This window comes from Adhaeribacter radiodurans (genome assembly GCF_014075995.1).
In the GTDB taxonomy this organism is placed as follows: Bacteria; Bacteroidota; Bacteroidia; order Cytophagales; family Hymenobacteraceae; genus Adhaeribacter; species Adhaeribacter radiodurans.
Genome location: NZ_CP055153.1, coordinates 5,132,762 through 5,248,104, shown reverse-complemented (window position 1 = coordinate 5,248,104; position 115,343 = coordinate 5,132,762). Strand labels below are relative to the sequence as shown.

The window sequence follows — 115,343 nt, the reverse complement described above, 5'->3', positions numbered from 1 at the left end:
AAAATCAAATTTACAGCCACTCCGGGTAGTCAGATATATTCCTTTCAGACATACAAAATGGGCGCGCCAATCAAGTGGTTGAATAAGAAAATCATCGAGGCTCATAATGGCAAATACGGCCAATATCAAAAATAGATATACGGTAAATTAAAATACGTAAAATACGGTTAATCAGATATTTCTACTTAGTTTAGTTGTTTGTGATCTTACCTTAGCTGGCAAGACGGCTTATATTAAAATTTTTAGGTTAGCTATCTAATTAGTAGCAATTAAATCAATAACACTTAAACTATTCTTAGTTATTTCTAGAAGTAAAATTTCATAAAGAAATTAGTAATTTCCGTTTAGCTTTTGGTTCGTTTTAACTGCTTCAGAGCCGAATACTCCATTAAGCCTACAGCTAATAATACCCATAACAAACCAAGTAAAAAACCAGCCGCAACATCGGTTAAGAAGTGAACGCCCAAATAAATCCGGCTAAAACCCATTAGTAAAATATAGCTAAGGCCTAAAATTATAATAAGAGAACGCACTTTGTTGCTTTTAACTTCTAACACAGCAATGTAACATAAAACCCCTACCAGAGCCATAGCACTCGTGGAATGCCCGCTTGGAAAAGAAAAGGAACCTTCGGTGGCATAATAAGCTAAGTTTAACGGTCGTTCCCGGTGAAAATAGAACTTCGAAAAATGCATAGAAATACCACTGCCCAAAACAGAAACTAAAAGTGCTAATAGTTGATATAACCTTTTTTTCCAGAGTAAAAGAATACTTATTAAGGTGGTAAGGGCGGTAACGCCATACACAGAACCCGCTTGGGTAAAATAATATAAAAGTAGGCTGATAAAAGGAGTACGTAAGTTAAAGAATGCTCCTGAAACCTCTGTGTCTAAATTTTTGACCTTTGGAGAGTTAACCACATGTTCAGTTATTTCCGAAAGCATACTTAGATTAATAAAAATTAAGGTAATTAAAATGGTAAAGGGAAGACCAAAAAAATCGCCGGTTTTAAATCTTTTCCGAATAAAAGCAAAAAGCCAGGGGTACTTTTGCTTCAGCCGCTGCATAAAAGGCAATTGAAAAAACCGTTTTATCTTTTTAGATAAAAGCAAAGGTATTTTGTAAAGCATAGCGGTTATATGTTTATCCTATTGGGCAATGTTGCGGTTTAATAATTTAGTAAATTTTAAATGCTTGCTTACATTAGTTACAGGTTTAGGTAAGTATTAGGTATGCATAGGTTTAACTTATATTCTCAAAAACTTATTTTGTTGCATACAAGCTGGATTTTGTAGATCGTAATAAATTAAGAGCAACCATTAAGTGTATTATTTCGAATGAATAGGATTTATAGTTGTACTCTTACAAAGCTTAACTACTATCTATGAAATCGGTTACCCAAATATGGCTGACTTTATCTTTATTTTTTTGTTTACTTAGCCCTCAACTTCAAGCCCAAGTCCAGGAAACAGATACTTTAAAAAAGTATCAGGATTCTACGCTAGCTCCCGCCAAAGTTCCTTTTTTTAAATCAAAGGGTTTTAAAGCCACTGTTGTTCCGGCAGTGCTTATCGGTTATGGTATTAGCACTATGAAAGACCATGGAATTTACAGCAGTTATGATGCTAAACGAGATTTGCAGCGTAATTTTCCAAATTTTAAAACTAAAGTAGACGATTACTTAATATTTGCCCCTTTTGTGGAATTAGCACTAGCTTATAGTCTGCAGTTTGAAGGCAACCATGATTATTTAAATACGGGCATTTTAATTCTGAAAGCAGAGGCTATTAATGCCGTTATGGTTTTTGGGCTTAAAAGTATTACCAAACAAGAACGCCCCAACGGGGAAAACTCTTATTCTTTTCCTTCGGGGCACACGGCACATGCTTTTCTGGCGGCTTCCATTATTCATTCGGAGCTACGCCATCGTAGCCAATGGTTTGGCATTGGGGCTTATACTATTGCTACCGGAGTGGGAGCGTTACGCATGCTAAACAACAAGCACTGGCAATCGGATGTATTTGCGGGGGCAGGAGTAGGTATTTTGTCATCACACCTGGCTTATTTGTCCCATCGGAACCGATGGGGACGCAAGCCTACCATTGTGTTTGCCCCAACTTATTTGTACGGAGTGCCAGGCATCAATCTTACCATCAATCTGGATCCTGCCAAGAGCAAAAATAAGTTCATGTTAAAACGATCGAGAAAACAAACGCCACTTGCGTACAAATAAATGCGGTACTTAATTTAATTGCTTATAAATATAAATGTCGGAAATTAGACTAATAATGCTTTAGAAAAGACCTACTGTTCCGCCTACCCAGTTAAAATCTTTATTATACCGTACTCCAATCATTTTGCCTCGGCTTAGCCGGGCCAGCGAAATAGCTAAAACAGGTTCTTCGGCATCATCAGGCCATAAATACATTAACCGGATTTCGCATTTTACCGGCGCTTCCGGCGTTTCGATAACGGGTTCGTAGGTTACTTTTTCTTGTAAAATCCAGTTCCCCGGATCCGGAATAGCTTTAATATCGGCTTCGGAAACATCAATTAACACACCTTGGCCAGCAAACGAAAATAACGGTTTGAGTACGTAATTTTGTAAATCCTTCGGGATGGTTTTTAAGTCGGAGAGGAAATAAGTAGCCGGCACGAACTCACTTTTTAGAAAAGGCATGGTGTATTTACTAATGCGATAAAACCAATTCGGGTGCGTTACCCATTCCAGTTGATCGGTAGTTAATAAATCCGGAACATTCCGGAAAGCTTCACTTTTATCCGTTATTTCATCAAAAATAAGTCGGTTGTAAATTTTCTTTACGGGTTGCTTTACACCTTCACGAAGGTAATAAAATTGATTTTCTTCTTGTAGCAATTCGTGCAACGCAACCATGGCAATACCTAGTTGCCGGGCAGTAAGGTAAAAATCAACGGCGGTTTTTTGCTCGGGAGCGTTAATATCCATTATAATAACTTCCTCAGGCGCACTATTTCCTACAATAGTACGTCGGAGAAGGTCAAAATAACTTTGTTGATCAGGATGGTGAAAATAAGGGGTAAAATCCCGGGTTACTGGAAAATGCTTTTTAAACTGTTCGGCTAATTCCGACTGAAAAGCATAAAGAGAAGGAAATCCTTGCAGTTCAATTAATTTAGGAATTAGCTCCCCATTGGCATCGCGGCAAACAGCAAAATCGAACGTTAAAAAATGGGGCTGTCCTTTTTCGTGGTCTACCTGCCAATTCTCCGGAATTGACTTTTGAGTAAGTTGTTTAAAATTTTCCTGCTGAATAATAGCTACTAGTTCATTTCCAGCTTTTACTAATTTTTCTTTAAACACTGCTGGAAGAAACACCGGGGTCTCGGCTATCCGAAATTCAATTTGGCGGGCTAAACCTTGGTTTAACTCGGCTAGTAATTGCTGATAGGCAGCAGACGTAAAAGCAGCATTATAAGCTTCCCGGGTTTCTTTAATCATTATTAGGCCTCCTGCATTGCGTGAATAGCTTGGTCTAGAAAAGCAGGGATAATTTGGTTCTGGGTACGTTCCAGTTTTTCTGGATCGTCCAGGAACTGTAGCATTTCCCAATATTTTTCTTCTCCGTGAACTTCTATTATCTGATTTTTCTTGTCCTCGCTTAATAAATGTTCTTTCATTCCTACCGGATCAGCTTCCGGATGAAACTGGGTACCAAAAAAGTAATCGCTAAAGCGAATAGCCATAAGGCAACGTTCTAAAGGAACGTGCGGACGCTCTTTTTCTAAAGCTAATACCTTAGCGCCAATCGCTTCTATCTGTGCTTCGTTCGGCTTAATAACTTGCCAATCGCGGGAATCTACGGCATAAAAAGGATCAGCTAAACCGGTAAATAGCTCTTCAAATTGCCCGTTAGTAGTGCGTGGAATAGGAAATATGCCAAACGAAGTAGATTTTCTTTTAGATATTTTACCTAAGTTATATTTACGGCAAATTAACTGAAACGAGTGGCAAATAAAGAAAACGTATTTTTTATCGGTACGCTGAGGATCGTCGTTAATGTATTCTAATTCCCTGATTAAATGAAAATAACTGTTTTCCCAGTCAGAACCTTCGCTTTCTAAAGGGCTACCCGGTCCACCACTGGAAATATAAATATCAAAATCAGTACTCGGAACTTCATTCTTCGTTCGTACTTCAAAAATCTGGTATACAAATGGAATTCGGTTCCGAAGGCTGTAACGCTGTAAAATATCCTGTATACCACGCATCCCTTGGTTAGGATGCCCATCGTAAAGGTCAAGAATGGCAATTTTTATAGACACTATTTTAAAACTAATTATTAGGTAAGCTTTTTTGCTTACAATGGTAAAAAATAAATTTAAGAACTTATTAATGCGAACAAGCTAGTATAAAGTAGATTTTACAAACCTTTATAATCACTTATTGGCTATACATCTACGCCTTTTAATGTTTGCGACGTAATATAATCAACTACATCGGTAAAGTTTTGGTTCTTTTGGTAAACCTGCAACTGTCGGTCGGCACCGGTGCCATGTTCTAGTATTTGCGAAACATAGTTAATGTCATCGCGGCTACCCAAATCATCTACTACATCGTCTATAAAATCTAATAATTCCAAAATTAAGGCACGGGTATTTACTTCCGCTTCCTTCCCAAAATCAATAAGTTTGCCATCTATGCCGTAACGGGCAGCCCGCCATTTATTTTCGTTAATTAAGGCTCGGTTATAGGTAATAAATTTCATGTTTTGTAGGCGTAGTTTGTACAATTTAGCGCAAAGAGCCTGAAACAAAGCGGTAAAAGCCATTGTTTCGTCTACCAACATAGGGCAATCGCAAATCCGGAATTCAATGGTCTCAAAAAAAGGATGCACTCGCACGTCCCACCATATTTTTTTAGCGTTATCGATGCAATTGGTTTTAACCAGCAACTTTATGTAGCTATCGTATTCTTCAACGCTCTGAAAATAATCGGGAATACCCGTACGGGGAAATTTATCGAATACCTTGGTGCGGAAAGATTTATAACCGGTATTACGACCTTCCCAAAAAGGTGAATTGGTTGATAATGCGTAAATATGCGGTAAAAAATAACGTGCTTGATTGGCAATATGGATGGCCATTTCGCGCGATTGAAACCCCACGTGCACATGTAAACCAAATATCAGATTCGACCGGGCAGCGTCCTGCAATTCATCTACGATTTCGACGTATCGGGGATGATCCGTAATAAGTTGATGCTCCCACTGCGAAAAAGGATGGGTGCCGGCCGCTCCAATGCGAAAACCTAACTCGCCGGCCAGAGTAGCAACGGTTTTTCTTAATTTAGTAACTTCGGTGCGGGCTTCGGTGGTATTTTTACAAATGTGCGTGCCTACTTCTACTACGGCCTGGTGCATTTCGGCTTTTACCTGGTCTTCGTGTACTCTTTGCGCCGCCTCTACAATTTTTTGCTCGTGCGAGGTGAGTTCCCGGGTTACGGGGTCTATTACCATAAACTCTTCTTCTACGCCAAGGGTGAATTTGTTCATGAGTATGGATTTAGTAAATAAGAATACATTATTTAGTTAAAAATTTTTGGTGTTTCGTGTTCGTAAAAAGCGCGAATATACATTTGGCCATACTTTCTTAAAGCAGAAAATTTAAAATTTACTGCCTTCCCAGATTACATTAGAGATAAACTACTTCAAACCTATAAGCTTTGTTCAGGGTTGGTCTTTGTTTTCAAGCTGGATTTATTTGGCATTTCCTGAGGTAGCGGCAATGACATTAAAGGTGTTTTAGCATTAGCCGATTTAATAAATTGACCCCAAGTTAAATTATCTAAACCTGATTTATGGGCTTTGGCCCGGTTAATAGCGTATGTTGCCATGGTCTCCACAATCCATTCAAAGTTTTCTTGGCCTACACTATTTAAATCGGCATCCGGCGCCGGATTGCAGAAATCAATGGCATAAGGAACACCCCCGCGAATGGCAAATTCTACGGTGTTCATATCATAGCCCAGGTACTGATTTAATTTAAGTACGTAATCTTTTACCTGGCTTAATATTTTTTTTGAAGCGGGCGCCTTGCCGTGCTCGTAACGCAAATGGTGGGGATTACGGGGTTCGTATTGCATAATTCTAACGTGCTGCCCACCTACGCAATAGCACCGGAAATAATCATCAAAAATAATTTCTTCCTGCAGCATCATTACCAACTGCCGGGTTTGATTAAATTTATCAAAAAAGTCTTCCGGATCGTGCAGTTTGTACACATCGCGCCAGCCACCGCCATCAAAGGGCTTCATGTAAGCCGGGAAACCTACGTAATTAAAAATTCCTTCCCAATCCAAGGGGTATTCCAGGTTGCGGAACGAATTGCCAGACGTATTTTCGGGCATATCCCTGGAAGGCAATAGTACTGTTTTAGGAACCGGCACGCCAATTTTTACGGCCAGAGCATTGTTAAAGAACTTTTCGTCGGCGCTCCACCAAAAAGGGTTATTAATAACCGCAGTACCCGAAATAGCTGCATTTTTAAGCGCAGCCCGGTAAAAAGGAACATCTTGCGAAATACGATCTACAATTACATCGTAGCCTAACTCTTCGCCCTGAATAACTTTGTCTATTATAACAAACTCGGCACTAATATTTTTAACGGCTTTTTTATTAATACGATCCACAAAGGCTTGCGGGAAAGTGTTTTCCTGCCCGAAAAGGATGCCTATTTTTTTCATAGTAGCTTCTATTATACGTTTTAGATTAAAGATAAATAATGCGGAAACATTTCGCGCCAAATAGGCCAATCATGCACGGCATCCGGCCGGATATCTAACCAATGCGGAATTTCTTTTCGGGATAATATACCGGATAAATTAATATTGGCATCTTTGCAGATATCGTGGTCGGAAGTGCCCAGAATTATTTTTAATTGCCAGATAGCCGGATCCGAAGCGTTCGATATAAAATCAACCGGATTGTTGTAGTACACATCATGGTTGTAAAAGCCGTCTAGCTGCCCTCTAATATCAAAAGCGCCGCTCATGCTAAACATGTGGCTGGCTTTATCGGGATGTTTAAAAGCAAAATTTGCGGCGTGGTAGCCGCCAAAACTGCAACCTGCTACACATACTTTATCTTTGCCGGTTTCATGCAGGGCTCTTGGAACCAGTTCGTGGTAAAGCATTTGGTCGTAGCGCATGTGGTTTTTAACCCGGTCGGCCGGATGAATATTTTTATTGTACCAACTATAAGCATCAATAGAATCGATGCTGTAAATTTTTACTAATCCTTCCTGAATAAACCAACCCGCACTTTCAATTAATTTAAAGTCTTTATTCTGGTAATACTGGCCCATTGAGGTTGGAAACAGAATAACAGGATATCCCTGATCGCCGAAAACCAGCATTTCAATATCGGAGCCTAATTGTTGCGAATACCACTTGTGATATTGTTCATTCATAGATTATACATTTCGCTTGCTGGTGGCCAATAGAACTAAAGGAAAATGTAATGGCACGGTTTTTTTAATGTAGCCGCTGTAAAAGGATAAAGTACAATTCCCTTATACTTATTAAATATAAATTAGTTAATTTTGTTTTTTTATTAATTACCTTAAAATAATAATGTTAGTAAACTTTACCAAAGCCGATGTACGCATTTGTGTGGACGAGTGGACATTGAAATCGGCTATTTTAGATCGGGAAGTTACCTGTGTGGTGTACCTACCAGAAATGGCAGATGTAACGGAACCTTTACATTTGCTTTTAATCAACGATGGGCAGGATCTGGCAACCATGCAATACGACCAGATTTTGCGGAACATGTACCAGAAAAAAGATATTGAACCGATAGTAACGGTAGGGATAAAAGCCGGTAATCGGCTTCAGGAATACGGTATTTCGGGTCAAGCAGATTTTAAAGGCCGGGGAAACGCAGCCTTAGAGTACCGCCAGTTTATTGTGCAAGAACTGTTACCGGCTATTTATTCTCAAACTAATATTTCGGCTTTTGCGAGTTATACCATAGCAGGTTTTTCCTTAGGGGCCCTTTCTGCTCTGGATATTGCCTGGCACGAAGATAGTATTTTCTCTAAAGTGGGCGCTTTTTCTGGCTCTTTCTGGTGGCGTAGTAGAGATTATACCCAAACAGAGCCCGATAAGTATCGAATCGCTCATAAATTAATCAGAAAAAGTATTGCCAAACCCAGCTTAAAATTTTGGATCCAGGCCGGTACGCAGGACGAAGAATCAGATCGCAATCAAAACGGTATTATCGACTCTGTTGATGACTCTACCAGCCTGATTTCCGAATTATATCAGAAAGGTTATCAGAAAGGCAAAGATATACGCTACGTGGAGCTAATTGGAGGCAAACACGATGTAGCTACCTGGGGAAAAATTATGCCCGAGTTTTTATGCTGGGCGTTTGAAAAGTAGAATTAAATCAGCTTTTTGATTTAATAGAATTATTTATTCTGGCTTTTATTCTGATTCTTTTGAAGAAAATATTTTTAAAGGGAGAGCCTGAAGTTTATAGAAACGAATATTTAGTTATTAGTTTCTATAAACTTCAGGCTCTTTTTTATTCTTATCTATTCTTTAACAAGTTAAACCTGGCAGCTGTAGGTTTGTATACTATGGCTTTTTAATACTTTTTTCTTCCTCATCTTCTACTAGAGTAGGTAATTCTTCTGCGTCTTTCTTGGGTAATAAAAGTGATAAAAGCACCGAACCGCTCAGGATAACTGCTACAACTACCAAGGCCCAAACCATATCTATTTTGTAGATATCGGAGAGGAGTAGTTTAGCGCCAATAAAAATTAATATGAGCGATAAACCGTAGTGCAGGTAATGAAAGAGCTTCATGATACCGGCCAAAGCAAAATACAAAGCCCTTAACCCTAGTAAAGCAAATACATTAGAGGTATAAACAATGAACGAATCGCGCGAAACGGCTAAAATAGCCGGAATGGAATCGGCCGCGAAAACCACATCCGTGGTTTCTACCATAATTAATACAATAAACAAAGGCGTTACAAACCATGTCTTATCGTATTTGACAAAAAACTTATCGCCTACCAGCGTATTAGTAACCGGAATGTACCTACTAATAAATTTTACGACCGGGTTTGCTTTAGGATCAATTTCTTCTTGCTCGGTAGTGGCCATTTTTATACCGGTAAATATCAGAAATGCTCCCAGTAAGTACATAATAAAATGGAACTTAGCCAGCAGGGCTACGCCCACCAAAATAAAGGTAGCACGCAAAACCAAAGCGCCTAAAATCCCCCAGAACAATACCTTATGCTGAAATTGCACCGGAATCTGGAAGTAGGAGAAAATCATAATAAATACAAAGAGATTATCAACACTAAGCGATTTTTCAATGAGATAGGCTGTTAAAAATTCCAGAGCGGGAGTTGGCCCCATCCAGAAGTAAATTAACGCGTTAAAAGATAAGCTTAAAGCAACCCAAAAAGCACTCCACCCTAAAGCTTCTTTAATTTTTACTTCGTGCGTTTTCCGGTGAAAAACAAATAAATCAAGCCCCAACAACAATAAGATGAAGGCATTGAATAAAATCCAGAAATATATATTGTGGTGATCCATTAATTTTCTTTAGTAATTTCAACTGGTATCCAACGGTACTTTGCCTCATTTTGCCAGTTCTCCGAAACCTTGCTATTTTCTTAAACCTGAAATTCAAAGCTAGGTTTTAAAAGATGAAATTTAAAATTAATCGGGCACAAACCATATACAGAACAACAAGAAAAGTCCAGATTTATCGGTTAAAGTAACGGAAGTAGCTGTTAATCTTCATCTTTAGTACGCCGTAAAAAGCTTCTTTAATAATACCTTTACTAATTTTAGAGGTACCTTTGGTGCGATCGGTAAAAATAATGGGGACTTCTTTAATTTTAAAGCCATACTTATACGCCAAAAATTTCATCTCAATCTGAAAAGCATACCCAATAAACCGGATTTCGTCGAGGTTTATGGTTTCGAGCACTTTGCGGCGGTAGCATTTAAAACCGGCAGTTGCATCCTGAATAGGCATGCCGGTTACTATGCGAACGTAAGCACTGGCAAAATAACTCATTAACACCCGGTTCATGGGCCAATTTACCACATTTACCCCTTGTATGTACCGGCTGCCAATGGCTACATCATAGCCTTCGCGGTGGCAAGCATCGTACAGGCGGGTTAAATCATTAGGGTTATGCGAAAAATCGGCGTCCATTTCAAAAATATAATCGTAGCCGTGCGTCAAGGCGTATTTAAAACCATGAATGTAAGCGGTTCCTAAACCTAATTTCCCGGTGCGCTGCTCTAAAAATAAGCGATCTTTAAATTCATATTGTAAGCTTTTTACAATAGTGGCCGTTCCGTCGGGGGAGTTGTCGTCGATAATTAAAATGTGAAAAGGGGTAATCAGGGAAAATACGCTGCGTATAATATCTTCAATGTTTTCTTTTTCGTTGTAGGTTGGAATTATAACGAGCGAATTCTTCATGGTGTGGCAAATATAACAAAATCGCCAGGAAACAGAATTTACCGCATTTGTTAAATTTTAACGGTATACTTTTACAGTATAAGTTTTAGTAGGCAATAAAGAATGTGGCTCAACAACTAAAGCTAGAAAAACTATTCCATTTCTGGTATGACTAAACAAAAATGCATTTTCCTGGATCGCGACGGAGTATTAAATGTAGAACGCGGTGATTACACATATTTGCCCGAAGATTTTATTCTGGAAAACAAAGTGCCTGAAGCCCTTGCCTTACTAAAGCAACGAGGATTTTTACTAATTGTGATTACGAACCAGGGAGGACTGGCTAAAGGATTATTCAGCCGGGCACAAATGGAAGCTTGTCATCAGAAACTACTGCAAAATTGTAATTATGCCATTGATGCTATTTACTACGCACCGGCGCATCCGGCCATTTCGGCCTCATTAGCTCGTAAACCCGATTCGCTAATGCTGGAAAAAGCAATTGCTAAATTTAATATTTCTCCGGCAGAATCTTGGTTCGTAGGCGATCAGTTACGCGATATGCAGGCAGCCGAAAAAGTAGGCGTAAACGGCATTTTGGTAGGGCCGCATTCGCCCGCAACCTACATCCGGCAACAGCACAATCTTTGGGAAGCAACCCGGTTCATTATAACTCAAGCATAAAAAAACCGGCCTAAGCCGGTTTTTTGTATATCTAAAAAGACTTTACGCGGATTAGATTCTGTTTTTGACTACCGCTGTATGAGCCTTTACCATGGGGGAGGAGCTTTTTGCAGGATCCGCTTTGGAATAAGCCGGACAAGGCGTAGATCTGCAAGAGCTAAAGCCCATTATACAAACGGTACCAATAACAAATAACTTTTTCATGTATATCTTTTAGGTTTCTTTTAATAGTACAAATCTAGGGTAATTACCGTTCCATTAAAAACAAACGCTTATATTTTTTTTCTATTGTTTATAACCTAAAATTTTTAACATCGATTCGCTGTCTTGTTCGTCGGCAAACATCTTGGTTTTCAGATGTCCGTTATCATCACGATCGATGATAACGTGGCGGGGTGCCGGAATAAGGCAGTGTTTAATTCCACCGTATCCACTCAAAGATTCCTGGTAAGCCCCAGTATGGAAAAAGCCAATATACAATGGTTCCTTTTCATCGGGGGTAATTGTAGGCAAAAACACCTGAAATGAGTGCGTTTCGGAGTTGTAGTAATCCTGGCTGTCGCAGGTTAGGCCACCTATTTGTACGCGCCGGTAACCTTTGTGCAGGTGATTAATAGCCAATAAAATATACCGTTGGCTCAACGCCCACGAATCGGGCAGGTTAGTAATAAATGAGCCATCAATCATGTACCACAACTCTTTATCATTTTGCAGTTTCAGATCCAGGATAGAGTAAATATTGGCACCGCTTTCGCCTACCGTAAAAATTCCGAATTCCGTAAAAATATTAGGTTCCGGAACGCCTTCGGACTGGCAAATGCGTTGAATAGTGCGCAGAATTTCTTCTACCATGTAACGGTAATTATATTCTGCCTGAATAGATGTTTTAATCGGAAAACCTCCGCCAATGTCAATGCTATCTAATTCGGGACAAACTTTTTTGAGTTCGCAGTATTTATGCACAAACCGGCTTAGTTCCGACCAATAATAAGAGGTGTCTTTAATGCCACTATTAATAAAATAATGCAGCATTTTAAGCTCAAATTTAGGATCGTCTTTTATTTTATTTACATAAAGATCTACCACATCGTTATACCGGATGCCTAAACGGGAAGTATAAAATTCAAATTTAGGTTCTTCGTCAGATGCTACCCTAATTCCTAAGCGGCACTTTTCCTTAACGTGTTCTTTGTAATAATCAATCTCCGAAAGGTTGTCCAGAATAGGAGTTACGTTATAGAATCCATCGTTAATAAGTTCAGAAATGTAGCTTTTGTACAGTTCCCGTTTAAAGCCATTGCAAATAACATAACGGTCTTTGCTCAGCTTTCCTTTTTCGTACAAAGCTCGGATAATGGGAATATCGTAAGACGAGGAAGTTTCAATGTGAATATCGTTCTTCAGAGCCTCTTCCAGCACAAAAGAAAAGTGCGAAGATTTAGTACAATAGCAATAGGTGTACGTACCTTTATAATCGAGCTTTTCTATCGACTCTTTAAAAAGCTTTTTAGCTTTCTGAATCTGCGAGCTGATTTTTGGTAAATAAGTAAGTTTAAGCGGAGTCCCGTATTCTTTAATGATTTCGAGCAGCGGAATGCCGTTAAAAATCATTTGGTCGTCTTCTACGTGAAACTCTTCGGTTGGAAAATCAAAAGTTTGGTTTATTAAATCTATGTATTTATCCATGCTTGGTTTAAGTCTTCGCGGGCGATGTAAAATTGTTTGTATTTTACCATCTTTGCAAAAGATTGTTGTGTTAACAAATGAAAAACATTAAACTGATCGAGGTACGTTCAGAACTTGGTGCCGGTACGCGTGGGGCGAGCATGGGCATTGATGCTTTGAAAGTGGCCTGCCTGAATAAACAATCAGATTACTTTAAGCGTTTCAATTCTACGGAGGTTGCTAACTTAAATTATGTACTTTTTGACCGGAATCTGTTTCCTGTTGCTAAATACATCGACTCTATTTTAACGGTACAGAAAAGTATTGCCTCTACGGTAAAACAAACCATGGAGCAAGGCATGTTTCCACTGGTTTTAGCCGGCGATCATTCCAACGCAGCAGGTACAATTGCGGGTATTAAAGCCGCTAACCGCGATAAAACCTTGGGGGTAGTTTGGATTGATGCCCACGCTGATAGCCATTCGCCGTTTACCACTCCTTCGGGTAACGTGCACGGCATGCCCATAGGTATTGCCTTAAACGAAGATAATCTTTGCTGCCAGATTAACAACCCCGATCCAGAGACGCTTTTTTTCTGGAATGCTTTAAAAAGAATTGGCGGAGAAGGCCCCAAATTAAAGCCGGAACATTTGGTTTACGTAATGGTGCGTTCTACCGAAGAACCCGAAAACACCCTTATGCGTCAGTATAATATTAAAAATTATAAATACGACGAATTTAACGAAAAAGGCCCGCTGCAAGTAGGGCAGGAAGTACTGGAACGCTTAAAAGATTGCGATATTATTTACGTGTCATTTGATGTAGATAGCCTTGACCCTAAATTTTCTAGGGGTACCGGTACTCCCGTGGCTATAGGTTTAACTGTAACCCAGGCGCAGGAGTTATGTTCTACTTTATGTCAGAGCCCTAAGGTTTGTTGCTTTGAAATGGTAGAGATTAACCCCATGTTGGATATCAAAAATACCATGGCCAAAAATGCTTTTCGCATTCTGGAGTCGGCTACTAATGCCATATTGAGCCAACCCGAACCAACAGAAAATCTAAATTAACTGCATTTGGGTAAGCTTTATCTTTATCTGGATGTCCGTAATAATTAGGGATGTTGAACATTCGCCGTAAATTGCGCCAAAATTTTCAGTATATAATTTAAGATACTACCGGAACGCTAAAAAAGTAAAAGCAAACTGTTTATTGTTGCTGCTATACTTACTTAAATTTACTTAAAAGTACCACTCGTTTATGGTTGAATTAGAACAAAGTATAAAACAAAATATTAGTCAGGCACTTCAAAACGTATACAATTTAGCCGTAGCTCCAGAGGCTATTTCCTTACAACCAACCCGTAAAGAATTTGCCGGTACCTTTACCTTTGTTACTTTCCCTTTTACTAAAAGTATTGGTAAAACCCCGGATATTATTGGGGTAGAATTAGGTAAATACCTGAAAGACAATACTGCTGAAGTGTATAGCTACAATGTGGTTAAAGGATTCCTGAATTTAGAAATCGACGATACCATCTGGGCCGAAGTTTTCCGCCAGTTAGCTACTGATGCAGATTTTGGTTACGCAAAAGACAAAAAAAGCAAAGTAGTAGTAGAGTATTCTTCGCCTAATACCAATAAGCCGTTGCACCTGGGGCACTTACGCAATAACTTTTTAGGGTACTCGGTAGCAGAAATTTTAAAGGCCAATGGCCATGAAGTGGTAAAAGTAAATCTGGTAAACGATCGGGGCATTCATATTTGTAAATCCATGCTGGCTTACCAGTTATATGGACAGGGTGAAACTCCTCAGTCATCCGGCATGAAAGGCGATCACCTGGCAGGTAAATATTACGTGCTGTTTGATAAAGCCTATAAGTCCGAAATAGACGAACTGGTTTCCTGTGGCATGGAAGCGGAAGTAGCTAAGAAAGAAGCTCCTTTAATGAAGCGGGCTCAGGAAATGCTGCAAAAATGGGAGCAAGGCGACGACGAAGTTATTCAACTCTGGCAGCAAATGAATGGTTGGGTGTACGAGGGTTTTTCTGAAACATACCAAAACATTGGGGTTGATTTCGATAAATTTTATTACGAATCGCAGACTTATCTATTAGGTAAATCGTCGGTAGACGAAGGTTTGGCCAAAGGCGTATTTTTTAAGAAAGAAGATGGATCGGTTTGGGTAGATTTAACCGCTGAAGGTCTCGATGAAAAATTGGTACTTCGAGCCGATGGTACCTCGGTATATATTACTCAGGATTTAGGCACCGCCGAACTCAAATACCAGGACTTTAGCTATGATTTATCTATATACGTCATCGCTGATGAGCAAAATTACCACATGCAGGTACTCCAGGCTATTCTTAAAAAATTAGAGCGGCCTTATGCCAACGGTATTTACCATTTATCTTACGGCATGGTAGATTTGCCATCGGGCAGAATGAAATCGCGGGAAGGTACCGTAGTAGATGCCGACGAACTGGTAGAGGAAATGGTAGAAACCGCCCACAAGCAAACGGATGAGCTCGGAAAAATTGAAGGTTTTACCGAAGCTGAAGCGCAGCAATTGTATCATACGTTAGCCATGGGTGCGCTCAAATATTTTCTGCTGAAAGTAGATCCTAAAAAACGAATGTTGTTTAACCCCGAAGAATCCATCAGCTTTATCGGTAATACCGGGCCGTTTATTCAATATACCCATGCTCGTATAGCGGCTATTTTGCGGAAAGCAGCAGAACTGAATATACCTACTAATGAGGCCGCTTATGCAGGGGTAAAAGCCTTTCACGAAACTGAACGCGATGTTATTACGCAATTAGCTGCCTTCCCGAACGTAGTACAGGAAGCCGCAAATTTGTACGCTCCCTCCGTTATCGGGCAATATGCGTACGAACTGGCCAAAGCCTATAACCGTTTTTACACCGAAGTATCTATTTTCCAGGAAACTGATCCGGTAGTTCTAAGCTTCCGGGTTACTCTGTCTAAAATGGTAGCCCAAAATATTAAACGAGGCATGCGATTGTTAGGTATTGAAGTGCCCGAACGGATGTAAGTGAAGATGTTGGATATTAGACGCTAGATGTTAGATTTTGAAATCCGGGACTTAACAACACAAGGGTTTAGTAGAAAATTAGTTCTGCACTTACTTTATTAATATACGGCAGAATAAGGCTTTAAATAGTTGTTGCCCTATTTCTTTTAATTTAAAAAGAAAAACGCGTAGCAACTTGTTAAACAAATATGAAACACATCGGTATACTTTTACTGCTGTTCCTGGTATTGAGCTGCCAGCAGCAAGCGACCAACGCGAAAGAACAAACGGCTAATTTTAACAAAACAACTATGGAAACGCAAGCTAGTGCGCCTGTAGAAGGAAATAAACCTTCGGTGTATGATTTTAAATTTAAATCTTTGCAAGGCGAAGAAATTAATCTTAACGAGTTTAAAGGTCGTAAATTACTACTGGTAAATGTAGCTTCGGAATGTGGCTTTACTCCTCAGTACAAAGAATTACAGCAATTGTACGATCAATACGCCGGCAAAGTGGTAGTTATTGGTTTTCCGGCAAATGACTTTGGTGGACAAGAACCCGGTTCCAACCAAGAGATTGCTACTTTTTGCGAGAAAAACTACGGCGTTACCTTTCCGGTAGTGGAAAAAATAGCCGTTACCGGGCCCAATCAGCACCCTTTGTATAAGTTTTTATCAGATAAATCTCTGAATGGAGTAACTAGTGAAGCGCCTACCTGGAACTTCTGTAAATACCTGATTGATGAAGATGGTAAGGTAATTCAGTTTTTCCCTTCGAAAGTAGCGCCGCTTAGTTCCGAGTTAATTGCCGCTATTCAAAAATAAATATTTTATACTTTTGGCCTCTTATTCTCCACCGGTTACCCCACCAAATAAAACTAAAGCCTGGGTATCTGCTTTTCGGCTGCGAACCTTGCCGCTGGCCTTGTCCAGTATCGGGATGGGTAGTTTTTTAGCGGCTGTGCAAGGAAATTTTAATTGGGTAGTGGTATTGCTGTGTGCTCTTACTACAGTTTTACTGCAAGTTCTATCCAACCTGGCCAACGATTACGGCGATTCGCAGCACGGTGCTGATAGCCAGCATCGTGAGGGGCCGTTACGGGCTGTGCAAGCCGGTTCTATTACGGCAGCCGAAATGAAGAAAGGAATGTATGTAACTGCCTTTTTAAGTTTACTTTCGGGTATTTTGCTTTTATACATTGCTTTTGGCGCCCATGGCTTATACTTGTTTTTAACTTTTTTAGCCTTAGGGTTAGTTTGCATTTGGGCGGCGGTGTCGTATACAGCTGGGGGTAATCCTTATGGATACGCTGGTTTTGGTGATTTAGCTGTTTTTATATTTTTTGGTTTGGTAGGAGTTCTGGGAACGTTTTTCTTACAAACTCAAACTTTTTTACCAGGTATGCTCTTGCCTGCCGCCAGCTTAGGCTTTTTCTCCACCGGAGTATTAAATATTAATAACATTCGCGATATCCGTTCGGATGAGTTGGCTGGTAAACGATCCATACCGGTGCGCTTAGGCCCCAAGCGAGCCCGGATTTACCATTGCCTATTATTAAGTGGTGGCTTTTTATGCGCGATTATCTACGTTTTGCAACATTACCAAAGCGCTTGGCAATTCTTGTTTTTGCTTACTGTACCGCTCTTTTTTTGGAATGGTTCCCGCGTTTACCAATTGCAGCAACCATCTCAGCTTGATCCTTACTTGAAACAAATGGCTTTAAGCACCATGCTTTTTGTGCTGCTGTTTGGTATTGGCCAGTTAATTGGGATTTAATCTGGGATAATAAACTTTTGAAACTGAGTGCAGGAAAAGGTATGTATAGCTGGTTGTTGAAGCACAACCAGCGGATTGTTATTGGAATATAGCCTTCTGAATTTTTGTAAAATATTTAGTTTCTCTTCAGTAAACAAAAGGCAAGAAAAGTAAATAATAAACTTATCAGAATTATTCTTCCGCGGACTCAATCGGTGGCGTAGTAGCAGCTGTTTCTGAACTTTGCGCTTGGTCGCTTGGTTTTGGCCTTCTTTGCTTATTATTACGTCGTTTAGGGTTGTATGGCTTTTTAGGCCGGTCTTCGCCATTTTCCAGGTTAGGTTTAGAATCTACTTGAGCGGATGCATCAGCAGGTTTTCGGGTGGGCCGCTCCGTTGACTTTGCCGCGCTTGGGTTGGTTTTTGGTTTGCTATTAGACCGTGACTTACTCCGTGGTTTACCTTCGCGGTGTTTACTCGGTTCAAAAGCAGGGCCGGGACCAACCTCTTCGGGATTATCTAATTTAGGAATTTCGCGTTCAATAAGTCGTTCAATACGAGCTACCCGTCCCTGGTCTTTTTCGTTAATAAAAGTAATAGCAGTTCCGGTCGTTGCTGCCCGGGCAGTCCGGCCAATCCGGTGGATATAATCTTCGGCGTCTTGCGGTACATCGTAGTTCAGAATATGGCTGATGTTATCAATATCAATACCTCTTGACATAATATCAGTGGCCACTAAAATCTGAAATTGTCTGTTCCGAAAACCTTGCAAAGTTGCTTCCCGCTCGTCCTGGGTGCGGTCAGAAGTAATACCTTCGGCCTTATGCCCCATTTTTTGTAAAATACGTACAATATCGTTTACTGCCGACTTACGGGAGGTGAAAATAATCATGCTTTGCACCGAAATATCTTTTAGCAAATGCTCCAGCAGTTTGGGCTTTTGCTTATCATAAGTAAGATACATGCGCTGATCAATACCTTCTGCCGGCTTAGAAATAGCCAGATTTATTTCAGTAGGTTCTTTCAAAATTTTACGAGCCAAATCCCGGATTTTGGGCGGCATGGTAGCCGAAAACATTAAGGTTTGCCGTTTAGTGGGTAACTGACTTACAATCCGGAGTAAATCGGGCATAAAACCCATATCCAGCATTTTGTCGGCTTCGTCGAGTACCAGGTAATCCAGTTTATCGAACTTTACGTAACCCATGTTCATGTGCGCAATTAAGCGGCCGGGTGTAGCAATAATTATATCTGCCCCACTGGTAATAGCTTTTTTCTGCTGATCCCAGCTTTCGCCTTTGTTGCCACCGTAAATGGCAATAGAAGTGGCCGGTACAAAATAAGCAAAGCCGGCGATCTGGTCGTCAATCTGCTTGGCCAGTTCGCGCGTAGGTACTAAAACTAAAGTGCTGGTATGGTCGTGCCGGGCGTGCGAAATTTTATCTAACAGCGGTAATACGTAGGCCGCCGTTTTACCAGTACCGGTTTGGGCACAGGCAATTAAATCTTGTCGTTCCAGAATTACCGGAATAGCTGCCTGCTGAATAGGCGTAGGTTTCCGGAAGTTCATGGCATCAATACCAGCCAGCAGATCGTCGTGCAACTGAAAAGAATGAAAAGTTGGTTCTGCTACTGGTTGATTATCGGGTTGAATATCCATTGTAATGAAAACAAATTCTATATCTAAGAAAGTAAAGATAATAATTTTAAACGGTATATATAGTTTTAATAAAGGTGTACCAGCGACATACTTCATTTAGAATTAGGCAATAATCTTATAAAACAGGAATTAATAAAGAGCTTTTGACAATCTCTTTACATTGGTGTGTTTATTAAATAAATTGGCAAAGTTTAAAAAATAAAATTAAGTAACAGGCATATGTCAGGACACAGTAAATGGTCAACGATTAAGCGGAAGAAGGGAGCCCTAGATGCCAAACGCTCCAAAATATTTACTAAAATTATTAAAGAAATATCTGTAGCAGTACGCGAAAGCGGACCCGACCCGGAAAGCAATCCGCGATTACGCTTAGCTATTCAGAGTGCCAAAGCGGCCAACATGCCCAAAGAAAACATGGAACGGGCCATTAAAAAAGGTTCGGGGGCAGATGAGGCGAACTACTCCGAAGTTACGTACGAAGGCTATGCGTCGCACGGAGTAGCAGTTTGTGTTGAATGCCTGACCGATAATATAAACCGGACGGTAGCGAGTGTGCGGTCGGCATTTAATAAACATGGGGGAGCTCTGGGTACGACCGGTTCCCTGGATTTTCTTTTCGATCGAAAAGGAGTTTTTGTATTAAAGCAAAATGAAAAGCCGTTAGACGAAGAAGAATTTACTTTTGATTTAATTGATGCGGGTGCCGATGAAGTGTTTTTCGAAGACGGATTTATTACTATTTATTGTGCCATGGAAGATTTCGGTGCCTTGCAGAAAAAGGTAGAAAGTCTGGCCTTAGAAGTAGAAAGCGCCGAATTGCAGCGTATTCCAAAAACCACGATAGCCCTGGACGACGAAGCGTTAAAGAAAGTATTAAAACTTGTTGACGTGCTCGAAGACGATGATGACGTACAAAAAGTATATCATAACTTAGAATTGAATCAAGAGCAAATGGCAGCATTAGAAGAATAAGCCCAGGTTAGGAGTGCAAATAGTAAAATTGGTTCTTAATTTGAGCAAAGCCAAAGTAAAAACTTACTAAATAGGTTTGCCCGAAACAATTAAAATAAATTTCTGAAACATTTCTGCTAGAGCGGGAATGGCTAAAATGAAAGAATATGGAAGACAAACTCGAAGCAATTTTTGAAGGACTTAAACAAAAATCAACTACTAAACAAACGATCTACCGCAATACACAGGATGTTTTCGAAAGAATGCGGGTGGCAGCGGCTGATGTGGTAGCCTTTTTAAGTCAGAAAATTACTGAAGTGGATTCGAACGTAATAATTGAATACCGAAATATTAATGAATTTGAATTCCATATAAAGTTTTCCGGCGATTTACTTATTTTCGTGATGCATTCGAATGTTATTACTTTTCCGGATGACCACGAGCTAATGACCAGCAATTACGTGGAAGAAGATTTTCGCCGGCGTTTCTTCGGGCACATTATGGCGTATAATTTTATGGCCGATTCCATTAAGTATAACCGCATGAACGACCCCGGTTATTTATTGGCCCGTATTTTAATTAACGTAGAAAATCATTTCTACCTGGAGGGAGTAAGCGAACTGGATTTAGAATATACCGATATGGCTAAAAACGTTGTAGATAACAAAGCCTTGCGGTTGTTTATTGAAAGCGCCATGGTAGCTTCGGTAAACAATGATTTAATGGCACCTGCCTTGGATGATATCAAAAAGATTTCGGTGAAGCAGAAAATGGAAAACCAGCAAGTAAGTCGTGGTCAAAAACTAGGTTTTAGCTTCAGTTACGAAAGCAATAATTTTAAAGGATGATTGTTGCTTGTATAAGCAGTTAAAATAAGTAACAAAAATTAGTAAGTTAAAAAACGGAAGCCGGAATAATTAATTATTCCGGCTTCCGTTTTTTAGTCCATTAAATCGGCGAGCTCCAGCCAGCGTTCCGATTTTTTGTCGATTTGTTGGTCGAGTTGTTTCAAGCGGCTGGCATCATCGGCGAGTTGCTTATGATCGGCTTGGCCGCTGTTCATACGGGTAATAAGCGCTTCTTTTTCTGTTTCCAGAGTGGCAATATCTTTTTCCAGTTGCTCGTACTCGCGCTTTTCGTTATACGTGGCTTTGCGTTTAGCCGCCGGTGCTGTTTCCGGAGTGCTACTAGCAGCGACAGAAGCGGTTGGTTTTACAATTAATTTAGCAGGTTCCTTATCCTTTTCTGCGAGATATTCGCGGTAATCGGTGTAGTTACCCGGAAAGTTGCGGATCTGGCCATTCCCTTCAAATACAAACAAATGTTCTACTAACTGGTCCATAAAATACCGGTCGTGCGACACAATTAGCAAACAACCGCCAAACTGCAACAGAAAATCTTCCAGAATATTAAGGGTAATAATATCTAAATCGTTGGTAGGCTCATCCAGAATAAGGAAGTTAGGATTTTTAATGAGTACCCGGAGTAATTGTAAGCGTCGTTTTTCCCCGCCACTTAATTTGCCTACTAACGTGTATTGCTGCGCCGGCGGGAACATAAAATGCTGCAAAAATTGGGAGGCGGTAATTACTTCGCCATTGGCCATTTCTACTACCTCGGCAATTTCTTTTACAATATCAATTACCCGCTGGTCGTCTTTAAAAGTAAGTTCATCCTGGGTATAGTAACCTACTACGGTAGTTTGGCCGGGATCTACTTCGCCCGAATCAGGCTTAATTTTGCCGGTAAGCATGTTCAGGAAGGTAGTTTTACCCGCGCCATTCTCACCAATTATACCTATGCGGTCTTTTTTCTTAAAAACGTAAGAGAAATCGGTAACAATCTTCTTGTCGCCGAAGGTTTTGGAAATTTTATCGACTTCTATAATTTTTCCGCCTTGCCGGGTAGTTTTTACGGATAACTCTAATTGAGCCTGGGATACTTTACTGCTGGCTTTTTCTTTTAAATCGTAGAAAGCATCAATCCGCGATTTAGATTTAGTACCCCGGGCCTGAGGTTGCCGCCGCATCCAGTCCAGTTCTTTCCGCATCAGGTTGCGGGCTTTCTCAATTTCTAAGTTCTGTTGTTGTTCCCGTTCAGCTTTTTTCTCAATAAAATAAGCGTAGTTGCCTTTGTAGGAATATAGTTTGCTCTGATCTAATTCTATAATTTCGTTAGCTACCTTGTCCAGAAAATAACGGTCGTGGGTTACCATTAGCAGGGTTTGCTGCGGCGAAGAAAGCACGTTCTCCAGCCACTCAATGGTATCTAAATCTAAATGGTTGGTAGGTTCATCCATTATTAGCAAATCGGGTTCTTCAATAAGCACCCGGGCCATGGCCACGCGTTTTTTTTGTCCACCCGATAAATGCCGGATTTCTTTTTCCAGGTCGGTAATGCCAAATTTCCCTAAAATCTGCTTTACTTTAGTGTCATAATCCCAGGCTTGCAGTTCTTCCATGCGCTCCATTAAGCGTTGCAACTCATTGGGATCAGCGTTGTCCAGGTGCAGGCACCGTTCATACTGACGAACAGTATCAATAATTTCGTTCTGGCCCGAAAACAAAGTTTGCTGTACGGTTAAATTTTCATCAAACTCGGGTTGCTGCCCTAAATAGCCAATTCGTATTTCTTTCCGGACACTTACCAAACCAGAATCGGGGGCTAATTTGTCGGCCAGTACATTGAGCAAAGTAGTTTTACCCGAGCCGTTTACGCCTACCAGGCCCAGGCGCTGGCCTTTACTAATGCCAAAATTCAACTCCCGGAAAAGCCAACGGTCGGCAAAGGTTTTAGATATATTTTCTGCGGATAAATAATTCATAATGCAAATTTAACAGAAAGATTTGGAAGGCCTTAGATTATCCAGAACGGATTTTCTTTGAGGGGCTCCTTAAATTGCCGATACAAAAAAAAGCCGGCTAATGCCGGCTCTTAAAATAAACCAATTAATGAAACAAATAAGATTACAAGCGGTTGTTATTCATATCGTTTACAATGGAGCTTCTGGAAGTACTCGCAACAGTTGAAGGAACTCTACGGGTCATGAGCGATGCTAAAATAGAAAATACCCCAAAAATTACATGTGGTGCCCAAACAACTTCGTCGAAGTTAAAAATCCAGGGCGATGCAGCTAAAAACAAACCAATAAAAAAGTCCATTCGCAAGTGGCTCGCCATAGGTATTTTACGGATGATACCTACTTCAAAATCGGTCATAATAGTTTGCAGCAATACCATTATACCTACAATTACGGGTACCCAGGTCTCGGCACCGCCATTGTCAAAGTCAAATACCCAGGGAGCAGCTATTAAAATAATTCCCACTAAATAATCTAAAATTCCGTGGATTCTGGTTGGTATGATTCTCATAGTTCTGTTTAACTTGTTAAGGAAAAGAATAATATTTTAATTTTGGTTGTATGTACGATGTTGTGCGGTTAAAGTTTAAAAATCCAAAATAAAAGGTTAAATTGGGGCTTAATGCGTATTTTGTGTTAAATAAGTTATATAAGTATAAATACGTAAGTAATTAATTTTAATTATATATTTTTGGTATTGTACTCTGATAGTTTCAGCAAATGGTAATTTGGTAAATTGCCGTAATTTTGTTTTATGAGCCAATACTTACAACAACAACCCATTGGAGTGTACGACAGCGGCATTGGTGGTTTAACCATGGCCCAGGCTATAACCCGCCTTTTGCCCCACGAGCAATTAATTTATTTTGGCGATACAGCCCATTTACCATACGGCGATAAATCCACGGCCGCCATTCAGGCCTACTCGGTTAAAATTTGTAATTTGTTAATTCAGCAAAAGTGTAAGGTTATTTTAATTGCCTGTAATTCAGCTTCGGCCGCGGCTTACGATCTGGTACGGGAATACGTGGGTAGTAAAGCCAAAATTTTAAATGTAATTGATCCGGTAATCGAGTATATAGGGCAGCAATACCCTAATAAAACAGTAGGCTTAATTGGTACCAAACAAACGGTACATTCTAATGTTTATAAAAAGAAGATTGATGCCCTGGATAAAAACATAACTCTACAGTCGTTGGCTACACCTTTACTGGCTACCATGATTGAGGAAGGTTTCTTTAATAATAACATTAGCGAAAGTGTTATCGCCAAGTATTTATCCGATCCCGCACTGGAAAATATAGAAGCTCTTATTTTAGGTTGTACGCATTATCCGTTAATTAAAAACCAGATAAATGAGTTTTACAAGGGCAAAGTAGATATTGTAGATGCTTCGGAATTAGTTGCTAATCATCTGAAACAATTTTTGGAAGCTAACAATTTAGCGGCTGATAAACTGACGAAGGAACATGAGTTCTACGTGTCGGATTTTACCCGGTCTTTCGAGGAATCTACCAAAATATTTTTTGAGCGCGAGGTAAACCTAGAGCATTACCCTTTGTGGGAGTAACCTAGTCCATGGTTAATTGTTCGTAGAACAAAGTTATCAGTTTACGGTTTGGAGTTGCTGGTTCATGGTTTACATACTAGAAATTCCAGCAAGGTTGAAACTATTAACCCAAATAAAGAGGCACAGATATGTAATGATTGGGTTAAATTTACGTATAAAGAATATGAGTCCGTGGGTTATTGCCTGTAGACCATCGACTATTTACTAAATATTATGAAAAAACGCTATCATATAATTGGGGACTTAAAGCGCAATATGCTTATTCTGGCAGCGGCGAGTAGCTTAGGTTTAGCCAGTTGTAGTTCTCCTTCCAATAATACCGCAGAAGATACAACTTCCAGCGATTGGTCGGCCAGTACAAATACCTTAAACCACGGGGTAGTTACCGAAATGACAGAAACTAGCCCCAATAACTGGAAAATCACCGACGAAAAACCAGCCGGAGCAGGCCAGGTAGCTGCTATTTTAAAACATTACGACGGCAAAGTAGATACGCTTACCGGCGAACCTTTGCAACGCGCCATGAACGAGTATGCCTCCGTGCATCCTAATAATACTAACCGCTTCGGGATGATGGATGTGCTCATGTGGAGCGGTATTGGGTATATGGCTGGTCGGATGTTATCGCCGAACCCGGCTTATTACGCTAATTCTTCTGTTCTTAACCGTACCAGTGGCTGGCGAAATGATATCTATCGGGATCGCAGTAGCGGCCGGAGTGGCTATTATGGCAGCGGTGCGTACCGGAGCCGGAGCGTTACCCAGGCACCGCAAGGCCGTTCGGGTTATTTTTCTGGTCGTCGGAGTGGTTTTTCAGCTTAAAATTTAAAAAGTACTTTGGCAAACTTATTTTCAGGAGCTTTACCTTCGGGCTCTACGCAAAAGCACGTGCGGGTAATATCGCATCAGGGTAATGTAAATGCCGTATTGCAGGGTTTAGGCTGGAACTGGGTTACCGAAGAAGGTTGCGCCAATTATTTGCCCGGTGAAGCGGTGCTTTTACCCGAATCGGAAGCCGATGCTTTGCTTAATGCCGCTACTCAATTATACGATTTAATGGTAGCCGCCGTACCGGAAAACCTACCCGATGATTTTCTGCACGTATTAGATATTCCCGAAAACTTATGGCCAATTATCCGGCAATCCTGGAATGATGATCGGCACTGGCATCTTTACGGGCGGTTCGACTGGGTACAAACACCGCAAGGCCCTAAATTAATAGAATTTAACGCCGATACGGCTACTTCTATCCCGGAAACAGCCGTGGTACAATGGGCCAGTTTAGCCGCTGCGGGTAAAAACGATGCTGCGCAAGCCTCGGGCTTGTACGAAGCTCTGGTAGAGCAATTAACTACCTGGCGTAACCTAAACAACGATTTAGAACCGAACCTGGTATTAACTTACATAGGCGAAAGTACCGAAGACCGAACCAATTGCGAGGTAATTGCCCAGGCTGCCCGTGAGGCCGGGTTCGATGCGTATTTATTCCCGATTGACGAACTAACCTTTTCTACGCATGGCACCGACCGGGGAATTTGGGGCGAAGTGGGAAAGGACGAATGGATACAATTTCCGTTTATTTTTAAATTATTGCCCTGGGAGCAAATTGCCTGGGAAGAACCGGAACTAGCCGAAGATTTAGCCAGCTTACTGCTTACCCGCAACGTGGTAGTAGCTAATCCGGCTTATACCTTAATCTGGCAAAGTAAAGGTTTTCTGGCCTGGCTCTGGAAAGCTTATCCGAACCACCCACTTTTACTCGAAACTTCTTTAGAACCGTTGCAAGGAAAATACGTGCGCAAACCTTTCTTTGGCCGCGAAGGCCAGAATGTGCAGGTAGTAGACCAAAAAGTACTCGAAACAAAAGAAGGAGAGTACGCCAACCAAAAAGTAGTGTACCAGGCCTGGGTAGAATTACCCCAAGACGAAGCCGGTAATTTATACCAGGCCGGTGTTTTCTGGGCTGGCGAAGGTTGTGCCATTGGCCTGCGCCGCGAAAAAGGAATTATCACCAACCTGTCGCAGTTTTTACCTCACATGTTAGAGGGCAATAAATAAATCTGGCGTAACAATCCCGTAATAAAGCGTTTCCTATTTCATAATATTTAAAATACCTTTGTCCACTTTTCAGGTAGGAGTAATATGCTGGCACTGATTATTTGTATTGGGGTTATTTTAGGAGTGGTGATTGCCTTAGCTTACGCGGAGCGCAAAGTTGCTGCTTTTATTCAGGACCGCTTGGGGCCAACTGAGGTGGGGCCCTACGGAATGTTTCAAGCCATAATAGATGTATTAAAACTGCTCCAGAAAGAAGATATTATACCTGCTGTTGCGGATAAAGCATTATTTCGCATAGCACCCATTATTATTTTTGCCGCAGTGTTAGCCGGTTTTGCGGTGGTGCCGGTATCGCCGGATATTATCTCTTCCGGAGCCGAGGTTGGGATTTTCTTTTTGCTATCCATTGTGTCGCTGGATGTAATCGGTTTGTTGATGGCGGGTTGGGGTTCAAATAATAAATATGCTGTGCTGGGTGCTATGCGATCAGTAGGGCAAATTGTTTCTTATGAAATTCCGGCGGGTTTAGCTATTCTAAGTGCCGTTATGATTTGCCAGTCGCTTAACTTGCAGGAAATCAGTTTTCAGCAGGGAATTTTACTAAATCAATTTGCCGGTTTGGAAAATGAGAAAAATTACTTATTTGGCCTGAAAGCTTTAAATATCGATGTTACGGCAGTAGGAGGTATTACCACCTGGAATATTATCCGGATGCCGTTTTTACTCGTAAGTTTTATTATTTATTACATTGCCTCCCTGGCCGAGTGTAATCGCGCTCCGTTTGATATTCCCGAAGCTGAATCAGAGTTGGTAGCAGGTTTTCACGTAGAATATTCCGGCTTCCGGTTTGCCGCTTTGTTTTTGGCTGAGTATACCATGATGGTGCTGGTTTGCTTGGTCGCCACTATTTTGTTTTTAGGTAGTTGGAATACTCCCTTACCTAATATTGGGCCGTTAAAATTAGCCACCTGGACTACCGGAACTCCCGGAACCATTGGGGCAAACCTCTGGGGATTTTTCTGGTTAATGAGTAAAGTAAGCGTTTTGTTGCTTTCTCAGATTTGGCTTCGTTGGACCTATCCCCGTATGCGCGTAGACCAGCTTATGCAACTATGCTGGAAAATTTTAATTCCGGCAAGTTTAGTAATGGTATTGCTGGCAGGCATCTGGCGCTTGTTAATGATTTAAAAATGGAAAAGAATACGATTCATATCGATAGTAAAAATAATTTTTTTGGCGCTATCCGGTCTTTATGGAGCGGACTGATGCTCTCATTGCGGCATATTACCAAAGCTACGAAGCGGCGGCAACCAACGTATGTATCCGACCCGGAATATTTTACCCAGAAAGAAGGATTGGTTACTTTAAAGTATCCGTACGAAGCTATACCGGTACCCGATAATGGGCGTTATCGTTTGCACAACGAAATTGATGATTGTATTGTCTGCGACCTGTGCGCCAAAATTTGTCCGGTAAACTGCATTGAAATAGAGTCAATTAAAGCTACCGAAGAAATTGGTATAACTTCCGACGGTACCAAAAAGCGGCTGTACGCGCCTAAGTTTGATATTGACCTGGCTAAGTGTTGTTACTGTGGTTTGTGCACTACTGTTTGTCCTACTGATTGCTTAACCATGACCAAGGTGTATGACTTCTCCGAGCTGGATATTAAAAATATGATTTACCACTTCACCGACCTTACCCCCGAACAGGCCCAGGAAAAGCAGGAATTATACGAAAAACAGCAAGCCGCCGCTGCCCAGGCCAAAGCCGAAGCTTTAAAAGCAAAACAGCGTTCTTGAGTGGGAAGGTTAAAATTTGGAAAGTCTAAAGTTTAAATAGCTATAAGGATTTTGTGAGAGTCGATAACCTTTACTCTGCCATTCTGGAAAAATCTTGGTAGTAGAAAGTGAACTATAAATTAAAGTTCGGATTAGTGCAAAAAGAATAATTTGTTAAATCTTTCGCAGGAAACTGAATAGCTGCGTTGCCAAATTAGTTTCCCTTGAATGACATAAAATATGTTTTTTGAGGAATTAAGATAAGTAAGAAAAGCAGAAGGAAGGCCACTTTTAAACCCTAAAAACTTTCCGCTTTCCAACTAACTTGCAACCTGCAACCTGCAACTTATAACCTGCAACTAAATTTATGGTGCTGATTTTATTTTACGTATTTGCTTTTCTGATTGTAGGATCAGCGTTGTTAGTAGTTTTTATGAAAAACTTGCTGCACGCAGCCTTTATGTTGCTGATTACTTTGCTGAGTCTGGCAGCAGTATACGTGTTATTATTTGCTGATTTTTTAGCGGTTACGCAGTTGATGGTTTACGTAGGTGGCATTCTGGTGCTCATTCTATTCGGGATTATGCTGAGTAATAAAGGTGATAATATTTTTATTAAGTCAGAGTCGAGTAATGGAGTACCTGGAGCGCTGCTAGCTTTTTTGTTATTTGGTGGTTTGGTTTATGTTATTACCCGAACTCATTTTGCGCAACTGCCTTGGCTCCGCCATTCTGAAACAATAGCCTCCACGGGGGTAAAATCTACCTTGCATGGTATTGGTATCAACTTAATGACTAACTTTGCGCTCCCTTTTGAAGTAGCTTCTTTTATTTTATTGATTGCTTTAATGGGAGCAGCTTTTATTAGTTCGCAAACTAAAATTAAATAATGGCGTCCATTCCGCTCGAACATTTGCTGTTGTTAAGTGCTGCCTTGTTCTGCATTGGTATTCTGGCTATTGTAACCAAGCGCCATGCGGTAGCAGTTTTAATGGGAATTGAGTTGATTTTTAACGCGGCTAACTTAAACTTGCTTGCTTTTAGTCAGCATGATCCTACTTTACTGCAAGGGCAGGTTTTTGCGCTCTTCGTTATTATTATTGCGGCTGCCGAAGCGGCTATTGCCCTGGCTATTATCTTAAAAGTGTACCAATATTTTAATACCGTAAACGTAAACGAGGTAGATACTTCGCGCGGATAAGACTAAAACGCTTTGAACACCGACCCTCTAACGAGCAGCTTAACCGGAACGACAAACTTGCAAGTGGCGCTTTGCTTACTTTTGTTGCCTTTATTGGCATTCGGGATTTGCTTCTTTTTGGGTAAGAAAATTTCTCGGCAAGGCGATTGGGTAAGTATTGGGTTTAGTGCCATTATATTTGTGCTGGCCGTATTTTTATTTATTCAGGTTTGGCAACAACCAATAGTGCATGCCCGTTTTACCTGGTTTCAATTAGCCGGTTTTTCCCAAACAGCCCGGTTATTTACCGCCGGTATTTACCTCGATAACCTGACGGTTTTAATGCTGGTGTTGGTTACCTTCATCTCTTTATTGGTACAAATATTTTCGGTGGCTTACCTGCACAACGATGAGCATTATAACCGCTATTTTGCTTTCCTGAGCTTATTTACTTTTAGTATGTTGGGCCTGGTTCTGGCTGATAATTTACTAATAATTTTTATTTTCTGGGAATTAGTAGGCTTTTGCTCTTACCTGCTCATTGGTTTCTGGTTCGAACGGTCTTCTGCCGCTCAATCCAGTAAAAAAGCTTTTATTGTTAACCGGGTGGGCGATGTGGGTTTACTATTTGGTTTATTTTTATTATACAGCTTTTTCGGAACCTTTGATTTAGTAATTCTTAAATCTCAGGCTAATCAGTTAGTAAATGCTGCTTCTGCTATTCCAGGTAGTCTGCTTACCTTAACCGGTTTAGCTTTATTTTGTGGTTGTATGGGTAAGTCGGCACAGTTTCCATTACAGGTCTGGTTGCCCGATGCTATGGAAGGGCCTACGCCGGTTTCGGCGCTTATCCATGCGGCTACCATGGTAGCGGCCGGTATTTACCTTTTAGCTAAATGTTACGCTTTTTTTACCCCCGATGCTTTGTTGGTTATTGCTTTGGTTGGTGCCATTACGGCTTTAATGGGCGCATTAGCGGCGTGTACGCAGTTCGATATAAAAAAAATACTGGCTTATTCTACTATTTCGCAGTTAGGATATATGGTAATGGGAATGGGCGTAGGAGCACACGATGCGGCTTTGTTCCATCTTACTACGCACGCTTTTTTTAAAGCAGCTCTTTTTCTAAACGCTGGTATAATTATTCACGCCGTGCATCATGCGTTGGTACATGAAGGAACCGAAGCTGCGGCTGTTATCGATGCGCAGGATATCCGGAACATGGGCGGGCTCTGGAAAAAACTGCCTTATAGTTTTTATTCTTATTTGTTAGCTGCGGCTGCTTTAGTTGGAGTACCTTTCTTTTCCGGCTTTTTATCGAAAGATGCCATTTTGGTTGGGGCCTGGACTTGGGCTGCTTATGGCTACCAAAAAGCAGGAAATAGTTGGTGGTATATAGTACCAGTAGTTGGGTTTTTGTCGGTTGTTTTAACGGCCTATTACATGGTCCGGCAATTATTGTTCATCTTTCCGGGTAAATTTCGTTTACCTTTTGGAGAAAAGCACTTACGGTTAAGTGAGCATCGCGAAACTTCTTTTTTAATGATGGGCCCGGTAATTATATTATCCATACTGGCACTTGGAATATTTTACGCCGTTAATCCCTTCGATGCGACCCAAAGTTGGGTGCCAACTGGAATTTCGTTGAATACTCTTAATCCGCAAAGATTTTTCCTTTCTGCTAATTTTTTAGCTGGGTTAACTAATTTTGAAAGCCACCATATTCACCTTTTCACGGTCATAATTTCAATTGCCGCTATTTTGCTGGGAGGCGGAATGGCTTGGTTCCGGTTCAGGGGTAATCTTATTAATACAGCAGCAAGTGACCATTTGTCTTCTTTGCCACCCCAAGGTTTATCGAGTTTAATGTATCATAACTTTTATTTAGATAAAGTTTATGAGGTTTTATTGGTGCAACCGGTACTTTGGCTGGCGCAACTAGTGGCTAAAATTGATTTAAAGATTATTGATTATGGAATTAATACCTTCGCCAAGGTTTTAGTAGTTTTTTCTAAAATTGTGGGTTGGTTTGATCGGGCAGTAGTGGATGGACTGGTTAGAGCCATTGGTACCATCGTGCGGGTTTCCGGACATTTTGGTCGTTGGATGCAGAATGGCAAGATCCAGACGTATTATTTATTTTCACTATTGGGCTTGTTGTTGCTCGTATTTTACATTTTAATTTTTTAGACAAGTCTGCTGAAGCAGTTTAAATGGAATGAATTTTATCCTGAGTAGCCTTATTTTTCTTCCCTTAGCAGCAGTTCTCCTTATTCTGGTTTTACCCGGGAGAGCAGTCCGGCTCATTCAAGTGGTAGCATGTAGCATAACGGCGATAGAATTAGTGCTAGCTGTTTGGGTATACCTGCAATTTAATGCCACTGCCGAAACCACAACGGGTTATCAGTTTGTAGAAAAAGTAAAATGGATTAGTTTAAGCTTAAATAGCCTAGGTTATTTGCGCATTAATTATTTTCTGGGGGTAGATGGTATCAGCATTTCTATGGTGTTACTCACCGGAATTATTGGTTTAATTGGCGCCATTTCTTCTTTTTCCATTTATAAAAGTGTAAAAGGCTACTATGCTTTGTATTTGCTACTACTAGGCAGCATTATGGGGTGCTTCCTGGCCTTGGATTTGTTTTTATTTTACCTGTTCTTCGAGTTTATGCTGCTGCCCATGTATTTCTTAATCGGAATATGGGGTGGCCCACGCCGGGAATATGCCGCCATAAAGTTCTTTATTTATACCCTGATTGGATCAATATTTATTCTGATTGTTATAATCGGATTGTATACCTCTGTAATTGACCCGGTGGCTACTGGGCAACAAATGGGATTAATAACGAATAATCTCGTAGAAAATCCAGGTATTATTACCCGAATACAAGACTTGCTAGCCACTGGTAAAATTCCACGAGAGGCGTTAGTACATACCTTTAGTATTCCGGATATGCTTTCTATGGCCAATTTTATTCCAGATAGCCTGTTGCACGTAACTTCCGGTAAAATGTTGGGATCGGTATCTATCCGGTTAGTGGCTTTTCTGTTGCTGTTTGCTGGTTTTGCTATTAAAATGCCCTTGGTACCCGTACATACCTGGTTACCCGATGCGCACGTAGAAGCACCAACTCCTATCTCGGTTATTTTGGCTAGTTTACTTTTAAAAGTGGGGGCCTATGGTATGCTCCGGATTGTATTTCCGGTTTTTCCGGATGGGGCCGTGTACTATTCCTATTTTCTCGGGGTTTTGGGGGTGTTCACTATTATTTATGGCGCTTTATGCGCCCTGGCTATGAGCGATTTAAAAAAGCTGATTGCTTATTCTTCGGTATCGCACATGGGCTTTGTTTTGCTGGGATTGGCGGCTTTAACTTCGGAAGGGGTAAATGGTGCTATTTACCAGATGTTCAGCCACGGGCTTATTTCGGCCATGCTGTTTTTGGTGGTAGGTGTTATTTACGATCGCTCGGGGAGCCGTTCTATTGCTTGTTTCCGGGGGTTAGCCGGTACCATGCCTGCTTTTACTACTGTAGCAGTTATTGCTTTTTTTGCTTCTTTGGGTTTACCCGGGTTAGCTGGTTTTATTGCCGAATTATTGGTACTACTAGGAGCCTTTGCTTCGGCAACCACTTCGGGCATGTTGCCCCGTTGGTTAGCCATAGCTGCCATGGCAGGGATGGTTTTGGGCGCAGCCTATTACTTATGGACCCTACAGCGCATGTTCTTTGGTAAGTACTGGGTTCATCCGGAGTTGCGGGAACGTACCCGGCTAACTGATTTAACTACGCGCGAATACATTCTTTTTTTGCCCTTAGCCATATTGGTTATTCTATTTGGTATTTTACCCGGTGTTTTACTCGACAAAGTAAGTTGGGGAGCTAGTGCTTTTCTACAGCATGTTCTCACGCAGGGGGTACCGCAATTAAATCAAGTTTTAAATTCTATGCCTTAAGCCGGGAGCGTCGTGCAGAAATCTATACATTCCTTAACGACTTCTTTGGAGCAAATCCAAAACGGATTAGGTGCTCTGCTGCCCGAAATTCTGCTCGCTGTTTTTTGTTTGTTAATAGTTTTTGCAGATTTATTCAAGGCAGATTTAGTAAAAAATGCTTTGCCTTTTTTAGCGCTACTAGGTTTAGGCTTGGTGTTATGGGTGCAGTTTTCCGAAGGTATTGCTATTAGCCGCCATGCTCGTTCCGAGCCCTTTCTATTGGGATTATTAATTAAAGATGGGTTAAGCATGTATGCTGGTATTTTGTTTTCCCTGGCGGCTGTTTTAACTATTATGCTGGCTAGGTTCTACCGCTCTTTTAAGACGCATTTCTTTGGTAGTGGTGAGTTTTATGCCTATTTGCTGGTGCTGGTTCTAGGCCTGAACTTAATGGTAAAATCGGCAAATCTGTTATTATTATTCGTGAGTATTGAATTGGTATCTATTGCCGGTTATTTACTCACCATGATTGTAAAGGAAAATGTACGGAGTACGGAAGCAGGTATGAAGTATATTCTGTACGGTACTATGGCGGCGGGGGTAATGCTTTACGGGATGTCGTTTTTGTATGGTTTTACCGGATCGTTGCAATTCTTACAACCGGAGTTTTGGCAGGCAGTGAATAAGGTTTATCCGGCAGCAGTAACTGTAACAATGGTACTCACATTAGCCGGGCTTTTATTTAAAATATCGGCAGCCCCTTTTCACTTTTGGGCACCCGATGTGTACGAAAATACTCCAACTCCGGTGGTAGCTTTATTTTCTACTGCTCCTAAAATAGCGGGTATATTAGTATTGCTGCGTTTTGTAGAAGTGTTAAAGGCTCAGAAACTTTATCAGGCGCTGTACTTTGATGTGCTGCTTTTTGTAGCGGGCATTGCTCTATTTACTTTAGCTATTGGTAATTTTACGGCGCTTTGGCAAAGTAAACCCAAACGAATGTTGGCTTACTCATCGGTATCGCACGCTGGCTTTATGCTGGCGGCGTGTTTATCTTTATCCGACGATAATCTAAGTAATTTATTATTTTACGTTACTATTCTGCTTTTCACCAATTTTGGCATTTTCTTATTTATCCAGGAATTCGAAGAACAGTTGGGCGTATTCACTTTTTCGGATTTTAGCGGCTGGGGCAAGCATTATCCTTTTTTAGGAATACTGGCCATTGCCCTTCTAATTTCTTTAACTGGATTACCTCCCACGGCCGGTTTTACGGCCAAACTATTGGTATTTAGCTCAGTTTGGCAAACCTATCAGACTTCTGGTAACCCGCTGATGCTGTTGCTGGTAGTAGCCGGTTTGCTCTTTACGGGAGTTGCTTTTTTTTATTATGTTAAAATTCCGTATTTCTTATTTTTTAAAAGGAATTTCCGTAGAGAAAAAAAGGTTATACCCGTAGCCTCCCAAGTATTAATACTGGTTTTAGTTATGCCGGTAGTAGTATTCTTTTTTCGAACGGATTGGCTCATGAATGTAATTCATCTTTTTATTAAATAAATTTTTCTTCGGTCTGTAAATTATCCTATGATTCTATAACTACTTAACACAAAAATTCTTATTATTTTTAAGACCAGTAGTTCGTGCGCCAACAGCGGTCTTTAACCTTGTAACGTATAATTAGAAATATGAGCGACGCAATAAAGCATGAGTGTGGTATTGCCTTAATCCGGTTACGAAAACCCACCCAATATTATGTCGAAAAATATGGTACGGCCATGTACGGCATCAACAAACTGTACCTTTTAATGGAAAAACAGCATAATCGCGGCCAGGACGGCGCCGGGGTAGCTAGTATTAAAATAGATGCCGAACCGGGCACGGAATATATTTCGCGTTACCGATCTGTGAAAACCCGGGCAATACCTGATATTTTTGGGAAGATTAGTAACTCGTATAATAAATTAAAAAAGCAGTTCCCGGATGAGGTGAACAATATCAAATGGCTCAAGAAAAATCTCTCTTTTTTAGGGGATGTTTACTTGGGCCATTTGCGTTACGGCACGCATGGACTTAACAGTATTGATAATTGCCACCCTATGGTGCGCGAAAATAACTGGCGCAGCCGCAGTTTGGCCGTAGCCGGTAATTTTAACATGACCAATGCCGACGAATTATTTAATGTGTTGGTAGATATTGGCCAGCATCCGCGTCAAACTACTGATACTATTACCGTATTAGAAAAAATAGGTCACTTTCTCGATGAAGAAAATCAAACCTTATTCGATTCTTACAAGCAAGAGCGCTATACCAACACCGAAATATCGCACTTGATCGAAGAAAACCTTAACATGCAACGGGTATTACGGCGGGCATGTAAAGATTTTGACGGCGGCTACGCCATGGCAGGCTTAACGGGCTACGGCGCAGCGTTTGTGGTGCGCGATCCGGCTGGTATTCGTCCGGCTTATTATTACATCGATGAAGAAGTAGTGGTGGTAGCTTCGGAAAAACCGGCTATTAAAACTGCTTTTGGCATTGATTACAGCCAGATTCAGGAAGTTACTCCTGGTCATGCTTTAATTATTAATAAAAACGGTGGCTCCCGGGAGCTCGAAATTTTACCGGAGGCAGAGAAAAAATCCTGCAGTTTTGAGCGGATTTACTTTTCGCGCGGTAACGATCCAGAAATTTACCAGGAACGCAAAAGAATGGGAGAGTTACTTTGCTCGCAGGTACTCGAAGCAATTGATTACGATTTAAAGAATACGGTCTTTTCTTACATTCCGAATACGGCCGAAACAGCTTGGTTGGGAATGATGCAAGGAATTGAAGATTATCTGCGCCAATACCGCAAGGAAGCTATCTTGAAAGGAGTAAGTCCGGAAGAGTTGGATGAAATTTTAATTGCGAAGCCCCGGGCCGAAAAGTTAGTAATTAAAGACGCAAAAATGCGCACTTTTATTACCGATAACGATAACCGCGATGATCTGGTAGCCCACGTTTACGACACAACTTACGAAGTAATTAACAAAGGGGTAGATACCATTGTAATGATTGATGATTCAATTGTGCGGGGAACTACTTTAGAGAAAAGTATTATCCGGATGCTCGACCGCTTGGAACCGAAGAAAATTGTGGTGGTTTCCTGTGCCCCGCAGATTCGCTACCCCGATTGTTACGGAATTGATATGTCGAAGCTGAAAGAATTTGTAGCGTTCCGGGCGATGTTGCAATTATTAGAGGATAACGGTCAGGATTATAAACTCGACGAAGTGTACGATAAATGCCGGGCACACGAAGGTACCGAAGCTTTCAAGCGAACCAACTTTGTAAAAGAGCTTTTTGATTTATTTACCCCGGATCAAATATCGGCCAAAGTGGCGGAAATTGTGCGTGGTCCCGAAATTAATGCGGAAATAGAAGTTATTTTTCAAACGATTGATAACCTGCACTTAGCTTGCCCTAACCACACCGGCGACTGGTATTTTACCGGCAATTATCCTACGCCAGGTGGCAATAAAGTAGTGAACCGGGCTTTCATGAATTTTATGGAAAAGAAAGAAGTACGGGCGTATTAATAAGTATGTATTAAGGTAAAGTATAATTCCTTTATGTAAATAAAATCAGTTTGTTGCTTAATTAAACAAGTTCGCCAGGTTTTTCTATCCTCTTTTTAAATTTAATGACTTACAAGTATCCTTATTTAACTAATCAGCCTAGCTGACGTACATACCCAGGTACATCAAAATATTTATCTCTACTTTTTACCTGAATAAACGTTTTGCTTAACCAATCATATAAACAAACTATGAAAAAAATATTTCAAACAGTTAATAAACTAAGTATGGTTCTTTTGTTGGGAGCTGCCCTGAGTTTATCGGCCTGCAGTACGGGTACAAAAGACGGTGATACAAACGTAGAAGACGGCAGCGCCAAAAATAAAAATCCGGAAAATGAAAATATCCAGCAACCCGTAAACTCCGCCGCCGCTGATTCAGCCGCTAACAGCGATGATCCGGATGCCAATAAAACTTATCAAAAAGTAGATCCCGATAATGGTACCCGCGATGCGGATAACGACGGACAGGCAGATAAATAAAGACAAGCTATTTTAGCTATTTTAATTTCGAGTTAGTGTAAAAAAAGAGAAGAACCCGCTAAAGTTGTAATTTTAGTGGGTTCTTCTTTTTTAGCTATGAGTTTCTATTTAAAGATGAACTCGCTGGGTAGGATACTTACTGTAAATGAATCTACTGCCGAGCCACTCGGGTTAAAACGTACTACTTTGCCGTTTGCCGTAAAAGTTCCGGCATCGGCGCCATAAATTAAATTATCCGATGGGTCTACGTCAATCCCGTAAAAGTTACGGTTCAGAAAAGCTGTGGTAGTTAAAGTGGCAGCGGCAATATCCTGTTGAAAGACTTTGCCATTATAACGATAATACAGCTTGTTTTTAGAGCCGTTTATTACTAAATCATCTGGTGACAGAGATTTAGAAGTAAAAGTTAATGTGGCTTCTATAGCTTGCGTACTAGGATTAATGCGAACTAAACTACCCGGCGTACTGGTATTTTCGTCGATGGAATAATCTGAATTATAATTTTTCTGACCACTGCATAATATCCATAATTTATTAGCCGCATCAACGGTTAAACTATTAGGAGAGTCGCCTACGGGAAGTGTTGTTTCTATAGCATCCGAAGTAGAATTAATAACCGATAATGTATTATCGCCGGAATTGGTAACGTAAACTTTGTTATTCAGTACCAATAATTTTTCAGGTAACTTGCCTACTTCTAAGCTTTTAGTAACAGCATTAGTAGTAAGGTCAATAATAGAGACCCGGCCCTTACTGCTGTAACTTACCCATTCGGTTAGATAACCTTTATTATTCGCAACTACTAAGTAACGGGGCATCTGCAGATTGTTAATTACTCCTAACGATTTAAAAGTATTCGCATCCGCAATTTCAATTTTATTACTATTATTCACTACCACATAAGCCCGGTCGTTATGGATAGTAGCAGACTGCACTACATCGCCTAACGGCCGGTTATTTTCCGTAAGAAAAACATTTTCTACAACGGTTTTATTTTGCTTATCAAAAAAGCAAATGGCACCATTGCCTTTCTGAAAGTTTCCTTCGTTTACAATTAATACGCCTTTCTCATAAGCACCTTTGGGTTCTAAAGTGTTTCCACCGGAATCGTCATCGGTACAGCTGGTTAAAAAAATACTACTGAGGCAAAAACCAACCAAAACCGACTGGTTAAATAAATTTTTGTTCATAAATAAAGATTAAAGTATAGTGTAAAGATTAGTTTAATGGAAAGTGAAGCGAACACTAAGCTGGTAGTTCCGGCCGGGCATGGCGTAGTATTCTAAATTTTGATATACTTGGTTGGTCAGGTTATTTACCCGGCCTATTAGTTGAAAATTAGCCTTATTAATTATAAAAGTTTTGCCACTATAAAGATTTACCAAACCATAAGCAGGTAAAGAGCGTGTGTTTTCGGCAGTAGTATACCTGGTTCCGGTAAATTGGTAATTAGCCGTTAGCAGCCAAGTTTTATAGGTAAAATCGGCGTAAGTAGTGGCCGTGTGATAGGGCACGTATATCAACTGCTTTCCGGTTGGCTCCGAAGAATTATTATCATTTTGGACCTGCTTCGAAGAAGTATAATTATAATTTACTCCCGTGGTTAACTTACCCCGTGAGAACTGCCAATTTGCTTTACTCGAAAATTCTATCCCCGCCGTATGTACTTTTTTTAAATTCTCAGGCGACCAAATGCCGGTACTTGCCGCGGGTAACCATTGAATCCAGTTTTCTACCCGCATGTGATACGCGGTCACTTCGTTTTCTACTGTAAACCTGGTTTGAGAATACTTGTGCAGGAAACCCGCTTCGAAATTGTAGCTGTTTTCGGGCTTTAAACTTACATTGCCGGTTGGCCAGTACCGGTCATTTAAAGTAGGAACACGGTAGCCACGGGTAACTGCTCCTTTCCAGGTAAGCGAGTTTTTACTTTTTTCAAGGATATCAAAGGCAAAACCAAAGGTAGGAGCCAGCGGCGGATTAAAACCTGTTATCCAAGCTTGGCGCAGATTTAAGTTTAAGTGTAGAAAAGATAAAGGATCGTAGCGGAGTAAAAGAAAGCCAGAAGCCCGGGTTTCATTTACTTTTTTTCCGTAACCATCTACATCGGCGGTAAAATATTGAATATCGGTGCCGGCATCTACGTTTATTTTCTTTGCCAAGGTAAAACTATGCTGGGCCTGGGCTTGGTAAGTATTTACCTGGGTTTCTGCATTAGTATTATCGTCGCGATAAAGCATGTAATCTGCGAAGTACGCTGCCCGGATGGTTGTTTGGCCTAAGTTGGTGTTATTAACCCATTCGCTCATGAGCCGCCAGTTGCGGTTGGCCAAGCGAGCATGGGTATTGGCGGCCACCATGTTGGGTTGCGATTGGTCATTATTATCGGTATACCAATTCCGGATAGCTACCGTATTGCGGGTGTTGAGGCGCAGGTATAAATTGGTAGTAAAACCCCATTGATCAAGGGCGGCATTTTCTTGCCGTTGGTAAGGAGCCCCAAACTGAGTAATATTTTTAAATCTGAAATTATTCTGAGCTGTTTTACGGTAAAAAGTAGTTTCTAAATTTACTTTTTTAGTGCTAAACTTACCTGCCAACTGACGAAAATTATACCCAAAACTACCTGCATCTTGCTGCGCCCTGAACTGCCAACCGGGCTGCCAATTAGCATTAGATGAAAGTAAAATACTTCCGCCAATAGCACCAGTGCCAAAATTAGCGCTACCCGAGCCGTGCTGCAATTCTACGGTTTGGATGGCAGTTATAGGAATTTGCGAGAAATCAGTTTGACCTAAAGTAGGAAGGTTAATGTTAAAGCCATTCCATAATACAGCGGTTTGGCTGGCCGAAGTTCCCCGGAAGGAAATAGTAGAAAGCATGCCATTTCCGTAGTTTTTCAGGTAAATAGGGGTGCGGCTTTGCAATACATCGGCCAGAGAAGTAGCATTATTCACTCCTAAGTAGGCAGAATCCAGTTTAGTAGTACGGGAGCCAATGGTATAACGCAGATAATGCCTGGCTGTGATTTGAACCTCCGGCAGTTTGCCTCCCGTGAGCGTATCGCCGATAGCCTGTGCCCAGGCAACCTGGTGGAGTAGCCCGAAAACTAATAAAAGCAATAAATTTTTTAAGCGCATCTTTTCCCGGTCAGATTTAAATCCGTCGGGGCGAAAAGAAGCAGCAATGAAGTAAAATATAATATCATGTATCTGGCCCTTAGCTTTTTACCCGAAAGCGTGTAACATAAATTCCGGTTGGCAGGTCTCCTGGCTTTCTTCGGTTCGTTTGGCCTTCCCATTCTAAAAGCAGAATAGTGGCATAAGGAATAAACAAACTGGTTATTAGAAGATTACAGTTGCGGGAACAGCCCAGGTTTTACACCTGATTCCCTTTTAAGGCTTTACATGCGGGTGCAAGTAAGCCACCAATCTGAAGCAAAGGTAATCAAAACTTTGAGAATACCTATTGTAAGTGACGGGTGCTAAAAACCTACTAAAATGCTTCGCAGAGAAGAAATTATTTACATAAGTTATGTGAACTCATGAGAATAAATAATTCTCAAATACATCAAGAAAGATTATCCTTCCATCCAGACAGTGTGTGATTTTGAAGCCGGATGCTAAATCTGTAGTAAGTGTTGTTTTACAAATTCTTTATTGAAAAAGAAAAAAGTTCACCTTAGTGAACTCTCCGTACTATAAAAGACGATTTAGTAAATTATTATAACTTACTAAATAACTCGGTAACTCCGGCATTTATTTCTCGTTGCAAAGCGGCATCTTTTTTAGGAATAATACCTTCCATTACGCCTTGCCATACTAATTCGTTTTTTGTTGGATCTACCAGGTGTACCGAAGCCGTACCTTAGCGGTAACGACCAACTTCTACTTGCTGGCTTTTCCAGGAATAACGGTATTGGCCAATGTACCGCGGAGCATCCGTCCGGAAATCGGTTTGGCGGGTTTGTACTTTCTCGGTAGTTACAATGCCAACGTTCACGAGTAAATCCGGGTTGGTTTGACTAAGCGTTAAACCTTTGCTCGTAAGTTGTTGCTGAATAGTTGATTTTAAAATATCAATCCGGTTATTAAATTGTGGATTTACGGGTTCTCCGTTAGCCGTAATTTCGTAAAAGTTAAAGGTTTTATAATTACTTAATACAAAATTATCGGCCGCTTGAATGTTGGCGACCCGGGTAGAGCTGCAACTAAGTAAGGCCAACAGACAGCAATAAATAAAAAAATTACATTTCATATTTTCAATTTCGATAGGTTCAGGATGTAGAAGTAAAAAACTCTCTCAGAATTTTTAGAAGAAATCTTTTGAGTATAATACGAATATGCCGGATCAGGTTTCTGATGGTTAAATGTATTTTACTTTCAAAAATTACAAAGAGCTTTACTAACCGAGAGCAAAACCTTGAATACGTAAAACAGGTAAGCCTTTCAAATACTTTTCTGTATGGCTAAACTTTCTAAATCATTTTATACGCGTTCGGATGTGGTACAAATTGCCCGTGACTTACTGGGTAAGTACATATTTACTAACTTAGACGGAGTAATTACCGGAGGTAAAATAGTAGAAACCGAGGCTTATAGTGGCGAAAACGATTTGGCTTGTCATTCGCATAGTGGGCGCCGCACCGCCCGGACCGAGATCATGTTTCAGGAGGGAGGAGTAGCTTACGTTTACCTTATTTATGGTATCTACGCCTTATTTAATATTATTACGAATGTAGCCGAAAAAGCCGATGCAGTTTTAATCCGGGCCATTGAACCAACCGAAGGATTGCCGGAAATGCTGCTGCGAAGGGGGCACCCGAAAGTTAGTCCTAAATTAACATCTGGACCTGGTTTAGTAACTTTAGCTTTAGGTATTACAAAAAAACTGTATGGGACCGATTTAACCGGTAATACTATTTGGCTGGAAGATCGAAGTGAGATTATAAAAGAAGATCAAATTATTGCCAGTCCGAGGGTGGGAGTAGATTATGCCGGCGAAGATGCTTTATTGCCCTGGCGTTTTCGGGTACAAGGCAACCCCTGGACGAGTAAAGCTAAGTAGTAAATTAATTGAAAAAGTAAATTGCCAGATTATTAAACGGAGGTTGAAAAGAGCAAAGCTAAAGTAAATTGTTGGCTGGCTCATCCGTAAACTTTAATCAAGATTTTTCTTCCACTTTTGCGCAATACTTATTGCCGTTTCGAGCATGTGCGGTTCCCATTGTTCGATTTTCCAGTCGGAGTGGGCTAAAGGCGAGGAATTTAGTAAATGAATTGCCGCCTGGTAAGAAGAAGCCTTTTCCAGGATAGAAGATAACTGAATTTGTTGTTGATATAGTTTTTCGTCTTCTAGAATGCTACCAGTAGTTACAGATTTTGAAGGCAGAAAGGAATTAGTAAAATGCGAGGCTAAAGAATGGTTTTTGTTTCGGACAATTTCTTCTAACTTCAAGAAATCTGAATAAAAAAGTTTTTTACTGGCCTCTGTTTTTAAGGCGTTGCCGAGTTGCTCCAGAACTACATATTTTAAATTCGGACACTTATCTATTGTACGTTTTAGTAACTGAAAAACTTCTTCTGGTACGGCTTCGTCGTGGGTGTCTCTTCTTATTTTTCGTTCCGGCTCAACAGTAGAATCCTGCCAAGTGCCGCCCGAAATATGAATTTCCCGAACCCGGTCAAGCGGGTACAGGTTGATAATGTCCTCGTAAGAAATAGTAAAGTTGTGAATCTGGCAGTAAAGATTATGTAAATCCAGAATTAGGAAGCCGTTAACGGGCGCTACTAATTGTTCTAAGAATTCGCCGTGCTGTTTTACCTCATCTAATGAATACGAAAAGGCAAGATTTTCTAAACCTACCGGGCATTGGCTGGCCTCGTAAATGCGGGCTAATCTATCTTGCCCAATGGCTAAAGTTGTTTTAGAATAAGGAATAGGAAGGGGAGCCCCGTAATGAAAATTTTGGCCCGTCATAAAACCAAAATGTTCGGTAATGTGGTCAAAGTGAAATTCCGAAGATAATTGGCGCAATTGGTTTAGCCACTCGTGTTGGTTCTGAGACCATTTGCCGGAAAACAGCGAAAAAAATACGCCGTGCCCAATAAGCTTGTTTTCGTTGCTGTAAGCTTTTAGTAATTCTAAGAACCAGGGCGGAATTTGAGAATTACCGTAAAGGGTATCAAACGACCACTCTATCGCCCCTACCCGGCTTTCTTCAAACAAGGGCAAAGCCGCAGTTAAAATATCAGCGTCTAAATTACAAGCTATAGAAGATAGTATTTGCGGCACCCGTATACAATTTTAAAACTACCTTCTTAACCCATGCCACAGCCGGGGCAGTTAGCCGGAATTTCTTCTCCCGACTGCTTGGTGTTTTCTCCTTGCTCTGAGTTTGGTTGAGGCAGCTCTTTTTCTTCGCAACTGGTAGTCGTTTGAACAGTTATGCCTAGCAAAATAGCGCTTAATAAGGCTTTCGATAGTTTCATATTCTTAAACTTTATGAATGAGCAAGATAAACCTGGTATCTAAAATATATAAGGGTAAGAGTCAAATTTTAGCTTCCAGCAATACCTTATCTCCCACACCTTTATGTATCTATATGATTCCAGGATTAAAGGAAAGGTTGCATGCTGGGTTTAAACAAGTTGCCTTATTTTAAAACTTTACGGAGGTGGGCAGATAGGAGGATAAATAGTAAGTAGCATGCAGCGCAAGTCCGTTTTTAGTTCTTCCATTTACTTTTTTGTTTAGAAGAAATAGCCTGATTAGACGAAAATGGCTTATGTAGAATATGCTCAAAAAACTATACTGGCGGCGTATTTAGAGGATAAGTAAAATGAACAACTTTTTCGGGTGTGCCACCAGTGGCTCGATAAAAATCTAGCGCATAATCATCAATCTCGTCGGCCTGAACAAATACTTCTTGTATCCCAATTTCTTTGCAATAAACGTTTAAACTCGCAATTAACAGTTTACCAATTCCTTGGCGCTGGTAATTGGTTAAAACCGCCAGGTCATAAATATACACCACCGGTAAGATAGAATAGTATTGCTCTAAAGTATAGGTTGTTAAGCCACCCACCACTTTATTATTTTCCAAGGCCACAAACACAAAAAAACTATCCTTAGCTAATAATTGCTGCAGATGTTTGTGATCAGGCAAAACAAAATTTTTCATTTCGAAAACATCTTCAAATACCCGGATAAGTTCTATAAAAGTATCCAGGTCTTGATTGCTTAATTTTTTGATTTCTACCGTCATCTCTAATAATTATGATTGTTGCTTAAAAAGATAATGAAGAGGAATCTTAAACCCTGGCACCACCCAATTTAAAATTTATTAAATTGATTAATTAGAGTTTAGGTGGATACTGGTGAAAGCAATTTTACATAGCTTTCTCGCAGATTAGAATAACAGGCTTCTGGTGAATATCGGTAGTAGCAAGTAAATACAGGTTGCCACCTTCCTGCAAACCTAATTTTTTGCGAATAGCCGCTACGGGTTCCGGAAAATTACGAACCGTAATATTGACTTTCTTTTCTGGTATATGAGTTATTATTTCTTTTTTCTGGTACTTACAAACGGTTAAACATTTAAAAACTCGCCCCGGGAAATCAGTAATTAACATTTCGGAGGTGTATAAATGACTGTTGCGGTGCAGTTTGTTTATACTATATTGTTGAGCGACACTCTTAAACCCTCCCGCTTTTAGTATGGCTGTATTAGGTTCGTAAATATATTGTTGCGGCTCGGCATAAGTAATGGATGCAGTTTCCTCATCAGATTTATTAAATCTAAAAATTATGGCTTCTTTCTGTGGATGAAGGTTTACTGCTTCAAATTGAATTTCCGGAGGAGAATTTTCATTTAATAAATAGAGTACCTCTTTACATTCGTTATCTACAGCTATTACTAATACTTTACTTACTTTATTTAACTGCTGACGGGCTTGTTCAATATCCAGCATCGGGGAAGTTTTCAACAAAACCTGATCGGATTTCTGGAAAAGCAATGGCAGCATTTCCAAAACATTTGGTTCGCAATCGCTTAATAAATGGAGTTTCTGGTTAGCATTACCCCGCCGAGCCGGATCCAGGTAAATGCAATCAGCTTTGCCGGTAAAATTTTTTAAAAATTTAGCTGCGTTATCAGTATGAAATTGAATATTCGTAACACCCAGAACAGTGGCATTAAACTCGGAAACAGCCGTCAAGCTAGGATTTTGCTCCACGTAATGCACCTGTTCAAAACGCTGGGCAAAATAAAAACTATCAATCCCAAAACCGCCCGTTAAATCTATCAATACCTGGCCACGCACCAAATTAGCTTTGTAACGAGCAGTTATTTCGGAAGAGCTTTGTTCTAAAGATAAATAAGGCGGGTAGATAATCTGTAAGTTTTGGTACCAGAGCGGCAGCTTGCTTTTAACTTTTTGCCGGGCTTGTATGTAGTGCACCAAGCGGGGAACGTCTAAATCTTTGTACCGGTGTTGTTGCAAGAGCAATTTGGCCGGATCGGCTTGGGCGTGTTCCCGTACAAATTCCTGCTCTGCTGGCGTAAGCGGCTTTACATTAGCCATTAAATCTTTTTTGTTAATATTTCCTGAACTAGCTGATATTTTCCAAAAGTAGCATGATTAGCGGCATACTTACGGAAATTCTATCGGCGTAATTTTAGTATACCTGTTTCATGCCAACTCGTTTCTGTTGTTACTCCGCCTAACTATATTGCTTTAAAGGTGTTTTAAGAAAATTTAATTGTTGTTTTGTTTATATGTAATATTTAATTGTTAAACAATAGATAAACCTTATTTTAAGATGAAACCGATAACAACTGGTTTATTTTGTTTTAAAATGATTTTATTAGCATAGATTAGTAATAATGAATGATTAAATGTTTAAAAAATTTATAAAAATATTAAACAATAATTTACTTAACGGGTTTTAGTTCCATTACTAACATTTTATAATTAAAGAATAATATTATGAAAAAATGGTTAAAACTCATGATGCTGGTTCTACTTCCGGCCTTGTTCCTGACTGCTTGTAATGACGACGACGAAGATACTGATACTATGGCCAAGGCTCGGGTTATGGTGGTACACGCCTCGCCGAATGCGCCCGCTGTTGATATTTTAGTAGATAATGTAAAAGTTAATTCCAGCGGGTTGGCTTTTCCGAATAATTCTGGATACTTGGATGTAATGGCTGGCCAGCGTAACGTTAAGGTAAATGCTGCTGGTTCTGCCACTTCAGTTATCGACGCCAACCTTGACCTTGTGGCCGGACAGAATTACTCCGTGTTTGCCATTAACAACCTGGCTAACATAGAACCTCTGGTGTTACCTGATAATTTAGCCACCCCAGCTTCGGGTAAGGCACACGTCCGGTTTATACATTTATCGCCAGATGCTCCGGCTGTAGATATAGCAGTAAAAGATGGGCCAGTTTTGTTTAGCAACCGAAGCTTTAAATCAGCTACCGATTTTACACCGGTAGACGCTACTTCTTATAACCTGGAAGTGAGGCTAGCCGGTACCAATACGGTAGTGCTGGATTTGCCCGGAGTAGCTTTGCAAAATGGCAAAATATACACTGTTTTTGCCCGCGGATATGCGGCACCACCCACTGGAAATACTAATACCATAGGGGCTCAGGTAATTGTTAACAATTAAATTCAAAACCTCGATTTTACAATTAGACCTAAAACTTCGCCCAACAGATTCCGGGGGCGAAGTTTTAGGTCTATTTTTTTGTCCTGATTAAACTCTTTTGGTTTACTTTTGTTATGCAACTGATTTGGTTAAGGTTTTTAGCCTGACGGGTTTCTAAATTTAGTTAGAACCGTATGCTATATAAATCCTGCCTTTAATTACCTGGATATATGAACCTTTGCAGTTCATAAACCTATTCTGTAACTTTGCCATTTAAAACTATAAAAAAATGATCGAAACCGCCCTTAACTACAAAGTTAAAGATATCTCACTCGCGGAGTGGGGTCGGAAAGAAATTAGATTAGCTGAAGCCGAAATGCCTGGCTTAATGGCTATCCGTGAAGAATTTGGCGCTTCTAAGCCTTTACAAGGTGCTCGTATTGCCGGTTGCTTGCACATGACCATCCAAACGGCCGTTTTAATTGAAACCTTAGTAGAGTTAGGTGCCGAAGTAACTTGGTCTTCCTGCAATATTTTCTCTACCCAGGATCATGCGGCAGCGGCTATCGCAGCGGCTGGTATTCCGGTATTTGCCTGGAAAGGCATGAACGAAGAAGAGTTTAACTGGTGCATTGAGCAAACGTTGTTTTTCGGCGAAGATCGCAAGCCTTTAAATATGATTCTGGACGATGGTGGCGATTTAACCAACATGGTACTGGATCAGTATCCGGAATTAGCGGCTGGTATCCGGGGAATTTCGGAAGAAACTACCACCGGGGTACACCGCTTGTACGAGCGCGTGAAAAACGGCACATTGCCCTTACCTGCTATTAATATCAACGACTCGGTAACTAAATCGAAATTTGATAACAAATACGGCTGTAAAGAATCTTTAGTAGATGCGATCCGCCGGGCTACCGATGTAATGATGGCTGGTAAAGTAGCAGTAGTAGCTGGTTACGGCGACGTAGGAAAAGGTTCGGCGGCTTCGTTGCGGGGCGCTGGTGCCCGCGTAATTGTTACCGAAATCGACCCGATTTGCGCGTTACAAGCTGCTATGGATGGTTTTGCCGTTAAGAAGATGGCGGAGGCCGTACCGCAAGCGGATATTGTGGTAACCGCTACTGGTAACTGCGACATTATCCGGGAAGAACATTTCCGGGCGCTAAAAGACAAAGCAATTGTTTGTAACATTGGCCACTTCGATAATGAAATTGATATGGCCTGGTTAAACAATAATTACGGACATACTAAAGATACTATTAAACCCCAGGTTGATCTATACAACATTGAAGGTAAAGACGTGATCGTGTTGGCCGAAGGTCGTTTAGTAAATTTAGGTTGCGCTACCGGTCACCCATCGTTTGTAATGTCTAACTCTTTTACCAACCAGGTATTAGCGCAGTTAGAATTATGGCAGAATGCGGCTAATTACGAAAACCAGGTATATACTTTACCCAAGCACCTCGACGAAAAAGTTGCCCGTTTGCATTTAGCTAAAATTGGCGTAGAACTGGAAGAATTATCCGAGCATCAAGCGGCCTACATTGGCGTAGAAAAGCAAGGACCGTTTAAACCAGAGTATTACCGTTACTAAATCACACATATTTTCGCGGATTACATAAATTCCTCGGATTATCTTTCGAGTATATATTTTTAAAGAGCCGGATTTTCGTCCGGCTCTTTTCTTTTTCAAACAGCTTCTATCCGGTTGATTGTTCGGTAGAAAGATAAAAATTTAAAATTCTATTCCGGAAAATCCGATATTCGCGCAAGATTTAATCAAGCCATAAAATATTAGATAAATGCCTGTAAAGTTGTCGGTGGTAATTATTACGTTTAACGAAGAGCGCAACATTGGGAGCTGCCTGGAGAGCGTAAAAAATGTAGCCGATGATATTGTAGTGGTTGATTCGTACTCTACGGATAATACCGCCGAAATTTGCGCCCAGCACGGTACGCGGTTTGTTTCGCGGGCTTTTACCGGTTACGTCGAGCAAAAAAACTTTGCAAATAGCCAGGCTGTGTATCCGCATATTCTTTCTCTGGATGCCGATGAAGTAGTTACTCCGGAACTCGAAAACTCAGTTTTAGCCATTAAGCAAAACTGGCAATTCGCCGGCTATTACTTGGTTCGGTTAACCAATTACTGCGGCTCCTGGATCCGGCACGGGGGCTGGTACCCCGATAAGAAGTTACGTTTGTATAACCGGGAACAAGGTCAGTGGGAAGGTTTATTGTTGCATGAAGTATACCAGATACACTCTAACCAACCAACCGGTTTACTAAAAGGCGATTTGCTGCATTATTCTTTTCATACCCTGGAAGATCACCTGAAGCAAATTAATCATTTTACCACCATTGCTTGCCAGGAATTAAAGCTGAAAAACAAACGTCCCGGTTTATGGCCTATGTTGGTAAAGCCGCCGTTTAAGTTTTTTCAGATGTATTTTTTAAAATTTGGCTGGCGCGATGGCTTTGCCGGATTCTGTGTAGCGGTACTATCGGGGTACGCAGTTTTTGTGAAATACGCGAAACTATACTGGACCAACCGATGAAACATTTGCAAGCTCCTGCCAAAACTATTTTGATCAGCCGGATTGATGCGATTGGGGATGTGGTATTAACTTTACCTATGGCAGGCTGGATAAAGCAACATGTGCCCGGTGCGCGGGTGCTGTTCCTGGGGCGTACCTACACGGCGCCCGTAGTAGCTTGCTGCCGACACATCGACGAATTTTTAAATTGGGATGACGTAAAGAATTTATCGGTAGCCGAACAAGTTGCATTTTTTAAAAAACAGCAGATTAGCAGCATTATCCATGTTTTCCCGAATAAACAAATTGCGCAACTAGCTCGAAAGGCGGGCATAAAACAACGCATTGGTACGCGTAACCGTTGGTTTCATTGGTTTACGGTTAATGTTTTAGTTAACCTCAGTCGCCGCCATTCGCCTTACCACGAAAGCCAATTAAATTTTACTTTACTCCGGCCTTTGGGCTTAAAAGAAATACCCTCTTTAGACGAGGTGACTGGTTATTTGGATTTTTCCAGAATTAATCCGCTGCCGGAAAAATGGCAGAAATTTTTAAAATGGGATAAACCTCGTATTATTTTGCACCCCAAATCTAAAGGAAGTGCCCGCGAGTGGGGTTTGCCGCATTTTGCTTCTTTGGCCCAGCAACTTCACGGATTAGGCTGGCAGGTTTTTATTTCGGGCTCAGCAGCAGAAGGAGAGTTGTTGCAGGATTGGCTCCGCGAAAATCAAAACTACATTACTGATGTAACCGGTAAATTCTCGTTATCGGAGTTTATCAGTTTTATGAAAGCTTGTACTGGTTTAGTAGGAGCCAGTACCGGACCTTTGCACCTGGCCGCCAGTGTGGGTATCCATGCGCTAGGTTTGTATCCGCCTATTAAGCCCATGCATCCGGGACGCTGGGCACCGTTAGGCCCAAGGGCACAATACCTGGTAGTACCCAAAGATTGCAGCGATTGCCGGAAATCGCCTGGCAGTTGCGTGTGTATTCAGCAGATTAACGTAGCGCAGGTGGTTGCCACATTAGAACAATGGCCTAGGTAGAAAGTTGTTTATCTTAGGATGGCTTCTTTACTTTATTAACAGAATCAGAATTAAAAAATTTACGGGCATAAATGCTTTATAGTAAATACTCCTTTGAATAAATTTTTCTTATGCCAAATATACTAGCCAACTTAAAGAATAATCGCTTTTCAGAAGCTAGGGCACAGAATGGCCTGTTTTTGCTAAGCTGCTTATTTGTAGTTGGTTTGTTGTTATCGCGGGCTTTACTGAGTATCGCTCCTATTGCTATGCTGGTATGGGCATTGTGGCAAATGCCGGTGCAACAAAGTTTAAAACGGTTAAAACAAAATACACCGGCTTTATTCCTGCTGGGCTTTTACGGACTTTTTTTGCTGAGTACTTTATATACCGATAATTGGGCTCAGTGGCGTTATTACATCACTCAGTACCTGCCTTTTCTTGTAATATCCTGCGCCTGGGGCATGTTGCCTGGCTTGCGCAATAAGCAGCGTTATGCAGTATTATTTCTTTTTGTATTTCTAGTGATGTTGCTTTCGGTGGGTACAGTGATTCATTATTTTCTGCACCGGGAACAAATTAACGCCATGATTTCGCATAGCCAAAACCCTACAAGTATTAATGGTATTTCGCACATTTACTTTGGCGTATTAATGGCCTTAGCCGTATTTTTTACCTTACATCTCTACCAATCGCCTGTACTACTCTGGCGTAAAACTGAGAAAAAAATACTTGCAGTTTGCTTGGTACTCATTTTTGTTTCGCTGCATATTATGGCGTTTCGTACCGGCTTACTGGCTATGTATGTAGCTATGCTGGTACAGGTATTTATTTTTATTCGTAATCACAAACAATATGTGCTGGGCAGTGCCTTACTAGCTACTATTATTTTAATTCCTGTTGGGGCTTATTTTACCTTAGAATCGGTTCGGTTGCGGGTAGCTAATACTCAGAGCGATGTAGAACGTTATCTGCACAACCAGGATATTAATTATTACTCTATTTCGCAACGTTTGGCAGCCTGGGAAACTGCTTTAACCTTAGTGAGGCGTAACTGGTTGTTAGGTGTGGCGCCGGCCGATGTAAAAGTAGAACTGGACCGCCAGTATGCCGTAAAAGATTTTGGTTTGAAAAAGGAAAATCAGATTGGGCTGCACAACCAATATCTGAACTTTTTGGTGAGCATGGGAGTAGGTGGCTTGATTTTACTATTGTATACTTTTCTGTATCCGGTTATAAAATTTAATTGGCAACAGAACCAAGAGAGTATCGCCTTTTTAATTATTATCGCCACGGCTATGCTGGTTGAATCCTTTTTTCAGAGACAACTTGGCCTGAATACTTTTGTTTTTTTCTATTGTTTGTTTTTTACCAATAAAGAAAGTAAAAACCAGCCGGTACGGGTAAGCCGCGAAGATGTTGGCTACTATCCGCATTAACTTAAATAAAAAAGTAGCCATTCTGGTTGGTTTTACGTACATGCGGACATTAAGAGGTGTTGCTGTTAGCAATAGTTGGCAGCAGGCTTTTCTAATTTTAATTTTAAAATTCTAAGGTAACTGTAATCGAGTTGGTTACATACCAGTAAAACGCTATGCTGCTAATTATCGTAATTTTACGTATAACCTAGCGGTTTAAAATGTTTATTAACATCCAATTTAAGTTAAATGAGCGAGCAAAGAGGCAATCAGCTAACTAAGGCAGAAAAGGATACCCGGTTCGAAGCGGAATTACTGCCAATAATCGATCCGCTGTATAATTTTGCTTTTAGACTTACCTTAGACGAAGACGATGCCAATGACCTGGTTCAAGAGACCTATCTGAAGGCATACCGGTTTTTCGATTACTTTGAGCCCGGAACTAATGCCAAAGCCTGGCTGTTCCGAATACTCAAGAATTCGTTTATTAACGATTTCCGGAAAAAAAGTAAACAGCCGGCAAAAGTTGATTATAGCGAAGTAGAAGGCTATTATAATTCGGAAGGTTTAGATGGCGATGGCGAAATTGCTACTACTTCGGATATGCGTTCGCAGAGCGTACAGGAATTAATCGGTGATGAAGTAGCCAGCGCCTTAAATTCGTTGCCCGTAGATTTCCGGACAGTAATTATACTTTGCGATCTGGAAGGGTTTACTTACGAGGAAATGGCCAAAATTTTGGATATTCCAATTGGTACCGTCCGTTCTCGTTTGCACCGGGCCCGGAACTTTCTGAAAGAAAAGCTTGAAAAATACGCTCGTTCAATGGGTTACCACGGGGAGGAAGAGGAAGAATAAAAAAAAAGTAAATATTTATATGAAATTGTAAATTTTTATTTGGATTTTTTGTTACACTGAAAACAGCCTATTGTAACCGGATAACCTTGAACGTATGAACAACCAAGCACCCAACTCAACGCCCATGAATACAACCTTTACTTTACAACATGCTCTTACCGAAGAGGGCCCTAAAACCGACTGCGAACGCGTAGTAGAATTATTAGATGTAATTATTGACGGCGAAGCTACCGCTGAAGACCGTCATTATTTTTTTAATCACCTGGAGACCTGCCAGGATTGTTTTAAGGCCCATGATAAGCATCAACAGTTAAAATTATTTTTAAAAGATAATATAAAGCGCAAAATTGTGCCTCAAAATCTGATGGGTTCTATCAAGACCATCATAAATGAAACTGTTTAACCTCGGATGCAAGGTAAGATCATTATTTTTTCGGCTCCCTCCGGCGCTGGTAAAACCACTATTGTAAAACATCTGTTAAAAGTAAATCCGCACTTAGGTTTTTCTATATCGGCTTGCACGCGCGATAAACGTGGCCGTAATGAAGTGCAAGGCAAGGATTATTACTTTATTACTCCCGAAGAATTCCGGCAAAAAATTGAAAATAACGAATTTGTAGAGTGGGAAGAAGTATACGAAGGTGCTTTTTACGGTACATTAAAATCTGAGATTGAACGCATCTGGAGTACTGGTAAACATGCCATTCTGGATGTAGATGTAAAAGGTGGTTTGCACATTAAAGAATTTTACCAAGATCGCGCTCTGGCTGTTTTTGTTAAACCTCCTTCTATTGAAGCATTGGCGCAGCGTTTGGTTGCCCGGGCAACCGATTCGGCTTCCAGTATTTCCAGCCGGGTATTTAAAGCAAAGTTCGAACTGAGTTTTGAAAATAAATTTGATAAGGTTATTGTAAATGATGACCTGGAAGAAGCTTTCCGGAAAGCCGAAGCTTTAGTAAACCAGTTTATTGGGGTGGAAGATGTTGTGATATGAAAGTAGGCCTGTTGTTCGGCTCTTTTAATCCCATCCACATTGGTCATTTAATTTTAGCAAATTACATGGCCAATAATACCGATTTAAGTGCAGTTTGGTTAGTAGTTTCGCCACAAAATCCATTTAAAAAAAGTGCTTCGCTGCTGCACGAGTTTGACCGGTTGCACATGGTGAATCTGGCTATTGATACGAATACCCGCTTGGGAGTATCCGATATCGAGTTTAAAATGCCAAAGCCGAGTTATACGGTTGATTCGCTTACTTATCTGCAAGCAAAATACCCTTCTTATGAATTTGTGCTGATTATGGGCGAAGATAATCTGCCTTCGTTCCCGAAGTGGAAAAACCACGAACAAATACTGGAGTTTTTTCAAATTTACGTTTACCCGCGTTCCGGCACTCCTCCTTCGCCGTTAAAAAATCATCCAAAAATAAAGTCCGTACCGGCACCCTTGCTGGATATTTCTGCTACTTTTATTCGCGATTGCGTACACCAGGGCAAATCTATTACCTACATGGTACCGGAAGTAGTAGAAAACTACATTAAACTTAAGAAGTTCTGGTTGTAAAATTTTTTTTTCTAGTGGGCAAGTAGCAGGGTAGCCTGCTTTTTTTAAGCATTTTAGTAAGTAGTGATTTCCAATTTTAAAAGCTCTGTGCAGAAAACAACTTCCGGTATGCTATGAAACAAATAGCCGTTCCAGGTGCACTCATTGACGCTAAACTGTTCGAACGTTCAGCGAGTTTTTAGCGCCTTGACTTTTTTGGTTCTGGGGGTAGGGGCCCTCTTACTTTGTGTCAAGACAAAAAGAACAAAGAAGCTAGCAATGAAACAACTTCATTTATGAACAAAGCATCGGCCGCCGCTATGCAAACGAAAGCTTTTTAGCTACTATGGCACGGAAGTAAATCCGTGCCATAGTAGCTAAAAAGCAATTCTAAAAAGTCAAATACTCTTCGGACTTTAAAATTTTTACTTTTTTTGACTACCTAGTTAAACTTTACCAGCTAAAAGGCATCCAAGGAACTCACGCTCTGTTTCTGATGCTATGAAAATACTTTTTACTTTTTGGCTGTTCTTATTTACCCTGCCGGTTTTAAGTCAATCCTTTTTGCTGGAAGGTACCGTAACCGATAGTAAAGATAATTCGGCATTGCCCGGCGCTACTGTGTTGCTTATCCGCTTGCCCGATTCCTCGCAATCGGCGGTTATAACGGATGCTACCGGTCGATTTGCTTTTCAACAAATTCCGGGTAGGTACCAATTACGTATTTCATTTTTAAGTTACCAAACCGCACAACGACCGGTTACCTTAACTAACGCGCCGTTAAACGTTGGCGTTATTGCATTAACTTCTGATACCCGACAGTTAAGAGAAGTGCAGGTAATCGGCAAAACCCCCACGGCAGTGCAAAAAGGAGATACCACCGAACTAAATGCCCGCGCTTTTAAAACCAATCCCGATGCCAGTGCTTCGGATTTAATTCAGAAAATGCCCGGCATTAATGTGCAGGATGGCCAGGTGAAAGCTCAGGGCGAAAACGTGCAACGCGTGCTGGTAGATGGTAAAGAATTTTTCGGTGATGACGTTAATGCTACCTTAAATAATTTGCCCGCCGAAGTAATTGATAAAATTCAGATTCTGGAAGAACAAAGCGAGCAAGCTAAGGTTTCGGGTTTCGATGATGGTACCCGGGTGAAAACTTTAAACATTGTAACTCGGGCCGATAGACGAACCGGGCAGTTTGGTCGGGTTTACGCCGGTGCCGGTACCGATGCCCGTTACCAGGTGGGCGGTAGTTTAAATTTTTTTAAACCGGGTCAGCGCTTAACTATTCTGGGACAATCCAATTCTATTAACCAACAAAACTTTTCCGGCGAAGATTTAATTGGAGTTTCCAGCGGCGGTGGAGGAGGTGGCCGGGGTGGAAGAGGTGGCGGTGGCGGCCAGGGCGGTGGTGGTTTTGGTGGTGGCAACGACTTTGCCTTACCGCAGCTAAATGGGATTACTAAAACCCATTCGGCGGGCTTAAACTACTCGGGTCAGTTCGGCAAAAAGCTGGAGATCAGCGGTAGTTACTTTGGTAATTACACCGATAACGATGCCTTCGAGAAATCTTTTTTACAATACGTAGTTAACCAACGCTTACCTTATAACTCGGAAAGTGAGATAAATAACTCTTCCAATCAAAATCATAATCACCGGTTAAACTTCCGGTTGGAGTTTAAGCTGGATTCGGCTAACAATATTTTTATGCGTCCTCGATTGAGTTTACAGGGCCGCGATGCTTTATCTGGTATTAACCGCATTCGGAGCATGGATACCGCGCAGGTTACCGAAACTTTAGGACAGAGTAAGTCAAACTCGCTGGGCTTAAATTTTACGAATGAATTTACTTTTCAGCACCGGTTTGCTAAACGGGGCCGCACGCTTTCTATTGGTTTAGGTACGGCTATTAATAACCGTGACGTAGATTCTTATAACCAATCCGAAACAGCGCAATTTAACCCGGATGAATTTATTTCCATTAACCAACGCAACGACCAAGAAGTAAAAGGTTGGAGTCTGACGCCCTCGCTTTCATACTCCGAGCCCTTAAGTAAATTCAGTCAGGTGCAGTTAAATTACTCCGGTACCTTTCAGCGCAACGAATCGGATAGGAGGGCTTATAATTTTATCGACGAAGAAGAAGGCTATAACGAGTTTGATCCGCGCTTTTCCAATACTTTTGTAAATTTTAATCCGCAGCACCGGTTAGGCGTAGGTTACCGTTTCCGGTCTCAAGACAACAAGATCAATTTTAACGTGAATACCTCGTATCAATATTCCGAACTAAACAACAAGCGCGAGTTTCCTACTACCAACTCTTTTTCCCGGAGTTTTAATAATGTAGTGCCTAATGCCCGTTTGCAGTATAACATCAACAAACAGAAAAATTTTCGACTGTTTTACCGGGGCACCACTAACCCACCTACAGTAGAGCAATTGCAGGATGTGGTTACGCTAAGCAACGACTCGCTGCGGTTTACGGTAGGTAATCCTAACCTGAACCAGTTTTACCGGCACTTTGTGAACGTGCGGTACTCGGCTACTAACCTCGAAAAAGCCAGTACTTTTTTTATCGGCGTTAATGCCTCAGTCAATCAAAACCCGATTGTAAATGAAACCATTATTGCCGATTCTACCGAAGTTATTTTTGGCGTACCGCTTATCCGGAATCAACAAATTACCCGGCCTACCAACGTAAACGGGCAGTATAGCTTTACCGGGTTCGTAAACTACGGCATCCCTGTTAAAGCTCTTAAAACTAACATAAACGTAGATGCCAACGCCGGCTACAACAAAAATCCGGGCTATTTAAACGGGGTGCTCAATTATTCTTACACGCAAACGTATGGGGTGGGCTTAACTTTAAGCAGCAACATCAGCGAGAACCTGGATTTTACTTTGGCCAGTAACGGCACCATGAATTTTACGCAAAACTCAGCAACGGTGGGCCGCAATAATAATTATTATACCCTTAATAACCGCGCTCGTTTAAACTGGATTTTCTGGAAAGGTTTTGTTTTACAATCTGATTTTTCGCAGCGCATTTACTCGGGTTTAAGTGCCAATTACAACCAAAACTACAGCTTATGGAATGTGAGCGTGGGTAAAAAGTTTTTCCCGAAACGCAACGGCGATTTACGCCTGTCGGTGTATGATTTACTCAAACAAAACAACAGCATCCAACGCAACATCCAGCCCACTTATATTGAAGATGTGGAAACCCGAACGCTGCAACGGTATTTTATGCTTTCGTTTACTTATACCATTCGGCAGTACAATGGCAGCGGCAACTCAAATAACAATAATTCCAATAATCCGGGCGATCGGAGTAATCGGGAACGTCGCCCAAGTGACTTTAATCCCAGTAACCGGGGTTTTGGTCCGAGCAATTAATATTTCTGAAAATTTAAGATAGCTATTTTGTTCTGCTAATTTATAGCAAAATTAAATAGCTATCTAATTACAGTTCAACCTTTAGGCACTATAAATTACTTGAATTGCATAGATCAGTTTCCTCATTCCATTTATCTGGTTCGCCTGCTAACTTCCTTTTGATGTTATATACTATGTTACTCTCAAATACTGATAAATTATGCTCATTATTTAATTCATAATAGGCTAAATCTGTCCAAAATTCATTGTTAATATCTTTATCACGAAAGGAACAATAAAAGTTCTTGCCATTCAACGGCTTCTCCAATATTTAAAATTTTAACTGGAAATGAGGGTTTTCATTTTTGAAGGTGCGCAAAGAAGTTATTGGAAGATAAGACATAGATTTTTAATTTATTGTACATATAGTATTACGGAATTTTGAAAGATATTCCAGAACAATGATTTATTTAATTAAGAAATTTAAAAATTAATCAACTTTATAAATTAGAAAAAGTAAATGGAAGCCAGTAACTAAACTGTATTTACATGATATAATAAACCTTTTAGTTTATTATATCAGCTTAGTAGGTTGTAAACAGCATTATCTTAGTAATAAAAAGAAGTAGGTTCACTTTTTATATAGTATAGTTGAAATAGTGAACAAAAATAAATTTACTATCTACTGGCAACTTATAACTTTCAACTTATAACTTTCAACTAAACGCATGCATATTGCTATAGTCGGAAATATTGGGGCTGGTAAAACCACGCTGGCGCAGAAATTAGCGCATCATTATAAATGGGCTCTTTTTGAAGAAGTAGTGGATAGCAATCCTTACTTAAAAGATTTTTACGACGATATGCCCCGCTGGGCTTTTCATTTGCAGGTTTTCTTCCTGAACAGTCGCTTCCGGCAGGTTCAGCAAATTAAACACAGTGAAAAAAGCGTGGTGCAAGACCGCACCGTTTACGAAGATGCCTATATTTTTGCCCGTAATCTCCACGAGTCTGGCATGATGAGCCAACGCGATTACGATAATTATTTTGAGTTATTCCGTTCGCTTATTAGTATGGTTACGCCGCCCGATCTTCTAATTTATTTAAAAGCCGATTTGCCCAAGTTGATTGAGCAAATTGAAAAACGGAACCGGGATTTCGAAAACAATATCAGTATACAATATTTGCGTAGCCTGAATGAGCAATACGAAAACTGGATTAACCACTACGATTTAGGTAAATTACTTATTATTGATGTGAACCACCTGGATTTTGTGAAGAACCCCGAAGATTTAGGCTTTATTGTTAACCAGATAAATCTGGAATTATTCGGCCTTTTTAAATAATAAAGCCTAATTAGTAAATAATTTTTAAAATTTACTTCCTGTAAATCTGTAGCTTAGCTTTAATCCGGGATTTTTTTGTCAATATTACTACAAAGTGGTTTCATCTTCCGTAGAAATACCGTATTTAATCGCAGTAATATCTATATTTAAACAGCATATTTACTAACCTTAAATCACCTGCCTGTGCTAGACCTAAATTATCCTGCTAAACTTAACGAAGATGCGCTGAAACAAGCGTTATTAGCCGAAATTGCCTGGGAAGTTTGTAACCAGGTGGGCGGTATTTATACCGTTATTCAGACGAAAGTACAATCGATGATCGAAAAATGGGGCGATTGTTATTTTCTGATCGGGCCGTATTTCCCGAAAATGGCGGCGGCTGAGTTTGAACCGACTGATGATTACAGCCGACCTTTTGGCCAAGCAGTATTGAAGATGCGCAATATGGGGTATGAGGTACATTACGGGCATTGGCTCGTGGCGGGTAATCCCCTAATTGTATTACTAAATCCATACAGTGTATATGACCGGTTGGGAGATATAAAGTACCGGTTGTGGGCCGATCATGATATTCCTACGCCCGATAATGATGACCTATTGAATCAGACCGAAGCGTTTGGTCATTTAGTAAAAATATTCCTGAGTATTTTAATAACTCCGGAAATTACCGAAAGACCCGTTATCGCGCACTTTCACGAGTGGATGGTAGGCTCGGCTATACCAGCATTGCGGCGGGAACAAGCAAAAATTAAAATTGTATTTACTACTCACGCTACTTTACTGGGCCGCTACCTGGCCATGAATGATCCATCGTTTTACGATAATCTTACGTCGGTAAATTGGTTAAAAGAAGCGCAGCATTTTAATATTGAAACGGCCGTACGTATTGAGCGAGCGGCAGCGCACGGCTCGCATATTTTTAGCACGGTTAGTCAGGTTACGGCCAGGGAGTGTATATTTTTGCTCGACCGGATACCGGATGTATTGCTGCCCAATGGCTTAAATATTGAACGGTTTACTGCTATCCACGAGTTTCAGAACCTGCACGCCCAATTTAAAGCAAAAATCCACCAGTTTGTAATGGGGCATTTTTTCCAGAGTTATCCGTTCGATCTGGATCAAACACTTTATTTCTTTACTTCGGGGAGATACGAATACCGTAATAAAGGATTTGATGTAACCCTCGAAGCTTTAGCCCGGCTCAATTACCGCATGCAACAAGCAGGCATTAAAAAAACAGTGGTAATGTTTTTTGTGACCAAGCAACCTTACCATTCCATAAACGCGCACGTGCTGCAATCACGGGCTATGATGGAGGAAATTCGGGAAACTTGCGAAACCATTCAGAAGCAAATCGGGGATAGACTATTTAAATACGCGGCTTCCAATAACGACGTGAAATTACCTGACATGGCCGAGTTTGTGGATGATTATTGGCAACTGCGTTATCGGCGTAACTTACAATCCTGGAAAACGCACATTTTGCCGAGCGTAGTAACGCACAACCTGGTACACGACCAAACCGACGAAATTTTAAGCTTTTTGCGTTCCTCCCATTTAATTAATAATGCCCACGACCGGGTGAAAATTGTTTACCATCCGGATTTTATTTCGGCTACCAATCCTTTATTTGGTTTAGATTACGGACAGTTTGTGCGGGGCTGCCACTTAGGAATATTCCCGAGTTATTATGAGCCTTGGGGTTATACGCCACTAGAGTGTATTGCCCGCGGAGTACCGGCCGTTACCAGCGATTTGGCTGGCTTCGGTGATTACCTGGCTCACCGCCAGGTAGATGAAGAAACTGCCCGCGGTACTTATGTTATCAAGCGTCGGAATAGAAGTTTTGATGATGCGGTAACCCAACTTAGTAATTATTTATTTGATTACGTGCGCCTAAGCCAGCGGGAAAGAATATCGCTGCGCAACAGAGTTGAAAACTCATCCGTAGAGTTTGACTGGAATAACTTAACCAAACATTATAACCGGGCTTACGTGTTGGCTTTAGATAAAGAATTTACTTAAGCTTCACTGGCGGCGCTACTTGTTAAAGTATTTGTTTCCAGCGGCGAATTGGTGCGGGTTTTAGGTAAACTGTCGGGATAATTTTTTTGAATAAAAGAAACCAGTTTTTCCCGGATTTCGCAACGTAGTTCAAAGGCTGAACTAGAATCGCGGGCACTTACGAGTGCCCGCAGTTCTAAGGTCTTTTCTTTAGACTCGGTTACGTGCAATTTACAAACGCGCTTATCCCACAGCGGCGAAGCCTGAGCTAGTCTTTCTAATTCTGCCCGCACCAAATCTACGGGAATAGTATAATCGGTATAGATAAATACTGTTCCTAAAAGTTCGGCATTCGTGCGAGTCCAGTTCTGAAAAGGCTTTTCAATAAAGTAATTAATAGGTAACACCAGGCGGCGTTGGTCCCAGATCCGTACTACTACATAAGTAAGCGTAATTTCTTCTACGTTGCCATATTCACCTTCTAACAGTACTACATCATCAATCCGGATGGGTTGGGTAAAGGCAATCTGAAAACCAGCCAAGAGGTTTGCCAATGAACGCTGCGCCGCAAAACCTACTATAATACCCACAATACCTGCCGAGGTAAGTAAACCTGTTCCTATTTTCCGGACCGCTGCGAAACTCATGAGTACCAACGAAAGGGCCACAAAGCCGATTCCCAGCACTACTAGGCGTTTAATAAATTGGAGTTGCGTAATTATTTTTCGTTCCCGAATATTATCGACCTTCGAAATCTGATAGCTCCGCCGGACTACATCTTCAAAAACGTAAACCGCCCGGATGAGTACCCAGGCAAAGGTTATAATTAAACTGGTTTCAATAATACGCCGCATTACCTCGTAACTGCCACCCGTAAAAGGCATAAGCGGCATTACAAACGAAAACACCAACACTGGCAGAAAATAACCAACGGGCTGCTTTACAAATCGGGTAACCGAAGAAATAATAGCAGATTCGGAACGGCGGTGGGATACAGCAAGTACTTTAAAAGTTAAAAATTTTATTAGTAAGCCCACTACTAAGCTGCCTATAATCAGAGTGGCGGCTCGCAAAATTTTTTCCAGCAGGTAAGGTATCGGTAACCCTAAGTCCATAACCTAATTTCTTTATTTTAAACTAAAAATGTTGTTGAGGTTCGTTCAGTAAAAATCAGTAATAAAATGATTTGTCGGTATATTTTACTTTTTTTACACCGGCTATTCGCCTATAGAATTACTCATTACTTAAAGGGAACCCTAATTAGTAAGTAAATCAAACTATTTACTAAATTTTATATTTTTTAATTCATGATAGATCAACTTATACTGGAAATTTGTACCGATTCGGTTTATTCTTGTGTGCAAGCCGAGCAAGGAGGAGCGGCCCGGGTAGAATTATGTGCGAACTTGTTTGAAGGGGGAACCACCCCAACCGCTGGCTGTTTACGTCTGGCGCGTCAGAAAATTACTATTCCGATTCATGTTCTTCTCCGGCCGCGGGGCGGCGATTTCTGCTATACCGACGAAGAATTTGCCATAATGCAGTACGACCTGGAAATGATAAAAAGTTTGGGAGCTGATGGAGTTGTTCTGGGTGTACTATTACCCGATGGTAACATAGATGTAGAACGTACCGCTGCATTAATTGAACAAGCCCGGCCTCTTAAAATAACTTTCCATCGGGCATTTGACATGGTAGCCGATCCCATGCGAGCCTTAGACCAATTAATAGATCTAGGAGTAGAACGCATACTTACATCTGGTCAGGAAAAATCTGCTTTAGAAGGATCCGAATTAATAGCGCAGTTAATCCAAAGAGCCAAAGACAAAATAGTAATAATGCCCGGAGGAGGCATCACCGACCGAAATATTGCTCGTTTACACCGCGAAACCCAAGCAAAGGAATACCATTTAACGGCCCGCGAAAAGTTGCCCAGTCCTATGACTTACCGGAACCCGAATGCTTTTATGGGCGGGGAATTACGTGTACCTGAGTACGAACTTACTTTTACCAATGCTCAGAAAGTAGCCCGAACCCAACAAGCCTTGCAAACGAGTTAGTTGTTCGTTTTTTATTAAATGTTGTCTGGGTTATAATAAGAAGCAGTGTAGCCTTCACTGTAGGGTTTGTAAGTAGCAGTTTAAAGGTACTTTCTTAATAGCCATTAGGCTAAAATATTACCGATTTTTCTGCTTCCAGTTTAACGCAGTGTAATTAAAAACAGCAGAGCGAACAAACAACAACTATTTAGATTTTAAAAATTAAGTAGGCAATATTTTCAGAAACCTATAAATTGCCGGCCATATTCATCTTAAATCTGCCTTTATGTTTGTACATCACGTATTTTTCTTTTTAAAACCAGAATTAAACCAAGAACAGCAGTCAGCCTTTGAGGCGGGTGTAAAATCTTTGTTGCCCATAAAGCATGTAAAATTAGGCGACGTAGGAAAACCCGCTTCTACGGATCGACCGGTTATTGATCGTTCGTATTCGTATTCGTTGTTGCTGGTTTTTGAAAATCTGGCTGATCACGATGCCTACCAGGTAGATCCTACCCACCTTAAATTTGTAGAAACCTGCCAACAATATTGGGAGCGCGTGCAGATTTACGATTCTGAAACGGTATAATTTAAAAATATTAAAGCCTTCTGTTTGTAGCAGAAGGCTTTTTTTGTGCGTATGCTATTCTATATTGCTACTATCATCCAAAAAAAGGAATTTACAACCCAAAATGATTTACACCTTACGCATTGATTGCCCCGACCGGAAAGGGTTGATCTATGACATTACCCGCGTGGTTTTTAATTATAATTTAAATATTATCAGCAACGATGAGTTTGTAGATAATACTTTAAATCATTTTTACATGCGTGCCGAAGTAGAAGGCGAATTACAGGTAGAACAAGTTACCGCCGAACTGTACACGGTATTACCCGCCGGCGTAAATATTCAACTGCTGCCTCAGCAAAAGAAAAACATTGTTATTCTGGTTACTAAAGAGCATCATTGCCTCGGCGATTTATTGTTGCGCTACGAGTTTAACGATTTGCAGGCCAATATTCTGGCGGTAATTGGAAACTATGATGTATTAGAGCCCTTGGTAACACGTTTCGGAATCCAGTTCCATTATGTAACCCACCAAGATAAAACCCGCGAAGAACACGACGAGGAAATAGCGCAAGTAGTTAAAAGTTACCAACCCGAGTATATTGTATTAGCCAAATACATGCGGGTACTTAGCTCAGGCTTTGTCGCGCAGTTTCCCGGCCGCATTATCAATATTCATCATTCCTTCTTACCCGCTTTTATTGGAGCTAACCCTTATAAGCAAGCCTACGAGCGAGGAGTAAAGATTATTGGGGCAACTGCGCATTTTGTAAGTAATGAATTAGACGAAGGGCCTATTATTGCGCAAAACGTTATTCAGGTAAATCACGCCCATAGCGCCCGCGACATGGCCCAATCGGGTCGGGATGTTGAAAAAATTGTGCTGGCGCAGGCGCTAAAATTAGTTTTTGCAGATAAAGTATTTATTAGCGGAAACCGGACTATTATTTTTTAAGTAGTTTTTGCTTCCAAGTATGTTTAATAACTAAATGACATTAGTTTACTAAACTGGATGCCGAGATTGTTATTATACAAGGTGGATATTTAATTAATTTATTATATAGGAATTTAACATCTAATGTCTTAATACTTATTTCTCTTTCTTACTATTGGCTAAAAAGCAGAAAGCGGTTCCTGATTAGGAACCGCTTTCTGCTTTTTTAGTTTTTATTTAGAGTTTCTCCGGTAAGCTCAATTAAGCTACCAATAACTTTTCTTCGTGTTGCGATACATCCAAGCCGATGTTTTCTTCTTCTTCAGATACTCGTAATGGCGTGATGAGATCTGTAATTTTCAATAGTACGAAAGTACCCAGGAAAGAGAAGGCTACTACAATGCCTAGGGCAGTTAAGTGAATTAAGAATAATTTTGTTTCGCCGTAAAATAAACCGTTTCCGGTAGTGTTACCAGGGTTAATGCCTTGATGAGCAAAAATACCGGTCATTAACATACCTACAATACCGCCTACTCCGTGGCAAGGAAATACATCCAGAGTATCGTCTAAGCTGGATTTACCTCTCCAGGATACCGCCAGGTTACTGATAATAGCAGCTACTGTACCAATAAAAATACTTACAGAAATACCTACAAAACCTGCAGCAGGAGTAATGGCTACTAAACCAACTACAACCCCAATACAGAAGCCCATAGCAGAAGGTTTTTTACCCCGGAATGCATCAAATAAAATCCAGGCTATACCAGCAGCAGCAGCGGCAGTATTAGTAGTTGCAAAAGCAGAAGCGGCTAATCCACTGGCACTTACTGCCGAACCGGCGTTAAAACCAAACCAGCCGAACCAAAGTAAACCGGTACCCACTAAAACAAATGGAATATTAGCTGGAGTAGTATGCGCAATTTCTTGTTTGCGTTTGCCTAAGTAAATAGCAGAAGCCAAAGCAGCACAACCCGCCGAAATGTGTACTACCGTACCGCCCGCAAAGTCTAAAACGCCCATTTTAAACAAGAAACCCTCTGGGTGCCAGGTCCAATGCGCAATAGGCGCATAAATAAACATACTAAACAAACAAGCTAATAAGATATAAGAGGTAAAACGAATTCTTTCAGAAAAAGAGCCAGTTATTAAAGCTGGCGTAATTACCGCAAACTTTAATTGGAAGAAAGCAAATAATACCAACGGAATGGTGGCAGCTAGTGGCCAAGGCTTGCTTTCGAGTACTCCGTTAAACATAAAGTAAGTGCGGGGGTCACCAATAAAACCGCCGATAGAGTCACCAAAAGCCAGGCTAAAACCTACCACAATCCAAAGAATACTGATTATACCCATGCAAATAAAACTTTGCAACATCGTTGAAATAACGTTTTTAGCATTTACCATGCCTCCGTAAAACAATGCCAGACCGGGAGTCATTAGTAAAACCAAACCTGTTGCTGCCAGCATCCAGGCTATGTCACCGGAGTTTAAGCCTTCAGTAGGCATGGTTCCGGGTACTCCCGATAAGGCAACACCCAGTACGCTGACAATTACCAGCATAGAGAAGGGAACGATAGATAATTTTTCTTTCATGGGTTAGAAATTAAATGTGATTAATAATTGTTCAACGATTCAAACATAATAATATTTTTAAAATAATGCCTAATTTTTAATGGCAAATTTTTAAATAAATTACTAAAAGTATGTAAATGACTTGTTAAAATAGGGTGTTTGAATAAAAACGTATTAAATTTCGCTATTGTCAGTCTGAATATGATCATTAATTGATTTTGGGTTGATTATTTAGCTAAATAGATAGTTGATGAAGGTGGAAATACCTATTAAGTACTCTAATTAGAGGAGGTAATTATGTAAATACGCTATTTTAAATAATAATGTATTAAAATTTGGAAGTACTATTTGTTTAAAAGTATGTTTTACTAATTAAAATAGTGGTTATGCAATGGGGAGGAGGTTTAGTTACTAGTTCGTAAACTTTAAGAGTTTTTATAGAGTAAGCATACTTGCGTATATTTAATAGCTTACAATTCTTGAACTTTAATGTGGGGCAATCAATACGATGATTTACTTTATCCTCAAAATCATATTTAAGATAGCATTAAAGATATTCTATCAAAAAATTGAAGTAAAACTATCTCAACCTTTGCCTGATAAAGGCCCACTTTTACTAGTAGCCAATCATCCAAATACATTTATGGATCCTATTGTAATTGCGTCCTTGTTTAAGCAGGAAATTTACTTTATTGCTAAAAGCACTGTTTTTAGTTCGCCTTTTCGGAAATGGTTATTGCAAAGAATGAATCTTATTCCGGTTTATCGCCGGGAAGACGGGTTAGTAGTAGCGGGAGCGAATGAAAGTACTTTTGAGAAATGTTATGAATTTTTAAATGCTAAAGGCTCTTTGCTCATCTTTCCGGAAGGAAATAGCTTTAACGAACGACGACTGCGGCCATTAAAAACTGGAGCGGCTCGTATTGCCTTGGGAGCCGCTGCCCGCTTAGACTTTACCCAGGAAGTTAAGATATTGCCTATTGGATTAAATTATTTAGAACCCACCCGATTCAGGAGTAACTTATTAATAAATGTTGCTCCGCCCATAGTGGTCAATAATTTAGCTTCTGTTTACCAGCAAGATGCTAGCAAGGCAGTTTACCAATTAACCAATCAAATTAGAACCGAGCTTGAAGCAAACATTATACATACGCATTCTAATACCGACGATGAACTGGTATATCAGGTAGAAACTGTTTTTAAAAATCACTTATTAACGAATAGCGAAAAGACCGATTCCGAACAGGAATTTCAACTTACCCGCGCCATTGTAGCTAGCTTGGAATATTTTAAAAGGCACGACTCCGAAAGGGTAAAAAATATCCAGCATAAATTAAAGACGTACTTACAGCAGATAAAAGCCTTACATTTAGAGGAAACCGTATTTTATTCTCCGGAAGGGAAGATGCATTTCGGAAAGTGGTTGTTCACATCCATTTTGTTTTTACTAATTGGTTTGCCGCTTTATTTATTTGGATTACTTACTAACTACTTACCTTATATTATACCCGCTAAAGTAGCCAATGCTTTAACCGAAGAAGCTGAATTTATAGCCCCTATTCTGCTTACCACGGGTATTTTTACTTTTCCACTATTTTATGGGGTAGAATTATATTTGTTTTGGTATTTCACGCAGGCGGGGCTATTAACCTTGTTATTTTTTCTGAGCTTGCCCTTAAGTGGTTTTTTTGTGTTGCATTATTTTCGTCGAGTAAAAAATTTACAAACTCATCTGCGGCTTCAAGTTTTACTTTTTAACGACTCTAAAGTAGTTAACACCTTATTAAAACAGCGCGAAGAAATATTAATAGAGTTAGAACTTGCTCGCCAGCAGTATTTACAAAAAATGCAACAAGTACCTTAAAATTCTGATAGGTTAATGGTTTAGGAAGCTATTTTAGTTAAAAGTGAGGCCATTAATTTTAAATTACAATAAAAAAAGGTAGTATTGTGCCCATCTAGTTGAAAAACTAAAAATATTAGGTTTGTCCTTTTCTTCTTTAAATATTAAACCCCAACATTAATTAAAATATAGTAATGAGTGATGTAATGACTAAATTTAAACCCGGCGTTTTGTTTGGCGACGATGTACAAGCCTTATTTGATTACGCCAATAAAAATAATTTTGCTTTACCTGCGGTGAATGTTATTGGTACCAATTCGGTAAACGCAGTTTTAGAAACAGCTAAATTAGTAAATTCACCTGTGATTATACAATTCTCACACGGTGGGGCTCAATTTTTTGCTGGTAAAGGTTTAAGTAACGATGCTCAAAAGTCGGCTATTGCCGGGGCAGTTTCCGGCGCGCAGCACGTTCATTTAATGGCCGAAGCCTACGGGGTTCCGGTTATTCTGCATACCGACCATGCCGCTAAAAAATTATTACCTTGGATTGATGGCTTGTTAGATGCCGGTGAAAAATTCTTTGCTCAGCATGGCAAACCTTTATACAGCTCCCACATGCTCGATTTATCTGAAGAAGATATTCAGGAAAATATTGAGACCTGTGCTCGTTATTTCGAAAGAATGAATAAAATGGGTATGACAGTTGAAATTGAATTAGGAGTAACTGGTGGTGAAGAAGATGGAGTAGATAACTCAGATATAGATAGTTCCCATTTATATACCCAGCCTGAGCACGTGGCTTATGCTTACGAAACTTTAAAGGCTATTAGTAATCATTTTACTATTGCAGCGGCCTTTGGTAACGTACATGGCGTTTACAAACCGGGTAACGTAGAGTTACGTCCTGAAATTCTGAGAAATTCGCAGGAACATATTCAGGAAAAATTTGGAACAGGTCCTAATCCGGTAAATTTTGTATTCCACGGTGGCTCTGGTTCAGAAAAAGAAAAAATTACCCAGGCTATTGAATACGGAGCGGTAAAAATGAACATTGATACGGATATGCAATGGGCATTTTGGGATGGAATAAAAAATTACTACGAAAAGAAAAAAGATTATCTTCAAGGGCAAATTGGTAACCCCGAAGGGGAGGATAGCCCGAACAAGAAATTTTATGATCCCCGCGTGTGGCTGCGTTCCGGCGAACAAACTTTTATTGATCGTTTAAAAGAAGCATTTGCCGATTTAAATGCCTTAAACCGTAATTAAAAACTCTTCATATTAATGATACAAACAAAAAGCCACCTGATTATTTCAGGTGGCTTTTTGTTTCTGTATACAATGTGCCTCTATTTTAAAGTTAATGTTCTAAAATCAGCATTGGTATAAATAATCTGAATGTTTGAATCTTCCTCTTTTATTATTTGGCTAATTTCTATACTCTGATCATCCAGTTCAACCGACGTTATTTCGAAAGGTAAACCATGTACTATTATTTTATAGGTTTGGTAAGTAGCCAGGAACGTTCCGGTGGTGGTTTGCTGCAGGCTCAAACTGGAACTAGTGCCAATTGTAGCGAATTTTTTTACCATACAGTTTCCCGTTTCATAGCCGTAGCCTTCGCCGGCATCTTCAAAAAGGGTACTTTCGTGCGCACCGTTTTTATGGTATACATGTAAAGTTAGTTCTTCAATTTCTTTTTCGCCTACGTATTGCAGTACCGGGAACATCGGGATAACGGCACCGGCTTGCACGTATAAAGGAATACGATCCAGACCAGCGTTAGCCCAAATTTCTTTACCACCTGCTACCAATTCATCGGTCCAGTAATAATACCAATTGCCCCGCGGCAAGTACAACCAACGACCATCCGCTTCGGGCTGGGTAATGGGGCATACAAGTAAATTGTCGCCTAATCCAAATTCCGCCATGCGCAGGTACGTTTCTGAATCATACTGATCCAGGTAAACCAATGGCTTTAGCATTGGGGTGCCTTTTGTTACATACTGCCAGAAGGTAGTATACATATATGGCATAAACTGGTAGCGCAATTGAATAAATTTCTTTGCTAAGGCCGTGTTTTCTTCGCCAAACGACCAAGGTTCCTGATCCCCATGATCTCCGGAAGAATGTGTGCGGCAAAAGGGGTGGAATACGCCTAAAGCCAACCATCTTATGTAAAGTTCGCCGGAGGGAGTTTCAATAAATCCGCCAATGTCTGAACCGGCAAACGAGTATCCCGAAATGCTCAGGCGTTGGCACTGAATGTTGGCCAGCCACATATGTTCCCAACTGGCTATGTTATCTCCGGTCCAGGTTGAAGCAAAACGTTGTACTCCGGAATAGCCCGAACGGGTAATGGTAAACGGGCGGTTAGGGTAAGCATATTTCTTAACCCCCATGTAAGTAGCCCGGGCCATTTGCATACCATAAATGTTATGCGCTTTTTTATGACTGCACGGGTGCCCATCATAGTCAAACCGTACATCGTCGGGGAAAGTGCCTTGTTCAAATACGGCAGGTTCATTCATATCATTCCAAACACCTTTTACCCCAACTTCTAATAAGCCTTTGAACAAGTCTGCCCACCATTCCCGTACATCGGGGCGGGTAAAATCCGGGAAATTACATAAGCCCGGCCACACCGAGCCCTTCATTAAAGGGCCGTCTGCCCGATGGCAGAAATAATCGTTTTCAATCCCTTCCTGGTACACCCAATAATCTTTATCAATTTTAATTCCCGGATCAATAATAACTACAGTTTTAAACCCTTCCTGGGCTAATTCCTGCAACATGCGTTTGGGGTTCGGAAAATATTCTTTGCTCCAGGTAAAGCACCGAAAACCTTCCATATAATCAATATCCAGATAAAGGGCATCACAAGGAATCTGCCGGTCACGGAAGCCAGCGGCAATTTCTTTTACTTTTTCTTCAGGATAATAGCTCCACTTACATTGGTGATACCCTAATACCCACAAGGGCGGTAATTCTGGTTTGCCCGTTAAGCAGGTATACTGCTCAGTTACTTCTACCAGTTTGGGGCCGTAAATAAAGTAATAGTTTAGTTCTCCACCATGTGCCCAATAACTGGTTACATTGCTTCGTTCTGCGGCAAAATCAAAAAAGCTTCGGAAACTGTTATCGAAAAACATACCGTAAGCTATTTTCTGGTGCAGGCCAATGTAGAAAGGAATATTTTTATATAGGGGATCGGTGTTTTTGCCATAACCGTAGGTATCGCTGCCCCAGTTTTCTACCCGGCGTCCCCGCAAATTCATGTTACTGGATTTGTCGCCTAAGCCGTAATAGTGCTCCCCGCTTTGTACTTTTTTCGATATTTTAACAATGTTGTTACCGGTTTCCCGGTTGTATTCCCAATGAAAACCTCTTTCGTCTTCGATAAGAACTGTACCGGATTTATCCAGAATTCTGACGGATAAATTTTCTTTCCAAATAGTAATTATAATCCGGTTAGTGGTAATGCGATAATGATCTGTCTTTTCTTTAAATTCCAGAGTTGGTTTTTCTGGTTGGTACGTTTCCGCTACAGCATACGAAAAATCTTTTTCGAAATCACCATCTACCGCATATCGAAACCGGATTACTTTATCGGTTATTGCTTTAATGTGCAGAATTACATTATTATCGCAATAAAAATAAAAGTTGTTATTTTTATACTGGCAATCTATTATGGTACCCGGAAACAGTTCTCCTTTTCTGTTTGCCAGGTCATTTATCATATAGTTACCTTCTTGGACGGCATTTTCCATAATTGTAATAGCAAAATTTAATTAGTTGGTGTAGAAATAGAGAAAAGGTTCAGAAAAAAAAGCTTTTATTATTAAAAATTATTTAGATTAGTAAATAATTATTTATTAAATTTGTAAAGAAAAGTTAATTTTATTAAAAATATCAATTAGCTACCTAACTATTGATTAATTTATAGCTAAGATTTAATCATATTTTTGATTAAGTTTAAAAGTAATCTCTCGTATACATCCTTCAAAGTAATAATCAGTCAAGGATTTTAGTAAATATATATAGTAATTTTTGATTATTATAATAAAAAGTAGAATTATTCATAAATAAATATTATTGGTTCTGTTTAAACACTTACAAAAAGGTTACTTACATGAAAAAGCTAAAGGTATTAATGTTAGGTTGGGAGTTTCCACCCATTGTTTCTGGAGGGTTAGGTACTGCTTGTTACGGTATCTCTAAGTCTCTCGCCGACAAGGTAGATCTTACCCTGATTCTGCCTAAATCCGATCCGGATTTTATTTTGCAGAATGTTAATTTAACTGGCTTGAACAATATTGATATTCAAAACATTAAAGCTGAGTTTGTTAAACCTGATTATTCTACTTTTGGCGATGTAATGTATGTGCCCTCTACTATTACGCCGTATCAAACAGAAGAAGATTTACCAGCAGAGATTTCTTCTGTTGTGCAAAATACCGAGCCGGAAGAAGCAACCACCACGGCGGTAAAACAAGCTTACCATCCGGTAGCTATCACTGAGCCAGTAGAGGAGCTAAATGTATTTGGCCAAACTAGCCTGGAAAATATGGACGCAAATTCGGCTGTTATCCAATATGCCCGTTATGCCACTCGGTTGGCCTCGCAGAAAGATTTCGATTTGATTTATGCGCACGATTGGATGACTTTTTTAGCGGGTGTGGAGTTAAAATTAGTAAGTGGTAAACCTTTAGTGGTACATGTGCACTCGCTGAGTTACGACCGGGCTGGTAAAGATAGCCAGGGTTGGATTTACGAATTAGAAAAGCAAGCCTTAGAAAAAGCTGATTTTATTATTCCGGTAAGTGAGTATACGGCTAAAATAATTCAAAATGAATACGGTGTTTCGGGCGAACGCATTCAGCCGGTGTACAATGGAATTGAACCAACGCTGAAACAGCGAAAAGAAAAAGCTTCCGACGAAGATAAAATTGTGTTGTTCCTGGGGCGCGTAACAGAGCAAAAAGGAGCTTCTTATTTCCTGGATATTGCCTCGAAAGTTTTAGAGAAAAACAAAGATGTGCAATTTGTAATGGCGGGTACCGGTAATCAATTGCAAGATCTTATTGCCTCTGATCAGTATTTGCAGTTAGATAATAAGTTTGAGTTTACCGGTTACCTGGACCGTGAAAAAGTAGAGAACCTGCTAGCAATAGCGGATGTGTATTGCATGCCGTCTGTTTCAGAACCTTTTGGCTTATCTGCAATTGAGGCCGCTCAATTTGGAGTTCCTGCTGTAATTTCTAATCAATCGGGGGTAGGTGAAGTACTGCATAGTGCTTTAAAAGCCGATTATGATGATACTGATACCATGGCAGCGCACATTATTTCCTTACTCGAAGACGAAGAATTAAGAGCTAAAGTAATAGCAGATTCTTACCAGGATATTGAACAACTTACCTGGGAAAATGCAACCGAAGAAATTCTTCAGATTTTTGAAAAAGTTGTAGAATAATAATGTTGTGCGTTTAAGATAACCTTTTTAAAAACAAAAAGACGACATTTAATGTGGTCTTTTTGTTTTATGCGCTAATTCTATATCAAGCAATATTGCCTTTCTTTAACTCAGAAACGGCATAATCTGCTGCGCGGGCAGTTAAGGCCATATACGTTAAAGATGGATTTTGACAAGCTGCAGAAGTCATGCAGGCACCATCGGTTACAAAAACATTTTTTACCTCATGTAATTGATTAAAAGCATTTAGTACCGATGTTTTAGGATCACGACCCATACGGGCAGTACCCATTTCGTGAATTGCCATACCTGGATAAGAACCATTATCATACGTAGTGACATTCTTTAAACCTGCAGCGTCTAACATTTCGGCAGCATCGTTCATCATGTCTTTCCGCATTTTCATCTCATTATCTTTAAATTCAGCATCAATATCTAAAGTAGGCAACCCCCACTTATCTTTGCGGTCTTTATTTAAAGTTACCTGATTTTCGTAGTAAGGCAAGCACTCACCAAAGCCGGTTAAATTCATTTTCCATTTACCTGGTTTAGTAATTTCTTCCTTAAAGTTAGCGCCAATGCCCATTTCAGCTACTCCCCGCATCCAACTATCACGGCTGGCTCCACCTTGGTAGCCAAATCCCCGGATATAATCGCGTTTTTCATCTCCTAAATTCCGGAATCGAGGAATGTAAATACCATTTGCCCTACGGCCATAATAATATTTGTCATCAAAGCCATCCATTTCTCCACCGGCACCAATGCGGAAGTGGTGGTCCATGAGATTATGGCCTAATTGACCACTTGAGTTGCCCAAGCCATTAGGAAAACGACTGGATGTAGAATTTAAAAGAACAAAGGTGCTACCCAACGTAGAACCATTTACGAATATAATTTTAGCAAAGTAGTCGACAGTAGCATTTGTTTCAGTATCAATAATACTGACGCCGGTAGCTTTGCCTAATTTTTCGTCGTAAATAATATTGGTTACTAACGCGTGCGGGCGTAAAGTAAGGTTTCCAGTTTTCACGGCAGCCGGCAACGTAGAAGATTGTGTGCTGAAGTAGGCACCATACGGGCAACCGCGGCTGCATAAATTGCGGTATTGGCAATTCGCGCGGCCATTATGCGGTTGTGTTAAATTAGCAACCCGCCCAATAGTTAAATGACGACCTTTAAATTTTGATTCAATATGCTTTTTTACTTCCTTTTCTACGCAGTTTAATTCCATAGGAGGCAGAAATTCGCCATCAGGAAGGTGAGGAATATTTTCTTTTGCCCCGCTAATACCCGCAAATTTTTCTACGTAGTCGTACCACGGCGCTATATCTTTGTATCGGATGGGCCAGTCTACTGCAATACCTTGTTTGGCATTTGCCTCAAAATCAAGATCAGCCAAACGGTACGATTGACGGCCCCACATAATAGATTTTCCGCCTACAATATTGCCCCGATACCAGTCAAAACGTTTTTTTTCACTATAAGGAGCGTCATTATCGTTTATCCAGAAACTTTCGTTGGTTTCGTTGTAAGGATAATCGCGGCTCAGGTACGGGTGCGTTTCTTTTTGAGCTAAAGTAATTTTTCCCCGGTGCGTAAATTCCCATGGGTGTTTCATGGCCGTAGTATAATCTTTTATGTGCTCCACATTGCGCCCTCTTTCCAGCATAATTACTTTAAGGCCTTTTTCGGTGAGTTCTTTTGCTGCCCAACCACCGCTAATGCCCGAACCAATTACAATAGCATCGTAGGTATTTTGATCTTTAGCTTTACCGTTTATATTCATGAATATTTTAACATCTAAGGAGTAATAAAATTTAATAAGACTAAAAGAGGTAGAAACCAGTTGTAATTTTAAGTAGCCCAAACTTTTTGGCCGGGTTGTAAGTCCGTACAAGCTTCAAAACGTCCAGGAACTTGCACGTAAGCAGTAGCTTTTGTTGCACCAGCTTCCGAAGTAAAATAACCGACAATCGTCATTTCCTTCATCATTGAAAAGAAAGGAGGATCATCTTGTTTTTCTCTTTCTTCGCGAGTTTTTGCTTGAGCCTTAATTTTTCTTTGTTCCTTCTGTTCCGCCATGGCCAATTCTTCTTCTTTCTGCAATAAGGCTACTTGCTGGTCGGGTTTGCAATCTACAAACTCGGTACCGTAGGCTTGCTTGGCGCGTTCATCTAAGGTATCTAATCCCTTAAAGAAGCGCTGCTGTTCCTGCTGCGGATAGCAATCAGCGAGCATAATTAATACATACTCGGGTACTTTGGCTTCTTTAGCACCCGGCGTACTTGTTTTAGGAATAATTAATTCCGTGATTTCCTCAATCATGGCCTTGTGTTTGTCCGAGACTACTGTGGTGGTTTTAGTATCAGTGTCTTGGTTGTTGCTGGTTTTGCTTTGGCAACTGTACATTAGGCCTGATAGGAGGGGAGCAGAGACTGCACTGCCCATTAAGGCAGCCACTCTCAACATGGCTTCTCTTCTGTCCATTAGGTGGTTTTTGAATAGAAAATTGATTAATATTTACAACAATTTGTAAACAATTTACAATATTTTATTTCAAAATGTATCTGGTAAAATCCTCGTTTTTAGAATTATATAAATAGAATAACGAACCACCTAACTTGTTAACGAATTTTTAATTTTTTGTACTTACCTTTTAAAAATGCTTAATCAAGGCACATAAAAAAAGCAGGTTAATTACCTGCTTTTCTTTTTAATGATTAAAATACATTTCTCAACTAATTAGGCATAAGATCATCAGTCATCTTGTAACTTAAAGACCAAGGCCGTACGGTTAGGAGTATAAATACGAAGTTTCGCTGTTTTTTCTTCTTCGTAGGTAAAATACTTTACGCTTGGATCAATACGGTTAAATCCACCAAACTCTGAATCGTCTGAATTTAAAATCAACTGGTATGTACCGGCTTGCGGAACCGTAAAAGTATAGCCGAATAGTGAATTTTGGGTGTTGAAATTAAAGACGAAGATTAGATTAGCCCGTTCAAAAACAATAATGTTATTGGCAGAATCCATGTTAAGTTGTTGCCCTTGAGGAGCAGCTAAAACATGGTATTTCAAAATAGTTTTAACCATTGCCTGATCAAAATTGCCCATAAATTTATATTTTAAATTTGGGTTATCAATCAGAGACCATTGCCGACGGGCATGTTTATGGCTCCAGTTATTGCCTTCCCTTGGAAAATCAACCCACTCTGGATGCCCGAATTCATTACCAATAAAGGTTAAATAACCTTCGCCTCCCAAAGAAATGGTAATAAGTCGGATAAGTTTGTGCAGCGCTATACCCCGATCAATAATTAAATTAGGATCATCGACACTCATATGAAAATACATTTCCTTGTCCATGAGCCAGAAAGCCAAAGTTTTATCTCCTACTAGGGCTTGGTCGTGCGATTCGGCGTAAGCAATTGTTTTTTCCCGGTAGCGGCGGTTGGTAAGTACTCCCCACATTTCATAAATATCCCAGTCTTCATCGCGGCTATGTTTCAGAAGTTTAATCCAGTAATCGGGAATACCCATGGCTAAGCGGTAATCGAAACCAATACCCCCGTCGGTTATAGTGCGGCAAAGGCCAGGCATGCCGCTCATGTCTTCGGCAATGCAAATGGCGCCAGGTTTTACCTCTTGTACTAAGGATGTAGCTAGTTGCAGGTACAAAATTGCAGCATCATCTACTCCTTCCCGGAAATATTTATTATAATTATCAAATGCTACTCCTTCGCCATGATGTTGGTACAACATAGAAGTTACTCCGTCGAACCGGAAACCATCAAAATGAAATTCCTCCAGCCAATATTTAACATTTGAAAGTAAGAACTGCTGCACTTCTGGTTTTCCGTAATTAAATACCCGCGAATCCCAGGCTGGATGGAAACCCTGTGCGCCGGGATAAAAATACTGATCGCCGGAACCATCAAAAAAGGCTAAACCCTCCGCAATATTTTTTACCGCGTGCGAATGTACCACATCCATAATCACAGCTACCCCCAAGTTATGGGATTCGTTCACGAGGTATTTTAAATCTTCGGGCGTACCAAACCGCGACGAAGGACAAAAGAAATTAGAGACATGATAACCAAAAGAGCCGTAATACGGATGTTCCATTACAGCCATAAGCTGGATGCAATTATAGCCATCACGCTGGATACGGGGCAAAATTTGATCAGCAAATTCGCGGAAAGTGCCTACTTCTTCTTTCTCCAGAGCCATTCCCGGATGGCATTCATAAATTACGGGTTCGGTAATATTGGTAGTGGCGAAAGCATCATCAGTCCAGACAAATGGATCTTCCGGTAACCAAACCTGACCCGCAAAATCATAACTAACCGGATCTTGCACAGCCCGCCGAATATAAGGGGGGATGCGATCCAGATTACCATTGGCCGCTACCACATGTACTTTTACTTTTGTTTCATGACCAAACCTACCTTTATATTCTTGATCAGGTAAAAATATTTCCCAAATTCCCTGTTCATTTTTCTGTAGAGGATGACTAGCCCGATTCCAATCATTAAAATCGCCAGTTAAATAAAGTTGACTAGCTGCCGGTGCCCACTCCCGATACCACCATCCTTCACTCTTTGCATCGTAATTAATACCTAAGTATTTGTGCCGATCGGCAAATTGATGAAGTGATTCGTGCTGGTTCTGAATTTTTTGTAATGTTTGAGCATACCGCTCCTGGCGGGCTATTATTTCTGGTTCGTACGGGCTTAGCCAACCATCATCTTTAATTAACTGAGGAGTGTTATCTATTTCTTCCATACAGAATTTTTTCTTGCGTAAAGTATATGCACCGAGTAAACGAAGCTTTAGGGGGTAAGATAACGTTTTTGCTGGTTTAAATTTAATAATTTTGCTTACAGCTTATCTTACAACATCTTAGCATAATATTAATTATTACTAAATACAAGTATTAAAACTATAAAAGCTTTATTTCTCTTCTAAAACAGAAAAGTAAAATACTTATATGGTATATCTTAATTAGAAGTAAACCTATCTTTGCCAGTAAAAATAAAAGCCTCTTTGTATGTTAACAAAGAGGCTTTTGTTTTTAGTAAATATGTAAAATCAGATAGTCATTATTTCTGTTTCTTTCTTGCTTAGTAAATCATCTACCTTAACAATATAAGAATCTGTTAATTTTTGCACTTTGGCTTCGGCATCTTTGATAGAATCTTCGGCAGCACCTTCTTTCAAGAGTTTACGCAGCGAATCGTTTACATCCTTGCGAATATTCCGTACTCTTACTTTACCACTTTCGCCTTCGCTTTTAGCTTGTTTTACTAAATCCCGGCGGCGTTGTTCGGTTAAAGCCGGAATATTTAAACGAACAGCGTCCGCTTCCTGTAAAGGGTTAAGGCCCAAATCGCTGTTTTTTATAGTTTTGTTAATTTCACCCAGCATATTCTTCTCCCAAGGCTTAATTAGCAATGTACGCGTATCTGGCGTACTAATGTTAGCAACCTGCGAAATAGGAGTAGAGGTGCCGTAATAATCTACCCGCAAATCTTCAATCATGGCCGGAGAAGCTTTGCCTGCCCGAATTTTACTTAATTCAATGCCGGTATGCTGCAAGGCTTTCGCCATAGATTCTTCTGCTTCGCTGATATAAAACTGAATTTCTTCTTCCATATTAATTTTATAGATGATTGTTGGTAAGGGTTCCGGTTAAAAACTCTAACGCAAAACGTATACAAAAAAGGAATATTTTAAATAGTAATAAAAAGCTGGGTCACTTAAAATATAGCTATTGCACTCTTAAGAAGACACCAAAGTGCCTACGGAGTCGTCTCCGTTTAATATACGACACAAGTTACCAGCGCGGTTCATATCAAATACAATAATGGGCAGATCGTTTTCTTTGCAAAGAGTAAAAGCGGTCATGTCCATTACATTCAGGTTTTGCTCAAAAACATCCTGGAAAGTTAAATGAGTAAAACGTACGGCATCCGGGTTTTTTTCCGGATCGGCAGAGTAAATACCATCTACGCGGGTTCCTTTTAACACTACATCTGCTTCAATTTCAACAGCTCGTAAACTAGCAGCAGAATCAGTGGTAAAATAAGGGCTACCAATGCCGGCACCAAATATTACTACCCGGTTTTTCTCTAAATGGCGCATTGCCCGACGCCGAATGTATGGTTCGCATACTTGCTGAATATTGATACCAGATAATAAGCGGGTACTAATGCCTTCTTTTTCGAGGGCACTTTGTAAGGCCATACTGTTAATAACGGTTGCCAGCATACCCATGTAATCGCCTTGAACCCGGTCTAAACCCATAGATTCGGCTTGGGAACCACGGTAAATATTTCCACCACCAATTACTACAGCAATCTCAGCACCTAAATCAGCAGCGCCTTTAATTTCGTGCGCATATTGAATCAGTCGTTTGGTATCAATGCCGTATTGCTGATCACCCATCAGCGCTTCACCGCTTAATTTTAAAAGAATCCGTTTGTATTTCATTTATTTTACTGTTCATAGCTAATCCGCTATGTTTATTTCTATAAATTTTTAATTCACATTAATAATTGAACAACCTCAATTTTAAGGATAAACCGGGCGCAAAGATAAAAGATAAATTACTATATATAATAAAATTTATTTTTATTTGAACTTTAATAAAGTTGAGCTTTGAACAATTATTGCTTCTGTATTTATTAGAATTAAAACTCTAATATAACCTGATTTTTTTCTACGTTTTGGCGCACATCCACTTTAATAACTTTTACTAAACCGTCAGCCGGTGATTTCAAAATATTTTCCATTTTCATAGCTTCCAGAATTACAATAAGATCGCCTTTTTTTACTTCTTGCCCTACCTTTACTTTTATCTCTAAAATAAGGCCTGGCATTGGTGCTTTTACTTCGTTAATTTTTTTGGTGTTAACCTGGCCCATACCCAGTTTATCTAGCAGTAAGTCAAAACGATCCTGAAGAGATAGCTCGTACAAAACACCATTAATCTTAATACTAAAACTTTTAGTGGTATAATCTGCTTTTACTACTTCAGCAGTATACGATTGATTATTCTGGATAATGTGAAATTGATTTGGGCCTAATTGAACTAAGTCCCAGGGGAAAAGGGAATTATCTACAAGTATACTGTCTTTTTTAATATCAACCTGCCATGTATTTCCGTTAGCAGTTTTTACTTGTAGCATAGTAAAGATATTGTTTTGGGGCTCAAAGATAATTGAAATCCGGAAGTAAATGCAGAAATTGCGGGCAAATTTAAAACAATCCGGGATATGAATGATAAGTTTTGGGGTGGCCTGAGTTTGCTGTTTTTGTTAGTAATGGAAGCTGGGTGTAAAACTAATTCTCCAACAAGTCAAACACCTATTATCAGTTCTACAGCAATGGCTCCTATTCCTGATACCACACAAAAAATTAACAGTGGTATTCCGGAGTGGGCTTCTAAAAAAGGAACTTACAATCCTTCTATTACCAGATTATCGGATTTAATTCACACCAACTTAAAATTACGTTTCGACTGGAGCAAGCAGCAAGCTATCGGAGAAGCAACTTTAACGTTAAAGCCATTCTTCTACCCGCAAAATACTGTCGTACTCGATGCCAAAGGGTTTACCATTAAAAGTGTAAAACTAATTACAGGTTCTACTAATAAAGATCTGGCTTATAAGTATGATAATCAAAAACTTACTATAAATCTTGATAAAACTTATAACCGTAATCAGGAATATAAAATTTTAATTATCTATGTAGCTAATCCTAATAACTTACAGGTAAAAGGCAGCGCAGCCATAACCTCTGATAAAGGTCTTTATTTTATTAATCCACTCGGCAAAGAGCCAAATAAACCGCAGCAAATCTGGACGCAGGGAGAAACCGAGGCCAACTCCGCTTGGATGCCAACCATTGATTCTCCTAACGAGCGCATGACGCAGGAGATATACTTAACGGTAGATCAAAAATATATTACACTTTCTAATGGTCTTCTGGTAAATTCTAAGAAAAATACTGATGGCACCCGAACCGATTACTGGAAAATGGATAAGCCCCATGCCCCGTATCTGGCCATGATTGCTGTAGGCGAATTTGCCGTAGTGCAGGATAAATGGCGCAATCTGGCCGTAAACTATTATGTAGAGCCCCAGTTTGCAAATACGGCTAAAGCAATTTTTGGCAATACTCCCGAAATGATGGAATTTTTTTCTAAAAAGCTGGGGGTGGATTTTCCTTGGCAAAAATATGCATCGGTAGTAGTGCGGGATTATGTTTCGGGAGCTATGGAAAATACTACGGCTTCGGTTTTTATGGAAAGCCTGCAGTTAACCAAAAGAGAATTACAGGATACAAATTGGGACTTTATTATTGCCCATGAACTATTTCACCAATGGTTCGGCGATTTAGTTACTTTGGAAAGCTGGGCCAATTTGCCACTCAATGAGTCTTTTGCTAATTACAGCGAATATCTCTGGGAAGAATACAAATACGGCAAAGCCGCTGCCGATGTCTTAAATTTAAAAGAATTAAACGAATACTTAGCCGAATCCGAAACCAAACAAGAACCTTTAATCCGTTATTATTACAAGGATAAGGAAGATATGTTCGATAGCCATTCTTACGCCAAAGGTGGCCGGGTATTGCACATGCTTCGCAATTACGTGGGAGATGAAGCATTCTTCACTGCTTTAAAAAATTACCTGCTTACTCACCAATTTACTTCCGTAGAATTAGCCGAATTAAGAATAGCCTTTGAAGATGTAACTGGTGAGGATTTGAATTGGTTTTTTGATCAATGGTTTCTGAAACCGGGGCATCCTGATTTAAAAATTACACATACATATCAAAATGGGCAGGTGCAATTAACAGTAATCCAGCAACAAGATTCATTATATACCCCAGTTTACCGCTTGCCGTTAAAAGTAGCTGTATGGGAAGGAAGCCAGAAAAAAGAACATAATATTACCATAACGGAGGCTCGTCAAACTTTTAATTTGCTAGCTAGCTCTAAACCAAATCTAGTACTGTTTGATGCCGAACAACAACTCTTAGGTAAAATAGACCATTTTAAAACCCAAGCCGAATTACTTTATCAATTTAATCATGTAAATCAGTACTTAGCTAAATACGAGGCTATTACCAAGCTCACCGATAAAGTAAATGATCCGCAAATTTTAAAGATGATGCGTATGGCTTTAAAAGATGAGACCCCGCAAATCCGCTCCGCAGCTTTAACAGCCCTTGCTAAATATACAGGAACTGAGTCCAAGCCAGTAGTGGAAGAATTGAGAGAGACAGCTAAGAATGATAAAAAGAGTATTGTAAGAGCAGATGCCGTAACCGCAATTGCAACCTTCCCAAATGTTGATGCTACTTCGGTTTTAGAAAAAGCTCTTACCGATTCTTCTTATGCAGTAGTGGCTGCTGGTATCGAAGGATTTATTACAACTAAAAACAGCCAAGTAGCAACTCAATTAAAGCAATTTGATAACACTAAAAATAACGAAGTATTAAGAGCTTTATCAGGTTATTACGCTCGGTTTGGCGGACCGGCTTATTTTGATTGGTTCATGAAAAATGTTCAAACTATAAAAGGTGAGAATCTTTATTTCTTTACTCAGAACTTTGGCGGGTATCTGATGAACTTTGGTGCTCAGGTAGATTTAAAGCAAGGTTTAGCAAAACTCGAAGATATGGCCCGTCATCATGAAACATACTTTGTAAGGTTAGCTGCTTTTCAGGCATTAAGTATTGCCAGCGATCCAGAAACTCAGAAATTACTTCTCGCAGATATTAAGGCTAAAGAAAAAGATCCGAAGCTAATTCGGATATATAGCAGTATGGTGGAGTAACGCAAAACTCCAAATTGCTAAATTCTTCGAACTTTTTTTTTGAAAAATTTGATAAAGAAAAAAAAGCATCTAATTTTGCAACTCCTTACGAAACGGCATGCCTAACGAAAGGAGAAAGTTCTTAAATTAATGTAAGCCGGGGAGATTCCAGAGCGGCCAAATGGGACGGACTGTAACTCCGTTGTAGTGATACTTCGAAGGTTCGAATCCTTCTCTCCCCACACCAAATTATATGAGTGAATTAGTAATCGGGTGAATAGAATAGAATATAATTAATTCAGCCATTTACTCATTTAAAAATCATTTATTAAACAAGCGGGAGTAGCTCAGTTGGTAGAGCGACAGCCTTCCAAGCTGTAGGTCGCGGGTTCGAACCTCGTCTCCCGCTCAATACCAAGATTAAAGAACTGTTTTGCTTAGTATTACAGTTCTTTAATTTTTTAGTGCTGCCGACGTAGCTCAGGGGTAGAGTACTTCCTTGGTAAGGAAGGGGTCGTGGGTTCAATTCCCATCGTTGGCTCAATAACATTTTCCGCTTAGCCAAGCTGTGTGCTTGTTAAGCGGTTTTATATATTACAGAAAACAATCAAAAATTAAACAATTAGATAATAAGTAAAATGGCAAAAGAAAATTTTGATCGCTCGAAGCCGCACGTTAACATCGGTACCATCGGGCACGTTGACCACGGTAAAACAACCCTGACTGCCGCTATCACTCAGGTTTTAGCGAACAAAGGTCTTGCCGAGAAAAGAGACTTTTCCTCTATCGATAACGCTCCCGAAGAAAAAGAACGCGGTATTACCATTAATACTTCACACGTTGAATATGCTACTGCTAACCGTCACTATGCTCACGTAGACTGCCCTGGTCACGCTGACTACGTTAAAAACATGGTTACTGGTGCTGCTCAGATGGACGGTGCTATCTTGGTAGTAGCTGCTACTGATGGTCCAATGCCACAAACTCGTGAGCACATCCTTTTAGCTCGTCAGGTAGGTGTGCCTCAATTGGTTGTTTTCATGAACAAAGTGGACATGGTAGACGACCCAGAATTGTTGGAACTGGTAGAAATGGAAATCCGTGAATTATTATCGTTTTATGATTTTGATGGCGATAACATTCCGGTAATTCAAGGTTCTGCATTAGGTGGTTTAAATGGTGATGCCAAATGGGTAGCTACCATCGAGCAATTAATGGATGCAGTGGATAGCTTTATTCCGATTCCAACTCGTTTAACTGATCTGCCGTTCTTAATGCCAGTTGAAGATGTGTTCTCTATTACTGGTCGTGGTACTGTAGCAACTGGTCGTATCGAGCGTGGTGTAATCAACTCTGGTGAGCAGGTTGATATCTTGGGTATGGGTGCGGAAGGCTTAAAGTCTACTGTAACTGGTGTGGAAATGTTCCGCAAGATTTTGGACAGAGGTGAAGCTGGTGACAACGTAGGTTTATTATTGCGTGGTATTGACAAAGACCAAATCCGTCGCGGTATGGTTATTTGTAAGCCAGGTTCTGTTAAGCCACATGCTGAGTTTAAGGCAGAAGTTTACGTTCTTTCAAAAGAAGAAGGTGGCCGTCATACTCCATTCTTTAACAAATATCGTCCTCAGTTCTACTTGCGTACAACTGACGTAACAGGCGAGATTGTTCTTCCAGAAGGGGTAGAAATGGTTATGCCAGGTGATAACATTACTATTACTGTTAAATTAATTAACAAAGTAGCAATGGAAAAAGGCCTTCGTTTTGCGATCCGTGAAGGTGGTCGTACAGTTGGTGCTGGTCAGGTAACTGAAATTTTAGACTAAATTAATCAGAAACAAATCCGCTTCCGGAATAAATTTCAGGAGCGGGTTTGTTTCTATATAGAAAATTGTTAAATTTGCACTCCATTTCAAAAATGGTGTGCATTTTTTTACGGGTGTAGCTCAATTGGTAGAGTAGTGGTCTCCAAAACCATTGGCTGGGAGTTCGAGTCTCTCCACCCGTGCAAATAAATTCGTCTGTTTCGAAGGTGATGGAAAAGGTTAGAAAATATATTCACGATACAATTGAGGAAATGAGACATCGTGTTTCATGGCCTAAATATAGTGAACTGCAAAACAGTTCGGTTTTAGTATTAATAGGTTCAGTTGTATTTGCGATTGTTGTTGGCTTTATGGACTTTTTGTACGACTCAACTTTGTCTTGGTTCTACAACCAGTTTTAATTATATAGCGAATGGCAGATTTAAAATGGTATGTAGTTCGTGCAGTTAGTGGTCAAGAAAAGAAAGCTAAATCTTACCTCGAAACAGAGATAGCTAGACAAGAACTTACGGAATATGTGCCTCAGGTTTTGATTCCGGCAGAAAAGGTTTATGAAATGCGGAATGGTAAGAAGAGAGTGCGAGAACGTAATTTCTTCCCAGGTTACATTCTAATTCATGCTGATTTGTCGCATGGTGAGGCAGAACATATAATTATTAGCACGCCGGGAGTAATTGGGTTTTTAGGTGCGAATGAAGGTTCAGCAACGAAAAAGCCAGTACCGCTCCGCCTTGCCGAGGTGAACCGTATTCTCGGTAAAGTGGATGAAACGGATGAAACAGAAGAAACTTTAGAATCTCCGTTTATTGTAGGAGAAACTGTTAAAGTGATGGATGGTCCTTTTAATGGTTTTTCTGGTACTGTAGAAGAAGTATTCGAAGAAAGAAAGAAACTTAACGTTATGGTGAAAATATTTGGTAGAAATACACCAGTTGAGTTGAACTACATGCAAGTAGAGAAAGAATCTTAAAAGCTGGTGCTAGTCGCTCCAAGTATCAGTTTATATTTTAAGGAGCAAGATTCATGAAACAGGCTTTAACCAATTAAGGGTAAAGCAAAATTTAAAAAATGGCAAAAGAAATAAAAGGTTACCTGAAACTTCAGGTAAAGGGAGGTGCTGCGAATCCGTCGCCACCGATTGGACCTGCACTTGGCTCGAAAGGCTTAAACATCATGGAGTTTTGCAAGCAATTTAATGCTAGAACTCAGGATAAAGCTGGCCAAATATGTCCAGTGTTGATTACCATCTACACAGATAAGTCATTCGACTTTGTTATTAAAACTCCTCCGGCGCCTGTATTATTACTAGATGCAGCTAAAATTAAAAATGGTTCAAAAGAACCGAACCGTAATAAAGTTGGTTCGGTAACTTGGGATCAGGTAAGAACAATTGCAGAAACAAAAATGCCAGACCTTAATGCATTTAAAATTGAATCTGCTATGAAATTAGTAGCAGGTACAGCACGAAGCATGGGTATTACAGTAACGGGTAAAGCTCCCTGGAGCGAATAAGGAGAGGTAGTTATGGCAAAAAATACTAAAAATAGAAAAGCTGCTTTAGCTAAATTAGATCTAAGCAAAGAATATTCTTTGTTAGATGCTGCAGGAGTAGTTAAAGAAATTACTTTTACTAAGTTTGACGCTTCGGTTGATATTGATGTACGCTTAGGTGTGGATCCACGTAAGGCGGATCAAATGGTTCGTGGCATAGCAACATTACCACATGGTACAGGTAAAACTGTTCGGGTTTTAGTTCTTTGCACCCCTGATAAGGAGCAAGAAGCTAAAGATGCCGGAGCAGATTATGTAGGTTTGGACGAGTACATTCAAAAGATTGAGAAAGGCTGGACTGATGTAGATGTTATTATAACCATGCCTTCTGTAATGGCAAAAGTGGGTCGTTTAGGAAGAATTTTAGGGCCTCGGAACTTAATGCCAAATCCTAAATCTGGAACTGTAACTCCAGAAGTCGGTAGAGCAGTTAAAGAAGTAAAGGCTGGTAAAATTGATTTTAAAGTAGACAAAACAGGAATCATCCATACAAGCATTGGTAAGGTTTCTTTTTCACCGGATAAATTGGCTGAAAATGCATCTGAAGTAATTTCTACCTTAAATCGGTTAAAACCATCTTCTGCAAAGGGAACTTATATCAGAAGTATAACATTGTCAAGCACAATGAGCCCCGCTGTTTCAGTAGATCCAAGTTTAACTTCAGGGAAATAAAAGAATGACAAGGGAAGAAAAACAAGCGATAGTTGACGAATTAGCGGAAAAGTTCGCTACACATCAATACTTTTATATTACGAATGCTGCTGGTTTAACGGTAGCATCCATTAACCGCTTCCGGAAATTGTGTTTTGATAAAGGTATGGAGTATAAAGTGTATAAAAACACTTTAATACGCAAAGCTTTAGATACCTTATCGGCAGATACTTCGGCAATGGACACTGTGCTGAAGGGCCAATCCGGTATATTGTTTTCAAAAGAATCTGGTAGTGCTCCGGCAAAACTTTTAAAAGCTTTCTATAAGTCGGAAGCTTATGCAAAAGGAGTAGAACCAAAACCAGCTTTCAAAGGAGCTTATATAGACAGCGATGTTTTTGTAGGGGCTGAAAATTTAGAGGTTCTTAACACCATCAAATCCAAACAAGATCTCATTGGAGAAATTGTTGGTCTATTACAGTCACCAGCTAAAAATGTTATATCTGCTCTTCAGGGAGGTGGAAATAAGCTGGCTGGTATTCTGAAAACATTATCCGAAAAAGAATAACTTAAACAATAAATAAATAACTTTTAATTTTTAATAAAAAATGGCAGATTTAAAAGCATTCGCTGAGCAGTTAGTAAATTTAACTGTAAAAGAGGTAAATGAACTAGCTACAATCCTGAAGGATGAATACGGCATTGAGCCGGCAGCTGCAGCTCCTGTAATGGTAGCCGGCGGTGCTGCTGGTGGATCAGATGCTCCTGCAGTTGAAGAAAAAACAGCTTTTGATGTAGTACTTAAAAGTGCCGGTGCCTCTAAACTAGCAGTTGTGAAGTTAGTTAAAGAATTAACTGGTTTAGGATTGAAAGAAGCTAAGGAATTAGTAGATGCAGCTCCAAAACCATTGAAAGAAGGTGTTGCTAAAGATGAAGCAGAGTCTCTAAAAAAATCTTTAGAAGAAGCTGGTGCTGAAGTGGAGGTAAAATAATAAATTATCTAACTTACAATTCCTACCAATAAGTAGACCTGGCAATTTAGTCAGGTCTTTTCCTGTTTGTACCAAAAATACTTTTGTACAATGTTTGTAATCTCTTATTTGGGATTACTTAAATAAGTTTGTAAACTTTAAATTTCAAAGTTTTGGCTAAACATAAAATAACTGAGCGGATAAACTTCGCTTCGATTACCCCAGTAATTGATTATCCCGACTTCCTCGATGTTCAGCTTCAATCTTTCCGTGATTTCTTTCAATTAGAAACACCCGCTGAAAATAGGACGGATGAAGGATTATTTAAGGTGTTTGCAGAAAATTTCCCAATTTCTGATTCAAGGGAAAATTTTGTACTCGAGTTTATCGATTACCATGTCGATCCACCTAAATATTCGGTTGACGAATGTATTGATAGAGGATTAACTTACTCCGTTCCTTTAAAAGCAAAGCTTCGTTTGATTTGCAATGATGAAGATAACGAAGATTTTGAAACCATTGAGCAGGAAGTTTTCTTAGGAAACATTCCTTACATGACGGAAAAAGGATCTTTTGTAATTAATGGAGCGGAACGGGTTATTGTTTCTCAACTACATCGTTCACCAGGCGTATTCTTTGCGCAAAGCAAGCATACTAATGGTACCAAGTTATATTCAGCCCGGATTATTCCATTTAAAGGTTCCTGGATAGAATTTGCTACTGACGTAAACAACGTTATGTACGCTTACATCGACCGGAAGAAGAAGTTTCCGGTTACTACTTTGCTGCGTGCCATTGGTTATGGTACAGATAAAGACATTCTGGATTTATTTGGTTTGTCGGAAGAAGTACCAGCCGATAAAAAAACCATGAAGAAAGCGGTAGGCCGCAAGTTAGCAGCTCGGGTATTACGTACCTGGACGGAGGACTTTGTGGATGAAGATACCGGTGAAGTAGTTTCTATAGACAGAAATGAAGTTTTATTAGAACGCGATTCAACGTTAACGGAAGAAGATATTGATACAATTCTGGATTCAGGAGCAAAATCAATTATCCTGCACCGTGAGAATGTAAATATTGCGGATTATACAATCATCTATAATACTTTACAAAAAGATAATTCAAATTCAGAGCAAGAAGCAGTTGAACAAATCTACCGTCAATTGCGGAATACAGAAGCTCCTGACGTGGAAACGGCTAGGGATATAATCCAAAAGTTATTCTTCTCCGACAAACGTTATGATTTAGGTGATGTTGGACGTTATCGGATTAACAAGAAGTTAGGCTTAGATAATAACTGGGATGCTAAAGTTCTGACTAATGAGGATATAGTATTAATCGTAAAGTACCTCATTGGTTTAATTAATTCCAAAGCTGTTGTTGATGATATTGACCACTTAAGCAATCGCCGGGTTCGTACAGTTGGAGAGCAATTATATGCGCAATTTGGTGTTGGCTTAGCTCGTATGGCCCGTACCATTAAAGAACGGATGAACGTTCGGGATAATGAAGAGTTTAAGCCAGTTGATTTAATCAATGCAAGAACACTTTCTTCTGTTATTAACTCTTTCTTTGGAACGAACCAATTATCTCAGTTCATGGATCAAACTAATCCGTTAGCAGAGATTACGCACAAACGGCGGGTGTCAGCTTTAGGGCCAGGAGGTCTTTCCCGGGAAAGAGCAGGATTTGAGGTACGTGACGTGCATTATACCCATTATGGTCGTTTGTGTACAATTGAAACACCGGAAGGACCTAATATTGGTCTGATTTCTTCGTTGTGTGTACACGCACGCGTGAATAATATGGGCTTTATTGAAACTCCTTACCGCAAGGTTACAGATGGTAAAGTAGAAGTAGAAACAGGAGTAGTTTATTTGACTGCCGAAGAAGAAGATACTCACCATATTGCTCAAGCGAATGCAATCATTGACGAAAGAGGGAATTTCTTGAATGATAGAGTGAAAGGACGATTTGAAGGTGACTTCCCAGTAACAGAGCCATCTACTTATACCTATATGGATGTTGCACCTAATCAAATCGTATCAGTAGCGGCCTCATTGATTCCATTCTTGGAGCATGATGATGCTAACCGGGCTTTGATGGGATCGAATATGCAACGCCAGGCGGTACCATTATTAAAACCACAGGCACCTATTGTTGGTACAGGTTTAGAGGGTCGGGCTGCTATTGATTCACGTACTTTAATTGTAGCTGAAGGTTCAGGTATAGTGGAGTATGTAGATGCAAATAAGGTAGTAGTAAAATACGACCTGAGCGAAGACGATAAGCTTGTCAGCTTTGACGCTGAGTACGTAACCTACGACCTTATTAAGTTCCGGAGAACTAACCAGGATACCTGTATCAATCTAATGCCGATTGTACATAAAGGTGAGGTAGTTAGAAAAGGACAGGCATTATGCGAAGGATATGCTACTAATGATGGTGAATTAGCTTTAGGTCGTAACTTACAAGTTGCCTTCATGCCTTGGCAAGGTTATAACTTCGAGGATGCAATTGTTATTTCGGAGAAAGTTGTTCGAGATGATGTATTTACCTCTATCCACATTGAAGAATTCGAGTTGGAAGTTCGTGAAACGAAACGTGGTGAAGAAGAATTAACTTCTGAAATTCCAAATGTAAGCGAAGAAGCAGTCCGGAACTTAGATGAAAATGGTATTATCCGTCGCGGAGCGGAAGTTAAAGAAGGTGATATTCTGATTGGTAAAATCACTCCTAAAGGAGAAACTGATCCAACTCCGGAAGAAAAATTACTACGTGCCATATTTGGGGATAAAGCTGGTGATGTGAAGGATGCCTCGCTTAAAGCACCGCCTTCTTTAAATGGTGTGGTAATTGAGACAAAATTATTCTCGCGTCCGAAAAAAGATAAAAACCTGCGGGCTAAGTCTAAGAAAGAAGTGGAAGATTTAAAATCCCATTATAACAGTGAGTTGAAAGCTGTTAAAAACATAATGGTGGATAAACTTACCACCTTGCTTGATGGACAAATTGCCAATGGTATAAAGCATAAATTCGGAGATGAAATCATGTCGAAAGGCGTGAAATTTTCACGGAAAAATATCGCCGAAAATTTATTCCCAGATAAGAACCCATATAAGGACGAAAGTAATTATGCCGTTCCAGAAGAGGTTAACTTATTTAAGGACCTGATTTTGGAAAACTGGACTGCTGACGATCGTATCAATAATATGGTTATTGGGCTGGTTAAGAATTATAACAAGCGTCGTAACAATATTTCGGCTCGGTTTAAGCGGGAACGCTTTACCTTAGAAGTAGGTGATGAATTACCAGCAGGTATAGTGCAATTGGCAAAAGTTTATATTGCTAAAAAGCGTAAGCTTAAAGTTGGTGATAAAATGGCTGGTCGCCATGGTAATAAAGGGGTAGTAGCTCGTATTGTTCGCGAAGAAGATATGCCATTTTTAGAAGATGGAACACCAATGGATATAGTTTTAAATCCACTCGGGGTACCATCGCGGATGAACATCGGTCAGATTTACGAAACAGTATTGGGCTGGGCAGGTTTGAGATTAGGTAAAAAATACGCTACTCCAATATTCGACGGTGCTTCGGAAGAGCAGGTGTCTGCTGAGTTGGCCGAAGCAGGTGTTCCTCGTTATGGTCGTACTTATCTGTATGATGGATTAACCGGCGATAAATTTGATCAACCTGTAACAGTTGGTGTAATTTATATGCTCAAATTAGGGCACTTAGTGGATGATAAGATGCACGCGCGTTCTATTGGACCGTATTCACTTATTACGCAACAGCCGTTAGGTGGTAAAGCTCAATTCGGTGGTCAGCGTTTCGGTGAGATGGAAGTGTGGGCTTTGGAGGCATTTGGTGCATCCCATGTCTTACAGGAGATCTTAACGGTAAAATCAGATGATGTGATCGGAAGAGCGAAGGCTTACGAGGCTATTGTAAAAGGCGATGTGTTGCCAAAACCAAATATTCCTGAATCATTTAATGTATTGATTCATGAGTTAAGAGGCTTGGCACTTGAAATCACATTAGATTAATTGAGGTAGAATTAATTATTAGGCAAGAAATAGAAATGTTTCTTGCTTAATATTCGTTCTATTCTTTAAAGAGACAAATTGTAAAATTTTCAAATCTGAAAAATGACATTTGCAAAAAATAAAAAACTAGTTCAGGACTTTTCCAAAATCACAATTAGCCTTTCTTCTCCGGAATCCATTCTGGAGCGGTCGAACGGCGAAGTAACAAAGCCAGAAACTATCAATTACAGAACATATAAACCAGAAATGGGAGGATTGTTCTGTGAGAGAATTTTTGGTCCAGTTAAAGATTGGGAATGTCACTGCGGTAAATACAAAAGAATCAGATATAAAGGTATTATCTGTGACCGTTGCGGGGTTGAAGTTACCGAAAAGAAAGTACGTCGCGAACGCATGGGGCATATAGAGTTAGTAGTACCTGTTGCTCATATTTGGTACTTTAAATCCTTGCCAAATAAAATAGGCTATTTACTAGGCTTACCAACTAAGAAGCTCGACCAAATTATTTACTACGAGCGGTATGTAGTAGTGCAGCCAGGTATATTAGCAGAAGATGGCGTAAATACTTTAGATTTCTTAACGGAAGATGAATACCTGGATATGGTAGATAAACTTCCGCGCGAAAATCAGATGCTGGATAACAGCGATCCGAATAAATTTATTGCTAAGATGGGTGCTGAGGCGCTGGAGTTATTATTAACCCGCATAAACCTTGATGACTTGTCTTATGAATTACGTTATTCTGCTGCGCATGAAACTTCTCAGCAACGTAAAGGAGAGGCTTTAAAACGTTTGCGCGTTGTAGAAGCCTTCCGGGATGCGGCTACCCGCATTGAAAATAGGCCGGAGTGGATGGTTATTCGCATGGTACCGGTTATTCCGCCAGAATTACGGCCATTAGTTCCATTAGATGGTGGTCGTTTTGCTACTTCTGACTTGAACGACTTATATCGTCGGGTTATAATCCGCAATAACCGCTTAAAGCGTTTGATTGAGATTAAAGCGCCAGAGGTAATTCTGCGGAATGAGAAGCGAATGTTACAGGAAGCTGTCGACTCTTTATTTGACAACTCTCGTAAAGTTAATGCAGTTCGGGCAGAAGGTAACCGGGCCTTGAAATCTCTTTCCGATATGTTGAAAGGTAAGCAAGGTCGTTTCCGTCAGAACTTATTAGGTAAGCGGGTTGACTATTCTGGTCGTTCGGTTATTGTAGTAGGTCCGGAGCTTAAATTGCATGAATGCGGTTTACCTAAAAATATGGCAGCCGAGCTTTTCAAGCCGTTCATTATTCGTAAACTGATTGAGCGGGGTATTGTCAAAACAGTAAAATCGGCTAAAAAAATTGTGGACCGCAAAGATCCGGTTGTATGGGATATCTTAGAAAATGTATTGAAAGGACATCCTGTATTACTTAACCGCGCTCCAACTCTGCACCGTTTAGGTATTCAAGCTTTTCAGCCAAAACTGATTGAAGGTAAAGCGATTCAGCTACATCCATTAGTATGTACCGCATTCAACGCTGACTTTGACGGTGACCAAATGGCGGTGCACGTACCACTGGGACCAGCAGCTATTTTGGAAGCTTCTATGTTAATGTTGGCCTCCCATAATATCTTGAACCCTGCCAATGGTGCTCCTATTGCTGTACCATCTCAGGACATGGTATTGGGTTTGTATTATGTAACTAAAGGTAAGCGTACCACTGAAACTGAGAAGATTGCTGGGGAAGGTAGAATTTTCTATAGTGCAGAAGAAGTAATCATTGCTATTAACGAAGGGCAATTATCTAAACATGCCTATATTAAGGTTAGGACTAACGTTCTGGATGAAAATGACAAAATCGTTACGAAAGTAATCGAAACTGTAGCTGGTCGGGTGTTATTTAATCAGTTTGTGCCAGAAGAAGTTGGTTTCGTGGACGAGCTGCTAACTAAGAAAAAGCTGCAACAAATTATTTCCCGTGTGTTTAAAGCAACGGGTATGGCTCGTACAGCCCAATTCCTGGATGATATTAAAACCTTAGGGTTCCAGTCAGCTTATAAAGGTGGCCTTTCTATGGGATTAGGTGATATTGTAATTCCAAAAGAAAAAGACATCCTGGTTGAGCAGGCTAAAAAAGATGTAGATGCTGTTTGGGCAAACTACTCTATGGGTCTGATTACGGACAACGAACGATACAACCAAGTAATTGATATTTGGACTCGTATTAACAACCAAATTACTGAAACCCTGATGAGCCGTCTGGAAAAAGACGATCAAGGTTTTAACTCTATCTACATGATGATGCACTCTGGAGCCCGTGGTTCCCGTGAGCAGATTCGTCAGTTAGGTGGTATGCGGGGTCTGATGGCAAAGCCACAGAAGTCATTACAGGGTTCAGTAGGTGAGATTATTGAAAACCCGATTCTTTCTAACTTTAAAGAAGGTTTAGATGTAATTGAGTACTTTATTTCGACTCACGGTGCTCGGAAAGGTTTAGCGGATACTGCACTTAAAACTGCAGATGCTGGTTATCTGACCCGTCGTTTAGTAGACGTATCGCAAGATGTTATTGTGAACGAAGAAGATTGCGGTACTTTACGTGGTCTGGAAGTAAGTGCTTTAAAAGACAATGAAGATATTGTAGAATCTCTTTCAGAGCGTATCTTGGGTCGGGTCAATGTGCATGACGTAATTGACCCGGTTACTAATGAAATGATTTTAGAAGCTGGAAGCGAAATTACAGAAGAAATTACCAAAAAGATTGAAGCTACCAGCATTGAAACAGTAGAGATCCGATCTGTATTAACTTGTGAAAGCAAGCGTGGTATCTGTGCAAAATGCTATGGTCGTAATCTTTCTTCTGGCCGTATGGTACAGAAAGGTGAAGCAGTTGGTGTTATTGCCGCTCAATCAATTGGTGAACCAGGTACCCAGTTAACTCTTCGTACATTCCACGTAGGTGGTACCGCTTCAAACATTGCGGTAGATGCGGCTATTCGTGCCAAATTTACCGGAGAAATCGAGTTTGAAGATGTTCGGACCATAGAAACAGTTAACAACGAAGGAAATACCGTTAAAGTAGTAATGGGACGTTCTGGTGAAGTAAGAATTGTAGAACCAGGTACTAACAAAATTTTGATCTCCAATCACGTGCCTTATGGATCTTTCTTAACAGTAGAAGAAGGACAAACCATCACGAAAGGCGATGAAATTTGTTCTTGGGATCCGTATAATGCCGTTATTCTTTCAGAGTTTGATGGTTTAATTTCTTATGAAGCCCTCATTGAAGGTATTACTTTCCGGGAAGAATCTGATGAACAGACTGGTCACCGGGAAAAAGTGATTATAGAAACAAAAGATAAAACCCAGAATCCATCAATTGTAGTAAATCCAAGTAACGGCGAAAGCAAAGGGTACAATATACCAGTAGGAGCGCACTTAACGGTAGAAGATGGAGAACAAATCCGTGCTGGCCAGATTTTAGCAAAAATTCCACGTGCTATTGGTAAAACCAGAGATATTACAGGTGGTCTGCCTCGGGTAACTGAATTATTTGAAGCCCGTAACCCATCTAACCCCGCAGTAGTTTCTGAAATTGATGGTGTGGTATCTTATGGTGGTGTGAAACGTGGTAACCGGGAAATCTTCATTGAATCGAAAGATGGCGTGAAGAAAAAATACATGGTGCCATTATCAAAACACATCCTGGTACAAGATAATGATTTTGTGAGGGCTGGTTTACCATTGTCAGATGGAGCTATTACGCCAACCGATATTCTGAATATTCAAGGTCCAGGTGCCGTTCAGGAGTATTTGGTAAATGAGATTCAGGAAGTTTATCGTTTACAAGGTGTAAAAATCAACGATAAACACATTGAAGTTGTCGTTCGCCAGATGATGCAGAAAGTTATGGTAATTGATCCAGGAGATACTACCTTCCTTGAAAATCAAGTGGTGGATAAAGTTACTTTCATGGAAGAAAACGATACCATTATTGACATGAAAGTAGTGGAAGACTCTGGAGATTCTACTAATTTGAAACCAGGCCAGATTGTAACTTCTCGCCGTTTACGCGATGAAAACTCAAGCTTGAAACGTCGTGATCTCCGTGCAGTAACCGTCCGGGATGCTCAACCAGCCGTATCTAAACCGACCTTGCAAGGTATTACACAAGCGTCGTTAGGTACTCAAAGCTGGATTTCTGCTGCATCCTTCCAGGAGACTACTAAAGTGTTAAGCGAAGCAGCCATTAAAGGCAAGGCTGATGAGCTGTTAGGATTAAAAGAAAACGTTATTGTTGGTCACTTGATTCCAGCAGGAACAGGTTTACGAGAGTACAACAACTTAATAGTAGGTTCTAAAGAAGAATATGATGCTTTAATTGCTTCTAAACAAACAACTAAAGCAAGACAATCGGAATTACAAAACAGATAAAATCATGGCCAGAGAAGCATCGAAAGGTGAACAAAACCAAATTAATATTGAGCTTTCTGAAGAAATAGCAGAAGGCGAATATGCTAATTTGGCAATGATTGCTCATTCAAGCAGTGAATTTGTGATTGATTTTATACGATTAATGCCAGGAATTCCAAAAGCTAAAGTAAAATCGAGAATAGTTATTACCCCAGAGCATGCTAAGAGATTATTAGCAGCGCTAGCCGATAATATTCAACGATTTGAAAGCTCTTTTGGCACTATCAAACAAACCCAAGAAGAACCTAGTTTTCCAATGAATTTCGGAAATAATATAGGGGAAGCTTAAAGGTAATGTGATTACAAGTAAAAGCCCTTGTTTATAAAACAAGGGCTTTTTTATTAACTGATTATTTAGTAATATAAAAAACTTGAAATAATACTTTCATCCGAAACTTATGTGTCGTAAAAAGAACATAATAAATGAGAAACAGTATGAAAGCAATAGAATTTAATACAATTATAGAAGCTGATGGAGTAATTGAACTTCCAGATTACTATAAAAATAAATGTGAAGGACCAGCGAAGGTAATTATCTTACAGGAAGAAGTAGCAAATCCAAAAGATAAGGTAGAACAAGAATACGCAAAAGTAAAGGAAATAATTAAAGCAATTCAGGATTAAAGATAGTTTCAAAGCACAAATTAGGCCTAATCAGAATTAATTTGTGCTTATAATTTATAAACAATATAATAGAAAATCTTATTTGTACTTACTAGTGCGGGTTAGGTATTAGAAAATACTAAGTGCTTCAGAATTACTTTATTAAATTTTTTGATATTGCAGAGTATTTTATATACCTTTGCAATCCAATTTGGAATAACACCATTTTAATAATAAAAAATTAGTAAATGCCTACTATACAGCAATTAGTAAGAAAGGGTAGAGAAAAATTAACAACTAAATCAAAATCTCCTGCCTTAGATTCATGCCCACAAAGAAGAGGCGTGTGTACCCGTGTTTACACAACTACTCCAAAAAAGCCAAATTCTGCAATGCGTAAAGTGGCTCGCGTGCGGTTAACCAACGGAAAAGAGGTGAACGCCTATATTCCAGGTGAGGGTCATAATTTACAGGAACACTCGATCGTATTAATCCGGGGTGGAAGGGTAAAAGATTTGCCAGGAGTTAGATATCATATAATCCGTGGAGCTTTAGACACCGCAGGAGTAAATGGTAGATTGCAAAGAAGATCTAAATACGGAGCAAAACGTCCGAAACCGGGACAAGCTGCAGCTGCAGGAAAAGGAGCACCTGCTAAGAAGAAAAAATAACATTGTTTTAATAAGATGAGAAAAGCAAAACCTAAAAATAGAATTCTCCTTCCAGATCCTAAGTACAAAGAAACCTTAGTTACAAGGTTCGTTAATTACCTCATGTACGATGGGAAGAAAAGTATCGCATATAATATTTTTTACGATGCTTGTGAAGTAGTGGAGAAGAGAACAAAAGAAAATGGGTTAGAGACTTGGAGAAAGGCATTAAATAATATTATGCCTAGTGTGGAGGTTAAAAGCCGTCGTGTAGGAGGAGCTACTTTCCAAGTGCCAACGGAAGTTAGACCAGACAGAAAAATCTCATTAGGCATTAAATGGATGATTCTGTACGCAAGAAAGCGTGGCGAAAAAACTATGACGGATAAACTAGCTGGAGAAATAATTGCTGCAGCTAAAGGTGAAGGTGCGGCTGTTAAGAAAAAAGATGATACCCACCGGATGGCTGAAGCAAATAAAGCCTTCTCGCATTTTAGATTTTAGAAATGGCTCGCGATTTAAAATATACTAGAAATATTGGTATTGCCGCACACATTGATGCTGGTAAAACCACCACAACAGAACGTATTCTTTACTATTCTGGAGTAAGCCATAAAATAGGTGAAGTTCATGACGGAGCGGCAACTATGGACTGGATGGAACAGGAACAGGAAAGAGGTATTACCATTACTTCTGCTGCTACAACAGTTAGCTGGGATTATAGAGGAAATAAGTATCATATAAACATCATTGATACTCCTGGTCACGTGGATTTTACTGTTGAAGTAAACCGCTCTTTAAGAGTATTAGATGGATTAGTATTCTTATTTAGTGCGGTAGATGGAGTAGAACCACAATCCGAAACAAACTGGCGTTTAGCAAACAATTATAATGTAGCCCGCATCGGTTTTGTTAATAAGATGGACCGTTCTGGTGCAGACTTCCTGGCAGTAGTAAGGCAAGTAAAAGAAATGTTAGGAAGTAATGCAGTGGCATTACAATTACCTATTGGCTCAGAAGATAATTTTAGAGGAGTAGTTGATTTAGTAAACTTCCGGGGAATAGAATGGAATGAACATGATAAAGGAATGACCTTTACTGAAGTTCCAATTCCGGATGATATGTTGGATGAAGCCACAGAGTACCGTGAAAAGTTACTGGAAGCAGTAGCTGAGTACGATGAAAGCTTGATGGAAAAATATTTTGATGATCCGGAATCAATTACGGAAGATGAAATATTGACGGCTCTAAGAAAGGCAACTATTGACATGGCGATTGTTCCAATGTTATGTGGATCTTCCTTTAAAAATAAAGGAGTTCAAACAATGTTGGATTACGTAATGGCATTGTGCCCTTCTCCATTAGATAAAGAAAGTATAAAAGGTACCAACCCTGATACTGGAGAAGAAGTAGCACGTAAACCGTCTGAAACCGAACCTTTTGCTGCATTAGCGTTCAAAATTGCTACTGACCCTTACGTGGGCCGCCTTTGTTTTATTCGGGCTTATTCAGGCGTATTAGAGTCAGGTTCTTACGTTTATAATACTCGTTCTGAAAATAAAGAACGAATCTCTAGAATTTTTCAAATGCATGCAAATAAGCAAAATGCAATTGAAAGACTAAGTGCCGGTGATATTGGAGCTGTAGTTGGTTTTAAAGATATTAAAACCGGAGATACTCTGTGTGCCCAGGATGCTAAGATTGTATTAGAAGCAATGGACTTTCCTGAACCAGTAATCGGATATGCTATTGAACCAAAAACGCAAGCTGATGCTGATAAAATGGGTATGGCTATTGGTAAGTTAGTGGAGGAAGATCCAACTTTACAGGTACATACTGACCAAGAAACAGGCCAAACTATTCTTCGAGGAATGGGAGAGCTTCACTTAGAAATTATCATGGACCGCTTAAAGCGTGAGTTTAAAGTGGAGATTAACCAAGGTGCACCGCAAGTAGCCTACAAAGAAACAATTACCAAAAATGTTGAACACCGGGAAACTTATAAAAAGCAATCTGGTGGTAGAGGTAAATTTGGAGACATTGTGTTTGAATTAGGACCACGCGAAGATAATAAGCAAGGCCTGGAATTTGTAAACGGCATTGTAGGTGGGGTAATACCAAAAGAATTTATTCCAGCTATTCAGAAAGGTTTCGAAGAAGCAATGAAAGATGGCGTATTGGCAGGATTTCCAATAGAAGCTATGAAGGTTCGCTTATTCCATGGATCATATCATGAAGTTGACTCAGATGCTTTATCTTTTGAATTGGCAGCGCGTCAAGGATTTAAAGAAGCGGCACGTAAGTGTGCTCCAAAATTATTGGAGCCAATAATGGCATTAGAAGTAATTACTCCTGACGAATATACAGGTCCGGTAACTGGCGACTTAAATAGAAGAAGAGGGTTAATGAAAGGAATGGATACTAAAGCTGGTTCGCAAGTAGTAAAAGCTGATGTGCCATTATCAGAATTGTTTGGCTATGTAACCGACTTAAGAACACTTACTTCAGGAAGAGCAACAGCAAACTTAACATTCTCCCATTACGAACAAGTGCCGCAAAACCTAGCAGATGGCATTGTTGCAAAAACTAAAGGAACTGGTAAATAGCGGTAAATAAAATGAATCAGAAAATAAGAATAAAATTAAAATCTTACGATCACAATTTGGTTGACAAATCGTCAGAAAAGATTGTTAAAGCTGTTAAAGCGACTGGTGCAATCGTAAGTGGACCTATTCCTTTACCAACAGAGAAGGATAAGTTTACTGTACTGAGATCTCCTCACGTAAATAAAAAAGCAAGGGAGCAATTTCAATTATGTACTTACAAAAGATTAGTAGATATTTATTCTACTAGTTCTAAGACAGTGGATGCATTAATGAAGTTAGAATTACCAAGCGGCGTAGATGTTGAAATTAAAGTTTGATAAATAATAATTTCTATAATAAAAAAACCAGAGTTAATCTCTGGTTTTTTTATGTGCCTGATTATTTGTGAAATAATTTTTTGCAAATAATAAAAATTTAGTATCTTTGCACTCCCTTAACGAAAGGATAAGGGTAATATATATAAATAAACAAGTAGAATGCCTGGAATTATCGGTAAAAAAATCGGAATGACAAGCCTCTTCACTCCTGATGGAAAAAGCATAGCTGCTACGCTTATCCAAGCGGGACCGTGTGTAGTTACACAGGTTAAAACAGTTGAAGTGGATGGTTACCAAGCTGTACAAGTCGGCTATGGTGAAGTAAAGGAAAAAAAAGTATCGCGAGCGTTAGCAGGCCACTTCAAAAAAGCGGATACAACAGCAAAAGCAAAAGTTGTTGAATTTAGAACTGAAGATGAAACTTTTAAATTAGGCGACACCATTGGAGTTGATCTTTTTGAAGAAGGTGAATTTTTAGATGTGGTTGGAACATCTAAAGGTAAAGGTTTTCAAGGAGTAGTAAAACGTTATAATTTTGGTGGAGTTGGTGGCCAAACACACGGTCAACACAACCGAGCCAGACACCCTGGTTCTATTGGTGCCTGCTCTTGGCCCTCAAGAGTTTTCAAAGGTATGCGAATGGCTGGTAGAATGGGTAATAACCGCGTTAAGATTCAGAACTTACGAGTTATGCGGGTTTTAGCAGATAAAAATTTAATTCTTGTAAGCGGCTCTGTTCCTGGTGCCAAAAATTCATTTGTTGTATTAGAAAAATAAAATGGAACTTTCTGTATTAAACATTAATGGACAAGATACGGGCAGAAAGGTAAATCTTTCAGATGCAATTTTTGGAGTTGAGCCAAATGAGCATGCCATGTATCTAGATGTAAAACAGTATCTAGCTAATCAACGGCAGGGTACGCATAAATCAAAGGAGCGGAATGAAGTTTCTGGTACAACTAAGAAACTCAAAAAGCAAAAAGGAACAGGTGGTGCAAGAGCTGGTTCCATGAAATCTCCTGTGTTTATTGGTGGTGGTCGTGTATTTGGACCTAGACCAAGAGATTATTCTTTTAAATTAAATAAAAAAGTAAAATCATTAGCTCGTATTTCGGCTTTATCTTCTTTGGTTCGTGATAACAAAGTTTCTTTAATAGAATCAATTCAATTAGCTCAACCAAAAACAAAAGATTTTACTGGTATTTTAAATAATCTAAAAGTTAAAAATAAAAAAGCGCTCATAATTACTTCAGAAATTGACCATAATCTTTTTCTATCAAGCCGCAATTTGCCAAAAGTAAAAGTTTCAACAGCAGCTAACCTTAATACTTATGATTTGCTGAACTCAGATGCTTTACTTTTAACGGAAGAAAGTGTAAATGCATTAGAGCAACTTTATAATAAATAAAGATGGAAATTTTAAAGAGACCTCTAGTTACAGAGAAAATGACTGCTCTAAATGAGAGTGGAAAATATGCTTTTGAAGTTGGTAAAAACGCTAATAAAGTTGAGATAAAAAAGCAGATTGAAAAATTGTATGGAGTAACGGTAGAAAAAGTTGCCACAATGCGTGTTCAAGGTAAGTTAAAATCTAGAAACACAAAAGCTGGTGTAGTTTCTGGCCGTAAGCCAACCGTTAAAAAAGCAATAGTTACCTTGAAGAAAGGTGATATTATTGATTTCTATAATAACATTTAAATAGAATGGCATTAAAAAAACTAAGACCAACAACACCAGGTCAAAGATTTAGAATAGCGCCGGAGTTTGAAGAAATTACTTCAAGTACTCCCGAGAAATCTTTGTTGGCACCAATATCAAAATCTGGTGGTAGAAATGATTCCGGTAAAATGACCATGCGTTATATAGGCGGTGGTCATAAAAAGCAATACCGCATAATTGATTTTAAAAGAACAAAGGTTGGCATTCCAGCTACAGTTAAATCAATTGAATACGATCCGAATCGTACTGCCCGCATTGCTCTCATCTATTATGCAGATGGTGAAAAAAGTTACATTTTAGCTCCGGCAGGATTAAAAGTAGGGAACATAGTGCTTTCAGGACCAGGTATTGCTCCGGAAGTAGGGAATTGCTTGCCACTAACCGATATACCTTTAGGTACCATTGTTCATAATATCGAACTTATGCCAGGTAATGGAGGAACATTAGCAAGAAGTGCAGGAACTTACGCCCAATTAGTTGCTCGTGAAAGTAAATATGCCACGTTAAAATTGCCTTCGGGTGAGATGCGCATGGTTTTAGTGAATTGTATGGCTACAGTAGGAACTGTATCTAATGCAGATCACATGAATGAAAACTTGGGTAAAGCTGGTAGAAATCGTTGGTTAGGTGTCCGACCAAGAGTAAGAGGGGTAGCAATGAACCCAGTAGATCACCCAATGGGAGGTGGTGAAGGTAAATCATCAGGTGGCCATCCTCGTTCTCGGAAAGGCTTGTATGCCAAAGGTAGAAAAACAAGAAATAAAAATAAGTATTCCGAAAACCTGATTGTTAATAGAGGTAAAAATAAATAATGGGAAGATCATTAAAAAAAGGGCCTTACATTGACTTCAGGCTCGAGAGAAAAATAACTGCATTGGACGACTCAGGCAAAAAAGCTGTTGTTAAAACCTGGTCTCGACGTTCCATGATATCACCTGATTTCGTTGGACATACATTTGCAGTACATAATGGTAATAAATTTATTCCTGTATACGTGACGGAAAATATGGTAGGTCATAAGCTTGGGGAGTTCGCTCCTACTCGCAACTTCCGCGGACACGTGGCTAAAAAAGATAAAGGAAAGAGATAGAATGGAAGCAATAGCTAAATTAAGAAACGTTCCTACATCACCACGTAAAATGCGGTTAGTAGCGAACTTAGTTCGTGGAAAGAGTGTTAACAAAGCTTTGGGTCTACTTAAGTTTGAAGCAAATTCAGGTGCTGAACGAATAGAAAAGCTTTTATTATCGGCGTTATCTAACTGGCAACAAAAAAATGAAAATGTTCGCTTAGAAGATGCAAATTTAGTAATAAAAGAAATATTTGTGGATGAAGGTAAAATGTTAAAAAGACTAAGACCTGCACCACAAGGCCGAGGACATAGAATTAGAAAGCGTTCTAATCATGTTACTTTGATTGTGGATAGTATTCCAGAAGAAAATTTAATAAGTGTTTCAGAAAATTTGAATAACGCCAAATAGTTTAATAATGGGACAAAAAGTTAATCCGGTAGGTTTTAGATTAGGTGTCATCAAAGGATGGGACTCCAACTGGTATGGCGGAAAAGATTTTGCTGAAAAACTTATCGAGGATGAAAAAATAAGAAAATACATCTTAGCTCGTATTCCTAAAGGGGGAATTTCTAAAATTGTTTTAGAAAGAACTTTGAAAAGAATTACCATTACTATTAATACGGCTCGTCCTGGTGTAGTAATTGGCAAAGGTGGTCAAGAGGTTGATAAAATAAAAGAAGAATTAAAGAAGATCACTAACAAAGATGTTCAAATTAATATCTTCGAAATAAAAAGACCTGAGCTCGATGCAAAGTTAGTTGGTGAATCAGTTGCTCAGCAGTTACAGGCTCGTATTTCTTTTAGAAGAGCCATGAAGCAAGCTATTGCTTCAGCCATAAGAGTAGGAGCAGAAGGTGTAAAGATACAAGTTTCTGGCCGTTTAGGTGGAGCAGAAATGGCTCGTACGGAACATTATAAAGAAGGTCGTACGCCATTACATACTTTAAGAGCAGATATTGATTATGCGTTATCAGAAGCTCAAACGGTTTATGGTAAATTAGGAATTAAGGTTTGGATCTTTAAAGGTGAAGTTTTTGGTAAGAAAGACTTATCACCAAATCAAGAACCTTCAAAACCAGCTAATTCTGCCTCTAACTCACCTCGCGGAGAACGTACGAATGATCGTGGTGACAGAGGTAATGATCGGGGAAATAGAAATCGGGGTGATCGCAATGACCGGGGTGATCGTGGAGGTGACCGTAATAATAGCAGAGGAGGAAATAACCGGGGTGCTGGTAAAAGTGGTGGACGTCGGTAAATCAACTAACTTCATTTGAAAAAAATATTAAATTATGTTACAGCCGAAAAGAACTGTATATAGAAAAATGCATAAAGGCCGGGTTACGGGACTTGCTCAACGTGGCAGTACCATATCTTTTGGTTCTTTTGCAATTAAATCATTAGAAGCTGCCTGGATTACTAGCCGCCAAATTGAAGCAGCTCGTATTGCTATGACTCGTGCAATGAAAAGGGAGGGTCAAGTGTGGATACGAATATTCCCGGATAAACCGATTACAAAAAAACCGGCTGAGGTACGTATGGGTAAAGGTAAAGGATCACCTGAATATTGGGTAGCAGTAATCAAACCAGGTACTATTTTATTTGAATCTGATGGAGTAGATTTAACTACTGCCCAAGAATCACTTCGTTTAGCTGCTCAAAAGTTACCAGTAAGAACCAAGTTTGTTGTACGTAGAGATTACGTTGAATTATAGTTATGAAATACTCTGAAATTACAGCGCTTACAACGGAAGAGTTACAGGAGCGCCTTGCTGTTGAAAAAACTAATAGCCAGAATCTGCGGTTTGCACATTCCATATCGCCATTAGAAAATCCACTGAAAATAAAAGAATCGCGGAAAAATATTGCAAAAATAAATACAGAGCTGCGTAATCGTAAATTGCAAATTGCTCAACAGTAAATAGAATGGAAGCGAGAAATTTAAGAAAAGAAAAAACCGGAAGAGTTGTTTCAAATAAAATGGACAAATCCATTACGGTAATAGTAGAAAGTAAAATGAAGCACCCGATTTACGGGAAATTTGTTTCCAAATCTACAAAGTTTAAAGCTCATGATGAAAAAAATGAGTGTGGAATAGGTGATACTGTTCGTATAATGGAAACGCGACCATTAAGTAAAACAAAAAATTGGCGTTTAGTTGAAATTATAGAAAGGGCGAAATAAAAAAATGATACAGCAAGAATCTAGATTGTCAGTTGCTGATAATAGTGGTGCCAAAGAAGTTTTATGTATCCGAGTTTTAGGAGGTACTGGTAAAAAATATGCGTCTATAGGTGATAAAATTATTGTTACTGTAAAATCAGCACTAACATCAGGAAACGTGAAAAAAGGTTCCGTTTCTAAAGCAGTAGTAGTTCGCACGAAGAAAGAAATCCGCCGGAAAGATGGTTCTTATATTCGCTTTGATGATAATGCGGCTGTTTTATTGAATAACAATGATGAACCAAGGGGGACTCGCATCTTCGGACCGGTTGCACGTGAATTGCGTGAAAAGCAATTTATGAAAATAGTATCATTAGCACCTGAAGTTTTATAAATGATGAAAGCTAATAATAAAGTTCAGAAATTACATGTTAAAACTGGTGACACAGTTAAAGTAATTGCAGGCAATGAGAAAGGTAAAACTGGCCGAATTGCATCTGTAAATACAAGTACCAGTAAGGTTATTGTGGAAGGAATCAATATGGTTACCAAACACAATAAGCCAAGTGCAAAATCTCCTAATGGTGGCATCACTCAGAAAGAAGCATATATTCATTCTAGTAACGTTATGTTAGTAGAAAATGGACAATCTACCAGAACTGGAAAGAAAATTAACACAGAGGGTAAATTGCAGCGTTACTCAAAGAAATCAGGAGAATTGATCTAAAATGGCATCTGCAAGATTAAAAGAAAAATATCAAAAAGAAATAGTGTCTCAACTGAAAGAAAAATTTCAGTACAAGAGCATTATGCAAGTTCCCCGGATAACCAAAATATGTATTAACAAGGGTATTGGTAACGCTGTTGCTGATAAGAAGTTGGTAGATATAGGTGTAGATGAACTTACTACAATTACTGGTCAGAAGGCAGTTGCTACAAAAGCAAAAAACTCTGTATCTAACTTTAAGTTACGGGAAGGTATGCCTATTGGGGCGAGAGTTACATTAAGGGGCGACCGTATGTACGAGTTTATGGATCGTCTTTTAACTATTGCTTTACCTAGGGTTCGCGATTTTAGAGGAATTAATAATAAAGGTTTCGATGGCCGGGGTAACTATACGCTAGGTGTTAAAGAACAAATTATTTTTCCTGAAATAAGCATAGATAAGATCAAGGCTATTTCTGGTATGGATATTACATTTGTAACTTCGGCTCAGAATGATGAGGAAAGCTATGAATTGCTCAAAGCATTTGGTATGCCGTTTCAAAATTTAAAGAAGTAGTCAATGGCTAAAGAATCAGTAAAAGCCCGCGAATTAAAAAAACAAAAAGCAGTAGAAAAATACGCTGCTAAAAGAAAAGAACTAAAAGCTGCAGGAGATTGGGAAGGTTTAGATAAACTACCACGAAATGCATCTCCCGTTCGTTTACATAATAGATGTAAATTATCTGGAAGGCCTAGAGGATATATCCGTAAGTTTGGTATATCAAGGGTCGTTTTCCGTGATTTAGCATCGGCAGGTAAGATTCCTGGTGTAACAAAATCTAGTTGGTAATTTTTTGCCATCAAACTAGAATATTAATAAAAAGTTTGTATCTTTGCGGCTCTAAAAAAAGAGCTATATAAATTTTTGTATAATGAATACAGATCCTATTGCAGATTATTTAACTAGGGTGCGTAATGCCATAAAAGCAAATCACCGGATAGTTGAAATTCCATCTAGCAAGATAAAAAAAGAAATAACCCGTGTATTACACGAAAAAGGATATATTCAAAGCTATCGTTTTGATGATTCTTTAATACAGGGTACTATTAAGATTGCTTTAAAGTATAATCCAAATACAAAACAATCTGCAATTGTTAAACTGGAAAGAATCAGTAAACCAGGACTACGTAAGTATGTACATTTTGGCAATTTACCACGGGTTCTAAACGGTTTGGGAGTAGCTATTCTATCTACTTCTAAAGGGGTAATGACTGAAAAAGAAGCAAAAGGTCTGAACATTGGTGGCGAAGTTCTTTGCTACGTATATTAATTATTAAGAAGTATGTCACGTATTGGAAAGTTACCAATTGCCCTTCCTGCGAATGTTGAGATAATACTTGAGTCCAATAACTTGGTAAAGGTTAAAGGTCCAAAAGGAGCTTTAGAAACTCAAGTGGACCGCGATTTATTATTGACGAAAGAGGATGGAAAACTTATTGTAGGAAGACCAACAGAGCAAAAGCGTCATAAAGCATTACATGGTCTTTATAGATCCCTTATCAACAATATGATCATTGGAGTTAGCGAAGGGTTTAAAGAACAATTAGAACTTGTTGGTGTTGGTTTTAAAGCAACTGCCGCTAATAATACTTTAGAATTATCATTAGGTTATTCTCATAATATATTTCTAGCATTACCTAAAGAAGTATCTGCAAGTGCGATTACAGAGAAAGGTAAAGCTCCTGTAATTATATTAGAAAGTATCGATAAGCAATTAATCGGGCAAGTAGCTGCGAAGATTCGTTCTTTACGCAAGGTTGAACCTTATAAAGGAAAAGGTATTCGCTTTGTTGGGGAAAATGTTAGAAGAAAAGCTGGTAAAACAGCCTCTAAATAAAATATAAGATGTCAGTTCAAAAATCAGAAAGAAGATTAAGAATAAGACGGAGCATCAGAAATAAAATTTCTGGCACAGCTACAAAGCCTCGTTTGTCTGTTTTTAGAAGTAACAAAGCCATTTATGCCCAGCTTATAGATGATCAAGCAGGAAGAACTCTAGTTTATGTTGCTTCGCCATCTTTAGAAAATGGAGCAGGTTCAAAAATTGAGATATCAGCTACAGTAGGAAGTACATTAGCGGCAAAAGCGCAGGAGTTAGGGATAACAGAAGTTGTTTTTGATAGATCAGGTTATTTATATCACGGAAGAGTTAAATCATTAGCTGAAGGAGCCCGTAACGGAGGCCTTAAATTCTAATATATGTCAAAAAATAGTTTAAGGGTTGTAAGAGCAAGTGAGATAGACCTGAAAGAAAAGGTTGTAGCTATCAAACGAGTTGCTAAAGTAGTTAAAGGTGGACGGCGTTTTAGCTTTTCGGCTATAGTTGTAGTAGGTGATGGAAATGGTGTGGTGGGTTATGGCCTAGGAAAAGCCAATGAAGTTACAGATGCAATTGCAAAGGGAATAGATGATGCTAAAAAGAATCTGGTAAAAGTTCCGGTTTATCATCATACAGTTCCTCATTCAATTGAAGGAAAGTATTCTGGAGGTTTTGTTTTAGTTAAACCTGCGGCGGCTGGTACAGGAGTAATTGCTGGAGGTGCTATGCGTGCTGTTTTTGAAAGTGCTGGTATTAGAGATGTATTAGCAAAATCTAAAGGATCTTCTAATCCTCACAATGTGGTTAAAGCAACATTTGATGCTTTATCTAAAATGCGCGATCCTTTAGCAGTAGCTCAACAAAGAGGTGTTAATCTTTCTAAAGTTTTTAATGGTTAAGATTATGGCACAAATAAAAGTAACTCAAATCAGAAGTATCATAGATAGCCCCGAGAAGCAAAAGCAAACAATAAAAGCTTTAGGTTTGGGCAAAATTAGCAAGTCTGTTTTAGTTGAAAATACTCCTCAGATTGCTGGTATGATTCGTAAAGTTCATCATTTAGTAGAAGTAAAAGAATTATAATATGAATTTAAGTTCGTTACAGCCAGCAGCTGGGTCTATAAAAGATAGAAAAAGAATAGGACGGGGAACTGGTTCTGGCCGTGGTGGTACTTCCACTCGTGGTCATAAAGGAGCAAAATCTAGATCAGGTTATTCGAGTAAAGTAGGTTTTGAAGGCGGGCAAATGCCACTTCAAAGACGTGTTCCTAAATTTGGGTTCAAAAACTTTAATAGAGTGGAGTTCACTCCGGTAAATATAGATGTAATTAGTTCTTTAATTGCTAATAACGAAGTGAAAGTTGTTGATTTTATCTTTTTAAAAACACATGGTTTAGTTTCTAAAAATGCTAAAGTTAAAGTTTTAGGTCGGGGAACATTTGATGCATCGATTGAAGTTCAAGCCCATGCATTTTCACAATCTGCTATTGAAGCCATAGAAAAGGCTGGAGGTAAAACAGTTGTAGTTATTTAATACCTTTTTTATGAAAAAGTTTATTACAACTATAAAGAACATATTTGCAATTGAAGACCTAAGGACTCGTATTCTGAATACCTTAGGTTTTATTGCTATTTTTAGATTAGGTTCCTATGTTGTTTTACCTGGCATTGATTCATCAAAACTGCAGTCAAATTCGGAAGGAATATTTGGACTTCTAGATACTTTACTTGGAGGGGCATTTAGTAATGCATCTATTTTTGCACTAGGTATTATGCCCTACATTTCGGCTTCTATTGTTTTACAATTACTAACAATAGCTGTTCCTTATTTCCAAAAACTCCAGAAAGAGGGTGAGTCAGGCAGAAAAAAGATTAACCAATATACGCGAGTTTTAACAATAGCTATAACCGGTGCACAATCCATTGGATTTATTGCAACTATTAACGCTGAGGCTATTGCTGTAAGTAATATTACCTTTACCATTTCATCTGTTATCATTCTGACTGCTGGAACCATGTTTTGTATGTGGTTAGGGGAGAAAATTACAGATAAAGGTATTGGCAATGGTATTTCCATGCTCATTATGATTGGTATAGTTTCTAGATTACCAAGTGCTCTTCTACAAGAAGTACTTTCTAAAAGATTAAACGGTGCTTTAATTATTATTTTAGAGTTATTCGTTCTTTATTTAGTAGTAATGGCTGTAGTAATGCTTACTCAAGCTGTTCGCAGGATTCCAGTTCAATATGCAAAACAAATTGGTGGTACTACTCAGTATAGCGGCCAGCGTCAATTTATACCTTTGAAAGTTAATGCTGCTGGTGTTATGCCAATAATATTTGCACAGTCATTAATGTTTATACCAGCTTTAATAGCATCTATATGGCGTGACACAAGTGAAACAGCATCCTATATTGGTACTACATTTTCTGATTATACTAGTTGGCAGTATAATGCCCTGTTTGGATTTTTGATTCTTGTATTTACCTATTTTTATACAGCTATTAGTGTTAATCCTGATCAGATTTCTAATGATTTAAAAAGAAGCGGTGGATTTATTCCAGGTGTGAAACCTGGCCTAGCTACCTCTGAATATATTGGTGATGTACTTGATAAAGTTACTTTACCTGGTGCATTGTTTTTAGCTATTATAGCTATTTTTCCAGCTATAGCTTTGCTTTTTGGAGTTACCAGAGATTTTTCAGCTTTTTTTGGAGGTACTTCTTTAATCATTATGGTGGGTGTAGTATTAGATACATTAAATCAAATTGAAAGCTATCTTTTAATGCGTCATTATGATGGAATGATGAAATCAGGCAAGTTAAAAGGTAGATCGCCTCAGAATATTGCTATGGCTTCCTAAAATGATTTACTATAAAACAGAGGAAGAAATACAAGTACTTAGGGAAGGTGCGGAGATATTAGGGAAAGCTCACGGTGAAGTAGCAAAACTAATTCGGGAAGGTATTTCAACCAAAGAGTTAGACAAAAGAGCAGAGGAGTTTATTCTAGATAATCATGGGAAACCATCTTTTAAAGGGTATAACGGTTTTGAAGCTAGTCTTTGTATTTCAGTAAATTCGGTTGTTGTACATGGTATACCTAGCAAATATGAACTAAAAAGCGGAGATATTGTTTCTGTTGACTGTGGTGTTTTTTTTAAAGGTTATCATACAGATTCAGCATATACGCATCCAGTTGGAGAAGTTTCTGCTGGAATAAAAAAGCTTCTAGCTACAACCAAGGAGTCACTTTATTTAGGAATTGAGAAAGCAACCGCTGGTAACCGGTTAGGAGATGTTTGTTCAGCCATCCAGTCTCATATTGAGAACCAAAAATTTTCAGTGGTTCGTGAATTAGTAGGACATGGTATAGGTAAAAGCTTGCATGAAGCGCCAGAAGTTCCTAATTATGGTAAACGAGGTTCTGGTATAAAGCTGCAAGAAGGTTTGGTTATTGCTATAGAGCCAATGGTTAATCTTGGTACTAAAAGCATAGTTCAAGAAAATGATGGTTGGACAATTAGAACGAAAGATAATTTTCCATCTGCTCATTTTGAACATACAATTGTAGTGCGAAAAGAACAGGCTGAAATATTAACCACTTTTAAATATATAGATAAGGAAGAAATATAATTTATGGCAAAACAGTCTTCCATCGAACAAGATGGGACAATTGTGGAAGCATTGTCCAATGCAATGTTTCGAGTAGAATTGGAAAATGGACACCAAGTTATTTCACACATCTCAGGAAAAATGCGTATGCATTATATTAAAATTTTACCTGGTGATAAAGTGAAAATTGAAATGTCGCCATATGATTTATCTAAAGGTAGAATAGTTTATAGATATAAATAAAAATGAAAGTTAAAGCATCTGTTAAGAAAAGAAGCGAAGATTGTAAAGTGATTCGGCGTAAAGGCAAGCTTTACGTGATTAACAAAAAGAATCCACGTTATAAACAAAGACAAGGGTAATTATAATTTCATATATGGCTAGAATAGCAGGAGTAGATATTCCAGATAAAAAAAGAGGTGAAATTGCTTTAACTTATATCTATGGTATAGGACGTAGAGCTTCACAGTCTATCTTAGATAAAGCTGGTATTAACTGGGATAAAAAAGTAAGTGAATGGACAGAAGAGGAAGCTGGTGCCATTCGTAACGTAATTGCTACTGAGCATAAAACAGAAGGTGTTTTACGTTCTGAAGTTCAGTTGCATATCAAGCGTTTAATGGATATAGGATCTTATCGTGGCCTACGTCATAGAAAAGGCTTGCCTGTGAGAGGCCAGCGGACTAAAAATAATTCACGTACCCGTAAAGGTAAGCGTAAAACAGTTGCTAATAAGAAAAAAGCTACTAAATAATAAATAGACAATGGCTCAAAAGAGAAAAGATAAAGCCAAGAAGCGGGTTGTAGTAGTAGAATCTACTGGACAAGTGCATATAAAAGCATCTTTCAACAACATTATTATCTCTATTACTAACAATAATGGTCAAGTAATTTCTTGGGCATCTGCTGGTAAGATGGGTTTTAAAGGTTCAAAGAAAAATACTCCATATGCAGCTCAAATGGCTGCTTCTGATTGTGCTCGTGTGGCTCACGAATTAGGTCTTCGTAAAGCAGAAGTATTTGTTAAAGGACCAGGAGCAGGGAGAGAATCTGCAATCCGAACAGTTCAGGGTGCTGGAATAGAAATTACAACAATTAAAGATGTAACTCCTTTGCCGCACAATGGTTGCAGACCACCTAAGCGTAGAAGAGTATAATAAATATAAATTATGACCTGTTTGGTCCTGATTAGATAATAAAATGGCAAGATATACTGGTCCTAAAACCAAAATTTCAAGAAGATTTAACGAACCAATTTTTGGTGCAAGTAAGGCCTTGCAAAAGAAAGCATACCCTCCTGGAATGCATGGAAGAGGCCGTAGAAAAAAGCAATCGGAATACGCAATCCAGTTGATGGAAAAGCAAAAAGCTAAATACCTTTATGGTGTTTTAGAAAAGCAATTTGCTAATTTATTTGATAAAGCCCATCGGAAAGGAGGAATAACTGGTGAAAACTTGTTACGCTTATTAGAAGCTAGATTAGATAATACAGTATACCGTTTAGGTATAGCTCCTACCCGTAGAGCAGCGCGTCAATTAGTATTGCACAAACATATACTGGTAGATGGAGGAATTGTTAATGTATCTTCTTATAGCTTAAAACCAGGTCAAATTATTAGCGTCCGTGAAAAATCCAAATCTCTTGAAGCTATAACTACTAGCTTAAGTGCACGAAATTCACGTCAGTTTAACTGGTTAGAATGGGATGCAAAAGAAATGACTGGGAAGTTTGTTTCTGAACCGGAAAGAGATCAAATCCCTGAGAAAATTCAGGAGCAATTAATTGTCGAGCTTTACTCGAAATAATACTTCCGAATTTATATTTTAACCATAATTAATATTACACTATATGTCAATATTAGCCTTTCAAATGCCAGAAAAAGTTGTCATGGAAAAAGCCGACGACTTTCATGGTCAATTTGAATTTAAGCCTTTGGAAAAAGGATACGGTGTAACAATTGGTAATGCCTTAAGAAGAATTCTTTTATCTTCTTTAGAGGGTTATGCCATTACGGCGGTTCGAATTCCTGGGGTATTACATGAATTCTCTACTATTGAAGGTGTAATGGAGGATGTATCCGAAATTATACTAAACCTTAAAATGGTGAGATTCAAAAAGATCAATGATGCTATCGAAGATAAAATAACAGTTACTATCTCTAACAAGAATACTTTTCAGGCTGGGGATATTAATAGATTTACAAATGGGTTCCAGGTTTTAAATCCCGATTTGGTTATTTGTCATCTAGAGCCCTCCATTAGTTTGGAAGTAGAACTAACTCTGCAAAAAGGTAGAGGCTATGTTCCTGCTGATGAAAATAAACCAAATGAACAAGTTTTTGGTCAAATAGCTATCGATGCTATATTTACACCTATAAAAAATGTTAAGTATAGTATCGAAAATACTCGGGTAGAGCAAAAGACTGACTACGAAAAGTTGTTGATAGACATTCAGACAGATGGTTCCATCCATCCGGAAGAAGCTCTCAAAGGAGCTGCTCACATATTGATTCAGCACTTTATGTTGTTCTCGGATAGTACCATGACTTTTGAAACTGCTAAACCTGAAGAAGAAGAAGCGGTAGATGAAGAAATGTTACATATGCGCAAAGTATTAAAAACACCTCTGCATGATATGGATCTTTCTGTCCGTGCTTATAATTGCTTAAAAGCTGCTGATATAAAAACCTTAGGTGATTTGGTGCAGCTAGATATGCAGGATATGATGAAGTTCCGCAATTTTGGAAAGAAATCCCTTACTGAGTTGGAAAACTTAGTAGAAG

112 protein-coding genes, 4 tRNA genes, 1 pseudogene and 1 riboswitch (2 of these 118 running past the window's edge) are annotated in these 115,343 nt (G+C 39.6%); of the genes and pseudogenes, 88 read left to right on the top strand and 29 right to left on the bottom strand.

From position 1 onward, the window contains the following. Together HUW48_RS20995 and HUW48_RS20990 are read right to left on the bottom strand one after the other, a co-directional pair. Window positions 1-105 carry the beginning of a hypothetical protein gene (locus HUW48_RS20995; RefSeq protein WP_182412801.1) on the bottom strand. Its footprint begins 147 nt before the window's first position, so only the first 105 of its 252 coding nucleotides appear in the window; it begins with the start codon at window positions 103-105; the stop codon falls past the left edge of the window. A 239-nt stretch (window positions 106-344) separates the two neighbouring features. Continuing rightward, a complete protein-coding gene (locus tag HUW48_RS20990; RefSeq protein WP_182412800.1) occupies window positions 345-1,130 on the bottom strand; it encodes a phosphatase PAP2 family protein in 786 nt (261 codons plus the stop codon). A gap of 254 nt (window positions 1,131-1,384) precedes the next feature. Between HUW48_RS20990 and HUW48_RS20985 the strand changes: the two genes are divergently transcribed. After that, window positions 1,385-2,233, top strand: coding sequence for a phosphatase PAP2 family protein (locus HUW48_RS20985; protein ID WP_182412799.1), 849 nt, complete (start codon window positions 1,385-1,387; stop codon window positions 2,231-2,233). 60 nt (window positions 2,234-2,293) lie between these two features. On the opposite strand, the gene HUW48_RS20980 is transcribed toward HUW48_RS20985, so the two are convergent. The 5 genes from HUW48_RS20980 to HUW48_RS20960 form a co-directional block, all read right to left on the bottom strand. Further along, on the bottom strand, window positions 2,294-3,481 hold the full coding sequence (locus tag HUW48_RS20980) for a hypothetical protein (RefSeq protein ID WP_182412798.1): 1,188 nt from the start codon (window positions 3,479-3,481) through the stop codon (window positions 2,294-2,296). A 2-nt stretch (window positions 3,482-3,483) separates the two neighbouring features. Further along, the gene (locus HUW48_RS20975) at window positions 3,484-4,305 is read right to left on the bottom strand and encodes a type 1 glutamine amidotransferase (RefSeq protein ID WP_317173721.1); all 822 of its coding nucleotides are present in this window, start codon (window positions 4,303-4,305) and stop codon (window positions 3,484-3,486) included. 125 nt (window positions 4,306-4,430) lie between these two features. Further along, window positions 4,431-5,534, bottom strand: coding sequence for a carboxylate-amine ligase (locus tag HUW48_RS20970; RefSeq protein ID WP_182412797.1), 1,104 nt, complete (start codon window positions 5,532-5,534; stop codon window positions 4,431-4,433). Window positions 5,535-5,695: 161 nt separating this feature from the next. Further along, a complete protein-coding gene (locus HUW48_RS20965; protein WP_246343562.1) occupies window positions 5,696-6,724 on the bottom strand; it encodes an ATP-grasp domain-containing protein in 1,029 nt (342 codons plus the stop codon). Window positions 6,725-6,744: 20 nt separating this feature from the next. Further along, window positions 6,745-7,449, bottom strand: coding sequence for an esterase family protein (locus tag HUW48_RS20960; protein WP_182412796.1), 705 nt, complete (start codon window positions 7,447-7,449; stop codon window positions 6,745-6,747). Between the two features lie 163 nt (window positions 7,450-7,612). Between HUW48_RS20960 and HUW48_RS20955 the strand changes: the two genes are divergently transcribed. Continuing rightward, entirely contained in the window at window positions 7,613-8,425 is an 813-nt protein-coding gene (locus HUW48_RS20955; RefSeq protein WP_182412795.1) for an alpha/beta hydrolase, read from the top strand. 198 nt (window positions 8,426-8,623) lie between these two features. Here HUW48_RS20955 and HUW48_RS20950 read toward each other — a convergent pair whose 3' ends face one another. Beyond that, window positions 8,624-9,598 (bottom strand): TerC family protein, encoded by a 975-nt coding sequence (locus HUW48_RS20950; protein ID WP_182412794.1) that lies wholly within the window; start codon window positions 9,596-9,598, stop codon window positions 8,624-8,626. A gap of 172 nt (window positions 9,599-9,770) precedes the next feature. Further along, on the bottom strand, window positions 9,771-10,502 hold the full coding sequence (locus tag HUW48_RS20945) for a polyprenol monophosphomannose synthase (protein WP_182412793.1): 732 nt from the start codon (window positions 10,500-10,502) through the stop codon (window positions 9,771-9,773). Window positions 10,503-10,649: 147 nt separating this feature from the next. On the opposite strand from HUW48_RS20945, the gene HUW48_RS20940 reads away from it, so the two are divergent. After that, window positions 10,650-11,165, top strand: coding sequence for a D-glycero-alpha-D-manno-heptose-1,7-bisphosphate 7-phosphatase (locus HUW48_RS20940; protein WP_182412792.1), 516 nt, complete (start codon window positions 10,650-10,652; stop codon window positions 11,163-11,165). Window positions 11,166-11,450: 285 nt separating this feature from the next. Here HUW48_RS20940 and HUW48_RS20935 read toward each other — a convergent pair whose 3' ends face one another. After that, complete coding sequence (locus HUW48_RS20935) at window positions 11,451-12,851, bottom strand: type III PLP-dependent enzyme domain-containing protein (protein WP_182412791.1); 1,401 nt, start codon at window positions 12,849-12,851, stop codon at window positions 11,451-11,453. Window positions 12,852-12,928: 77 nt separating this feature from the next. Between HUW48_RS20935 and HUW48_RS20930 the strand changes: the two genes are divergently transcribed. The 4 genes from HUW48_RS20930 to HUW48_RS20915 all read left to right on the top strand — a co-directional run bounded on the left by HUW48_RS20930 (window position 12,929) and on the right by HUW48_RS20915 (window position 17,639). Beyond that, window positions 12,929-13,900: an arginase gene (locus HUW48_RS20930; protein ID WP_182412790.1), complete on the top strand. Its 972-nt coding sequence runs from the start codon at window positions 12,929-12,931 to the stop codon at window positions 13,898-13,900. 190 nt (window positions 13,901-14,090) lie between these two features. Next, window positions 14,091-15,884: an arginine--tRNA ligase gene (argS, locus tag HUW48_RS20925; protein WP_182412789.1), complete on the top strand. Its 1,794-nt coding sequence runs from the start codon at window positions 14,091-14,093 to the stop codon at window positions 15,882-15,884. 188 nt (window positions 15,885-16,072) lie between these two features. After that, complete coding sequence (locus HUW48_RS20920) at window positions 16,073-16,687, top strand: glutathione peroxidase (protein ID WP_182412788.1); 615 nt, start codon at window positions 16,073-16,075, stop codon at window positions 16,685-16,687. A gap of 13 nt (window positions 16,688-16,700) precedes the next feature. Continuing rightward, window positions 16,701-17,639 (top strand): 1,4-dihydroxy-2-naphthoate polyprenyltransferase, encoded by a 939-nt coding sequence (locus HUW48_RS20915; RefSeq protein ID WP_182412787.1) that lies wholly within the window; start codon window positions 16,701-16,703, stop codon window positions 17,637-17,639. A gap of 171 nt (window positions 17,640-17,810) precedes the next feature. On the opposite strand, the gene HUW48_RS20910 is transcribed toward HUW48_RS20915, so the two are convergent. Next, on the bottom strand, window positions 17,811-19,373 hold the full coding sequence (locus HUW48_RS20910; protein WP_317173720.1) for a DEAD/DEAH box helicase: 1,563 nt from the start codon (window positions 19,371-19,373) through the stop codon (window positions 17,811-17,813). A 123-nt stretch (window positions 19,374-19,496) separates the two neighbouring features. Here HUW48_RS20910 and HUW48_RS20905 point away from each other — a divergent pair, with 123 nt between their 5' ends. Further along, entirely contained in the window at window positions 19,497-20,249 is a 753-nt protein-coding gene (locus HUW48_RS20905) for a YebC/PmpR family DNA-binding transcriptional regulator (RefSeq protein ID WP_182412786.1), read from the top strand. 146 nt (window positions 20,250-20,395) lie between these two features. Beyond that, the gene (locus HUW48_RS20900) at window positions 20,396-21,076 is read left to right on the top strand and encodes a hypothetical protein (RefSeq protein ID WP_182412785.1); all 681 of its coding nucleotides are present in this window, start codon (window positions 20,396-20,398) and stop codon (window positions 21,074-21,076) included. A 92-nt stretch (window positions 21,077-21,168) separates the two neighbouring features. Here the strand turns inward: HUW48_RS20900 and abc-f are convergent, their stop codons facing one another. Next, a complete protein-coding gene (abc-f, locus tag HUW48_RS20895; protein WP_182412784.1) occupies window positions 21,169-23,052 on the bottom strand; it encodes a ribosomal protection-like ABC-F family protein in 1,884 nt (627 codons plus the stop codon). Between the two features lie 142 nt (window positions 23,053-23,194). Further along, window positions 23,195-23,599 (bottom strand): SPW repeat domain-containing protein, encoded by a 405-nt coding sequence (locus HUW48_RS20890; RefSeq protein ID WP_182412783.1) that lies wholly within the window; start codon window positions 23,597-23,599, stop codon window positions 23,195-23,197. Between the two features lie 243 nt (window positions 23,600-23,842). On the opposite strand from HUW48_RS20890, the gene murI reads away from it, so the two are divergent. From murI to HUW48_RS20830, 12 genes are all read left to right on the top strand, one after another. After that, window positions 23,843-24,658 (top strand): glutamate racemase, encoded by an 816-nt coding sequence (murI, locus tag HUW48_RS20885; protein ID WP_182412782.1) that lies wholly within the window; start codon window positions 23,843-23,845, stop codon window positions 24,656-24,658. Window positions 24,659-24,871: 213 nt separating this feature from the next. Further along, on the top strand, window positions 24,872-25,480 hold the full coding sequence (locus HUW48_RS20880) for a hypothetical protein (protein ID WP_182412781.1): 609 nt from the start codon (window positions 24,872-24,874) through the stop codon (window positions 25,478-25,480). A gap of 15 nt (window positions 25,481-25,495) precedes the next feature. Beyond that, entirely contained in the window at window positions 25,496-26,716 is a 1,221-nt protein-coding gene (locus tag HUW48_RS20875) for a glutathionylspermidine synthase family protein (protein WP_182412780.1), read from the top strand. Between the two features lie 84 nt (window positions 26,717-26,800). After that, a complete protein-coding gene (locus HUW48_RS20870; RefSeq protein WP_182412779.1) occupies window positions 26,801-27,904 on the top strand; it encodes a complex I subunit 1/NuoH family protein in 1,104 nt (367 codons plus the stop codon). A 2-nt stretch (window positions 27,905-27,906) separates the two neighbouring features. Next, window positions 27,907-28,518, top strand: coding sequence for a 4Fe-4S binding protein (locus tag HUW48_RS20865; protein WP_182412778.1), 612 nt, complete (start codon window positions 27,907-27,909; stop codon window positions 28,516-28,518). Window positions 28,519-28,864: 346 nt separating this feature from the next. After that, complete coding sequence (locus tag HUW48_RS20860; protein WP_182412777.1) at window positions 28,865-29,386, top strand: NADH-quinone oxidoreductase subunit J family protein; 522 nt, start codon at window positions 28,865-28,867, stop codon at window positions 29,384-29,386. After that, window positions 29,386-29,697 carry an NADH-quinone oxidoreductase subunit NuoK gene (gene nuoK, locus HUW48_RS20855; protein WP_317173719.1) on the top strand — a complete coding sequence of 104 codons (312 nt, stop codon included), beginning with the start codon at window positions 29,386-29,388 and terminating at the stop codon, window positions 29,695-29,697. The genes HUW48_RS20860 and nuoK overlap by 1 nt, the downstream gene beginning before the upstream one ends. Before the next feature lie 12 nt (window positions 29,698-29,709). Continuing rightward, window positions 29,710-31,866, top strand: a complete 2,157-nt coding sequence (gene nuoL, locus HUW48_RS20850) for an NADH-quinone oxidoreductase subunit L (RefSeq protein WP_182412776.1) — start codon at window positions 29,710-29,712, stop codon at window positions 31,864-31,866. 28 nt (window positions 31,867-31,894) lie between these two features. After that, window positions 31,895-33,631, top strand: a complete 1,737-nt coding sequence (locus tag HUW48_RS20845) for a complex I subunit 4 family protein (protein ID WP_182412775.1) — start codon at window positions 31,895-31,897, stop codon at window positions 33,629-33,631. A gap of 12 nt (window positions 33,632-33,643) precedes the next feature. Beyond that, the gene (locus HUW48_RS20840; RefSeq protein WP_182412774.1) at window positions 33,644-35,167 is read left to right on the top strand and encodes an NADH-quinone oxidoreductase subunit N; all 1,524 of its coding nucleotides are present in this window, start codon (window positions 33,644-33,646) and stop codon (window positions 35,165-35,167) included. Window positions 35,168-35,295: 128 nt separating this feature from the next. Continuing rightward, on the top strand, window positions 35,296-37,188 hold the full coding sequence (locus HUW48_RS20835) for an amidophosphoribosyltransferase (protein WP_182412773.1): 1,893 nt from the start codon (window positions 35,296-35,298) through the stop codon (window positions 37,186-37,188). Window positions 37,189-37,418: 230 nt separating this feature from the next. Continuing rightward, the gene (locus HUW48_RS20830) at window positions 37,419-37,709 is read left to right on the top strand and encodes a hypothetical protein (RefSeq protein WP_182412772.1); all 291 of its coding nucleotides are present in this window, start codon (window positions 37,419-37,421) and stop codon (window positions 37,707-37,709) included. A 104-nt stretch (window positions 37,710-37,813) separates the two neighbouring features. On the opposite strand, the gene HUW48_RS20825 is transcribed toward HUW48_RS20830, so the two are convergent. The 3 genes and pseudogenes from HUW48_RS20825 to HUW48_RS20815 form a co-directional block, all read right to left on the bottom strand. Beyond that, window positions 37,814-38,899: a YncE family protein gene (locus tag HUW48_RS20825; RefSeq protein ID WP_182412771.1), complete on the bottom strand. Its 1,086-nt coding sequence runs from the start codon at window positions 38,897-38,899 to the stop codon at window positions 37,814-37,816. Window positions 38,900-38,932: 33 nt separating this feature from the next. Then, window positions 38,933-40,849 carry a TonB-dependent receptor plug domain-containing protein gene (locus HUW48_RS20820; RefSeq protein WP_182412770.1) on the bottom strand — a complete coding sequence of 639 codons (1,917 nt, stop codon included), beginning with the start codon at window positions 40,847-40,849 and terminating at the stop codon, window positions 38,933-38,935. A 102-nt stretch (window positions 40,850-40,951) separates the two neighbouring features. Continuing rightward, a riboswitch (cobalamin riboswitch) is annotated at window positions 40,952-41,156 on the bottom strand. 276 nt (window positions 41,157-41,432) lie between these two features. Next, a pseudogene (locus HUW48_RS20815) lies at window positions 41,433-41,966 on the bottom strand (DUF4136 domain-containing protein). 207 nt (window positions 41,967-42,173) lie between these two features. On the opposite strand from HUW48_RS20815, the gene HUW48_RS20810 reads away from it, so the two are divergent. Further along, window positions 42,174-42,776 carry a DNA-3-methyladenine glycosylase gene (locus tag HUW48_RS20810; RefSeq protein ID WP_182412768.1) on the top strand — a complete coding sequence of 201 codons (603 nt, stop codon included), beginning with the start codon at window positions 42,174-42,176 and terminating at the stop codon, window positions 42,774-42,776. Window positions 42,777-42,869: 93 nt separating this feature from the next. On the opposite strand, the gene HUW48_RS20805 is transcribed toward HUW48_RS20810, so the two are convergent. The 4 genes from HUW48_RS20805 to HUW48_RS20790 all read right to left on the bottom strand — a co-directional run bounded on the left by HUW48_RS20805 (window position 42,870) and on the right by HUW48_RS20790 (window position 46,294). After that, window positions 42,870-44,003 (bottom strand): multinuclear nonheme iron-dependent oxidase, encoded by a 1,134-nt coding sequence (locus HUW48_RS20805; RefSeq protein ID WP_182412767.1) that lies wholly within the window; start codon window positions 44,001-44,003, stop codon window positions 42,870-42,872. Between the two features lie 26 nt (window positions 44,004-44,029). After that, on the bottom strand, window positions 44,030-44,200 hold the full coding sequence (locus tag HUW48_RS20800; RefSeq protein ID WP_182412766.1) for a chryseobasin-related MNIO class RiPP peptide: 171 nt from the start codon (window positions 44,198-44,200) through the stop codon (window positions 44,030-44,032). A 317-nt stretch (window positions 44,201-44,517) separates the two neighbouring features. After that, the gene (locus HUW48_RS20795) at window positions 44,518-44,976 is read right to left on the bottom strand and encodes a GNAT family N-acetyltransferase (protein ID WP_182412765.1); all 459 of its coding nucleotides are present in this window, start codon (window positions 44,974-44,976) and stop codon (window positions 44,518-44,520) included. A 124-nt stretch (window positions 44,977-45,100) separates the two neighbouring features. Next, complete coding sequence (locus HUW48_RS20790; protein ID WP_182412764.1) at window positions 45,101-46,294, bottom strand: THUMP-like domain-containing protein; 1,194 nt, start codon at window positions 46,292-46,294, stop codon at window positions 45,101-45,103. A 405-nt stretch (window positions 46,295-46,699) separates the two neighbouring features. Between HUW48_RS20790 and HUW48_RS20785 the strand changes: the two genes are divergently transcribed. The 12 genes from HUW48_RS20785 to HUW48_RS20730 all read left to right on the top strand — a co-directional run bounded on the left by HUW48_RS20785 (window position 46,700) and on the right by HUW48_RS20730 (window position 61,494). Continuing rightward, complete coding sequence (locus HUW48_RS20785) at window positions 46,700-47,389, top strand: DUF4397 domain-containing protein (RefSeq protein WP_182412763.1); 690 nt, start codon at window positions 46,700-46,702, stop codon at window positions 47,387-47,389. A gap of 268 nt (window positions 47,390-47,657) precedes the next feature. Continuing rightward, a complete protein-coding gene (gene ahcY, locus HUW48_RS20780; protein WP_182412762.1) occupies window positions 47,658-48,965 on the top strand; it encodes an adenosylhomocysteinase in 1,308 nt (435 codons plus the stop codon). Window positions 48,966-49,173: 208 nt separating this feature from the next. Further along, on the top strand, window positions 49,174-49,926 hold the full coding sequence (locus HUW48_RS20775; RefSeq protein WP_182412761.1) for a glycosyltransferase family 2 protein: 753 nt from the start codon (window positions 49,174-49,176) through the stop codon (window positions 49,924-49,926). Beyond that, the gene (locus HUW48_RS20770) at window positions 49,923-50,951 is read left to right on the top strand and encodes a glycosyltransferase family 9 protein (protein ID WP_182412760.1); all 1,029 of its coding nucleotides are present in this window, start codon (window positions 49,923-49,925) and stop codon (window positions 50,949-50,951) included. The genes HUW48_RS20775 and HUW48_RS20770 overlap by 4 nt, the downstream gene beginning before the upstream one ends. A gap of 110 nt (window positions 50,952-51,061) precedes the next feature. Then, window positions 51,062-52,369: an O-antigen ligase family protein gene (locus tag HUW48_RS20765; RefSeq protein ID WP_182412759.1), complete on the top strand. Its 1,308-nt coding sequence runs from the start codon at window positions 51,062-51,064 to the stop codon at window positions 52,367-52,369. Window positions 52,370-52,597: 228 nt separating this feature from the next. Beyond that, a complete protein-coding gene (locus HUW48_RS20760) occupies window positions 52,598-53,206 on the top strand; it encodes a sigma-70 family RNA polymerase sigma factor (RefSeq protein ID WP_182412758.1) in 609 nt (202 codons plus the stop codon). Window positions 53,207-53,300: 94 nt separating this feature from the next. Further along, complete coding sequence (locus tag HUW48_RS20755) at window positions 53,301-53,609, top strand: zf-HC2 domain-containing protein (protein WP_182412757.1); 309 nt, start codon at window positions 53,301-53,303, stop codon at window positions 53,607-53,609. 6 nt (window positions 53,610-53,615) lie between these two features. Then, on the top strand, window positions 53,616-54,200 hold the full coding sequence (gene gmk / locus HUW48_RS20750; protein WP_182412756.1) for a guanylate kinase: 585 nt from the start codon (window positions 53,616-53,618) through the stop codon (window positions 54,198-54,200). After that, a complete protein-coding gene (nadD, locus tag HUW48_RS20745; RefSeq protein ID WP_182412755.1) occupies window positions 54,197-54,769 on the top strand; it encodes a nicotinate (nicotinamide) nucleotide adenylyltransferase in 573 nt (190 codons plus the stop codon). The genes gmk and nadD overlap by 4 nt, the downstream gene beginning before the upstream one ends. Window positions 54,770-55,249: 480 nt before the next feature. Further along, window positions 55,250-58,144 carry a TonB-dependent receptor gene (locus tag HUW48_RS20740; RefSeq protein ID WP_182412754.1) on the top strand — a complete coding sequence of 965 codons (2,895 nt, stop codon included), beginning with the start codon at window positions 55,250-55,252 and terminating at the stop codon, window positions 58,142-58,144. A 707-nt stretch (window positions 58,145-58,851) separates the two neighbouring features. Continuing rightward, the gene (locus HUW48_RS20735; protein ID WP_182412753.1) at window positions 58,852-59,469 is read left to right on the top strand and encodes a deoxynucleoside kinase; all 618 of its coding nucleotides are present in this window, start codon (window positions 58,852-58,854) and stop codon (window positions 59,467-59,469) included. A 183-nt stretch (window positions 59,470-59,652) separates the two neighbouring features. After that, window positions 59,653-61,494, top strand: coding sequence for a glycosyltransferase (locus HUW48_RS20730; RefSeq protein WP_246343561.1), 1,842 nt, complete (start codon window positions 59,653-59,655; stop codon window positions 61,492-61,494). On the opposite strand, the gene HUW48_RS20725 is transcribed toward HUW48_RS20730, so the two are convergent. Next, window positions 61,491-62,588, bottom strand: a complete 1,098-nt coding sequence (locus HUW48_RS20725) for a mechanosensitive ion channel family protein (RefSeq protein WP_182412752.1) — start codon at window positions 62,586-62,588, stop codon at window positions 61,491-61,493. The two genes, HUW48_RS20730 and HUW48_RS20725, sit on opposite strands and share 4 nt — an antisense overlap. Before the next feature lie 192 nt (window positions 62,589-62,780). On the opposite strand from HUW48_RS20725, the gene HUW48_RS20720 reads away from it, so the two are divergent. The 3 genes from HUW48_RS20720 (at window position 62,781) to purU (ending at window position 65,035) form a co-directional block, all read left to right on the top strand. Beyond that, complete coding sequence (locus tag HUW48_RS20720; protein ID WP_182412751.1) at window positions 62,781-63,533, top strand: copper homeostasis protein CutC; 753 nt, start codon at window positions 62,781-62,783, stop codon at window positions 63,531-63,533. Between the two features lie 265 nt (window positions 63,534-63,798). After that, window positions 63,799-64,101 (top strand): Dabb family protein, encoded by a 303-nt coding sequence (locus tag HUW48_RS20715; protein WP_182412750.1) that lies wholly within the window; start codon window positions 63,799-63,801, stop codon window positions 64,099-64,101. Window positions 64,102-64,204: 103 nt separating this feature from the next. After that, entirely contained in the window at window positions 64,205-65,035 is an 831-nt protein-coding gene (purU, locus tag HUW48_RS20710; RefSeq protein ID WP_182412749.1) for a formyltetrahydrofolate deformylase, read from the top strand. 240 nt (window positions 65,036-65,275) lie between these two features. On the opposite strand, the gene HUW48_RS20705 is transcribed toward purU, so the two are convergent. Further along, window positions 65,276-66,604, bottom strand: coding sequence for an ammonium transporter (locus HUW48_RS20705; RefSeq protein WP_182412748.1), 1,329 nt, complete (start codon window positions 66,602-66,604; stop codon window positions 65,276-65,278). Between the two features lie 487 nt (window positions 66,605-67,091). On the opposite strand from HUW48_RS20705, the gene HUW48_RS20700 reads away from it, so the two are divergent. Together HUW48_RS20700 and fbaA are read left to right on the top strand one after the other, a co-directional pair. Beyond that, the gene (locus HUW48_RS20700) at window positions 67,092-68,447 is read left to right on the top strand and encodes a 1-acyl-sn-glycerol-3-phosphate acyltransferase (protein ID WP_246343560.1); all 1,356 of its coding nucleotides are present in this window, start codon (window positions 67,092-67,094) and stop codon (window positions 68,445-68,447) included. A gap of 173 nt (window positions 68,448-68,620) precedes the next feature. Further along, on the top strand, window positions 68,621-69,697 hold the full coding sequence (gene fbaA, locus HUW48_RS20695) for a class II fructose-bisphosphate aldolase (protein WP_182412746.1): 1,077 nt from the start codon (window positions 68,621-68,623) through the stop codon (window positions 69,695-69,697). 80 nt (window positions 69,698-69,777) lie between these two features. On the opposite strand, the gene HUW48_RS20690 is transcribed toward fbaA, so the two are convergent. Beyond that, window positions 69,778-72,198, bottom strand: a complete 2,421-nt coding sequence (locus HUW48_RS20690) for a glycoside hydrolase family 31 protein (protein WP_246343558.1) — start codon at window positions 72,196-72,198, stop codon at window positions 69,778-69,780. Between the two features lie 362 nt (window positions 72,199-72,560). Between HUW48_RS20690 and HUW48_RS20685 the strand changes: the two genes are divergently transcribed. Next, on the top strand, window positions 72,561-73,901 hold the full coding sequence (locus HUW48_RS20685; RefSeq protein WP_182412745.1) for a glycosyltransferase: 1,341 nt from the start codon (window positions 72,561-72,563) through the stop codon (window positions 73,899-73,901). 85 nt (window positions 73,902-73,986) lie between these two features. On the opposite strand, the gene HUW48_RS20680 is transcribed toward HUW48_RS20685, so the two are convergent. From HUW48_RS20680 to HUW48_RS20655, 6 genes are all read right to left on the bottom strand, one after another. Then, complete coding sequence (locus HUW48_RS20680; RefSeq protein ID WP_182412744.1) at window positions 73,987-75,687, bottom strand: GMC oxidoreductase; 1,701 nt, start codon at window positions 75,685-75,687, stop codon at window positions 73,987-73,989. 68 nt (window positions 75,688-75,755) lie between these two features. Beyond that, entirely contained in the window at window positions 75,756-76,388 is a 633-nt protein-coding gene (locus HUW48_RS20675) for a gluconate 2-dehydrogenase subunit 3 family protein (RefSeq protein WP_182412743.1), read from the bottom strand. 270 nt (window positions 76,389-76,658) lie between these two features. After that, window positions 76,659-78,686: an alpha amylase C-terminal domain-containing protein gene (locus HUW48_RS20670; RefSeq protein ID WP_182412742.1), complete on the bottom strand. Its 2,028-nt coding sequence runs from the start codon at window positions 78,684-78,686 to the stop codon at window positions 76,659-76,661. Between the two features lie 306 nt (window positions 78,687-78,992). Further along, a complete protein-coding gene (gene frr / locus HUW48_RS20665) occupies window positions 78,993-79,556 on the bottom strand; it encodes a ribosome recycling factor (protein ID WP_182412741.1) in 564 nt (187 codons plus the stop codon). 126 nt (window positions 79,557-79,682) lie between these two features. Continuing rightward, window positions 79,683-80,393, bottom strand: coding sequence for a UMP kinase (gene pyrH / locus HUW48_RS20660; RefSeq protein ID WP_182412740.1), 711 nt, complete (start codon window positions 80,391-80,393; stop codon window positions 79,683-79,685). A gap of 200 nt (window positions 80,394-80,593) precedes the next feature. Next, entirely contained in the window at window positions 80,594-81,091 is a 498-nt protein-coding gene (locus HUW48_RS20655; protein WP_182412739.1) for an acetyl-CoA carboxylase biotin carboxyl carrier protein subunit, read from the bottom strand. Window positions 81,092-81,178: 87 nt separating this feature from the next. On the opposite strand from HUW48_RS20655, the gene HUW48_RS20650 reads away from it, so the two are divergent. The 48 genes from HUW48_RS20650 to HUW48_RS20415 all read left to right on the top strand — a co-directional run. Then, a complete protein-coding gene (locus tag HUW48_RS20650) occupies window positions 81,179-83,749 on the top strand; it encodes a M1 family metallopeptidase (protein WP_182412738.1) in 2,571 nt (856 codons plus the stop codon). 138 nt (window positions 83,750-83,887) lie between these two features. Beyond that, window positions 83,888-83,970, top strand: a tRNA-Tyr gene (locus HUW48_RS20645). 94 nt (window positions 83,971-84,064) lie between these two features. Further along, window positions 84,065-84,137, top strand: a tRNA-Gly gene (locus HUW48_RS20640). A 60-nt stretch (window positions 84,138-84,197) separates the two neighbouring features. Continuing rightward, a tRNA-Thr gene (locus HUW48_RS20635) sits at window positions 84,198-84,269 on the top strand. Window positions 84,270-84,366: 97 nt separating this feature from the next. After that, complete coding sequence (gene tuf / locus HUW48_RS20630; RefSeq protein WP_182412737.1) at window positions 84,367-85,554, top strand: elongation factor Tu; 1,188 nt, start codon at window positions 84,367-84,369, stop codon at window positions 85,552-85,554. 109 nt (window positions 85,555-85,663) lie between these two features. Next, window positions 85,664-85,736: transfer RNA gene (locus tag HUW48_RS20625), tRNA-Trp, on the top strand. Window positions 85,737-85,763: 27 nt separating this feature from the next. Further along, on the top strand, window positions 85,764-85,955 hold the full coding sequence (secE, locus tag HUW48_RS20620; protein WP_182416463.1) for a preprotein translocase subunit SecE: 192 nt from the start codon (window positions 85,764-85,766) through the stop codon (window positions 85,953-85,955). Window positions 85,956-85,966: 11 nt separating this feature from the next. After that, entirely contained in the window at window positions 85,967-86,524 is a 558-nt protein-coding gene (nusG, locus tag HUW48_RS20615; RefSeq protein ID WP_182412736.1) for a transcription termination/antitermination protein NusG, read from the top strand. Between the two features lie 98 nt (window positions 86,525-86,622). Beyond that, window positions 86,623-87,066 (top strand): 50S ribosomal protein L11, encoded by a 444-nt coding sequence (gene rplK, locus HUW48_RS20610; RefSeq protein WP_182412735.1) that lies wholly within the window; start codon window positions 86,623-86,625, stop codon window positions 87,064-87,066. Window positions 87,067-87,078: 12 nt separating this feature from the next. Beyond that, entirely contained in the window at window positions 87,079-87,777 is a 699-nt protein-coding gene (gene rplA, locus HUW48_RS20605; protein WP_182412734.1) for a 50S ribosomal protein L1, read from the top strand. A 4-nt stretch (window positions 87,778-87,781) separates the two neighbouring features. Beyond that, complete coding sequence (gene rplJ, locus HUW48_RS20600; protein WP_182412733.1) at window positions 87,782-88,324, top strand: 50S ribosomal protein L10; 543 nt, start codon at window positions 87,782-87,784, stop codon at window positions 88,322-88,324. Between the two features lie 40 nt (window positions 88,325-88,364). Beyond that, entirely contained in the window at window positions 88,365-88,748 is a 384-nt protein-coding gene (rplL, locus tag HUW48_RS20595) for a 50S ribosomal protein L7/L12 (protein WP_106930187.1), read from the top strand. A 152-nt stretch (window positions 88,749-88,900) separates the two neighbouring features. Then, on the top strand, window positions 88,901-92,773 hold the full coding sequence (rpoB, locus tag HUW48_RS20590) for a DNA-directed RNA polymerase subunit beta (protein ID WP_182412732.1): 3,873 nt from the start codon (window positions 88,901-88,903) through the stop codon (window positions 92,771-92,773). A gap of 102 nt (window positions 92,774-92,875) precedes the next feature. Continuing rightward, the gene (gene rpoC / locus HUW48_RS20585) at window positions 92,876-97,189 is read left to right on the top strand and encodes a DNA-directed RNA polymerase subunit beta' (RefSeq protein ID WP_182412731.1); all 4,314 of its coding nucleotides are present in this window, start codon (window positions 92,876-92,878) and stop codon (window positions 97,187-97,189) included. Window positions 97,190-97,193: 4 nt separating this feature from the next. After that, window positions 97,194-97,517 (top strand): DUF3467 domain-containing protein, encoded by a 324-nt coding sequence (locus tag HUW48_RS20580; RefSeq protein WP_182412730.1) that lies wholly within the window; start codon window positions 97,194-97,196, stop codon window positions 97,515-97,517. A 146-nt stretch (window positions 97,518-97,663) separates the two neighbouring features. Beyond that, window positions 97,664-97,852, top strand: coding sequence for a hypothetical protein (locus HUW48_RS20575; RefSeq protein ID WP_182412729.1), 189 nt, complete (start codon window positions 97,664-97,666; stop codon window positions 97,850-97,852). A 227-nt stretch (window positions 97,853-98,079) separates the two neighbouring features. After that, complete coding sequence (gene rpsL, locus HUW48_RS20570) at window positions 98,080-98,502, top strand: 30S ribosomal protein S12 (RefSeq protein WP_115373877.1); 423 nt, start codon at window positions 98,080-98,082, stop codon at window positions 98,500-98,502. Window positions 98,503-98,517: 15 nt separating this feature from the next. Continuing rightward, window positions 98,518-98,985 carry a 30S ribosomal protein S7 gene (gene rpsG, locus HUW48_RS20565; protein ID WP_182412728.1) on the top strand — a complete coding sequence of 156 codons (468 nt, stop codon included), beginning with the start codon at window positions 98,518-98,520 and terminating at the stop codon, window positions 98,983-98,985. A 2-nt stretch (window positions 98,986-98,987) separates the two neighbouring features. After that, window positions 98,988-101,087 (top strand): elongation factor G, encoded by a 2,100-nt coding sequence (fusA, locus tag HUW48_RS20560; RefSeq protein WP_182412727.1) that lies wholly within the window; start codon window positions 98,988-98,990, stop codon window positions 101,085-101,087. Between the two features lie 11 nt (window positions 101,088-101,098). Continuing rightward, window positions 101,099-101,404 (top strand): 30S ribosomal protein S10, encoded by a 306-nt coding sequence (gene rpsJ, locus HUW48_RS20555; protein WP_106930172.1) that lies wholly within the window; start codon window positions 101,099-101,101, stop codon window positions 101,402-101,404. Between the two features lie 159 nt (window positions 101,405-101,563). After that, on the top strand, window positions 101,564-102,181 hold the full coding sequence (gene rplC / locus HUW48_RS20550) for a 50S ribosomal protein L3 (RefSeq protein WP_182412726.1): 618 nt from the start codon (window positions 101,564-101,566) through the stop codon (window positions 102,179-102,181). Window position 102,182: 1 nt separating this feature from the next. Then, complete coding sequence (gene rplD / locus HUW48_RS20545) at window positions 102,183-102,812, top strand: 50S ribosomal protein L4 (protein WP_182412725.1); 630 nt, start codon at window positions 102,183-102,185, stop codon at window positions 102,810-102,812. A gap of 2 nt (window positions 102,813-102,814) precedes the next feature. Further along, window positions 102,815-103,102 (top strand): 50S ribosomal protein L23, encoded by a 288-nt coding sequence (rplW, locus tag HUW48_RS20540; protein ID WP_182412724.1) that lies wholly within the window; start codon window positions 102,815-102,817, stop codon window positions 103,100-103,102. 5 nt (window positions 103,103-103,107) lie between these two features. Next, window positions 103,108-103,935, top strand: coding sequence for a 50S ribosomal protein L2 (rplB, locus tag HUW48_RS20535; RefSeq protein WP_182412723.1), 828 nt, complete (start codon window positions 103,108-103,110; stop codon window positions 103,933-103,935). Next, window positions 103,935-104,213, top strand: a complete 279-nt coding sequence (rpsS, locus tag HUW48_RS20530; RefSeq protein WP_182412722.1) for a 30S ribosomal protein S19 — start codon at window positions 103,935-103,937, stop codon at window positions 104,211-104,213. Before rplB ends, rpsS begins: the two co-directional genes overlap by 1 nt. A 1-nt stretch (window position 104,214) precedes the next feature. After that, the gene (rplV, locus tag HUW48_RS20525) at window positions 104,215-104,604 is read left to right on the top strand and encodes a 50S ribosomal protein L22 (protein WP_182412721.1); all 390 of its coding nucleotides are present in this window, start codon (window positions 104,215-104,217) and stop codon (window positions 104,602-104,604) included. A gap of 7 nt (window positions 104,605-104,611) precedes the next feature. Continuing rightward, complete coding sequence (rpsC, locus tag HUW48_RS20520) at window positions 104,612-105,454, top strand: 30S ribosomal protein S3 (protein ID WP_182412720.1); 843 nt, start codon at window positions 104,612-104,614, stop codon at window positions 105,452-105,454. Between the two features lie 34 nt (window positions 105,455-105,488). Then, on the top strand, window positions 105,489-105,911 hold the full coding sequence (gene rplP, locus HUW48_RS20515; protein ID WP_182412719.1) for a 50S ribosomal protein L16: 423 nt from the start codon (window positions 105,489-105,491) through the stop codon (window positions 105,909-105,911). Window positions 105,912-105,913: 2 nt separating this feature from the next. Next, window positions 105,914-106,117: a 50S ribosomal protein L29 gene (rpmC, locus tag HUW48_RS20510; protein WP_182412718.1), complete on the top strand. Its 204-nt coding sequence runs from the start codon at window positions 105,914-105,916 to the stop codon at window positions 106,115-106,117. A 5-nt stretch (window positions 106,118-106,122) separates the two neighbouring features. Further along, window positions 106,123-106,380 carry a 30S ribosomal protein S17 gene (rpsQ, locus tag HUW48_RS20505; protein ID WP_182412717.1) on the top strand — a complete coding sequence of 86 codons (258 nt, stop codon included), beginning with the start codon at window positions 106,123-106,125 and terminating at the stop codon, window positions 106,378-106,380. Window positions 106,381-106,384: 4 nt separating this feature from the next. Then, a complete protein-coding gene (gene rplN / locus HUW48_RS20500) occupies window positions 106,385-106,753 on the top strand; it encodes a 50S ribosomal protein L14 (RefSeq protein ID WP_106930152.1) in 369 nt (122 codons plus the stop codon). Continuing rightward, a complete protein-coding gene (rplX, locus tag HUW48_RS20495) occupies window positions 106,754-107,086 on the top strand; it encodes a 50S ribosomal protein L24 (protein WP_182412716.1) in 333 nt (110 codons plus the stop codon). 1 nt (window position 107,087) lies between these two features. Then, entirely contained in the window at window positions 107,088-107,642 is a 555-nt protein-coding gene (rplE, locus tag HUW48_RS20490; protein WP_182412715.1) for a 50S ribosomal protein L5, read from the top strand. A gap of 3 nt (window positions 107,643-107,645) precedes the next feature. Further along, window positions 107,646-107,915 carry a 30S ribosomal protein S14 gene (rpsN, locus tag HUW48_RS20485; RefSeq protein ID WP_182412714.1) on the top strand — a complete coding sequence of 90 codons (270 nt, stop codon included), beginning with the start codon at window positions 107,646-107,648 and terminating at the stop codon, window positions 107,913-107,915. A gap of 82 nt (window positions 107,916-107,997) precedes the next feature. After that, window positions 107,998-108,396 (top strand): 30S ribosomal protein S8, encoded by a 399-nt coding sequence (gene rpsH / locus HUW48_RS20480; RefSeq protein WP_182412713.1) that lies wholly within the window; start codon window positions 107,998-108,000, stop codon window positions 108,394-108,396. A gap of 12 nt (window positions 108,397-108,408) precedes the next feature. Next, entirely contained in the window at window positions 108,409-108,963 is a 555-nt protein-coding gene (gene rplF / locus HUW48_RS20475) for a 50S ribosomal protein L6 (protein WP_182412712.1), read from the top strand. Between the two features lie 8 nt (window positions 108,964-108,971). Then, a complete protein-coding gene (gene rplR, locus HUW48_RS20470; protein ID WP_182412711.1) occupies window positions 108,972-109,322 on the top strand; it encodes a 50S ribosomal protein L18 in 351 nt (116 codons plus the stop codon). 3 nt (window positions 109,323-109,325) lie between these two features. After that, window positions 109,326-109,844, top strand: a complete 519-nt coding sequence (gene rpsE / locus HUW48_RS20465; protein WP_182412710.1) for a 30S ribosomal protein S5 — start codon at window positions 109,326-109,328, stop codon at window positions 109,842-109,844. Window positions 109,845-109,848: 4 nt separating this feature from the next. Further along, window positions 109,849-110,028 carry a 50S ribosomal protein L30 gene (gene rpmD, locus HUW48_RS20460; RefSeq protein ID WP_182412709.1) on the top strand — a complete coding sequence of 60 codons (180 nt, stop codon included), beginning with the start codon at window positions 109,849-109,851 and terminating at the stop codon, window positions 110,026-110,028. 1 nt (window position 110,029) lies between these two features. Then, entirely contained in the window at window positions 110,030-110,479 is a 450-nt protein-coding gene (gene rplO / locus HUW48_RS20455) for a 50S ribosomal protein L15 (RefSeq protein ID WP_182412708.1), read from the top strand. 10 nt (window positions 110,480-110,489) lie between these two features. Continuing rightward, window positions 110,490-111,809 carry a preprotein translocase subunit SecY gene (gene secY / locus HUW48_RS20450; protein WP_182412707.1) on the top strand — a complete coding sequence of 440 codons (1,320 nt, stop codon included), beginning with the start codon at window positions 110,490-110,492 and terminating at the stop codon, window positions 111,807-111,809. A 1-nt stretch (window position 111,810) separates the two neighbouring features. Then, window positions 111,811-112,581: a type I methionyl aminopeptidase gene (gene map / locus HUW48_RS20445; RefSeq protein WP_182412706.1), complete on the top strand. Its 771-nt coding sequence runs from the start codon at window positions 111,811-111,813 to the stop codon at window positions 112,579-112,581. Window positions 112,582-112,584: 3 nt separating this feature from the next. Then, the gene (gene infA, locus HUW48_RS20440) at window positions 112,585-112,803 is read left to right on the top strand and encodes a translation initiation factor IF-1 (protein WP_026461690.1); all 219 of its coding nucleotides are present in this window, start codon (window positions 112,585-112,587) and stop codon (window positions 112,801-112,803) included. 2 nt (window positions 112,804-112,805) lie between these two features. Next, complete coding sequence (gene ykgO, locus HUW48_RS20435; RefSeq protein WP_071885446.1) at window positions 112,806-112,922, top strand: type B 50S ribosomal protein L36; 117 nt, start codon at window positions 112,806-112,808, stop codon at window positions 112,920-112,922. A gap of 14 nt (window positions 112,923-112,936) precedes the next feature. Then, a complete protein-coding gene (gene rpsM, locus HUW48_RS20430) occupies window positions 112,937-113,314 on the top strand; it encodes a 30S ribosomal protein S13 (protein ID WP_182412705.1) in 378 nt (125 codons plus the stop codon). 10 nt (window positions 113,315-113,324) lie between these two features. Beyond that, window positions 113,325-113,717 carry a 30S ribosomal protein S11 gene (gene rpsK, locus HUW48_RS20425; RefSeq protein ID WP_106930133.1) on the top strand — a complete coding sequence of 131 codons (393 nt, stop codon included), beginning with the start codon at window positions 113,325-113,327 and terminating at the stop codon, window positions 113,715-113,717. 43 nt (window positions 113,718-113,760) lie between these two features. Then, window positions 113,761-114,366 carry a 30S ribosomal protein S4 gene (gene rpsD / locus HUW48_RS20420; protein WP_182412704.1) on the top strand — a complete coding sequence of 202 codons (606 nt, stop codon included), beginning with the start codon at window positions 113,761-113,763 and terminating at the stop codon, window positions 114,364-114,366. Window positions 114,367-114,409: 43 nt separating this feature from the next. Continuing rightward, window positions 114,410-115,343: the 5' portion of a DNA-directed RNA polymerase subunit alpha gene (locus tag HUW48_RS20415; protein WP_182412703.1), read on the top strand. The gene runs 56 nt beyond the window's last position; only the first 934 of its 990 coding nucleotides appear in the window; it begins with the start codon at window positions 114,410-114,412; the stop codon falls past the right edge of the window.

Coding starts and splice junctions, on each gene's coding strand:
- rplV (WP_182412721.1), top strand. CDS start 104,215: ATGGAAGCAATAGCTAAATTAAGAAACGTTCCTACATCACCACGTAAA.
- HUW48_RS20870 (WP_182412779.1), top strand. CDS start 26,801: ATGCTGGCACTGATTATTTGTATTGGGGTTATTTTAGGAGTGGTGATT.
- ahcY (WP_182412762.1), top strand. CDS start 47,658: ATGATCGAAACCGCCCTTAACTACAAAGTTAAAGATATCTCACTCGCG.
- rplO (WP_182412708.1), top strand. CDS start 110,030: ATGAATTTAAGTTCGTTACAGCCAGCAGCTGGGTCTATAAAAGATAGA.
- HUW48_RS20985 (WP_182412799.1), top strand. CDS start 1,385: ATGAAATCGGTTACCCAAATATGGCTGACTTTATCTTTATTTTTTTGT.
- HUW48_RS20835 (WP_182412773.1), top strand. CDS start 35,296: ATGAGCGACGCAATAAAGCATGAGTGTGGTATTGCCTTAATCCGGTTA.
- rpsJ (WP_106930172.1), top strand. CDS start 101,099: ATGAATCAGAAAATAAGAATAAAATTAAAATCTTACGATCACAATTTG.
- argS (WP_182412789.1), top strand. CDS start 14,091: ATGGTTGAATTAGAACAAAGTATAAAACAAAATATTAGTCAGGCACTT.
- HUW48_RS20790 (WP_182412764.1), bottom strand. CDS start 46,294: ATGGCTAATGTAAAGCCGCTTACGCCAGCAGAGCAGGAATTTGTACGG.
- rplK (WP_182412735.1), top strand. CDS start 86,623: ATGGCAAAAGAAATAAAAGGTTACCTGAAACTTCAGGTAAAGGGAGGT.
- HUW48_RS20775 (WP_182412761.1), top strand. CDS start 49,174: ATGCCTGTAAAGTTGTCGGTGGTAATTATTACGTTTAACGAAGAGCGC.
- HUW48_RS20845 (WP_182412775.1), top strand. CDS start 31,895: ATGAATTTTATCCTGAGTAGCCTTATTTTTCTTCCCTTAGCAGCAGTT.
- HUW48_RS20935 (WP_182412791.1), bottom strand. CDS start 12,851: ATGGATAAATACATAGATTTAATAAACCAAACTTTTGATTTTCCAACC.
- HUW48_RS20945 (WP_182412793.1), bottom strand. CDS start 10,502: ATGAAGAATTCGCTCGTTATAATTCCAACCTACAACGAAAAAGAAAAC.
- ykgO (WP_071885446.1), top strand. CDS start 112,806: ATGAAAGTTAAAGCATCTGTTAAGAAAAGAAGCGAAGATTGTAAAGTG.
- HUW48_RS20820 (WP_182412770.1), bottom strand. CDS start 40,849: ATGCGCTTAAAAAATTTATTGCTTTTATTAGTTTTCGGGCTACTCCAC.
- HUW48_RS20575 (WP_182412729.1), top strand. CDS start 97,664: ATGAAAGCAATAGAATTTAATACAATTATAGAAGCTGATGGAGTAATT.
- rplX (WP_182412716.1), top strand. CDS start 106,754: ATGATGAAAGCTAATAATAAAGTTCAGAAATTACATGTTAAAACTGGT.
- HUW48_RS20860 (WP_182412777.1), top strand. CDS start 28,865: ATGGTGCTGATTTTATTTTACGTATTTGCTTTTCTGATTGTAGGATCA.
- HUW48_RS20965 (WP_246343562.1), bottom strand. CDS start 6,724: ATGAAAAAAATAGGCATCCTTTTCGGGCAGGAAAACACTTTCCCGCAA.
- infA (WP_026461690.1), top strand. CDS start 112,585: ATGGCAAAACAGTCTTCCATCGAACAAGATGGGACAATTGTGGAAGCA.
- HUW48_RS20825 (WP_182412771.1), bottom strand. CDS start 38,899: ATGAACAAAAATTTATTTAACCAGTCGGTTTTGGTTGGTTTTTGCCTC.
- nadD (WP_182412755.1), top strand. CDS start 54,197: ATGAAAGTAGGCCTGTTGTTCGGCTCTTTTAATCCCATCCACATTGGT.
- HUW48_RS20900 (WP_182412785.1), top strand. CDS start 20,396: ATGGAAGACAAACTCGAAGCAATTTTTGAAGGACTTAAACAAAAATCA.
- HUW48_RS20715 (WP_182412750.1), top strand. CDS start 63,799: ATGTTTGTACATCACGTATTTTTCTTTTTAAAACCAGAATTAAACCAA.
- HUW48_RS20670 (WP_182412742.1), bottom strand. CDS start 78,686: ATGGAAGAAATAGATAACACTCCTCAGTTAATTAAAGATGATGGTTGG.
- rplE (WP_182412715.1), top strand. CDS start 107,088: ATGGCATCTGCAAGATTAAAAGAAAAATATCAAAAAGAAATAGTGTCT.
- HUW48_RS20685 (WP_182412745.1), top strand. CDS start 72,561: ATGAAAAAGCTAAAGGTATTAATGTTAGGTTGGGAGTTTCCACCCATT.
- HUW48_RS20950 (WP_182412794.1), bottom strand. CDS start 9,598: ATGGATCACCACAATATATATTTCTGGATTTTATTCAATGCCTTCATC.
- rpsD (WP_182412704.1), top strand. CDS start 113,761: ATGGCAAGATATACTGGTCCTAAAACCAAAATTTCAAGAAGATTTAAC.
- rpsC (WP_182412720.1), top strand. CDS start 104,612: ATGGGACAAAAAGTTAATCCGGTAGGTTTTAGATTAGGTGTCATCAAA.
- murI (WP_182412782.1), top strand. CDS start 23,843: ATGAGCCAATACTTACAACAACAACCCATTGGAGTGTACGACAGCGGC.
- rplJ (WP_182412733.1), top strand. CDS start 87,782: ATGACAAGGGAAGAAAAACAAGCGATAGTTGACGAATTAGCGGAAAAG.
- secE (WP_182416463.1), top strand. CDS start 85,764: ATGGAAAAGGTTAGAAAATATATTCACGATACAATTGAGGAAATGAGA.
- HUW48_RS20910 (WP_317173720.1), bottom strand. CDS start 19,373: ATGAAGTATGTCGCTGGTACACCTTTATTAAAACTATATATACCGTTT.
- HUW48_RS20765 (WP_182412759.1), top strand. CDS start 51,062: ATGCCAAATATACTAGCCAACTTAAAGAATAATCGCTTTTCAGAAGCT.
- rpsK (WP_106930133.1), top strand. CDS start 113,325: ATGGCTCAAAAGAGAAAAGATAAAGCCAAGAAGCGGGTTGTAGTAGTA.
- HUW48_RS20890 (WP_182412783.1), bottom strand. CDS start 23,599: ATGAGAATCATACCAACCAGAATCCACGGAATTTTAGATTATTTAGTG.
- rplB (WP_182412723.1), top strand. CDS start 103,108: ATGGCATTAAAAAAACTAAGACCAACAACACCAGGTCAAAGATTTAGA.
- rpsL (WP_115373877.1), top strand. CDS start 98,080: ATGCCTACTATACAGCAATTAGTAAGAAAGGGTAGAGAAAAATTAACA.
- HUW48_RS20675 (WP_182412743.1), bottom strand. CDS start 76,388: ATGGACAGAAGAGAAGCCATGTTGAGAGTGGCTGCCTTAATGGGCAGT.
- HUW48_RS20955 (WP_182412795.1), top strand. CDS start 7,613: ATGTTAGTAAACTTTACCAAAGCCGATGTACGCATTTGTGTGGACGAG.
- rpsN (WP_182412714.1), top strand. CDS start 107,646: ATGGCTAAAGAATCAGTAAAAGCCCGCGAATTAAAAAAACAAAAAGCA.
- HUW48_RS20990 (WP_182412800.1), bottom strand. CDS start 1,130: ATGCTTTACAAAATACCTTTGCTTTTATCTAAAAAGATAAAACGGTTT.
- HUW48_RS20810 (WP_182412768.1), top strand. CDS start 42,174: ATGGCTAAACTTTCTAAATCATTTTATACGCGTTCGGATGTGGTACAA.
- secY (WP_182412707.1), top strand. CDS start 110,490: ATGAAAAAGTTTATTACAACTATAAAGAACATATTTGCAATTGAAGAC.
- HUW48_RS20680 (WP_182412744.1), bottom strand. CDS start 75,687: ATGAATATAAACGGTAAAGCTAAAGATCAAAATACCTACGATGCTATT.
- rpsE (WP_182412710.1), top strand. CDS start 109,326: ATGTCAAAAAATAGTTTAAGGGTTGTAAGAGCAAGTGAGATAGACCTG.
- rplP (WP_182412719.1), top strand. CDS start 105,489: ATGTTACAGCCGAAAAGAACTGTATATAGAAAAATGCATAAAGGCCGG.
- purU (WP_182412749.1), top strand. CDS start 64,205: ATGATTTACACCTTACGCATTGATTGCCCCGACCGGAAAGGGTTGATC.
- HUW48_RS20865 (WP_182412778.1), top strand. CDS start 27,907: ATGGAAAAGAATACGATTCATATCGATAGTAAAAATAATTTTTTTGGC.
- HUW48_RS20920 (WP_182412788.1), top strand. CDS start 16,073: ATGAAACACATCGGTATACTTTTACTGCTGTTCCTGGTATTGAGCTGC.
- nuoK (WP_317173719.1), top strand. CDS start 29,386: ATGGCGTCCATTCCGCTCGAACATTTGCTGTTGTTAAGTGCTGCCTTG.
- rplN (WP_106930152.1), top strand. CDS start 106,385: ATGATACAGCAAGAATCTAGATTGTCAGTTGCTGATAATAGTGGTGCC.
- HUW48_RS20755 (WP_182412757.1), top strand. CDS start 53,301: ATGAACAACCAAGCACCCAACTCAACGCCCATGAATACAACCTTTACT.
- rplR (WP_182412711.1), top strand. CDS start 108,972: ATGTCAGTTCAAAAATCAGAAAGAAGATTAAGAATAAGACGGAGCATC.
- fbaA (WP_182412746.1), top strand. CDS start 68,621: ATGAGTGATGTAATGACTAAATTTAAACCCGGCGTTTTGTTTGGCGAC.
- frr (WP_182412741.1), bottom strand. CDS start 79,556: ATGGAAGAAGAAATTCAGTTTTATATCAGCGAAGCAGAAGAATCTATG.
- HUW48_RS20905 (WP_182412786.1), top strand. CDS start 19,497: ATGTCAGGACACAGTAAATGGTCAACGATTAAGCGGAAGAAGGGAGCC.
- HUW48_RS20720 (WP_182412751.1), top strand. CDS start 62,781: ATGATAGATCAACTTATACTGGAAATTTGTACCGATTCGGTTTATTCT.
- HUW48_RS20960 (WP_182412796.1), bottom strand. CDS start 7,449: ATGAATGAACAATATCACAAGTGGTATTCGCAACAATTAGGCTCCGAT.
- HUW48_RS20795 (WP_182412765.1), bottom strand. CDS start 44,976: ATGACGGTAGAAATCAAAAAATTAAGCAATCAAGACCTGGATACTTTT.
- HUW48_RS20740 (WP_182412754.1), top strand. CDS start 55,250: ATGAAAATACTTTTTACTTTTTGGCTGTTCTTATTTACCCTGCCGGTT.
- rpsH (WP_182412713.1), top strand. CDS start 107,998: ATGAATACAGATCCTATTGCAGATTATTTAACTAGGGTGCGTAATGCC.
- HUW48_RS20725 (WP_182412752.1), bottom strand. CDS start 62,588: ATGGACTTAGGGTTACCGATACCTTACCTGCTGGAAAAAATTTTGCGA.
- rpmC (WP_182412718.1), top strand. CDS start 105,914: ATGAAATACTCTGAAATTACAGCGCTTACAACGGAAGAGTTACAGGAG.
- rplL (WP_106930187.1), top strand. CDS start 88,365: ATGGCAGATTTAAAAGCATTCGCTGAGCAGTTAGTAAATTTAACTGTA.
- HUW48_RS20940 (WP_182412792.1), top strand. CDS start 10,650: ATGACTAAACAAAAATGCATTTTCCTGGATCGCGACGGAGTATTAAAT.
- fusA (WP_182412727.1), top strand. CDS start 98,988: ATGGCTCGCGATTTAAAATATACTAGAAATATTGGTATTGCCGCACAC.
- HUW48_RS20650 (WP_182412738.1), top strand. CDS start 81,179: ATGAATGATAAGTTTTGGGGTGGCCTGAGTTTGCTGTTTTTGTTAGTA.
- rpoC (WP_182412731.1), top strand. CDS start 92,876: ATGACATTTGCAAAAAATAAAAAACTAGTTCAGGACTTTTCCAAAATC.
- rplD (WP_182412725.1), top strand. CDS start 102,183: ATGGAACTTTCTGTATTAAACATTAATGGACAAGATACGGGCAGAAAG.
- HUW48_RS20690 (WP_246343558.1), bottom strand. CDS start 72,198: ATGGAAAATGCCGTCCAAGAAGGTAACTATATGATAAATGACCTGGCA.
- rpsG (WP_182412728.1), top strand. CDS start 98,518: ATGAGAAAAGCAAAACCTAAAAATAGAATTCTCCTTCCAGATCCTAAG.
- rpsS (WP_182412722.1), top strand. CDS start 103,935: ATGGGAAGATCATTAAAAAAAGGGCCTTACATTGACTTCAGGCTCGAG.
- HUW48_RS20700 (WP_246343560.1), top strand. CDS start 67,092: ATGATTTACTTTATCCTCAAAATCATATTTAAGATAGCATTAAAGATA.
- HUW48_RS20930 (WP_182412790.1), top strand. CDS start 12,929: ATGAAAAACATTAAACTGATCGAGGTACGTTCAGAACTTGGTGCCGGT.
- rplF (WP_182412712.1), top strand. CDS start 108,409: ATGTCACGTATTGGAAAGTTACCAATTGCCCTTCCTGCGAATGTTGAG.
- rpsQ (WP_182412717.1), top strand. CDS start 106,123: ATGGAAGCGAGAAATTTAAGAAAAGAAAAAACCGGAAGAGTTGTTTCA.
- rplW (WP_182412724.1), top strand. CDS start 102,815: ATGGAAATTTTAAAGAGACCTCTAGTTACAGAGAAAATGACTGCTCTA.
- rpmD (WP_182412709.1), top strand. CDS start 109,849: ATGGCACAAATAAAAGTAACTCAAATCAGAAGTATCATAGATAGCCCC.
- HUW48_RS20760 (WP_182412758.1), top strand. CDS start 52,598: ATGAGCGAGCAAAGAGGCAATCAGCTAACTAAGGCAGAAAAGGATACC.
- HUW48_RS20655 (WP_182412739.1), bottom strand. CDS start 81,091: ATGCTACAAGTAAAAACTGCTAACGGAAATACATGGCAGGTTGATATT.
- rplA (WP_182412734.1), top strand. CDS start 87,079: ATGGCAAAAAATACTAAAAATAGAAAAGCTGCTTTAGCTAAATTAGAT.
- HUW48_RS20800 (WP_182412766.1), bottom strand. CDS start 44,200: ATGAAACTATCGAAAGCCTTATTAAGCGCTATTTTGCTAGGCATAACT.
- rpsM (WP_182412705.1), top strand. CDS start 112,937: ATGGCTAGAATAGCAGGAGTAGATATTCCAGATAAAAAAAGAGGTGAA.
- rplC (WP_182412726.1), top strand. CDS start 101,564: ATGCCTGGAATTATCGGTAAAAAAATCGGAATGACAAGCCTCTTCACT.
- HUW48_RS20705 (WP_182412748.1), bottom strand. CDS start 66,604: ATGAAAGAAAAATTATCTATCGTTCCCTTCTCTATGCTGGTAATTGTC.
- HUW48_RS20770 (WP_182412760.1), top strand. CDS start 49,923: ATGAAACATTTGCAAGCTCCTGCCAAAACTATTTTGATCAGCCGGATT.
- HUW48_RS20970 (WP_182412797.1), bottom strand. CDS start 5,534: ATGAACAAATTCACCCTTGGCGTAGAAGAAGAGTTTATGGTAATAGAC.
- gmk (WP_182412756.1), top strand. CDS start 53,616: ATGCAAGGTAAGATCATTATTTTTTCGGCTCCCTCCGGCGCTGGTAAA.
- HUW48_RS20735 (WP_182412753.1), top strand. CDS start 58,852: ATGCATATTGCTATAGTCGGAAATATTGGGGCTGGTAAAACCACGCTG.
- tuf (WP_182412737.1), top strand. CDS start 84,367: ATGGCAAAAGAAAATTTTGATCGCTCGAAGCCGCACGTTAACATCGGT.
- HUW48_RS20830 (WP_182412772.1), top strand. CDS start 37,419: ATGAAAAAAATATTTCAAACAGTTAATAAACTAAGTATGGTTCTTTTG.
- HUW48_RS20880 (WP_182412781.1), top strand. CDS start 24,872: ATGAAAAAACGCTATCATATAATTGGGGACTTAAAGCGCAATATGCTT.
- abc-f (WP_182412784.1), bottom strand. CDS start 23,052: ATGAATTATTTATCCGCAGAAAATATATCTAAAACCTTTGCCGACCGT.
- HUW48_RS20980 (WP_182412798.1), bottom strand. CDS start 3,481: ATGATTAAAGAAACCCGGGAAGCTTATAATGCTGCTTTTACGTCTGCT.
- HUW48_RS20785 (WP_182412763.1), top strand. CDS start 46,700: ATGAAAAAATGGTTAAAACTCATGATGCTGGTTCTACTTCCGGCCTTG.
- pyrH (WP_182412740.1), bottom strand. CDS start 80,393: ATGAAATACAAACGGATTCTTTTAAAATTAAGCGGTGAAGCGCTGATG.
- nusG (WP_182412736.1), top strand. CDS start 85,967: ATGGCAGATTTAAAATGGTATGTAGTTCGTGCAGTTAGTGGTCAAGAA.
- map (WP_182412706.1), top strand. CDS start 111,811: ATGATTTACTATAAAACAGAGGAAGAAATACAAGTACTTAGGGAAGGT.
- HUW48_RS20580 (WP_182412730.1), top strand. CDS start 97,194: ATGGCCAGAGAAGCATCGAAAGGTGAACAAAACCAAATTAATATTGAG.